Genomic DNA, 89,582 nt, shown 5'->3' on the forward strand with positions numbered 1-89,582 from the left:
CCCGCCAGCAGTATCCGTCGGAGCCCACCCCGGTGCCCCCCGCCGCCTATGCCCACGAGCCGGTCGAGCCGTTCGGCACCCGTGCGATGCGCGCGCTCGGCATCGGCGGCGCGCCCAAACCGTCACCCGGTGCCATCACCGTCGGTCGCGCCCCCGACAACACGATCGTCGTCAACGACGTCCTGGCTTCGCGACACCACGCCTTGTTGCTTCCATCCGCCGGTGCCCTGGAAATCCAGGACCTGCACACCATCAACGGCACCTTCGTCAACGGTGTCCAGGTTGAGCAGGCAACGGTGCGCGAGGGTGACACCGTCACCATCGGTAACGTCGACCTCGTCGTTCAAGACGGCACACTGGTCAAACCGACGACGGCCGCCCGCGTCGGCGGGCTTGAGGTGCAGGGCATCGACTTCACCGTCGAGGGCGGCAAGAAGCTGCTCGACGACATCAGCTTCTCCGCAGGCCCCGGATCGCTCACTGCGGTCATCGGCCCATCAGGTGCCGGCAAGTCCACCCTGGCCCGGCTGATCGTCGGCAACACCCAACCGTCGGCAGGCAAGGTGTCCTTCGAAGGTCACGGGGTCCACGCCGAGTACGCCGTCATGCGAAACCGCATCGGCATGGTGCCACAGGACGATGTGGTGCACCCGCAGCTGACGGTGAGCCAGGCACTGCATTACGCCGCCGAGCTGCGATTGCCCCCAGATACCACCAAAGAAGACCGCGAACAGGTCGTGTCCCGGGTTCTTGAGGAACTCGAGATGACCAAGCACGCGGAGACGCGCGTCGACAAGCTCTCCGGCGGGCAGCGTAAGCGCGCCTCGGTGGCCATGGAGCTGTTGACCGGTCCGTCTCTGCTGATCCTGGACGAGCCCACCTCGGGCCTGGATCCGGCACTGGACCGTCAGGTGATGAGCCTGATGCGACAGCTCGCCGACGCCGGCCGCGTAGTGGTGGTGGTGACGCACTCGCTGACCTATCTGAGTTACTGCGACCAGGTGTTGCTGCTGGCCCCCGGTGGCAAGACCGCGTACTGCGGACCTCCACGCAGCATCAACCAGGAGATGGGCACCACCGACTGGGCCGATATCTTCGCCAATGCCGCGTCCGACCCGGACGGCGTGCACCAGGCCTATCTGTCACGGCATCCCGCCGCGAACAAACCCGTCACGGCGGCGACCCCGCCCGGAGATCTGGGCAAGCCACCCAAGACCAGTCTGCTGCGGCAGGTCTCCACGGTGGCGCGCCGCCAGGGACGGCTAATCCTGGCCGACCGCGGGTATTTCATCTTCTTGGCGCTACTGCCGTTCGTCCTTGCCGGACTGGTGTTGTCGGTGCCCGGCAGCGCCGGTTTCAACGTGGCACTGCCCGACAACCCAAACGAACCGGGGCTGCTGCTGGCGCTGACCAACCTGGGCGCGAGCTTCCTGGGTCTGGCGCTGACCATCCGCGACCTGATCGGTGAACGGGTGATCTTCCGACGAGAACAGGCGGTGGGCCTGTCGGCCACCGCATATCTGCTCGCCAAGATCATCACCTACTGCGGAGCCGCCATCGTGCAGTCCGCGATCATGACGGCCGTCATCGTGATCGTCCGCGGTGGACCGACGCAGGGCGCGGTGCTGCTAGGAAACGCGAACTTCGAGCTGTGGGTCGCCGTTGCCGCCACCGCGTGCGCGGCCACCGTGCTGGGCCTGGTGCTGTCCTCGCTGGCCACCTCCGCCGAGCAGGTGATGCCGATGCTGGTGATCGCCACCATGACGCAGATCGTCTTCAGCGGCGGACTCATCCCGGTGACCGGACGTGCCGGGCTGGAACAGTTCTCGTTCCTGTTCCCCTCGCGATGGGGCTTCGCAGCCACCGCCGCGACCACCGACCTGCGCAAGCTGGTGCCGGTGGGGCCGCAGGACGAGCTGTGGAATCACGATGCGGGAACCTGGCTGTTCGACATGGGCATCTTGGCGCTACTCGCGCTGGTGATGGCCGGATTCGTGCGCTGGCGCATCCGCCTCAAGGGTTAGTCGCCCTAGGCCGCTAGCCCCCGTGTACATCCAATCCGTGCGCGGCGGCATACGCGATGGCCTGCGGTAGGTCGACTTTCACGGCCGTCAGGCTTGCGGTGGTCCACAAGGTCGGGTCAATGCGGGCACCCCGCAGGTCGGCGCCGTCGAGCTTGAGATTCTGCGTGCGCGCGCCGGTGAAGTCTGCGCCGTGCAGGTTGGCCTTGCGCATATCGGTGCCGACGAGATTGGCCTCACGGAACCGGCAGTCCGACAGATCCATATCGCGCAGATCTAGCCCGCCGAGCGAGGACAACGTGAAATCGGTTTCGGTGAACTTCGCCGGACGCACCCGGCAGTCGGTGAGTGTGGAGCCCAGCAGACTGCACTGGCGGAATTCCGAATGCCACAGTGAGGTGCGGCGGAAGGTGCAGTTCCGGAAGGCCGAGCCGATGTGCAGTGACTCGGTGAGGTTGGCTCCGCTGAAATCGCATTCGGTGAAAACCACGCGCTCGGTGCGCAGTTCACGAAAGTCCTCGTCGTAGAAGGTCTCTGCGGTGATCTCACGGTCAATCCAGTGCTCGGCCATGCCTGACATCATGCCGGGTGGGTCCGTCAGACGTTCACATCGAAACCCAGGTCGATATCGCAGGCCGCCTGACCTCCCCGGATCCCCCAGTTCTCCGTCGCACTCTCACGCAGCACAATGGTGACGTGATCCGGCGGTATCCCCAGTAAGGAAAGACGTTTCACAATCTCGGCATAGAGGTTTCGTTTCGCCCCTATCGATCGGCCCGCGAAGCAGTCGATGGAAACAAACGTGTACAGCTCCGGCTGGGTCAGGTTTGGCGCGTGCGAAAACCTGTGGGGTTCATGCACGACGAGGCGTACATGCTTGTCCCCTTCCGGTATCTGAAAGGCAGCGACCAGCGCGCCGTGGACCGCATCGATGATCGCCACCTCTTCAGGCTCGGTGTATCGCCGACGGACCTCGACCACTGAACTGGGCATGCGTGGATCATCACACGAAGGGACTGCACAGCCAACGGATTTCTCGTCCGGGTTGCGCCGACCGCGCGGGCTATCCGTGGATAAGCAGGGTCATGAAAGTACTGTTGGGGTCTTCGATATAGGAGTTGAAGGGGCCGCACTCAACAAACCCGTGCTTTCGGTAAAACGCCCGAGCAGGAGCGAAGAAGCCCATACTGCCGGTCTCCAACGACACTCTGTTCACACCACGGCTCTTAGCGTCGTTAAGGGCATGCAGAAGCAACGTTGAGGCGATGCCCTGGCCCCGTCGCGAAGGGTCGGTCCGCATGCTCTTGAGTTCCTCGTGTTGCGCGGAGATCTGGGCTAGCGCAACGGTTCCGACCAAATCGCGCCCGTCTCGAGCAACCCACAGTCTGACTCCAGAATCCTGCAAACCCACAGCATCTAGAGCGTGCTGACTATCCGACGGCGCGGTCGGGGCGAGATCGTCCAGGTGGGCCTGCAAGAAGGTCAGGAGCGCGACATCCTGGAAATCTGCCACAGCGATCGAGAGCACCACGATCTGTTCTCCATCAGGTTCGCATATAAGGTGCGGCCCAGAGGACAAAGATGCCGCAAGACCAGGCTACTGACTGCCCTCCAGGGGCGGTCCGCATTACAGTCCGGCCCGCTTAGACGAAGCTGCTGGAGGGCTGATGAAGCCCGAATCGCACGCCCTGGTCGTCTCTGCAGAAGGTGAAGCGTCCGAAGCCTGGTTCTTCCGGCCCGGGATCTTCGGCCTCACCGCCAAGTTCGCGAACAGTCAGGACAGCTGCCTCGATGTCCGGGACACCGAAGAATATGTCGATGCGACGGTCTTCGTCATCGCTGTGCAGCCCGCCGTTTATGCCACCCGTTTCGAGCCAGGCCTGCCCACCCTCGCCCATCGCGTGCGGAGCCCAGCCCAAGAGTCCCTGGTAGAACTTCTGTGCGCGCACCGCGTCGGGCACTCCGATCTCGAAGAAGGTCGGTTCGCCAGTCATCGTGAATTCCTCTCTGCCGGACGTGCTTGACGGCAGAGACGTTAGGACCGCGATGCACCCTCGTCTTGTACAAATGTTTCGCGAATAGCCGGATCGTGTATGCCGGGCAGTCCTTCGCATCGCAATGCGGCCAACTCTCCCGGCGAACACCCGGCGAATATCCGGAAATCTCGGTTGAAATGCGCCTGATCGAAGTAGCCGCATGCCAATGCGATGGAGGCGAGCGATCGATGACCCGGCGCCGCCAGCAGCGCCATTGCCCGGCCAAAGCGAAGCACACGAGCGGCCGCCTTGGGAGTCAGGCCTATTTGGTTGCGGAAGCGATTCGCCAATCGTGCACGACTCCAACCGGTCTCGGCCACAATCTTGCCGACGGACGCTGTTCCATGGGTTTGGCTCAGTACGCTCCATGCCCAGGCCACCTCGGGGTCGGGTTCTGGGCCATTGGCCGCCGCGTGCACCAACATCGAATCCAACAGATCGAACCGGTGATCCCAATCAGGTTCAGCGGCAAGGCGTTCGGGCAGGTGGCGCCCCTCGTCGCCGAACAAGTCTTCGAGACTAACCGCGCGATTACTGATGTCATTCATCGGCAGCCCGGTCAGCCGGTGCATCCCCAGCGGCGTCAACTGCACTTCAAGGCAGTGCTGCCTGCCCGAATGCAAGGTAGCTGTGGGCCCCTGACACGCACCGGCACCGAACGATTGCCACATCCGCGCAGACCGGGTGTCTGCGGCATCGGTAACAAGCAGCGGATCACCGAACTCCACGATGAGCACCGGATCGACACCGGCGACCTCACGGCGGTCCACGGGTTTGTCGGAGCACTCACGAAACTCGGTATATCCCTGCGCAATCCCGGCCAGCGTCGCGTCGGCCGATCGAGTCACCGACTCCCATGCGGCTTCGCCGGAGGCCCCGCACTCGAATATCGCCGGGCTTCCCATGGCTCCATCGTGCCTCAAATCGACGAGCAGGGATACCGTGTTCCGCGTCATCTTCCATTAGCCGGGTATCTATTACCGCTGAACATGATCTGCTACTCGGAATGCAGCTCACCTAAGGTGTGAAGCAATGAGAACGCCGGACCCCGACTTCTACGTCGCATTGATGGCAGCTGTCAGCGGAGGCATCTGCATATTCGCGGAACCGCGCGAAAGCACCCTCCAGAAGTGGCTTTACTGGGCTGTCGCTCCGGCAGTCGCCGTCATATGCATATCGCTGGCCCTTAAGAGCGTGCTGGCGGGATTAGGGCTTGGAGTCTTCGTGGTCTTGTTCATGGCCATGGGCTACCTCAGGTACAAGCTCTAGCACCCCGCCAGATTGACCACCACCGACCTTGCCGCAAGATGATGGGGTGTTCCGCATCATGTTCCACGAGCCCCGGATCGCCCCCAACACCGGGAACGCGATCCGGATGGTGGCGGGCACCGGGTGCGAGCTGCATCTGGTGCAGCCGCTATTCGACCTGTCGGAGGCCAAGGTGCGCCGCGCCGGCCTGGACTATCACGACATGGCTTCGGTGACAGTCCACGAAAGCCTTTCCGCTGCTTGGGAATCGATGCGGCCACAGCGGGTCTATGCCTTCACCGCTCATGCGAACGTCAGCTACACCGACATCGCCTACCAACCCGGCGACGTGCTGCTGTTCGGTCCCGAGCCCACCGGGCTGGATGCCGAGGTGCTTGCCGATCCACACATCACCGAGAAGGTGCGCATCCCGCTGCTCCCCGGCCGCAGATCACTCAACCTGTCCAATGCCGCAGCCATCGCCGCATACGAGGCCTGGCGTCAGCATGGTTTCGAAGGCTCCGTCTAACGGAAGTCCCGCGAGGCGGATCGGATACGCAGGTCCAGTGGTCGCAGCTGATCGGCCACCACGGTGATGGCTCCGCTGGCGTTCTGCACCTGGCCACGAATGATCAACGCCTGTGCGGTCACCGCCAGCTTGCGGTACCGCGCCCACAGACCCACCGAGCACACCACATTCACCATCCCCGTCTCGTCCTCAAGGTTGATGAACGTGACCCCGGCCGCGGTGGCAGGCCGCTGACGATGGGTGACCGCCCCTGCCACCAACACCCGTGACCCGTCCGGCACATCGAAGAGCCCCTTGGCCGGAACGACACCCAGCTCGTCGAGCTGTTTCCGCAGGAACTGGGTGGGGTAGGCGTCGGGGGTGACTCCGGTGGCCCACACATCGGCAGCGGCCTGAGTCACCTCCCCCATCGGCGGCAGCACCGGAACCCGGGAGGACATCCCGACTCCGGGTAACCGGTCGGGACGCTGCGCAGCGGCCGCACCCGCAACCCACAGCGCCTCACGCCGGGACATGCCGAAACAACCCAGCGCCCCTCCAGTGGCCAGCGCCTCGACCTGTGCCGTGCTCAATTGGATGCGACCGGTCAGATCGAGCAGAGAGGCGAACGGGCCGTGTGTTTTTCGTTCCTCGACGATGGCGTGAGCCAGGTCGCTTCCGATGTGGCGGACGGCGCCCAGACCGATCCGCACCTCCAGTCCCGCATTCTCCAACGTCGCATAGGACAGGCTGGCATTTACATCGGGACCATGCACGGTGACACCGTGGCGACGAGCATCGGCCACCAAGGACTGCGGCGAATAGAAACCCATGGGCTGCGCACGCAATAGTGCCGCGCAGAATGCGGCCGGATGATGCAGCTTGAACCAAGACGAATAGAACACCAACGAAGCGAAGCTTTGCGCGTGGCTTTCCGGAAAGCCGAAATTGGCGAAGGCATAGAGCTTTTCGTAGATGCGGTCGGCTAGCTCTCCGGTGATGCCATGAAGGTTCCGCATGCCCTCATAGAATCTGCTGCGCAGCCTTTCCATCCGTTCCGGCGACCGCTTGGATCCCATAGCCCGGCGCAGCTGATCGGATTCTGCGGGGCTGAACCCCGCGACATCGACGGCGAGTTGCATCAGCTGTTCCTGAAACAGCGGCACTCCCAGAGTTTTATCCAACGCAGCCGCCATCGAGGGATGGTCATGCTCCCAGTCTTTGTCGATCTTGTTGTATCGCCGGATATATGGGTGTACCGAGCCACCCTGGATGGGTCCCGGCCGGATCAGGGCCACCTCCACCACCAAGTCGTAGAAACACGTGGGCTTCAGGCGGGGCAGTGTGGCCATCTGGGCGCGCGACTCCACCTGGAAGACCCCCACCGAATCGGCGCGGGCCAGCATCTCGTAGACCGCCGCCTCAGAGAGGTCGATATGGGCCAGGTCCACCTCGATGCTCTTGTGTTCGCGGACCAGGTCGATGCAATAGTGCAGCGCCGAGAGCATGCCAAGGCCGAGTAGGTCGAACTTAACCAAACCCACTGCTGCACAATCATCTTTATCCCATTGCAGCACGCTACGGTTCTCCATGCGCGCCCATTCGACGGGCACCACATCGGCCAGCGGGCGATCGCAGATGACCATGCCGCCGGAGTGAATGCCCATGTGCCGGGGAAAATTCTTGATCTGCTGAGCCAGGTCGATCACCTGCGACGGAATGCCGTCAACCTCCGCCGCGTCGGCCAAGCCGCCCCAGTGCCCGAGTTGCTTGCTCCAGGCGTCCTGCTGCCCCTGCGCGAACCCTAGAGCCTTCGCCATGTCCCGCACGGCCATTCGGCCACGGTAGGTGATCACATTGGCCACCTGCGCCGCATACTCGCGGCCGTATTTGTTGTAGACGTACTGGATGGCCTGTTCCCGTTCGTCCGATTCGATATCGATGTCGATGTCCGGCGGGCCGTCGCGAGCAGGCGATAGGAACCGTTCAAATAGCAGACCATTGGCCACCGGGTCGACATTGGTGACCCCGAGCGCGTAGCAGACCGCCGAGTTGGCGGCAGAGCCACGCCCCTGGCACAGGATGTCGCTGCGACGGCAGAACTGGGTGATGTCATGCACCACCAGGAAGTAGCCCGGAAAATTGAGTTGGGCAATGATTTCCAGCTCGCGCTCGATTTGAGCGTAAGCCTTCTGCGCCCCCGCCCGGGGGCCGTACCGACGCGCGGCACCTTCGAGGGCCAGATGCCGCAACCAGCTGTCCTCGGTATGGCCGGACGGGACGTCGAACGGCGGCAATTGCGGGGCAATGAGTCGCAGATCGAAAGCACACGCCTCCCCCAACTCGGCGGCCGCCGTCACCACATCCGGGCAATGCGAGAACAGCCGCGCCATCTCATCTCCCGAACGCAGATGCGCACCCCCCACCGGCTCCAACCATCCCGCCGCATCATCGAGGCTCTTACGCGCACGCACCGCCGCCATCGCCATGGCTAGGCGCCCACTCTCGGGTGTGGCGAAATGCGCTGCGGTGGTAGCGATGACACCGACACCGAACCGCGGAGCCAATGCGGAAAGCTCCGCGTTGTGGTCATCCTCATCCGGGTGGCCATGCCTGCTGAGCTCGATGCTGACACGGTCGGCACCGAACCGGCCGACCAGATGGGCCAGTGCCGCCTCAGCCGCAACCGAGCCACCGGAGGCAAGCGCCCGTCGCACATGTCCCTTACGGCACCCGGTCAGGATGTGCCAGTGCCCGCCCGCTGCCTCGGTAAGCGCGTCAAGGTCATAGCGTGGCTTACCCTTTCGGTCTTTTGGCGTTCCTCCCGACAAGTGCGCGGTGGCCATTTGCCGCGACAACCGCCTATACCCCTCCTGGCCGCGCGCCAGCACCAGCAGGTGTACTGAGTCCTCCGTATTGCCCTGCCCGCCAAGAGATAGTTCCGCACCGAACACGGTGGGCAGGCCGAGTTCCTTGGCCGCTTCCGCGAAACGGACAACTCCGTAGAAACCATCGTGGTCGGTGATGGCTAGCGCCTTGAGGTCAAGCCGCGCGGCCTCCTGCGCCATCTCCTCGGGCAGGCTGGCGCCGTCCAGAAAGCTGAACGCCGAATGCGCGTGCAGCTCCGCGTACGGCACCGCCGACCGCCCACGCTCACGAGTGGGCGGCTCATACGGCGGGCGCTTTCGGCTCCACGCCGGACCGTCCCCGCCATCCCCCGGAGGCGCATGGCGGTTGGGGCGCCCATCAAGCACCCGCTCCATTTCGGCCCACGTCGGGGGACCTTGCGACCAGCCCATTCAAACAGTTTATCGAACATGTGTTCTATGGTTCAATCACTCGCCCGGGTTCCTATTGGCAAAGTAACTAACTAGATATATACATGTATGCTGACAAGGCCCCCGCACTTGGCGCGGCGGGCAAGCACCTAGCGAGAATCTGGAGAAGCGAATGCCACACCACGGCAACTACACGCCCGAGAAGGTCACCTTCCCCTCGCATGGCGAGGACATCGTCGGTGTCGTCCACCGCCCTTCCGGTGACGGCCCCTTCCCTGCGGTGGTCCTGCTGGGCCCGTACTCGTTCGAGAAGGAGCAGGCCCCGATTCACTACGCCACACGTCTGGCCGACGAGGGTTTCCTGGCGCTGGCTTTCGACCCGCGCACCGTGGGCGAGAGCGGCGGCACCCCGCGCCGCCTCGAGAATCCGAAGATGAAGAACGAGGACGCGGTAGCGGCCATCGACTACCTGCTCACGCGCGACGACGTCGACGCATCGCGCATCTTCGGGGCCGGCGTCTGCCAAGGCGGACCCGAAATGCTCGACATCGCCTCATACGACGACCGGATCAAGGCCGTTGCCTCGGTGACCGGTTACTACCGCGATCGCGAGACCGATCTGTTCATGATTGCCGCGGGTGTCAGCGAGAACCCCTTCGATCCGGCTACCGCACCCACCACCGAACAACTGGAAGCGCTACTGGATGCCCGGCTCGAGCGGGCACGCGATGCCAAGACCCGGTACGAGCAGACCGGCGAAGTCATCTACGCGCCCCTGGTCTCTCCTGACCTGGGCGACCCCGTCGCCGGGTCTGATGCCGGGCTGCCCGGCCCACTGGTGTGGAGCTGGTACGGATCGTGGACGCTCAAGGGCTGGGAGAACCGTTACGCCATCATGAGCGACCTCGACCACTTCGACTACAGCACCGTGCCCGGTGCCGCCAAGCTCGACAAACCCGCATTGGTGATCCACTCCGATACCTGCATGAACCCGGCGGCAGCCCGGCGGCACTTCGAGTCGATCCCCTCCGACGACAAGAAGCTCATCTGGGAAAACGGCACCAACCACTTCCAGTACTACGACCAGCCCGACATCGTCGACCGCACCGTCGGCCACATCGCCGACTGGTTCAACAGCCACCTGGCCTGACGGGGGGCGCACCGGCTGGGTTGGCGGGCATAACCGCTGCCCCAGCCGGTGCGCTGCCGAAATCACGCGGCGGCATGCCTCTAGGCTCTTGGGATGCCGCCCGACGCCTCTGCCACCAAGAAGCGGCTGCTCGATGCCGCGTACGCAGAGTTCGCCGAGCACGGACTGGCCGGTGCCCGTGTCGACCGGATCGGCGCCGCGGCCGGTGCCAACAAACGGCTGCTCTACGTCTACTTCACCAACAAGGAAACGCTGTTCGACACCGTCGTGGCCCATTCGATTCAACGGATGTCCGATGCCGTCCCGTTCACGCCCGACGATCTGCCGGGCTACGCGGGCGCATTGTTCGACCACCTGATCGAGCATCCCGAGCACCTGAGGCTTGCCACCTGGGCGCAGCTGGAACGGCCCGTCGCGGGCCCAGCCGAAACCGCGGCCTACGCGGCCAAAGTCGCGGCGATCGCCGCGACAGGCTTACCCGCGGACGGCGTGGAGCCGGCCGACATTCTGGCCCTCACGCTCGGGCTGACCACCGCGTGGCTCGGCGCATCGCCGGCCCTGCGCGGTCTTGCGGCTTCGGAACCCTTCTCACCCGAGCGCCTGACCACCCACCGTGCCGCGCTCATCAGTACTGTCGAAAAACTCGTCGGCGGTTAGCCGGCGATCTTCGCGCGGAACGAGTCAGCGCGTATGTCCATCAGCACGCCCCCTGCCTGAGTCCAGTTAACAAGCAGAATTATTGTCGGAGAACATATTTAGTTCGCGACAGCGAGGCGATGCTAACACTCACGACCACGCAGTGGGCCTGGAACAACGTCACATCATTGGTAGACCGAAGCCTCGTCCACCAGCCCAAACAGCTTCTCGACAACATCATGTGCGGTCGCCGCATCCAGCCCCACGATCCGCAGCTCACCCTGATCTGCACGCACCACCACCATCGCCAACCCCAACACACGCGACAGCGGATCTTGCCGCAGTTCTACCGTTCGCACCAGTGCGAACGGGATGACCCAGAAAGACCTGAGCCACAACGTCTTCGATGCGATATACAGCAGATTGTCATCCAGGACACCCCACCGATATGCGCGATAACGCTGCAGTGGGCGAAGCACCACCCACGCCAGCGCACCGCAGATGCACAGCAGCCCCAACACGCCCGCGACATGCTCCAGCGGCGTGCTGGCGTGGGCCGGCGGCGCCGTCACCGCCCACACCGCCGCCACCGCGACAACCAGCGGACTACATGCCAATGCGTACTGGATGGCCCAGAGCACGGGAGCCGACCTGCTGGCAACGACTCCCACCGGCATCACGGAAGTCGTAGGGGTCGTGTCGATCACCGCTACTCCCCCACTACCGGAGCGAACCGGCGCATCCATATCTGCCGTACCGCAACGGCCGCAAGCACGAACACCAGCACCGCGGTCGGCGACCAGGCGATCGTACTGTCGAGCCCACCGAACGCATAGGTGATCAGACACAACGAAAGGAACGGCACGGCCACCGACACCACGGCCGTCCACCTCCGAACGACAGCCAATTCGACGATTGCCGCGACCACCACGACACCAAAGGCGATCCATACGACCACGCCCACCAACTGCACGGCAGCTGGACTGAACGGCACGTAGTCGGCGTATCGGCGCGGCATGCCGTCGGTGAGCGGGGTATAGGCAGTCCACCCGTAATCCCAGCCCCGCAGGTTCAACCCCCTGTTCACCAAGGCGGCTACCACGAACGTCCACCAGGCAGCATTGCCCGTGACGCGCGCAGCACGGAACACCCGAACGCGTGACATTCCTGGAGTATCCCCCATGGCTAACTCCCCAATGACGAACTTGTCACACATCGTTGACGAAATACCCCATAACGGCAACGATGACTCCAAACGGGCCGATAAGCGGCCTAACAGTCTCAGGGGTAGCACGTGAAATACATCGTCACCGGCGGCACCGGATTCATCGGACGGCGGATTGTGACCCGAATCCTGGAGACCCAGCGCAATGCGGAAGTCGCCGTTCTGGTGCGGCGCGAGTCCCTGTCACGGTTCGAAAAGCTCGCCGAACAATGGGATGACCGCGTACAGCCGCTGGTGGGTGACCTCACCCAGGCCGATCTCGGCCTGCCCACCGAGGGAGATCCGGTCACCGCCGATCACATCGTGCACTGTGCCGCGATCTATGACATCACCGTGGACGACAAGGCACAGCGCGCCGCGAACGTCGAGGGCACTCGGTCGGTCATCGGACTGGCCAAACGCACCGGCGCCACCCTGCACCACATCTCCTCCATCGCGGTCGCGGGAAGTTACCAGGGCGAGTTCACCGAAGAAGACTTCGACGTCAACCAGGACCTGCCGACGCCGTATCACCAGACCAAGTTCGAGGCCGAACTGCTCGTGCGCTCGGAACCCGGTCTGCGCTACCGGATCTACCGGCCCGCCGTCGTTGTCGGCGATTCCAAGACCGGCGAGATGGACAAGATCGACGGTCCGTACTACTTCTTCGGAATTCTGGCCAAGCTCGCGCGCCTGCCCCGGTTCACCCCGATGATGCTGCCCAAGGCGGGACGCTCCAACATCGTTCCGGTCGACTACGTCGTCGATGCGACCGTCGAGCTGATGCACCAGGAGGGCCGCGACGGGCAGGCCTTCCACCTGACCAACCCCGAGGTGACCTACCTGCGGGACATCTACTCCGGCATTGCCCCTGCCGCGGGCCTGCCGCCCGTGCGCGGGTCGCTTCCCCACGCCATCGCCACCCCGTTCCTGAATGCGCGCGGCACGCTCAAGGTCTGGCGCAACATGGTGGTCACCCAACTCGGCATCCCGCCCGAGGTCATCGACATCACCGAGATCATGCCCACCTTCGTCTCCGAATCCACACAGGAAGCCCTGCGCCCCAGTGGAATTACGGTTCCCTCATTCGGCAGCTACGCCGGCAAGCTCTACCAGTACTGGCGCAAGAACCTCGACCCCGAGCGATACCGCCGCGACGATCCCGCCGGGCCATTGGTGGGCCGTCACGTCATCATCACCGGGGCATCCAGCGGTATCGGACGGGCCGCGGCCATCGCCGTCGCCCAGCGCGGCGGCACCGTTTTCGCGGTGGCGCGTGATGCCGAGGCGCTCGACAGCCTGGTCGCGGAGATCCGTGAGGACGGCGGGCAGGCGTATTCATTCCGCTGCGATCTGACCGACTACTCGGCCGTGGACGACACGGTCAAGAGCATCCTCGGCCAGTTCGGGCACGTGGACTACTTGGTGAACAACGCCGGTCGCTCCATTCGCCGCTCGGCGATAAACACGGTCGATCGGTTCCATGACTACGAGCGGGTCATGGCGATCAACTACTTTGGCGCTGTGCGGCTGGTGCTGGCGCTTCTCCCCCATTGGCGGGAAAGGAAATTCGGCCACGTCGTCAACGTCTCGACGGCCGGTGTGCAGACCCGTAATCCCAAGTACGCGTCGTACATCCCCACCAAGGCGGCACTGGATGCCTTCTCCGATGTGGTCGCGACCGAGACGGTGTCGGATCACATCACTTTCACCAATATCCATATGCCATTGGTGAAGACGCCGATGATTCAGCCTTCTCACAAACTGAATGTGGTGCCGGGACTCACCCCAGAACACGCCGCCGCCATGGTGATTCGCGGTCTCGTCGAAAAGCCGACCCGCATCGATCATCCGATGGGCACCTATGCCGACATCGGCAGGTACATGACACCGAAGTTGACCCGCCGGATCATGCACCAGATGTATCTGGCATATCCCGATTCTCGGGCCGCTCGCGGCCTTGAGCCGGTCGACGAACGCCAGGATGTGTCGACCTCGCGCCGCCGCCCCAGGGCCGCCAAACGTGTTGCGGCCGTGTCAAAGCTGCGTGTTCCGGGCCCCGTGATGAGGGCGGTACGCCTCATTCCCGGAGTGCATTGGTGACCTCCCGGGCCGCCCGGGTGCCCGCCTCGATGGCGCCATCCAGGTAGCCCGGGTGGTCGTGCGCCGTTTCGGTACCCGCCCAATGAATATCGCCCAGGGGCGCCGACGGGAGCGGCAACTGTTCGGTGAATCCGATATCGGGCAAGGCCATGTATCCGCCTCCGGCATGTTCGTCGAGGTGCCAGGACTTCTCGTGCCAGCCTGCCGGTTCGAGAACCTCCGGACCGACGTGCTCGGAGAGTGAGCCGAGCACCGCGCGGCGACGGCCGGCGGTGTCGAGCCCATCAAGTTCACGCGCCTCGGGACCGGCGACAAGCACGCACAGGTGGCCCGGCCCGCCCGGAGCGGTGGTATCGAAGACTGCCCGGCCCGGGCCGTCGAGAACCATGAACTCGCCGCCGGATCGCTCTCTCCAGAAAGGCTTCTCGTACACGGCGATCGCCTTGTACACCGACCCCATGTACATGTTCTGCTGCATCTGGACACGCTCGGCCGGAAGCTGCGGGCTGAAGGTGATGCGAGCCGCCGTGGGCGGCGGCGCGGTGACAATGACCTTCGTGGCATGCACCTGACCCGAGGCCGTGTCGAGGGTGACTCCGTGTTCATTCCGGCTGACCGAGGTAACGCGGTGTCCCAGCTTCACTCGGGGACCCAGTTCGGCGGCCAGGCTTTCCACGAGCGCACCCGCCCCTTCGACGAGTAGGGAGTCCTGCGCGCCGCCCCTGGTCGACAGCATGGTCCGCAGACCACCTTGATGCCGAATCATCGAGATCATCGCGGGGATGGGCATCCGGTCCAGGTCCGCCGTCCAGGAGATCAAAGCGATGACCTCAAGTAGCCGCCGGGTGGTGCGGCCGGGCACCTTGCGTAGCCATTCGGCCGCGCTGGTCGCGTGCCAGCGCTTCGGCGTCCTAAGACGCGAGAACACCTCCAGGCCGGTGAGAATGAGCACGCTCGGTAGTAGGGACGGGATCTTCACGCGGCGGGCTCCGTCGATCACCGCGGGCAGCGGACCCGTGTGCATGGGGAATTGGGTAAGGCCGAGTTCGGCGGCAAGCCCCATGACGCGGTGGTGATCATGGCCAATCCACTGGCCGCCCAAGTCCAGCCGTGAGCCCAGCACCGTGGTCTCTCCCATGACCCGCCCACCGATACGCTCCGCCGCCTCCAGCACGATCACGTCGACGCCCTGCCGGTGCAGTGCGCGGGCAGCCGTCAGACCCGACAGCCCGGCACCCACGACCGCCACAGTGGTCGTCTGCGGTAACTCGTCCTGATGCATCCCACACTCCTTCCTGGCCGACCGCCCGGCGATAGACCGGACGCCCTGAAGGCAATACTAGCCGTAGATTCAGTCAGTCGTATGACTTTGATGATTGCCGGTGCTCTACCGCTTGTCTATCCGTACACGGAGCTAACTGACGGTAGGTTGACGTCCATGGTTCCCGTTTTTGCCGACGTTGATACCGGAGTCGATGACGCACTGGGATTGATCTTTCTCCTCGCTAGCGAGGATGTGGAGATTGTCGGCATCGCCTCTACTGCGGGCAATGTCTCGGTGGACCATGTTTGCGCGAACAACCTAGGCCTGCTGGAGCTATGCAAGGCCCCGCAGATCCCGGTGTCCAAGGGCGTCGCCGAGCCGTTGAGCGCGGCACTGCGCACCGCCGAAGACACCCACGGACCCACCGGCCTCGGGTATGCCGCACTGCCGGATTCCACCCGCACACTCACCGATTACGACGCGGCCGAGGCCTGGGTGCGGGCGGCACGCGCACACCCCGGCGAGTTGGTGGGCCTGGCGACCGGCCCGCTCACCAACCTGGCGCTGGCCCTGCGCACCGAACCCGAGTTGCCCAAACTCCTCAAACGGCTCGTGATCATGGGCGGCTCCTTCGACTACCCGGGCAACACCACACCGGTGGCGGAATGGAATGTCGTAGTCGACCCGGGTGCGACGGCAGAGGTGTACGCCGCCTGGGGAGCAGCTGGCGTACAAGAACTTCCGATCGTGTGCGGCCTGAATCTCACCGAGACCATCGCCATGACACCGGAACATCTGATCAGACTGGCCGAGGCCGCGGGCGCCACCACCACCCCCCTGTCGGTGCTCGATCTTCCATCCAGCCGTTCGTCGGCGAACAACTCGCTGCTGCGGTTCATCGAAGATGCCGTGCGTTTCTATTTCGAGTTCCACATGAAGCAAGACGAAGGCTTCTTGGCGCACATGCACGATCCGTTCGCCGCCGCAGTCGCGCTGGAGCCATCACTGGTCCAAACCCGCTCCGCTACTGTCGATGTCGAGCTGACCGGTGATCTGACCCGTGCCATGACCATCGCGGACTGGAAAGGGCAATGGGGCCAGAAACCCAACGCGCAGATCGCGGTGGAAACCAACCCCGAGGTGTTCTTCGAGCGATTCATCGAACGAGTCAGCGTCTTCGCGCGAAGGTTTGACGGCGCGCGCTAATTCCGGCGAGGCCGTCATTCATAAACGCCCTCCACATACCACCGCTGCCGCCGAAAATGCAGGAGCAGCGCCTGACCACCGCCCTTGCCTTCCAGCAGCACTTGGGCCCGGGCGGCCACCGATGCCCGGGTAGGAGTCGGTTCCCGTTCCTCCCACCATCGCTCATCGATCGGCCATGGCCCTGCCCACCAACTCAACTCCCAACGGCCATCGCCCCGCCGGACCCTGGCCGGTTCCCCCGAGAACATTCCCCGCCCGGTCACCGTCACCGGTGCTCCATCGACATCCAACAGCTCCACCGGTTCGCCATCCTCACCGAGCAGCACCGCAGGAGCCGGATCGGGCAGCCTCCCTGGCCACGGCGCATCAGGATCGGCCCGCGGGCGCAACTCATCCCCTAAGGGCACCAAAGTAATTCGTTCGGCTGGGCCCCGTCCACCGCTGACCACTCCCACCTGTACCGACTCCTCTCCCAACAGATCCTGAACTCGTGTCAATGCGCGGCGGGCCCGCTGGCGCTCCTCGGCGCCCACCGCTCCCCACAACGTCAACTGCAGCGCTTCGGCGGCCACCACTTCGACCGGCTCCAACCGCAACATCGCCACCGGCCCATCCAGAGACCGGCGACGGGCAAGCCAGCCGTCAAGCTGCCAGCGGACCCGGTCGGCCGTCGCCTCCTCGGTGAGCGGCTCGGCACACCGCCACACCCGCGACAGCTCCTGGCCGTCCACCGTCACCGCGTGAATGGCCAACCGGGAGCAGGCCACTCCTGCCGAGGACAGCACCTCGTGCAGGCTCATCGCCAGCGTGCGTCCCGCAAAAGCCGCCGCATCCACCCGGTCGATCGGCGGATCGCACGGCAGTGCGACTCCCAGCTCCGCCGGGACCGCATGCCCCGAGGGAGGGCGCTGCGGTTCGGCTCGCGCATGGCGGTGCGCCTGTACCGCGTCATCGTCGAACCGTGAGGCGACATCGGACCGCGCTAGTTCCGCGAAGGCACCCATGGTGCGTATTCCCATGCGCCACAGCAGATCAACCAAGTCCTCACGCTGCGGATGGCACAGGCTGGGTTCGGCGGCCATCTCTTTGATCGACAAGGACGCCAGGAACTCCGCATCCCCACCGGGCGGTACCAGTGCCGCATGCCGCGCGGCGTACACCGCCGTGGACATCTGATCGGCGATGCCCACCTGACATTCGGCCCCGGCCACCGACACCGCATCGGCCAGCCGCTCGGCCGCGGTCTGCTCGCTGCCGAAGTACCGGGCCGCACCGGCCACCGGAAGCGCCATCAGCCCCGGGCGCAAAATCTCGGCCCCTGGTACCAGGTCATCCACCGCGGCGATCATCGGCTCGAAAAACCGCGCATCGCGATCGACATCGGCTAGCGCGATATGCAGCTGTGGACAACGGGCCTGGGACTCGCGGCGGCGCATACCCCGGCGGACTCCCAGCGCCCGCGCGGCGGCCGTGCACGCGGTGACCCTGTTGGCCAGGGTCACCGCCACGGGCCGGGTGGCAGGAAGGTCGGCCATCGCCGCGGCGGCCACCGCCGGCCAATCCGGGCACCAAATCGCCAGCACCCGTGGAGCTTTACGCTGTCGTTTAGGCGGACCTGATCGAGCCACGGCTGCCACACACCTCCCCGGCAGCTCTTGAGCTGGACGCCGCCGCCCCGGGGGCTCTGGGCGCCCTGCGCCCCGTTGCCCGGACCGTCGTCCGCACGCCACGAATTCGGCCCAGGCCACAGGCGGACACCCCGTCATAGCCGGTTACCCGGGCCTGCAACCGTACCGCGGCGCCTTCCCAGTCCCCCTCGGCAACCAACAGCGTGCATCCGTTGCTGTGCGCCCGGGCCACCATCGCGCGCGCCGACGTCGAGGTCACCTTTCGTCCCCCCAGGCCCAGCACCACCAGATCCATCCCGTCCATAAGCACCGAGGCCACCTCCACCGCACTTAGGCCCGGGCGAGGAATCAACGCCAGACGGCTCAGGTCCGCTCCCTTTTCCACCGCCGCCAGCACACTCACCTCCGGCATGCCCACAATCGCGGCGTACCCGCCCGCCGCGGTCACCGAAGCCACCACATCTAACGGCAACGACCGGGCCCCGCTGGCCACCGCGACCGTGCCGCGCCGCAACACGTGACCTATCGAGCTGGCCAGCGCATCGGATACCGGCAGCAAAGATTGAGCATCCGGTAGCGCCTCGTGAAACCGCCCCGCCGAAGACCTGTCTCCGCCAACCTTTCCCGATATCGCAGCCATCTGCTGCCGGAGCTTTTGTAGCTGGTCAGCACGGTTGACCAGCATCTCGTCGGCGGCCGTCACTGCCGTCACAACCGCACCTCCAGACACACTCGACTAGAACATATGTTCGATGCCTGGAGTAAACACCTCGCCACCGACAACCGTCAAGACAGGAGGTAGGAACTGGGCCGCTCTGCCGACACGCCGTGTCGTGGCGGATTCGTATCGCACATACCCGCCATGAGGCGCGGTGTCGACGAGACCTAGTCGAGCTGGCGGGTGTGCGCCCAGCGGGTCAACGCGTTGCGATTGGACTGCTGGGTCTTACGCAGCACATTAGAGGCGTGCGTCTCCACCGTCTTGACCGAGATCACCAGATCCTCGGCAATCTCCCGGTAGGTGTATCCGCGGGCAAGGAGCCGCAGCACCTCAAGCTCGCGTGGGGTCAACGAATCCAGCTCCGGATCCAGTGCCGGCTCCGGGGCATTCGACCGCCCGGTGAACGAATCGAGCACGAATCCGGCAAGTCGCGGGCTGAACACCGCATCCCCACCAGCCACCCGGCGCACGGCCTCGGCGAGTTCACTTCCCGAAATCGTCTTGGTGACATAGCCTCTGGCTCCCGCACGAATCACCGCGATGACATCCTCGGCGGCATCCGACACACTGAGCGCAAGAAAGACCGGTCCCGAGCCGCCGACTCCGTTGATGACGGCGACCCCTCCACCGGAGGGCATGTGCACATCGAGCAACACCACATCCGGTGCACTGGAACGTATTCCGGTGACCGCCTCGACAACCGAACCGGCCTCGCCCACGATCTCGATATCCGATTCACCGGCCAGCTCCGCCCGCACCCCGGACCGGAACACCCCGTGATCGTCGACCAGGAATACCCGCAGCATCACTCTTCTTTCTCGTCGAGGTCGTAGAGCTTGTACGGCATGGTAATTCGCACCTCGGTGCCCTTGCCGATCTCCGACTTGATCTGCACCTGCCCACCCCGGCGCATCACCCTGGCTTTGATGGAGCGCACGATGCCCTGCCGATCCTGTGGCACCGCCTCCAGATCAAACCCCTTACCCCGATCCCTGACGAACACACTGATCTGGCCGGGTTCCACCTCGGCATACAGGTTGATATCCGATTGCCCGGAATGTTTGGCAGCATTGACGAGTGCCTCGCGGGTTGCCCCGATCAGCGCTCGTCTGGTCTCGGGTTCCAGAGATAGGTCGGCATCACCGACGATCACCGAATTGACCACCACGGTATGCGCATCCTCAACCTCTCCGGCCACGGTACGTAGCTCCTGCGCCAGAGACGAGTCCGAGGACACCCCCGCGGAGAACAACCAGCTGCGCAGTTCGCGTTCCTGGCTGCGAGCCAGCCGTAGCACCTCGCTGGGGTTATCTGTCCGCTTCTGGATCAGCGCCAGCGTCTGCAGCACCGAATCGTGGAGATGCGAGGCGATCTCTTCACGCTCTTCGGTACGGATGCGCGCGGCACGCTCGGCACCGAGGGCACGCCACAACCGCAACCACAAGGGCACCGTCAGCAGCATTGCGCCCACCAGGGTGGCCGCGATCGCCACCAACGAGTCACGCAGCGAGGACAGATCCACATTGCGCAAGACCACCACGGCGATCCCGCCGAAGACCAGTGCGGCACCGGCAATCACCCGGACCAAGGTCAATAGCGACGATTTGCCCGACTCCCCCAGCACGGCCGAACTCGGCCCCTGCGAATCGAATTCGCGCCACACCACGGCGAGCCCGACCAGTGCCAGCACGATGGGGAAAACCAGCGCCGCCGTCGAACCACTGACCGTCGACATCAAGATGATCAGCGCGGCAAGACTCAACAGCAATAGCCCCGTCGCCCGCCTGCGGTCCGTTGCGCTGACAGCGGCAACGTCGTCGCCCGGCGGCATCAGCAGCCACAGCAGCCCGTACGCCGCGATGCCCATTCCGCTGGCCGCGCCAAGCACTGCGAAGGCCAACCGCACCCGAAACACCGGAACGTCGAGATGATCGGCGAGCCCCCCGGCGACCCCGGCGATTACCCGGCCACCGGTACGCCGACGCAACGGCGGGGCGGCAGTCAGCCGATTCCCGCCGGCGAAGGCATTCCGAAACGTGGGACTCATCTCTGCGATACTGCCATGGCAAAGCTCCACAGGGCATCGGGCTTATCCCTGAACCCCTGCCTTGCAAAGATCAGGGTGAATCCCGATGGCGGACATGCCCGCGACTGGGCAACATAGCTGTCATGGACACGGATACCACCACCAAGCGGACGCCGTCCTCCACGCTTGGAGACATGTGGCGCACGCGGCCGTTGCGGCTGCCTGGGCACGGCAAGCTGGCAGGTGTTGCCGCGGGAATCGGCTACCGGTACAACGTGGACCCGCTGCTGGTGCGCGTAATCTTCGTGGTCACAACAATTTTCGGCGGGGCAGGTGCCATCATGTATGTGGCGTGCTGGCTGCTGATGCCCACCGCCCGCTACACCACTCCGTACCACGAGTCCAAGGTGAAGATGGTCTTCTGGATCATCGTCCTGCTGCTTGTCGGGGGACCCTTCATCGACCCCGACCGCGATCCCTGGGGATTCGTCAGTGCCGTTGTCCTGCTCGGGGGCTGGTATCTGCTCTATCAGCGCCAGACCGAAACCCCACCACCTCTGGCGAGTTCGACGGCGCAGCCCGGCCCGGCCGAAGATGGCGAACCGAACAGCCATACCGCGGCGGCCACCAGCCCTCTCTTACCGCCTCCCCCACCCAACTGGGATCCACTGCGGGCGGCCCCTTTCGCCTGGGATCTACCCGATCCGGCTCCCCTGCCGGCGCCTCCAGCGAAGCCCAAGTCGCCCGTACCCAAGGTAACCATCGGCGCGGCACTCATCGTCAGTGCTCTGCTCGTGGCCATCGGACTGCTGGGCGCCGACTGGGTGACACCCGTCGTGGTCGCGGCAGCGGCACTGGTCGTCCTCGGAGTCGGCTTACTGGTGGGTGCATGGCTTCGCAGCGGCTACTCACTGCTCTTTCTGGCGATACCGCTGGCCGGGTTCGTCGTCGTAGCATCCTCCATCGGTCCGCTCGAGGTGTCACTCAACGTCGGCGACCAAAATTACCGTGTCACAGAGGCTTCCGAGATCGAGGAGTACTACGAGGTCGGCGTCGGCACCATCACCCTTGACCTCACGCAGGTCACGCTTACCAACGATAAGACTGTTTACCTCGACGTCGGGATGGGCGATATCCAGGTGCTCGTTCCCCCTTCGATGAATGTGCGCACCTCGTGCGAGGTGGGCATGGGCAGCTTCGATTGCCTGCCCTCACCCAAGGGTGTCGGCCCCGTCCTGACGATCAACGCAACGGCAAATGTAGGAAGCATTGAGGTGCAACGTGTCTGAGAACATCGACGAACCAACGACCAGGGCCGACAATGAACTCACCGCGGAAAATTCCGTGGAGCCGAGACCGGAGGCCGATGCCGAAGAGAAGGGCAGACCATCCATCCTGCTGGCACTGTCCGGGCTGGTCGCTCTGCTCGTCGGGGGCTGGGCCCTGACCGGCCAGGACTTCGGAGCGCTAGTGCATAGCAATCTGCTCGGCTGGATCGCGATTGCCGTGGCGATCGCCATCGGCGTTGCGCTGGTGGCAGTTCCAACCCGCCGTAACCGAACCTAGGCAGCTCACTCCCATTCAATGGTGCCGGGCGGCTTGCTGGTGATATCCAGCACCACGCGGTTCACCTCGGGAACCTCGTTGGTGATCCGCGTCGAGATCCGCTCCAGCACCTCATACGGCAGGCGGGTCCAGTCAGCGGTCATCGCGTCCTCACTGGACACCGGACGCAACACGATCGGGTGCCCGTAGGTACGTCCGTCACCCTGCACCCCAACTGAACGCACATCGGCCAACAGCACCACCGGGCACTGCCAGATGTTGCGGTCCTGACCAGCGGCGGTAAGTTCCTCGCGCGCAATGGCATCGGCACGGCGCAGGGTATCCAACCGGTCGGAAGTAACCTCACCGACGATCCTGATGGCCAGCCCCGGCCCCGGGAACGGTTGACGGCCAACGATTTCCTCGGGCAGACCCAGTTCACGGCCTACCGCACGGACCTCGTCCTTGAACAGCAGCCGCAGCGGCTCCACCAGGGTGAAGGTCAGATCTTCGGGGAGTCCGCCCACGTTGTGGTGGCTCTTGATGTTGGCGGTGCCACTGCCACCCCCGGATTCGACGACATCGGGGTACAGCGTGCCCTGCACCAGGAACTCGATACCGTCCTCCGAGTTACCGATCGCATCGGAGACGGCGCCCTCGAACGCCCGGATGAATTCACGGCCAATGATCTTGCGCTTGGTCTCCGGGTCGCTGACACCGGCGAGCTCACCCAGGAACTTTTCCGCGACATCGACAGTCACCAGCTTGGCGCCCGTGGCCGCCACGAAGTCGTGCTCCACCTGCGCCCGCTCGCCGCTGCGCAGCAGTCCGTGGTCGACGAACACACAGGTCAGCCTGTCGCCGATGGCGCGTTGCACCAGGGCCGCCGCCACCGCCGAGTCCACGCCGCCAGACAGCCCACACAGCGCACGCCCGTCTCCGATCTGCGCGCGCACCTGCTCGACCAGCGATTCGGCGATATTGGCTGCCGTCCATGTCGATTCGATGCCCGCGAACTCATGCAGAAAGCGGCTGAGCACCTGCTGTCCGTGCGGCGAATGCAGCACCTCCGGGTGGTACTGCACCCCGGCCAGGCGCCGCGCCCGATCCTCGAACGCTGCCACGGGAGCACCTTCGCTGCTGGCGACCACGGTAAAACCCTGGGGTGCTTCGGTTACCGCATCGCCGTGGCTCATCCACACGGGCTGAAGGCCGGGCAGGCCCTCATGTAGATCTCCGCCCACGACCTTCAGCTCGGTGCGGCCGTACTCGCTGGTGCCGGTGTGTGCGACGGTTCCGCCGAGCACCTGCGCCATGGCCTGAAAGCCGTAGCAGATACCGAAAACCGGAACATCCAAGTCGAATACGGCGGGGTCGAGTTGAGGTGCACCCTCTTCGTAGACGCTCGATGGACCACCGGACAGGACGATAGCCCGAGGGTTGCGTTCCTTGATCTCATCGATGCTCGCCGAGTGCGGGATCACCTCGGAGAACACCCGCGCCTCACGCACGCGCCGCGCGATCAGCTGCGCGTACTGTGCCCCGAAGTCAATGACCAGAACCGGTCGGTCGCCATGCTGCTCCGTTTGCGCCACCGGCTTAGCTTAGTGGCGCTGGGGCTACTTCCCGCTTGCGGGGGACTAGCTGACCGACCGCACCGGTTCGATCGGCAGACTCCGCAATGCACCGGGCGCACCTGCCGGGACGACGGGGTGCGACGGGGGCACCGCCGCCATCCGCTGATACGGCAGACCCTGCTCCGGCCGCAGATCCGTCTCGCCCTTGTTGGGCCACAACGACGCCGCTCTCTCGGCTTGCGCGGTGATGCTCAGCGATGGGTTGACACCCAGGTTGGCCGAGATGGCCGCACCGTCCACGACATACATGGTCGGGTAGCCGTACACCCGGTGATACGGATCGATGACGCCGTCCTCCGGACTCGTCCCGATCACGGCCCCACCCAGGAAGTGCGCGGTCAGCGGGATGTTGAACAGCTCGCCCCAGGTGCCACCGGCCACACCGTCGATCTTGGCGGCCAGTCGCCTGGTGGCCTCGTTGCCAGCGGGAATCCAGGTGGGGTTGGGCTCGCCGTGGCCCTGCTTGCTGTCAAGGCGCCGCCAGAACAGCGTCTTCTTGGTGAAGGTGGTGATCGAGTTGTCTAGGTGCTGCATGACGAGGGCGATCACGGTGCGCTCGCTCCACTGCGTCACGTTGAGCATGCGCAAGGTGCCCCTCGGATCGGCACGGGCGGCCTCGATGAGCTGACGCCACCGCGACTTCTCGCCGTCCCCGTCGGTCATCAGGGTCTGCAGTAGACCCATCGCGTTGGAACCCTTGCCGTAGCGCACCGGCTCGATATGCGTGTCGCTGGTCGGATGGAACGACGACGTGATGGCCACTCCGTGGGTGAGGTCCAAATCGTCCTTGTACTCCAATCGGCCTGCACCGACGATGGATTCGGAGTTGGTCCGGGTCAGCACGCCCAGGCGCTGTGACAGCCGGGGCAGCAGACCCTTGTCCTTCATCTTGAACAGCAAGTTCTGGGTGCCCCAGGTCCCGGCCGCAAGCACCACATACTTGGCCGTGTAGGTCTTGCGCCGCTTGCGCACCCAGCGACCGGTGGTCTTGGTGGAGACTCGCCATATTCCGTCGGCGCCCTCCTCGACAGCGGTGACAGTGGTGAGCGGAATGACCTGGGCGCCAGAGGATTCGGCCAGTCCCAGATAGTTCTTGACGAGGGTGTTCTTGGCTCCGACCCGGCAACCGGTCATGCAGGAACCGCACTCGGTGCAGCCCACGCGGTCGGGGCCGGCACCGCCGAAGTAGGGATCGGCCACCTTGACTCCGGGCGCCTTGGCGCCCTCCGGCCCGAAGTACACACCCACCGGGGTGGCGACGAAGGTGTCACCGGCGCCCATGTCGTCGGCGACTTCCTTGATGAGCCGGTCCGCGTCGGTGAAGGTGGGGTTCTTCACCACACCGAGCATCCGCTGCGCCTGCTCGTAGTGCGGCGAGAGTTCGGAACGCCAGTCGGTGATGCCGCGCCACTGCGGATCGTTGAAGAACGGCTCCGGCGGCACATACAGGGTGTTGGCGTAGTTCAGAGAACCACCGCCCACCCCGGCACCCGCCAGGATCATGCAGTTGCTCAGCAGGTGGATCCGCTGAATCCCGAAGCACTTGAACATCGGCGCCCACAGGAACTTGCGCAGATTCCACGACGTCTCGGCGAACTCCTCGTCCGCGAACCGGCGGCCGGCCTCCAGGACACCCACGCGGTAACCCTTTTCGGTCAATCGCATGGCGGTGACGCTCCCGCCGAATCCGGATCCGACAATGAGGACGTCAAAGTCGGTATCTGCTTCAGCTTTCACAGGGACTGCTGCCGGTGATGACATCGTTGGCTACCTCCGCATGGTCACGTTACTGCCCAGTATGGAATACAACGAGGGGGGTAATGTAAATTAGGTCACCCTAAGTAGACACATGTCTAAGAGTTGACGGTCAGCCCGACCTTCTGAAATTCCTTCAGATCGCAGTATCCGGACTTCGCCATCGAACGACGGAGCCCACCAACAAGATTCAACGTGCCAAACGGGTCATCAGAAGGCCCGACCAGCACCTCGCTCAGCGGCGGCCGCTCCCCCACCGCCACCTGCAGCAGTGCGCCACGAGGCAGCGAGGGATGCGCGGCAGCATTCGGCCAGAACCACCCGTCGCCGGCGGCCTCCTGGGCGGCGGCCAGCGGCGTCCCCAGTACGACGGCATCGGCACCGCAGGCGATGGATTTCGCGAGGTCACCCGAGGTATGGATGTCGCCATCGGCCAGCACATGCACGTACCGGCCACCGGTCTCGTCGAGATACTCACGGCGGGCCGCGGCGGCGTCGGCGATGGCGGTGGCCATCGCGACACTGATGCCCAGCACCTCTCCGCTGGTCGTCGCACCCGCGGTCTGCCCGTACCCGACGATGACACCGGCAGCACCCGTGCGCATCAGATGCAGCGCCGTGCGGTGGTCTATAACGCCACCGGCGACGACGGGGATATCCAGCTCGGAGATAAAGGTTTTCAGGTTGAGTGGCTCGCCGTCGCGGGCCACCCGCTCGGCCGAGACGATGGTGCCGTGGATGACCAGCAGGTCGATACCGGCAGAGATCAAGTGCGGGGTCAGCAGCTGCGCATTCTGCGGGCTCACCCGCACGGCGGTGGTCACTCCGGCACCGCGGACTTCGGCGATGGCCGTCGCCAGCAGCTCGGGATCGATTGGCGCCGAATGCAACTGCTGCAACAGCCGAATCGCGGCGGAAGGCTCCGGCTCCTTCTGGGCGACCTCGACCACCTCGGCGATGCGGGCCTCGACATCGGCGTGCCGGCCCCACAATCCCTCACCGTTGATGACACCCAGCCCGCCGGCCCGCCCGAGTTCTATCGCGAATTGCGGCGAAACCAGCGCGTCGGTCGGGTGCGCCACCACCGGAATCTCGAAGCGGTAGGCATCGAGCTGCCACGCCGTCGACACGTCCTGCGAGGAACGCGTGCGGCGCGACGGGACAATGTTTACGTCATCGAGTTCATAGGTACGACGAGCTGTTCTGCCCATGCCGATTTCGACGAGGTCACGCATGTTGACTTCCTTTGCGGTGCCGACTGTTAACGCACGTAGTAGTTCGGCGCTTCGGCCGTCATGGTGATGTCATGCGGATGGCTCTCCTTGAGCCCGGCCGCGGTGATCTGTACGAACTGAGCGCGCTGCAGCTCTTCGATGCTCGACGCCCCGGTGTACCCCATGGCGGCACGCAGGCCGCCCGTCAACTGATGCATGACCGTCGACAGCGGGCCGCGGAACGGAACCCGGCCCTCGATACCCTCGGGCACCAGCTTGTCTTCGGACAACACGTCGTCCTGGAAGTAGCGGTCCTTCGAGTAGCTCCGCCCGGTGTTGCCGGCCGCACCGCGTCCCTGCATGGCCCCCATGGACCCCATGCCACGGTAGCTCTTGAACTGCTTGCCGTTGACGAAGATCAGTTCACCAGGCGACTCGGCGGTGCCCGCAAGCAGAGACCCGAGCATTGTCGTGGACGCACCGGCGGCAAGCGCCTTGGCGATATCACCCGAATACTGCATGCCGCCGTCGGCGATCACCGGAACACCGGCCAGGTGGCAGACCGCCGAGGCCTCCAGGATCGCGGTGATCTGCGGTGCACCGACGCCGGCCACCACGCGGGTGGTGCAGATGGAGCCCGGACCCACGCCGACCTTCACCGCGTCGGCGCCCGCCTCGATGAGCGCCGCCGCACCCGACCGGGTGGCGACGTTCCCGCCGACCACGTCGACGCGCTCACCCACCTCGGCCTTGAGCTTGCCGACCATGTCCAGCACCTTGCGGTTGTGCGCATGCGCCGTGTCCACGATCAGCACATCGACACCCGCGTCCACGAGCGCCATGGCCCGCGTCCAGGCGTCATCGCCCACACCGACCGCCGCGCCGACCAGAAGCCGTCCGTCGCTGTCCTTGGTGGCATTGGGATGCTGCTCGGTCTTCGCGAAATCCTTGACCGTGATGAGTCCGGTCAGACGGCCGTCACCGTCGACGATGGGAAGCTTCTCGATCTTGTTGCGCCGCAACAGCCCCAGCGCAGCGTCGGCAGTCACGCCCTGGCGCGCGGTGATCAGCGGCGGCTTGGTCATCACCTCGGCGACCGGCTTGGACAGATCGGCCTCGAACCGCATGTCCCGGTTGGTGATGATCCCCACGAGCGCGCCCTGAGGATTCACCACCGGTAGACCCGAAATACGGAATCGCGCACACAGCGCGTCGACCTCGGCCAGGGTGTTCTCGGGCGAGCAGGTCACCGGGTTGGTCACCATGCCGGCCTCGGACCGCTTGACCGTCTCGACCTGGCCGGCTTGATCCTCCAGCGACAGGTTGCGGTGCAGCACGCCCATCCCGCCGGCACGCGCCATCGCGATCGCCATCCGGGCCTCGGTCACGGTGTCCATCGCCGAGCTGACCAGCGGCACATTGAGCCTGATCCGCTTGGTCAGCTGGGACGAGGTGTCCGCGCCGTTCGGCAACACATCCGATGCCGCAGGCAGCAACAGCACATCATCGAAGGTCAGACCGAGCATGGCGACCTTGTGCGGATCGTCGCCGCCGGTGTGGACGGACCCTGCCGCAATGGTCATTCAAGCCTCCATGCCAGATAGCCGTCGTATACATCCCCAGTGCGCTATGGATGCGCAATAGAGCGGATTATGTCCATCCTATCGGCTCGCCTCGTTCTCGATATCCCCGGACATGCCCCAGGTGAGCTGGCGCGCGAACCCGCGAATTGCGTACTCTAAGAGTGTGCGCGACCACTTTCCGCCGGGATTGCCACCTGACCCCTTCGCCGACGATCCCCATGATCCGTCGGCCGCGCTCGATGCGATCGAGCCGGGCCAGCCGCTCGACCCGCAGGAGCGAATCGCGGTCGAGGAAGATCTCGCGGATCTCGCGGTCTACGAGGCACTACTCGCCCACAAAGGAATTCGAGGGCTCGTCGTTTGCTGTGACGAGTGCCAGCAGGACCACTATCACGACTGGGACATGCTCCGCGCGAATCTGCTGCAGCTGCTCGTCGACGGAACCGTCCGTCCGCACGAACCTGCCTTCGATCCCGAGCCCGAAGCCTATGTGACCTGGGATTATTGCCGCGGATACGCGGATGCCTCACTCAACGAGGCAGCGACGGACCGCGACGGATTCCGCTGATTTAGCCGCTTTCGGCTTACTCGCCGGCGCTCGTGCCCGAGCCGCCGCCGTGACTCGACGACCCACCCCCGGGATTGGCCGGCGCCACCGGCACTGAGGTCATCGGCGGCGCGTGCCGCGACGGACCGTCCGCACCCGAACCCGCGCTTCCGCCACTACCGGGGAATCCATTGATGCTTCCGGAGCCCGGGCTGTTCACAGAGCCCGGGCTGTTGATCGAGCCGGGGCTGTTGATGGGTGCCTGGAAGACCGGCACCGGGTTCTCCGGGGTGCGAGTGATCGGCGACGGCGCCTGAATCGTCGTCGGCGCGGTGATGACTGGAGTGTCGGCGGCTCCGCGTGGGGTGGTGACGATGGTCACCCCGCCAGGAGTCGTCGGGGCGGTCACGATCGACGCCGTCGACGGCACCACGGTGCTGACCGTCACGCTCGGCACCGACGTCGTCACCCCGGGGACGGACGTGGACGTCACGGGCGTCGAGGGTGCCGTCGTTGTCTCCGTCACGATGGACGGGGTCGACGTAGCCGTTGATGTCGATATCGACGGTGTCGAGGTCACCGACACCGTGGTCGAGGTCGACGTGGAGCCAGCGGAGCCGGAAGTGCTCGTCGATGTCGAACCGGGAGAGCTGGTGGTCTCCGTCGGCGCCGAGGTGGTGGCGGTCGTCTCCGACGTGGACGTGGACGGCGTCGTCGACGTGGACGTCGTGTCCGACGCAGAGGTCGATACCGACGTCGTAGAAGTCGTCGAGGCCGTGGTGGCCGCAATCACCGGCGGTGACAGCATGATTCGCGGAGTCTCGGTCGCCATCTCCGGCGGCACCGTCGCCACAGGGTCCTTGGCGTCGATCCTGACCTCCGCCTGCTGCACCCGGCTGGCCAGTTCGGCCTTCTGCTGGGCATCGCCGACCTCGTTGACACGCGCGGCGGCCACCCCGAGCTGCTGCTGCGCACCTTCCCAATCACCTTGGGAAATAAGCTTTTCCACCTGGGCGAGTTCGGTCTGCGCCGACAGCACCACAGGATCGGTGCGCACCGTCGGGCCCGCACCGAACAACGAGGTACGCAGTCCATACAACGCGTCACCGGGATGCGATTGGTAAACCGCCGCACCGAATCCGCCGAAGAGCAAGGTGACGGCGGCGGCCGAACCTACCGTGGTGGCCAGCAGCCGCGAACGGCCACCACGCTCACGCAGCGCGTTACGCGCCTGCCCCAGAGTGGGTTTGGCCGGCATCGGTTCGCGCCCAACATCCTCGCGCCACGCCGCCAACATCATCGCCACGGCGTACTCGTCGGAATCGGAAGTCGCCACCGGCAGATCTGCCGCGATGGCATCGATCATCCGGTTGGTGCGCCGCAGTGCCGCAAGGTCCTCGGGACCCTCGTTCTCCTGCCAGCCCTGGCCGCCGGGGAACCATCCGCGTCCATCAGCCACGGTGATCACCGCCCGCCCGCGTCATCTCTGCCTTCAGTCTCTGCAACGCCCGGTGCTGCGCCACCCGCACCGCGCCCGCACTACTACCCACCGCATCGGCAGTCTCTTCCGCCGACAGACCGACGACGACCCGAAGGATCAGGATCTCGCGCTGTTTCTCGGGCAACACTTCCAGCAGGGCCTGCATCCGTCGTGCCGACTCGGAGTTCAACGCCTCCTGCTCGGGCCCCGCATCGCGGTCGAACTGTTCCGGAAGGCTCTCAGCCGGATCGGACTTGTCTCGAGCCATCGCACGATGCGCATCGGCCACCTTGTGCGCGGCAATGCCGTACACAAAAGCCAGGAACGGGCGTCCCTGATCCTGATAGCGAGGCAGCGCTGCGATCACCGCGAGACACACCTCCTGCGCAACATCGTCCGCGGAGAGACCACTTCTTTCCGCAGTGCCGACCCGCGCGCGGCAATATCGCACCACGACGGGCCGGATGGCACTAAGTACCTCGGAGAGCGCGTCGCGATCGCCTTTGACGGCAGCAGCAACGACGTCGTCGAGCCCGCTCTCCGTACTTGTCATCGACTGCGCATTCCCCAGCGTTACGTGTGATGCACCGTGGTGGTGCTGTTACCTAGGACAATAGCGTTGGCTGCAGAGAGGGAACGCATTTAGTCCACCTCCTCAAGACGCCAACGGCCGCCCGCATGGGCTATCCAGGCAGCACAGTCGCGGCGAACAGCAACAAGGTCTTCACGGCGTTGCCCTGCCTCCCCGGAGGCGGGCAGACTCGCCAACATCGCCGCCAGCGCCCAGCGCAGCGGCACCAGTGCGTTCGCCGTTGCGGCCTGCAATCCGCGGGCGGCGACGGCCGCGGACTCGTCGAAATCACCAGCACTGCTGAGGGCTGCCGCGAGCACCATCATCGTCTTGACCTGGTGTCTTACCGAAGGCACGTCGAGCGCGAGACGTTCGGCGGTACGGGCGTACCGTAGCGATCGCGCACCATGGCCGGAGACCATCGCCAGCTCGGCGCGCACCCAGGCCAGCCGCAAAGGCAGGCGCCACGGCCAACGAACATCACCGTGCGCAGACAACGACTCAGCCTGATCCAGTAAAGACTGAGCAAGCGGGAACCGCGCCAGTCCCAGCGCGTCGGCCGCCAACCCGATGAGCGCATCGGATCGAGCCTCCGCATCAGCATCGGCCATCGCCAACGCTCGGCCGTCCAACCCACGCGCCTGTGCGTGCCACCCGAGCTGACGCACCAGGGATGCGCGTGTGCTCAGCGTGCGCGAGGCCAAGCCGCCGGGCCGAGACACCGCGATGGCGTTCAGCTCCGCATGCGCGGCCGCATAGCGTCCGGCTCCCCCGAGCGCCACGGCACGCAGCCAGACATCCTCGGGCGTGGCGGCGGGAGGCAGTGGCCAGATTGCTGGAAGCGGACCGAAGGCTGCGGCGGTAAGCGCGGCGGCTGCGGATGATCGGGAAGTCACCATGGGCGCGGTCACGGTACCAATTCCCCAAGAAATGGAGTTAACAGTTGATGCAGCGGATGTTAAATCCACGTCAACGGATGGCGTAAACAGTTGCCGAACGCCGCGTTAAGGAAACGGAAAACCCACGGCCAAAACAGGCTGACCACGCAGGTGAGCGAGCGTTACGTACCAACGAAGAGCAAAGACGATGAACGTGATGTTAATTCTGGACCTAATGGCGTGATGTTGCCATGATCATCGCCTATTGACTGGATTTCGACCGCGCACCTACTTTGTGTACACCGCTTGTCATCGGCGACACGTCTGGTGCTACTTCACTCACGCGCAGGTCGACTGCGCGCGCAGCGAGAGGGTTAACCACATGCCGCAGCCACAGCAATTGCCTGGGCCCAACGCAGATATTTGGGATTGGCAGATGAAGGGCCTTTGCCGAGGGGTCGATTCGTCAGTGTTCTTTCATCCCGACGGTGAACGCGGCCGCGCCCGCGCACAACGCGAGATGAAGGCCAAGGAGATGTGCCGGGCATGCCCGGTGCTGGTGCAGTGCCGCGCACATGCGCTGGCCGTCGCCGAGCCCTACGGAATCTGGGGTGGACTTTCGGAGTCCGAGCGCGAATTGATCCTGCGCCGCGGGATACGTCGCTCCGCGTAATACGTACAGCACGCGTTGGGCCCCCGCGACCAGATGGCGGCGGGGGCCCAACGTTTGCGGAGATCGACCTAGGCGGAGGAACCCGCCGACTGGTCGTCGACCTTCCAGTTGAAAGAAATCTGCGATCCCTGGACCGCGGTCGCGGTGACCGTGACGCCGATGGTTTTCCCCTCTCCGTCGACGACCGCGCACCGCTGCGTTGCACCCTTCTCACCCTTCAGCGGCCCGTCACACGAGGCACTGGTGAGCGCGACCCCGGTCTTGTCCTTGATTCCGTCCTTGAGCCCCTGCTCCAGCTTCGCCTTGGCGAGCTCAGGGGACGACGACCCCAGGCTGAAGTTCGCCTCGCAGCCCGAGAGCAACAGCCCGGCCAGGGCAACCGCCGTCAGTCGTGACATCTGAGTAGCCATCTGTTCAGTAAACCTCCGACAGACGAAAACACCCCCGGGTCCTCGTAGGCCGGGGGTGTCTTCGTAGCGCTATCTAGTGGGCGTGGCCGTGGTGGCCGTGCCCGTGATCTACTTCCTCGGCCGGCTTATCGACGATGCTGGTCTCGGTGGTCAGGATCATCCGTGCGGCGGACGCCGCGTTGATGACGGCCGAACGGGTCACCTTCACCGGATCGATGACGCCATCGGCGATCAGGTCGCCGTACTCGAGCGTGGCCGCGTTGAAGCCGTGTCCGGCGTCCAGCTCGGCCACCTTGCTCACCACGACGGCTCCGTCCAGCCCCGCATTGGCGGCGATCCAGAAGAGCGGTGCGGAGAGCGCGGCCTCGAACACGTCGACACCCTTGGCCTCGTCACCCTTGAGCTCGACACGCAAACCGTCCAACGCCGAACGAGCCTGCACCAGGGCACTACCGCCACCGGCGACGATGCCCTCCTCCACGGCGGCCTTGGCCGCCGAGACGGCGTCCTCGACACGGTGCTTGCGCTCCTTGAGTGCGGTGTCGGTGGCAGCGCCCACCTTGATCACCGCGACACCGCCGGCCAGCTTGGCCAGGCGCTCCTGCAGCTTCTCGCGGTCCCAGTCAGAGTCGGTGGTCTCGATCTCCGCCTTCAGCTGAGCGACACGCGCCTTGATGGCGTCCTCGGTGCCGCCGCCCTCGACGATGACCGTCTCGTCCTTGCTCACCACGATGCGGCGTGCGGTGCCGAGCACCTCGATGCCCGCCTCGCGCAGCGACAGACCCACATCGGGGTTGACCACCTGTGCGTTGGTGACGATCGCCAGGTCCTCCAGGAACGCCTTGCGGCGGTCGCCGAAGAAGGGCGCCTTCACCGCGACGGCCTTGAGGGTCTTGCGGATCGCGTTGACGACCAGAGTGGACAGCGGCTCACCCTCCACGTCCTCGGCCACGATCAGCAGCGGCTTACCCTCCTTGGCCACCAGCTCCAGCAGCGGCAGCAGATCGGGCAGCGAGCTGATCTTGTCGCGATGCAGCAGCACCAGCGCGTCTTCCAGGATCGCCTTCTGCTCATCGAAGTCGGTCACGAAGTACTGCGACAGGTAGCCCTTGTCGAACTGCACACCGTCGGTGATGACCAGCTCGGTGTTGATGGTCGACGATTCCTCAACGCTGACCACACCGTCGCCGCCAACCTTGGTCATGGCCTCGCCGACCAGCTCGCCGATCTCCGGATCGCGCGAGGAGACTGTGGCCACCTGGGCGATGGCGTGCTCGCCGGACACCGGTGCGGCCACCGTCAACAGACGCTCGGACACCGCGTCCGCGGCGCGGGCGATACCGGCGCCGAGCGCAATCGGGTTGGCACCAGCGGCCACATTGCGCAGACCAGCCTTGACCAGTGCCTGCGCCAGCACCGTGGCGGTGGTGGTGCCGTCACCGGCGACGTCGTTGGTCTTGGTCGCCACCGACTTGACCAGCTGGGCACCCAGGTTTTCGAAGGGGTCTTCCAGGTCGATGTCTCGGGCGATGGTGACGCCGTCGTTGGTCACGGCGGGACCGCCGAATGCCTTGGCCAGCACCACGTGCCGACCACGGGGACCGAGCGTGACCTTGACCGCGTCGGCCAGCTTGTTGACCCCGGCTTCCAGGGCGCGGCGCGCGGTCTCGTTGAATTCGATCAGCTTGCTCATGTGTTCTCTCTATTCGGCTGATTCAGCACCGACAGGAATGGGTAAAACGCGTGCCGCCCCGGAAAACGCCTGCAACGCAGGTGGTTTCCGGGGCGGTCACACGGTGTTACTTGCTAACGACAGCCAGCACGTCGCGAGCCGACAGGATCAAGTACTCCTCGCCGTTGTACTTGATCTCGGTGCCGCCGTACTTGCTGTAGATGACGACGTCACCCTCGGACACGTCCAGGGGGATCCGCTTTTCGCCATCCTCATCCCAGCGGCCGGGGCCAACTGCGACGACGGTGCCTTCTTGCGGCTTCTCCTTGGCGGTGTCCGGGATGACCAGACCGGAAGCGGTCGTGGTCTCGGCCTCATTGGCCTGTACGAGGATCTTGTCCTCGAGTGGCTTGATGTTCACGGCCACAGTGATCCCTTTCCCTCTCAGGGTGGCTCGGTGGGCCTGATGCCCATGAGCCTGGATTGTCAACAGATGCTTCGGCGGCCGGATGAGTGCCGCGCCGTCGTCGCGGGTGCCGACACGACGTCAACCGATCGCCATCTAGCACTCTATACATGAGAGTGCTAGCGCTCAAGGCTGGGTTGTCGTTACCCGCTCAGGGTCCCGGGATCCATGAGCAGGTGGGCCGACACATCACCGACCATCTCCACATCCACCCGGCGCGAGCTGAAGTACCACCCGTGCTCGTCACGGCCGAACGTATCCCGGTATCGGCCCATGACGATCGGCTGCAGCGGCAGCTGCTCGGTGGCCTGCACCACGCAAAACGTCGACCGCGCCGAGGCCGTGCGGTCGCCCCCGACCTCCACGATCGGGTTGAGCACCAGATGCCTGGTGCGCGGGGTGCCGCCGGTCTCGCGGTAGCGACGGGTGGTGGTGAAGAAGAGCTTGGTGATGGCCGAGGCGCCGGACACACTGCCCTGCTCGCCGCCGAAGGAGCCGCGGCCGAGGAGCTCCCCGACTCCGTCGAAGTCCCCCGCGTCCATCAGCTCGGCGTATCGATACAACAGATCGGTGATGGCAAGGCGGTCGGCCACGCTGTCGCTGGGGCCCGTCACCGCACCTGCCCCTTCACCACCGGCAGCCCGGGATCCGCCGCGGCCTGCAGCGAGGAGGGCTCGGCGCCCGCAGCCACCAGATGCGCCGCGAAGGAAGCGATCATCGCGCCGTTGTCGGTGCACAACCGCAGCGGTGGCACGCGAAGCGTCAGACCGGCCTCGGCACACCGCTGCTCGGCAAGTACGCGTACCCGCGAGTTGGCGGCCACACCACCGGCGATCAGCAGCGTCGAGACCCCCAGGTCGGCCGCCGCGCGCACCGCCTTCATGGTCAACACATCGGCGACCGACTCCTGAAAGCCCGCGGCGACATCGGCGGGCACAAAGTCGGGAGTTTTCTCCACATACCGCGCGACCGCCGTCTTGAGCCCCGAGAAGCTGAAACTGTGCCGGGCATCCTGCGGCCTCATCATCCCTCGCGGAAACGGGACAGCCGATGAATCTCCTTGTTGCGCAAGCTCGTCGAGCACCCTGCCGCCCGGGTACCCCAGACCGAGTAGCCGCGCGACCTTGTCATAGGCCTCACCGGCGGCATCATCCACTGTGGCACCGAGCTCCTCGATGGGCTCGGCCAGCGAGCGCACATGCAGCAGGCTGGTGTGCCCGCCCGAGACCAACAGCGCCACGCATTCGGGCAGCGGCCCGTTCTCGTAGACGTCGGCGGCAATGTGCCCGCCCAGATGGTTCACCCCATAGAAGGGCACACCCCAGGCCAATGCCAGCCCCTTGGCGGCCGATACCCCGACCAGAAGCGCACCCGCAAGACCCGGACCGATGGTCGCAGCGACCACGTCGGGCTTCTGCACGCCGGCGATGTCCAGCGCGCGCCGGGCGGTAACGCCAAGTGCCTCCAGATGCGCGCGGGAAGCGATCTCCGGCACCACCCCGCCGAAACGTGCGTGCTCGTCGACGCTGGAAGCCACCTCATCGGCCAACAACACCACCGACCCGTCGGGGGTCAGCTCGGCGATACCCACTCCGGTTTCGTCGCAGGAGCTTTCGATGGCGAGGATGACTGTCATGGCCGCACCAGCCTATTTCACAATGCCCTGCGCAGGGCGTTTCATGGTGAACGCATCGGCCCCACTGCCCGGGTAATACCGCTTGCGCACGCCGACGGTCTCGAATCCGGTGCCGTGGTACAGCGCGATCGCGGCCGCGTTGTCGGTACGCACCTCCAAGAACACCGGTCCCGGATCGCGATCCGCATGCGCGAGCAGCTTGTCCAACAGACGCCGTCCGATGCCCTGTTTCTGGTAGGCGGGATCCACGCCGATGGTGTGAATCTCGTACTCCGGTTCGTGATGTCCCAACCGGGAGATGCCGCCGTATCCCACCAGCGTGTGCCCGTCCCTGGCCGCCAGGTAGTGGATGTGAGGGGACGCGAGCTCCGCGCGAAAGGCCGACTCCGGCCACGGGTCATCACCTGCGAACAGAATCGCCTCAAGTTCGGCGCACCGACGGGTGTCGCGCCGGCGAAGAGGCTTCAGCTCGACCGTCATCGACGGGGTTCTTTGGCATCGGGGCGACGCAAATACAGCGGCGTCAGGGCACCCGGAGGCTGGCCCCAGTCGACCACCTGTACCAGCCGCGAGGGCGACGGGAACTGACGGTCAAGCACGGGGAGATCGAAAAGCACTGTGTGATCTGGTGATCCAGCCACCAAGTCGTAGCCCTGCACCGAGACGTCCGCGGGCGCGTCGACGGCCGGGCCGCCGATGCGTGTTCCGTCGCGGTAACCGGCCCAGTACACCTCGCGCCGGCGCGCGTCGGTGACGACGAGCACGCTGCCGGTGGTGTCATAGCCGATCGCGTCGAGTGTGCATACTGGATACACCGGGATATCCAGCGCCAGACCCATCGCCGCGGCAGTCGCCATCCCGACACGCAGTCCGGTGAACGGACCCGGACCGCAACCCACCACAATCGCGTCGAGTTCACCGACGACGACCCCGGCATCGGCACACGCCGCCCCGATATTCGGGGTAAGTGCCTCGGCATGCCCCTTGGCACCCATGGTGATTCGTTCGGACAAGGCCTGCACCGATCCATCCGGTGCCCGCCTCACAAGCCCCGCCGTGATCGCAGGGGTGGCGGTGTCCAGGGCAAGTATCACGCTCACGGCTTACGGCTCCAATGCCAGGTTGCGGTGCGTTCATCGGAGTCGGGTGCACGTTGCAGCCGGATATCCAGGTGATGTTCCGACAAGCGCTCCGCCAGCCCCTCGCCCCACTCCACAACGACCACCGAGTCGTCCAGGTCGGTATCGAGATCCAGCGAGTCGAGCTCGCCGAGCAGGTCGGCACCGTGATGTTCCAGCAGCCGGTAGACGTCCACATGCACCAGTGCCGGTGCACCCGGGCGCCGCGCCTCGTGGACGCGGGCCAGCACATACGACGGCGAAGTGATGGGGCCGTCGACATCCATGCCCAACGCGATTCCCTTGGTCAATGCGGTCTTTCCCGCCCCCAGCGGACCGTCGAGCACGACGACGTCGCCCGCGGCGAGGTCACGCCCGATCCGCGCCCCGAAATCCAGTGTGTCCTGCAGCGTGGGCAACGCGATGCGTCCCGACTCATCGATCACAGCCCGGTCCGATCACGCAGACGCTGTTTGATGGCAGCGAAAAGTGTTGGGGTCGAGCGCCTGACGAGACGATCGATGCCGTCGTTGACGATTCCGGGATGTTCAAGTTGCACCAGATGCCCCGATTCACGCACCAGGATCAACTCGTTGTGTCCGCTCGACCCCAATTGCGCTGCCATGGACTCCGATTGAACCAGCGGGGTGAGCATGTCGGTATCACCGCATACCACCAGGCTCGGCAGCGGCGCGATGGTCGGCAGTGCCGCCGTCTCGTCGTGCTCCTCGAGCGCCCGCAGAAAATCCACGATGGTCGTGACGGGTGTCTGATGAATCATGCGCTCACTGAACCTCACGAGCGTCGGGCTCACCCGTTGACCTCCGTACGAGGCGGCCTGCAGCACCGGACCTACGAGCGACTTGACCGCGCCGCGGCCGTGGTGAGCGGGTCGCGGCGCGTAGTGCACGGCCGTGCGCAGCACCCGCAATGCTGGATTGCGCAACCCCTCACCGATAGCGGTGTGCGAAAGACCTTCGGCCGCACTGGCGATCAACCCGACCCCGACAATCCTGCGGCCATACTGCCCGGGATGACGTCCGGCGTGGGCAAGGATGGTCATGCCGCCCATCGAATGCCCCACCAGGACAGCATTACCCCGGGGTACCAACACCCGCAGCACCGATTCGAGATCATCGCCGAGCTGACGGATGGTGCATGACTTGGGAGCCGGCAGACCCGAGCGCCCGTGTCCGCGCTGGTCATAGAAGACCATGCGGACGTTGTCTCCCCAACGGCTCGCGAGCTCGCGGCGCTGGAAATGAAAGGACGCCATCTGCAGACAGAAACCGTGTACGAACACGACGGTCAGCGGCGCGTTCGAGGGACCCACCTCCCGAACCGCCAGCGGCACACCGTCGTCGGTCATCACGATGCTGCCTCGATCGGTCTCCAAGAGGTCGAAATCCTCATCGCGGTAGGGATCATCGAACCTGCGTCTACCGATCGAGCGCGCGGTGCCGACACCGGCCACCGTCACCACCGCACCGAGCCCCGCCACGCCGGCCAGCCAGGCGTTCGACTTACTGCTCAACGGTCCTGGAATCCCGGTACGTTCGCACCACCCTGCCGCGAGGGCAGGTGACCACCTCGTAGGCGATGGTGTCGAGCAGCTCCGCCCATTCCTGCGCGGTGGGCTCCCCCGCCACACCCGAACCGAAAAGCGTTGCGACGTCGCCGGCCCGCACCCCGGCCTCGTTGTCGCCCACGTCGACCACGAACTGGTCCATGCAGACACGGCCGATGTTCGGGTACCGGCGCCCTCCGATGGCCACCTCGAAGCGGTTACCCAATCCACGGACCACGCCATCGGCGTAGCCGATCCCGATGAGCGCCGCGTTGGTATCGCGCGGGGCCGTCCATACGTGTCCGTACGACACCCCTTCACCGGCCCGTACCGGCTTCACCGACGACACAGCACACGTGAGCGACATCGCCGGAATCAGGCCGGTCTGTATCTCACCGGGCATCGGGTTGATGCCGTACAGCGCAATGCCCGCGCGCACCATGTCATATCGGACATCGGGACGAGTCAGCGTGGCCGCCGAATTCGACAGGTGTGCCACCTCATAACGCAGCCCCAGGTCACGTGCCAACCCGAGCGCCTCGTCGAACCGCCCTCTCTGCATGTCGATGGTGGGATTACCGAGCTGATCGGCGTATGCGAAATGAGACATGATGCCGCGCACCCGGATTGACTGCTCGGCCTGCGCCTTCGCCAACGCTTCGAAAAGGTCACGGGTGTACTCGGCCGGTACCCCGTTGCGATTGAGCCCGGTATCCACCTTGACGGTCGTGACCGCCTGACGCCCCGTGGACTGCGCCGCGTCAAGCAACTCGCTGAGCTGATCGAGCGAGGACACCGCGACCTGGACATCGGCTTTCAGCGCGGCGGCGTAGTCGGCGCCCGGGGCATGCAGCCAGGCGAGCAGCGGCGCGTCGATCCCACCCGCGCGGACCTGCAGCGCCTCACTGATGGTGGCGACACCGAGTTCGTCGGCCCCGGCCGCGAGCGCGGCACGCGCCACCGGCAAGGCTCCGTGCCCGTAGCCGTCGGCCTTGACGACCACCATGAGCCGGGCCTCGCCGGCGTACTCACGCAGCAACTGGACGTTGTGCGCAATGGCACCCAGGTCGACGACCGCCTGCGCGGTCGTCTCACCCGTGTTCGGCGGGAGGCCGTCCGTTGTCGTCGAAGTTGTCGTCACCGGCTCTATTGTCCCATCCGCGTCAGATCCCCGAGTCGCAGCGCTCCCGCCCGCCGTATCAGTGCGCGAACGGCTGCACCGCGTCGAAGTGCCCGTTCGGTTTCAGCTCGTCAAGCCCCTTCAACACGGTGATGAGGTCATCGCGGAGCGCACGGGCAAGATCACCTGAGAAGCCTTCGCGCACCACCACCCGCAGCACCGCAACATCGGTGACGTCCTCGGGCATCGTGTAGGCCGGCACCTGCCAGCCAAAGGCCCGCAACGAATGCGAGATGTCGAACTCCGTGTATGGGCGGTCGCCCTTGAGCCGGAACGACACCACCGGAATCGCCGAGCCGTCGGTGATCACCTCAAAGTGCTCGCTCTTGTTCAGCTCGTCGCCGAACCAGCGGGCGGTCTCCGACAAACAGCGCATCACCTGCGCGTAACCGGCCCGCCCCAATCGCAGGAAGTTGTAGTACTGCCCGACCACCTGATTACCCGGGCGGGAGAAGTTGAGGGTGAACGTCGGCATATCTCCGCCGAGGTAGTTGACCCGGAACACCAGATCTTCGGGCAGGTGCTCCTTGCTGCGCCACACCACGAAGCCGATTCCCGGATAGGTCAGGCCGTACTTGTGCCCACTGACGTTGATCGACACCACCCGGGGCAGCCGGAAATCCCAATGCAGTTCGGGATGCAGGAACGGCACCACGAATCCGCCACTGGCGGCGTCCACGTGTACCGGGACATCCGGCTTGCCGGGCGTGGCCGCCAAAGTGTCCAGCGCCGCGCAAATCTCGGCGATCGGCTCCAGCTCACCGGTGAAGGTGGTGCCCAGGATGCCCACCACTCCGATGGTGTCCTCGTCCACCGCGTCGAGCACCTGCTCGGGAGTGATGACGTACCGGTCCTTCGCCATCGGCAGATACCGCGGCTCAACGTCGAAGTACCGGCAGAACTTCTCCCACACCACCTGCACGTTGGACCCCATCACCAGGTTCGGTGTGCGGCCCTTCCAGCCGTCACCGATTTTGGCGCGCCAGCGCCACTTGAGGGCCAGCCCGGCGAGCATCACCGCCTCACTGGACCCGATGGTCGATACCCCGATCGCCGATGACGGGTCCTCGGCAGATAGATCATCGGCGTGGAACAGATCGGCCACCATGGCCACGCACCGCGACTCAATCGCGGCGGTCGCCGGGTATTCGTCCTTGTCGATCATGTTCTTGTCGAACGTCTCGGCCATCAGCTTCTCTGCCTCGGGATCCATCCAGGTCGTGACGAAGGTGGCCAGGTTGAGCCGCGAACTGCCGTCGAGCATCAGTTCGTCGTGAATGAACCGGTAAGCGGCCTGCGGATCCATCGGCTCGTCGGGGAGGCGCAGGGCCGGGATGGGCGCGGTCGACAACCGGCCGGTGTATGCGGGGCTGAAGGACGAGGCGTTGATCTTTCCGGCGTGCGCCGAAAGACTGAACTGATCGCGGGGATTCGACATAAGCCGATTCTCACCCTATTTCGGCGACCGCCCAACGTAGATGCCCAAGAAGACGGGAAGCCGAAATGGGAGCTTTACCCGGACCGGGATCTGCCGCGGCGGCAGATGCCGCGCGGGCGTGCACGTAAGCCCCCATCGCCGCAGCCTTGTCGGCGGGAACTCCGGCGGCCAGCAGCGCACCGATCACACCCGAGAGCACATCGCCCGAGCCCGCCGTCGCCGCCCATGACCCGTGCGCCTTGTTTACGTACGCGGTTCCGTCCGGCTGTGCGATGACGGTGACGTTGCCCTTGAGGAGCACCGTGGCGCCCAGCCGCAGCGCCAACGACCGCGCGGCGCCAACCCGATCGGGGCCCGGAGGTTCACCTGCGAGCCTGCGGTACTCACCGGCATGCGGGGTCAGGAGCGTGGGGGCGTCGCGCGCTGCCACGAGATCAGCCAGCTCGGGGTGCTCGGCGAGGATCGTCAGGGCGTCGGCATCGACGAGTACCGGCAGCCCGCCCGAAAGCACCCGCCGCAGGGTTCGCGTCTGGCGCTCGCCGGTTCCGTATCCCGGACCGATCACCCAGGCCTGCACCCGGCCCGCCGCCTCTTCCGTCTGAGTGGCAATCACTTCCGGCCAATGCGAAACCACCTCGGCAGCAGCCGATCCGGCGTATCGAACCATCCCGGCCGTGGCAGCCACGGCCGCACCCGCACACAAGATGGCGGCCCCCGGATAGGTGTGCGAGCCCGCCAGCACACCCGTCACGCCTTGCGTGTACTTGTCATCGGCAGGTCCGGGAATGGGCCAGGCGAGGGCCACATCGTGGGCGTCGAGTTCCCGGATCGTCGTGGCGGGCAGATCAAGCCCGATGTCGACCAACCGGACCTCGCCGCAATCACCAAGAGCATGAACGGGTTTGTAGCCACCGAACGTCACCGTGACGGCGGCCCGAAAGGCCGCTCCGTCCACTGTGCCGGTGTGCACGTCTACGCCACTGGGGATGTCCACCGCGATCACCGGAATGCCCTCGGCATTGATCTGATCGGCGATCTCGGCGGCTCCCGGCCGCAGCGGGCCGGTCCCCGAAATTCCTACGACGCCATCCAGAACGACATCGGTATCGCCGGGCACCGCGGACACCACCCGGCCGCCGGCCTTACGGAAGGAGGCGAGACCCGCACGGTGGGCCCGCTCGGGATTCAGCAGCACCGCGCTGGTTGATACTCCGCGCCGGCGCAGGAAGGTCAACGCCCACAAGGCGTCTCCCCCGTTATCTCCGGAACCGACGATCGCGCACACACGCCGCCCGACCACCACGCCGGCCCGCCGCGACAACTCGTCAGCGACGATCGTGGCCAATCCGTATGCCGCACGCCGCATCAGGGCCCCCTCGGGCAGGGCGGCCAGCAGCGGTGCCTCGGCTTCCCGAATCTGCTCGGCGCTGTAGTAGTACTTCATGAATCGTGGGCTCCCCTCGCTCCCTCTTCGCCGTCGAGGAACTGGTGGGCGTGCGATGCAGACGGTACGCCGCGGGGTCGGCGACGCAGGGTTGGCGCGCCACAGGATGCAGACGCCGCTATTCGACGGTTACCGACTTGGCCAGGTTCCGCGGTTTGTCCACGTCGTATCCCCGGGCCTGCGCCACCGCCGCGGCGAACACCTGCATCGGAATCGTGGAGAGCAACGGCTGGTACAACGTCGACACCGCCGGAATCTCGATGAGGTGGTCCGCGTACGGCCGGATCGTCTCATCGCCCTCTTCGGCGATCACGATCGTCCGCGCCCCGCGAGCCTGAATCTCACGAATGTTGCTGAGCAGCTTCGAATGCAGCAACCCCATGCCCTTGGGTGACGGCATCACCACGATGACCGGCAGCCCCTCTTCGATCAGCGCGATCGGCCCGTGCTTGAGCTCTCCGGCCGCGAATCCCTCGGCGTGCATGTATGCCAGCTCCTTGAGCTTGAGCGCACCCTCCAGCGCCACCGGATATCCGACATGGCGCCCCAGGAACAGGATGCTGGAGGACTGCGCGTACTGCCGCGCGAGATCGGCGACCGGATCCATGGCGGCGATGACGCGCTCGATCAACTCCGGCATGGCCTCCAGCTCGTGGTACTCACGAGCCACTTCGTCGGGGTATTTGGTCCCGCGAGCCTGTGCCAAGGCCAGGCCCACAATGTAATTGGCGGTCACCTGCGCCAGGAATGTCTTCGTCGCGGCGACACCGATCTCCGGCCCGGCCCGCGTGTAGAGCACCGCATCGCATTCACGGGGAATCTGCGAACCGTTGGTATTGCAGACGGCCAGCACCTTGGCCTTCTGCTCCTTGGCGTGCCGCACCGCTTCCAGGGTGTCCGCGGTCTCACCCGATTGCGAAATGGCGACGACGAGCGTGCTGCGATCCAAAACCGGGTCGCGGTAGCGGAATTCGCTCGCGAGCTCGATCTCCACGGGCAGCCGTGTCCAATGCTCGATGGCGTACTTGGCCAGCAGGCCCGAATGGAATGCCGTACCGCAGGCCACCACGAACACCTTGTCGATATCGCGCAGTTCCTGATCGGAGAGCCGCTGCTCATCGAGAATTATCCGGCCGAGGTCGAAGTGCCCCAACAAGGTGTCGGACACCGCCGCCGGCTGTTCGGCGATCTCCTTGAGCATGAAGTATTCGTAGCCGCCCTTTTCCGCGGCCGACAGGTCCCAGTCGATCGTGAAGACCCGCGCATTATCGGCGTCGTCGTTACCCGCGAAGTCGGTGATGCGATAGCCGTCCGCGGTGATCACCACAACCTGGTCCTGCCCCAGTTCGACGGCTTCCCTGGTGTATTCGATGAACGCGGCAACGTCGGACCCGAGGAACATCTCACCGTCGCCGATACCCACGACCAGCGGGGTGGACCGGCGCGCGGCCACGATCGTGCCCGGGTCGTCGGCGTGGGAGAAGACGAGGGTGAAGTGCCCCTCCAGCCGTCGCACCACAGCCTGCACCGACGCCACGAAGTCACCGGCGGTGTCTCCGGATTCGTACTGGCGCGCCACCAGATGCACGGCCACCTCGGAGTCGGTGTCGCTGCCGAACTCGACGCCCGCGGTCTCCAGCTCGGCGCGCAATGCGGGGAAGTTCTCGATGATCCCGTTATGGACCACCGCGACCTTGCCGGTCGCATCCCGATGCGGGTGAGCGTTGCGGTCGGTGGGGGCACCGTGGGTGGCCCAGCGGGTGTGCCCCATGCCGGTGGTAGCGCCGAAGGATTCTCCCGATTCCGCGATCGCGGATTCCAGGTTGGCCAGCCGGCCCGCCTTGCGCTGCACCAGCAGCCCGCCGCTGCCGTCGGCCAGCGCAACCCCCGCCGAGTCATAGCCCCGGTACTCGAGCCGCCGCAGCGCCTCGAGGACGACACCAAGGGCGTCCCGGTGGCCGACGTACCCGACGATTCCGCACATAGCCCACCAGGGTAGTTCAGTTCCCGCTGCGGTCCGCAACGACAACGATCAGCTACGGTCATGCCATGGCGAGTACCCGCACGCTATTCAAAGCCCTGACCCGTCGTGGTCCGCACAAGGTTCTGCGTGGCGACCTGGCCTTCGCCGGGGTGAGCGGCGTCGTCTACACACCGGATTCCGGCTTCAATCTGCCTGCGGTGGCGTTCGGACACGACTGGCTGACCGGTACGAACAAGTACCGAGCGACCCTGGAACATCTCGCATCCTGGGGAATCGTCGCGGCGGCCCCGGACACCGAGAAGGGATTGATCCCGTCACACCTGAATCTGGCTGCCGACTTGGCCACAACACTCGAGATCGTGACCCGGGTGCGCCTCGGCGACGGCAAGATCAGCGTGCATCCGACCAAGCTAGCGCTGGCCGGTCATGGGTTGGGGGCCTCGGCGGCGGTGTTCGCGGCCGCGCGGTCCTCAGCGCTGGTGGACAAGAAGAACCGGCCGACGGGCCCCAAGGCCGTCGTCGCGCTGTTTCCCAGCGCAACGCAGCCGCCCGTCGAGAACAGCGCCGCCGCGTTGACCATCCCCGGCCTCGTTGTGACGAGCACCGACGACGCCCAATCGCTGCGCTCGAATGCCCTGGCGCTCTCGCAGGCGTGGCCGGGTGCCGAGTTGCGGAACATCGCGAAGGCGAAGTCCAGCGGGCTACCGGAACACAGCTGGCTGCGCAGGTTTGTCGGACTCGGCGGATCGAACCGGGCAACCCAGCGCAACACTCGTGCCCTGTTGACCGGATATATGCTGTTCCAACTTGCCGGAGACAAGCGCTACCGCGACTTCGCGGACCCGGCAGCTGAACTACCGAATATCTCGCTGCCTGACGCCGCTGCGCTGGAGATCAGCCAGATCGATCGCGTGCAATCACTGCTGAGGTAGTCAGCGCCGCCACCGCTGCCAGCGGTAGATGTCGTCCTCGTCGAAGTCGGACTCGGTCATATGGATCTGCATGGGCATCTTAAGTTCCGTGACCTCGGCGGACTCGTCGAGCATCATGTCGCCGCGTGCTGCGTCGGCGTCATCCCGCAGCTGATCCAGGGTGCTCTCGAAATCCGAGACGATGCCTGCGAGGGCGTCGGTGATGTCGATCATCGCCCAGCCTTAGGCAGTTCATCGGCGGCGATTTCACACGGCGTCTCCCCGGCATCCGTCCCTGCGGCCTGAGGCTGAGCCTGCCGGCCGCTGGGCCCCACCGAGGGCACGGGTGAGGGCTGCTGCGCAGGCTCGGGGTGCTGGGCCGCGTTCGGCTGCTGTGTGTGGACCGGCGGTGGGTTTACCGGCGACATCGATCCGGCGGGCTGTGCGGCAGACAGGCCACCGGTAGACGGCGGAACCGCACCCCCCGGCGGCGTCGTGGTCCCGAGTGGCGCACCCGGGGTGGTCTGACCTGCAGGGGCCGGAGTGGCCTCCACGCCACCTGCTCCCGCCAGCTGAACGCCTGGGCCCTGCATCGGCTTGCCATCTGTGGCGAACGTCGCGCCCGCATCCGAGCGGGCCTCCTGGATCGCCGCATCCTTGGCCGCCGCCATCTTGGTGTCCGGGTCCTTCTTGTCGGCAGCCTCGTCGGCCTTCCCGTCGATCTTGTCCTCGGGCTTCTCGTCGCCCGCATCGCCGCCCTGTCCCAACTGGTCGAACGGGATGCTGGAGAGGCCCTCCGTGATGGCGGTGACAATGCCACTGGCCGCCTGGCCGATGGATCCGAGCGCACCCGTCATGGCCCCGGTCAACCCGCTGACAATCTGGCTCGGGTCCATGCCCTGCTGCCCTTGCCCCTGGCCGGCACCCTGCTGGCCGCCGCCAGCCATCTGCCCGCCCTGATTGCCCATCGCGGAGGCCGGGGTCGCCGTGCCCTGCATCCCGCCGCCCGCGCCGCCGCCGGCGGACCCGTTGGCGGCGCTGCTCTGGCCACCCCCGGCAGCATCTGGCTCCTGCTTGCCGCCCTTGTTTTTATCCCTGTCCCTGTCCGTGGAGTTCTGCGGGGACTCGGTGTCCGAGTCGTACTCCGGTCCGAGCTGGCCGGGCGGGTTCTTGAACTCCGCGGGCAGCTCCTGCTTCAGCGCACTGGTGAACGTGTCGTACGCCTCGCCGCCCTTGCCCCATGCCGCCTTCATGGCGGGAAGCCATTTGCCCTCGATGTTCTGCTGGACGTGCGGGCCGATCTTCGTGGCGTTGGTCTCGTCGGCCACCGACCTGTCGCCGGTACCGGTCTTGTAGGTGGCGACGGCACTGTCAAAGGACGCACGATCGGTCACCAACCCATCGACCATGGTCGATGCCTGCTTCTTGAGATCGACGATGGTCCACAGCGTTTCGCGTAACCCGTCAAGACCTGTGGATACCTGCCCGAATTCCTTGGTCACCGCATCGGCGGTGGAGTTGTGCGTTCGCAGGAACTGATTCGCAGCCTCCGAGCCTTTGCCTTCCCACATGCCCATGAGCTGCTGCAGCTGTCCGTGTTGACGTTCGGCGGCGGACTTCATGGTGGTCACCGCGCTCTTGAACAGCTCAAGATCCGCACCGAGCTTGTTCAGGTCCATGCCGGCGTCCATGTCGTACCAATCGAACAGCTGGCCCTCGTTGGCGGTGAGGTCCGGGTTGGTGATCGTGACCGGCGACTTACCGTTTCCCCGGATCGCGGTGGTCGTGTAGTTCTGCGAGTTCGCGATCGCCTGGATGCCCTCGCTGCGCAGCGACTCGATGTCGTACTTACCGGCCATTGGCTGCAGCCACCCTTGCCTTGTTCTTGGCATCCCGATCGGCATAACGCTGCGCGGTCGCACGGAGTTGTTCGGCGATCGCGGTGTTGGTGCGCTGCCAGTTCTCGAGGTGAGTGACCACCTCGCGCAGCCCATCCCTGACCGCGTCGCCCTTGGCCGTGTGCCACCGTCCGGCCGATGCCCCACCGAAAGACAACCCACGCAGCTGCTGAATGGCTTTTTGCAGCTCTTCTGCCACGCTGTCGAACTCCCCAGCGACCCCCCGGACACCAGCGACGTTGATCGAGGTTTCTCCCATATTGACTACGACGGGTGCATGCCACTTCCGGTTCCATCTTTTTTCACCGATCTGTGGATCACGCGTCTTCCCGTTCAACCGCTTGGTCGGGTAGGGTCGCCGCATGCGCATTGGAACCACGCTGAGCTATGCCGGCGGATTCACCGAAGTCGTTGACGAGCTCGCTGAGCTGGAGAAAGTCGGGTTGGACATCGCGTTCGTCGCCGAGGCCTACTCGTATGACGCCGCGAGCCAGCTCGGGTTTCTCGCTGCCAAGACGTCCACCGTAAAGCTCGCGTCGGGGATCTTCCAGCTGTACACCCGAACCCCCACCTTGCTGGCCATGACGGCGGCCGGTCTGGATTATGTCTCCAACGGCCGGTTCGTCCTGGGCATCGGCGCCTCGGGCCCGCAGGTCATCGAGGGATTCCACGGCGTGAAGTACGACGCTCCCCTGGGCCGCACTCGTGAAACCGTCGAGATCTGCCGCAAGGTGTGGCGTCGGGAACGCCTGGAATTCGAAGGCAAGTACTTCACCGTGCCACTGCCTCCCGAACAGGGCACCGGCTTGGGCAAGGCGCTGAAGCTGATCAATCACCCAGTGCGCGACCGCATTCCGGTACTCATCGCCGCTCTTGGCCCCAAGAACGTGGCACTGACCGCCGAGATCGCCGAGGGCTGGCAGCCCATCTTCTTCCTTCCCGAGAAGGCCAATGACGTGTGGGGGGCCGCCCTGGCCGAAGGCAAGGCCAAGCGCGACCCGTCACTCGGCGAGCTCGAGGTCTACGCCGGGCCCGCACTCGCGATCGGTGACGACGTCGAAGCGCTGTACGGATTCGTCAAGCCGAGCCTGGCGCTCTACATCGGCGGCATGGGCGCCAAGGGCAAGAACTTCTACCACAACCTCGCGACCGCATACGGTTTCGGCAAGGAAGCCGACACCATCCAGGAGCTTTACCTGGCGGGCAAGAAGGCCGAGGCGACCGACGCGGTGCCTGACGAGCTGGTCAGGAACATCTCGCTCATCGGGCCCAAGAGCTTTGTCGCCGAACGGGTTGCGGCCTTCAAGGAGGCAGGTGTGACGACTCTCAATGTCGCTCCGCTCGCCGCCGATGCGGCAGGCCGGATCAAGCATGTCGAGGCTCTGCGCGAGCTGCTGTGATTCGTACGCCGTTCGCGTAGCGTTCGGCGTACGTTTGCCTGCCACCCCGAAGGTGGTGGGATGACAGCCATTCCGCGCCGCACGGTCCTGCGTGCCGCCCTGCTTGGGCTCGCTGTTGCCCCGGCCGCGGCATGCGGGCCGGCGTTGGTGACTACTCGTCCGAGACTGACGCATGGAGTCGCAAGCGGATTCCCCCGCTCCGACGGGGCGCTGGTCTGGGCCCGCTCGGATCGCCCGGCCACCATGCTCGTCGAAACAGCTGCCACCGAAAGCTTCTCGAACGTGCGACGTTTCACCGGGCCGATCCTCACACCCGAGACCGACGGAACGGGCCGACTGCGTCTCACCGGCCTGCCCGCGGACTCCGAGGTGCACTACCGGATCACACTGGACTCCGATGGAGCCCTGAGTGAGCCTGTTACCGGCGTCTTCCGGACAGCACCGACCGACGCACGAAACGTGCGACTGATCTGGTCCGGCGATGTGGCGGGACAAGGATTCGGCATCAATCCAGACGTCGGCGGGATGAGGATCTTCCGCACCATGGCGGACCGGAATCCGCAGTTCTTCCTGCACAGCGGGGACACGGTGTACGCGGATGTTCCGATCCAGGAAACATTGACCCTGCCCGACGGACGGATATGGCGCAACGAGGTATCCGAGGCGAAAAGCGCTGTGGCACAGACACTCGACCAGTATCGCGGCCAACACGCGTACAACCTCACCGATGCAAACTACCGCTACTTCAACGCGCACGTTCCGCAACTAGTGCAGTGGGATGACCACGAAGTGCTCAACAACTGGTATCCGGGCGAGATTCTGGAGAACGACAAGTACACCGAAAAGCGAGTCGATGTGCTCGCACAACACGGGCACCGGGCATTCCATGAATGGCAACCAACCGAACGCCGCGAAGCTGTTGACGGCCTTGTGTACCAACGAGTCTCATACGGTCCGCTATTGGACGTGTTCATCCTCGACATGCGCAGCTACAAGGATCCCAACTCCACCAACCGGCAGCAGCATGGCGCCATCTTCGGCGCCCGCCAAACCGAATGGCTGATCAACGCCATGGCCTCATCCAAGGCAGTATGGAAGATCGTCGCCAATGACCTGCCGCTGGCGCTGGTGGTACCCGACGGCAAGACGAACTTCGAGGCCGTCGCCAATGGCGATAACGGCCCCGCTCTGGGGCGAGAAACCGAACTGGCACACATCCTCTCGCAACTGAAAGCGCGACAGGTCCGCAATGTGGTGTGGCTGACCGCCGATGTGCACTACACCGCGGCGCATGAATACTCGCCTGCGCGTGCCGCCTTCACAGACTTCGACCCGTTCTGGGAGTTTGTGTCGGGTCCACTGCATGCCGGCGCCGGCCAGGAGAAGCCACTCGACGGAACCTTCGGACCTCGAGCGGATTACGTCCACGCGGCACCGCCGGATCAGCAGTCACCGCTGGACGGTTACCAGCATTTCGGGCAGGTCGATATCGACGGCACAAGCGGCGATCTCACCGTCACCCTGTGCGACGCCGCGGGTTCCGCGCTGTACACCCGCAGCCTGGCGCGCGCCTAGACCGCGCCGACCACCTCGGCCACCCGCTCGGCGAGGCGCTGTGCGGTCGACTGCTCGTCGGCCTCCACCATGACACGAACGAGTTGCTCGGTTCCGGAAGGACGCAACAAGATTCGGCCATTGCCCGCAAGCTCAGACTCCACAGCGGCGACGGCCGCAAGCACCTCGGGCGCCTTCGCCACCGTGTGCTTATCCGAGACCGGCACGTTGATCAGCGTCTGCGGCAGGCTACGCATCGCGGATGCAAGATCGGCCAATGACTTACCTGTTTGAGCCATCCGGGACATGAGACGCAGGCCGGTGACGATCCCGTCTCCGGTAGTGGCCAGTGAGGGCAACACGATGTGGCCGGATTGCTCGCCCCCCAAGGCGAATTGGCCCGCGCGCAACTCCTCCAGCACATAGCGGTCACCGACACCGGTGACCTTGACGTCGATGCCCGCCGAACGCATGGCGATATGCAATCCCTGATTGCTCATCACCGTGGTGACCAGCGTGTTGTCGGTAAGTTCACCGGCTTCCGCCATCGCCGCGGCGAGCACGACCATGATGGCGTCGCCATCGATGACGTTCCCATCCGCATCTACCGCAAGGCATCTGTCAGCGTCGCCGTCATGCGCAAGCCCGAGGTGAGCATCGTGGGCCTTCACGGCGGCCTGCAGTGGACCGAGATGCGTTGACCCACAACCGTCGTTGATATTGAGCCCATCAGGGTCGGCATTGATGTCTATCACGTGGGCACCCGCGGCGCGGTAGGCCAAGGGCGCCGCGTCGGAGGCCGCGCCGTGCGCACAATCGACCACCACGGTGACTCCGCTCAGCGGATGGGTGGCGGCATTGTGAACATGATGCAGATACCGGTCGAGGGCGTCGACGGCGTCGCGCACACGCCCGATGCCCGCCCCGGTCGGACGTGCCGCAGGAGTATCCAGCTGCGCCTCGATGGCATCCTCGGCGGAGTCATCAAGCTTGTGACCGCCGGCGCCGAAGATCTTGATGCCGTTGTCCGGCATGGGGTTATGCGAGGCCGAGATCATGACGCCGAAGGCCGCGCCGTAGGCGCCCGTCAGGTATGCCACCGCCGGGGTGGGCAGCACACCGACTCGCAACACGTCGACGCCTTCTGCCGCGATACCCGCGACAACCGCAGCCTCCAACATCTCACCACTGGCGCGCGGATCTCGGCCCACGACCGCGATGGCGTGACCACTGGCCAACGACCGCGCCGCGGCCGAGCCCAGCGCGACCGCAAGCTCGGCTGTCAGCTCGGCATTCGCGACACCACGCACACCGTCAGTGCCGAATAGTGAGCCCATGCAGTAAACCTTCCATAACCAGTCATATCAAACTGGCCCAATAACGCGATTGCGCCGACACACAGGTTGTGTGCCGGCGCAATACGCGGACGAACAGAGTCGATCAGCGCTTCGAGTACTGAGGCGCCTTACGGGCCTTCTTGAGACCGTACTTCTTACGCTCGATCGCACGCGGGTCACGAGTGAGGAAGCCGGCCTTCTTCAGCACCGGACGGTCCTCGGGCTCCACGATGATGAGCGCACGGGCGATGGCCAGACGCAGTGCGCCCGCCTGACCCGAAGGGCCGCCACCGGACAGGTGAGCGTAGATGTCCACGCTGTCCACACGGTTGACGGAAACCAGCGGCGCCTTGATGAGCTGCTGGTGCACCTTGTTCGGGAAGTACTCCTCCAGAGTGCGGCCATCCAGGTGGAACTTGCCGGTGCCGGGGACGAGGCGCACGCGGACGACGGCCTCCTTGCGGCGGCCAACGGTCTGGATGGGCTTGTCGATGACGACGGGCCCACGAGGAGCGGCCTTGACGGCAGTCTCTTCGGCGGAATCCTCAACAACGACCTCGACGACCGCTTGGTCGCCGCCGTCCACTGCGATGTCCGCGTTCTCTTCGGGGGTCTGCTCTTCGGCGATATCGGTCACTGAGCCACCTGCTTAATCTCGAACGGGATCGGCTGCTGCGCGGCGTGCGGGTGCTCGGGACCTGCGTACACCTTCAGCTTGCGCTCGATCTGGCGGCCAAGCTTGTTCTTGGGCAGCATGCCGATGATTGCCTTCTCCACCGTGCGAGTGGGGAACTTCTCCAGCTGCTCGCCGATGCTGCGCTTACGCAGACCGCCCGGGAAACCCGAGTGACGGTAGGCGAACTTGTCGGTGAGCTTCTTGCCGCTGAGGGCAATCTTCTCTGCGTTGATGATGACGACGAAATCGCCACCATCAGCATGCGGGGCGTAGGTCGGCTTGTGCTTGCCGCGCAGCAGGGTGGCTGCTTGAACGGCAAGACGGCCGAGCACTACATCCGTGGCGTCGATGACATACCAGCTTGTGGTGATGTCACCCGCCTTCGGCGTGTAGGTAGGCACAGTCTTTCCTTGTCTACTCGGGTGGATCCCCGGACGGCTGTTGCCGTTCGGAGCGCTGGTCATGGCGGACGGTGGAGGTTGATCTCGGCGACCAGTGGTGACCCGAGCCTCGTGTGCGATGACATACCGCACGCCAACGGAGGAGCTTACCGGGCGACGTCACCGCAGGTCAAAACGCGGTCGAGCCCGCCGTGTGAGCACCCCGGATGCTTCCACAAAAAACTGTGGGGCCTTGGCGGCTCTCCTCCGCCAAGGCCCCACAGGGTCTTCATTGCTGCCGGGATGATTAGTGCCAGGCTCCCGCAGCGCTCTGGTCGGTGTGCTGCGCGTCCTGGTTACCCTGATCAACCTTGGAGTTGAGCTGAGTCAGGATCTGGTTCAGATCCTGAGCCGACTGGTGCCAAGCCTTCTGGTATTCCTGATAAGCAGTCGCCTCCTGGCCCTGGGCCTGCTGGACCAACGGATCGATATCGTGTCGCAGCTCTTCTAGACCGGCTTGGAACTTGTTGATGATGCCCTTGACATCCGCAACCAGCGCGTCGATCTCGCCGTGGTTATACGTGATCTGCATGGTCAATCCCCTTTGCTATGTGATGCCTTGATGACTATTGCGGGACGCTTAAAAGGTCTGCCCCTCGTCCATTTCCTGGATGCGACGCTTGTTCGACTCCATGGTGTCGTGGATCCCGATCAGCACCTTCTGGATGTCACCCATCTCCTGATCGAAACGAGCCATCGCCTCGTCAAAGGCATGCCGCGCCTGCCCCTGCCAGGTGCTGGTACCCACCGCTACACGGTCCCGCAGCTGGTTCTGCATCGCAGTGAACTCCTGGTACTTGCCGTCGATCTTCTTGGCAGTCTGGTCGAGCAGCGCCAGGTCGTTCTGGAAAACAGCCACTTCAGTTCCTCCCTTGTCCCCAGGCCCGGCCAGTCACGGGGTGTGACTTCCGGTTTCTGGCCGGTTTTGTCCTTACACCTACATACGATGGCCTGAATGCTCGATCGGTTCCATCTTTTCCAGATTTTTTTCCAGCAATCTCGCTAGTTACCCGAGATTACCTTTCGCACGGTTCGTATTGCCATATCACAAGCCTTTTGAACATCGACGTAGCTATCTCTCATAAACTGACAGCCAATACCTATTCTCAGGTCGTCGTCCAGAAGCACGGTCCATACGATGTCATGCCCCGGGCGAACCTCCGTGTAGGTGACAGCTGGCCGGTCCGCCTTGCGGTCGTCGGCTTTGAAATCTGTGAATACCCCCGGCGACTCCTTCGCCATGGCAGCTCGCAATGTCTCGGCGGTTGCGGCCAGAGTTTCTGTCGGATTCACCCGCACCTGAGTCACGTGCACGACCGCCTCGGGGTCCACGGGTGAGATCACCTCGACCCTCGCTGAGCCGGCACCGCCCGCAGGGATACGCCGTACTGCCCAATCGGCGGGCACCATGAACTGCACATGCCCCTCTACCAGCAGTGATGTCGCGGCGACGGGTGCCGTGGGCGACGGTCGCCGCTCGCGCGTGGAGGCCACGGTCAAGACAACACCGGTCACAACCACGGCCGCGGCCAGGCCAATCGCGGCAAGCGGCCACCACGCGGGGCGCCGCGGCGTGGACCTTGCGGGCGGTGCGGTTGTCCATTCGGGCCTTCTGGCCACAACGGGCTCTTCGGCCTGCTCATCGACGAACGCCGGCCCCCGCGGGGCCTGACCGACATCGCGGAACACCGAATCCTCGGCGACCTGCGATACCCCAGGAGTCAAGCCGATCCGATCGACCGCGCCGACGATCGCCTCACCCATCTCACTATCGGCCGAGTCGACGAGGATCGCGGCGACTCCCGTCGATTCGCTGCGGACCACCTCCTCAACGGCACGCGCCACGGCGCGCGCAACATCTGCGGCGCTCTTGGTCTCCCAGGACCGTTCTTCGAGATGATGAACCGTCGCCTCCGGCTCACCGGCGGAGCCGTGCGCCACGACGATGACGGCGACCTCACCAGGTGACACCTCGACCACCACCAGGGAGCGCCCCGACAAATCGGTGCGCACACCGCGCTGGGCCAGAGCGATGGCGCGCGACCGCACGGTCAGCGTCGCGGCCATCATCCGCGCGGCATTCGACAACACAGTGCGCCGTCCAGGACTCCACGCCGTCGGATGGATCAGCTGCATCGAATCGAGGCGAACCGGCGCATTCTGGTCAGTGAGCAACGATTCGAACAGGGCTGCCCAGAGCGCGCGCGACGGAACCACGCGATCTGGCAACAGAGCGATCTCATCATCGAGCGCGGCGACCGCCGACCGAACATCGGAATGCCCGGCCTCGCGGATGCCGACCTCGGTTCGCGCCCGGACTGCGGTCTCGGTCACTTCGATCGCCACCCGCGGCCCTATCTGCGGGTCGCGATCCAGAGTCACCGCGGATCGCTCCAAGCAACTTGGATCAGCTGTTGACCGCCCGAGCGCATGACCAGGGTGCCACGGCCCGGCGGCTGCTCACTCGGTCTGACCGTCCCCAGCAGCACACCCTCGTCTTTGTTGCCGCTCATCTGTAAACCGATGCAGGACAGGTCCTTCATGCGCGCCATCATTGGCTCGAACATCGCCCGCGAGGCACCGCTCGTGCGACGTGCGATCACAACATGCAGGCCGATGTCCTTCGAGTGTGGCAGGTACTCCGCCAGCGGCAGCAGCGGGTTTCCACTCGGCAAAGCCACCAGGTCGTAGTCGTCGACCAGGATGTAGATCTCCGGGCCAGACCACCATGACCTGTCCCGCAACTCCTGTTGAGTCACATCGGGTCCCGGCATGCGCGACTTGAGGAGCTCGATCAACGCAGGCACCTCATCGACCAAGGTATTACTCGACATTGCGTACTTGGCCAGATGCTCGCTCTCGACGACACCCAGCAAGGTGCGCCGATAGTCCACGATGAACAACTGCGCCTGTTGCGGGGTAGTAGTGCGGACGATCTCACGACACATGGTGCGCAACAAGCCGGTCTTGCCGCACTCGCTGTCGCCGAAGATCATCATGTGCGGCTGCTCGCCGAATTCCAGGAACGTCGGAGCCAGCTCGGTTTCGTTGATACCGACGAGGATGCGCAGGTTCGGCTGATCGTTTTGGGGTGCCTGCGGAACCAGTGCGGCGTAATCAATCTTGTGCGGCAGCATGCGAACCATCGGTGCTTCCGCCGTACTGCGTTGGCGCATACTCGCCGCGGCCACACTGATCGCCTCACCAAGGTCCTGATTCGACGAGACACTGTCGACGCGCGGCAATCCGATGAGCATGTGCCGACGGTCGCGGGTAATACCCCGGCCCGGCCTGCCATCCGGAACAAGCTGTGCCAGCTTGCGATCGAAGTCCGAGTCCAGCGGATCACCGAGACGAAGCTCGACGCGCGTGCCAATCTGGTCCTTCAGGGCCGGACGGATCTCGGCCCAGCGCGACGCCGTGACCACCGTGTGCACACCGAAACCGAGCCCCTGCGCCGCAAGCGCGGTCACCTGCGGCTCGAGAGCCTCGAACTCCTGACGTACGGTGGACCAGCCATCGATGATGAAAAACACGTCGCCGAAAGGATCATTCGCAAGCTGTGGGTCACCGACACCCTTACGTCGCCGATACTCGGCCATCGAGTCAATTCCATAGGTGCGGAAGGCATTCTCGCGTGATCTGACAATCGTCAGCATTTCGGCGAATGTGCGCCGGATCAGATCTGATTCCAGGCGGCTGGCCACCGAACCGACATGCGGTAGCTGCGCCAATGACGTGAGCGTGCCACCACCGAAGTCCAGACAGTAAAACTGCACCTGCGCGGGACTGTGTGTCACCGCAAGCGAGGTCACCAGGGTGCGGATAGCCATCGACTTCCCGGACTGTGGTGCGCCGACGATGGCGACGTTGCCCGCCGCCCCGGACAGATCGACGATGTACGGGTCGCGTCGCTGCTCGTACGGCCGGTCCACGATTCCGATCGGTACAGTCAGACTGCCCACCGCGTCGAAACCGGCACGACCATGACGAGGAATTAGGTCGCCCAACGTGGGCGAATCGTCAAGTGGCGGAAGCCACACCTCGTGAGCCGGATTGCCATGCCCCTCAACGCGATCGAGGATTGTGTCGATGACTGACCGCCCTATTACCCCTTCGGATACGGCTGGAGTGTCATCTTCGGCTACTTCTGCGGGACGCATTTGCAGCGCCACCGGCGCCGCGGTGAACAACCGTGGCGCGGCTCCGGTTCCGGTGGAGGCTACGGCTCGACGCGCCGGCCCATACGGCACATACGCACCAGACACATAAGAGGTTTGGAACCGGGTCAGCTCCCCCGAGTCGTCCTTGAGGTAGCAGGAACCGGGGGTGTTGGGCAGATGATAGGCATCCGGCACACCGATGGCGGCACGGGATTCGTTGGCCGAGAATGTCTTCAAGCACAGCCGGTAGGAGAGGTGTGATTCCAGCCCGCGTAGACGACCCTCATCCAGACGCTGCGAAGCAAGCAGCAGGTGCACATGCAGCGACCGGCCCAACCGGCCGATTGCCACGAACAGCTCCGCGAAGTCCGGGTGCTGACTGAGCAATTCGGAGAACTCGTCGACGATGATGAACAGTGCCGGCAATGGGGCAAGGGACGCGCCCGCGACGCGGGCACGCTCGTACTCGGTGACATTGGCGAAGTTCCCCGCGGCACGCAGCAACTCCTGGCGCCGGTTCATCTCGCCGGCGAGCGCATCCTTCATGCGGGACACCAGGTTTGCTTCTTCAGCGAGGTTGGTGATGATGGCCGCGACATGCTGTGCCCGGTCCAAGCCGAGGAATGTCGCCCCGCCCTTGAAGTCGACGAGCACAAGATTGAGCGCATCCGGCGAGTGGGTCGCGATCATGCCGAGTGTCAACGTGCGCAGGAACTCCGACTTACCCGAGCCGGTCGCACCGATGCAGAGCCCGTGTGGACCCATGCCGTTCTCGGCGGCTTCCTTGATATCCAGCTCCATCGGAGTGCCGTCGACCGCGATGCCTATCGGGACCCGCAGCCTGTCACGGCCAACCCTATTCCGCCACACCACTTCCGGGTTGAGTAGCCCGGGATCACCGATACCCAGGATATCGGACCAGCGCGTGCTGACTTCCGTCTGGATCTGAACCTCGTCGCCGCTGCCCGTCAGTACCCGGTAGGGCGCCAGGCGGCGCGCGCACGCCATCGCCTCCGTGACGGTGAGGTGATCCGGGTGGGCGAAAACCTCGGACCCGACGTTGCCCTTCGCGCCCAGCCCGCGTTCGGTCAGCTCCAACTGCATACCGCGACGGGCCGCAAGCGGATCCACTCTGGTACCGATCTCGACCAGAGTCACCGAATCGATGCCGTGGTCGACAATGAGGCGTTCGGATCCGATCAGCGTGCCGCTATCGACGATGATCAGAATCTGCGGCCGGTCAGCGGATGGCTGCGCGGTCCGCGAGAACCTTTCCCGCTCAGTGATCAGCGACGCCAACGATTCCTCGACCTCACCCAGCGAGTGGTAGACGAGTCGAGAAGAGCCGACGCCATCGAACGCGCTCGGATGCTGGGAGTGCGGAAGCCACTTGAGCCAGTCCCAGTGCGGCGCCGCATGCCGATTGACCACCGCAGCCACCAGGAATTGATCCGGCCCATGGAACATCGCCAGCTGACAGATCATGGCGCGCAACATGCCTCGCGCCACCTCCGGTGAACCATCGATGGTGACGGCCGCAAAACCTCTCAGGTTCAACGCAATAGGCAGCTCGGGCACTAACGAGTGTGTCCGCACGAACCGGCGCAGCGCCACCGATGCGACCGGTTCCAGTTCTTCAACCGGGCCGATCTCCGGCGCCACCAACTGGGCCGCCAGACGCTGATCCCCGACACCTACACGCACATGGCAGTAGTCAATGTCTGCGGGACGCCGCTCCCACATACGACGGCCACCGGCCAATGTCCAGAGCGCGGCGGGATCCGGGTTGTTCCAGAGTAAGGCCTTGCGCTGGGCCGCACCGGTGTCGGTGACGTTCTTGCGCACCACTTCGAGGTAACGCAGGTAATCCTTGCGGTCCTCGTTGATTTCGCCGGTCTTGGCTCCCTTGCCCCCGCTGTTGGACACCATGCTGACCATCGAGACCATCATCATGATGGGGAACAGCATGAACATCGGGTTGCGCATCATCCCGCCGCCCGCCCCGCCACCCCAGCTCCCCGAGGTGACGAAGAAGGCGATCATGCCGACCATGGCGATCACCATGACCAGCGGCATGATCTTCGCAATGATCGGAGACGGGACCGGCCGCGGAATCTCCGGCGGCGGCTGCACATTGACCTCACCGCCCGGGACACGAGGCACAGCAAGACGAGGCCGACGAATGAATATTGTGGTGTTCACCCCGCGCTCACTCAGGCCCTCCGGTTCCCCCGCGTCACATCTGTGGCAATCTGCGGTACTCACGCTACCGCCCCGCCCACGGCGGGCTACAGGATAGAGCCGTTATATCCGGTGCCGCAACGAATTCGCTCACAAGATCGCTGCTACCGCTGGTCTCATGGTCGGCCTTCGCCCGGATGCGCCGAACCGCTGGCGACGCTCACCAGCGTTCGGCTAGTGTGCATGCGCAAAGATCAACGACCGTGGGGGCAGGCAGGGGCACAGCATGACACATGCACAGTCGGGCGCCGGGCAGCGTTCGGCAGTACTCGAACTGTGCCGCGTTTCCATTCAAGCTGAGCGCACCCAGGTCGATCTGGCGCTGCCGACGAGTGTCCCGCTGGCGCTTTTGGTCGGCTCGATAGTCGACATCATCAACCAACATGTCGGCGTTCCCGAACTGACCAGCCCGCAAGACGCTGTGGAAACGCATTGGCGTTTGTCCCGGCCGGGTCAGCCGCCCATGCAGATGTCCAGCACCCTCGGAGAGCTAGAGGTCCGCGATGGCGATCAACTGATTCTCACCGCGTCCGACGTGGCTGCACCGGATCCGCTGTTCGACGACGTCTTCCTTGCTGTGTCCACATTCCGGACCGTGTCGGCGCATCCGTGGAGCCGGACTGCCGCCCGGATACTCGGCGCCTCCGCATGCGGCCTGGCCGCCGTGCTCGGCGCTACGGCGCTGTTACACGCCGGCGCCACAAACCCCGGGCTGCTCCTTCCCATCATCGCGGTGGCGATCGCATTGGTGTCCATCACCGCCGCAGTGTTCGCCAACCGGGTCTATGACGATTCCCTAGCCTCGGTGATGCTGAGCCACTGCGCCGTCGCCTTCTCGGCGGTGGCCGGGGCGCTGTTCGTACCGGGAAAGTACGGCGCCCCACACGTGATGCTGGCACTCATGGTGGCGATGGTCGTATCCATCCTCGCCATGCGCGCGACCGGCACCGGAACGATGTCCCTTGTCGCGGCCGCGTCGGCATCCCTGCTCGGGTTCGGAGCAGCCCTGGGTTACGTGCTTTTCGCTCCCCCGATCTACAGCCTCGGTGCCGTGCTCGGCTCGGTCGGCATCTGCGCGTTGGCGCTCTCTCCGCGCGTGGCCATGGTGCTCGCCCGACTGCCGCTTCCCCCGGTGCCCACCCAGGGCGCACCTTCGCGTCCCGAACATTCGACGGCGCCGATCGACGCCATCGAAGGTCTCGACGGACTCGATACCGAGGGTGATGATGTCGAGGACGCCACGGCCCTGCCGCCGCTGCCCGACCTTCGAGAGAAGGCGCTGAGGGCGCACGCAGTACTGACCGGATTGGTGTGCGGCACATCCACCGTCACTGCGGCGGGGGCCATGCTGGCGGCACTGACCTTCCCCGGGGCGGGCGAACATCACCCCACCGGCCCACACCGATTCAGTGGTGTGGTGCTCGCCGGATTGATCGCGCTGGCGATGATGCTTCGGGCACGCTCGCACGCCGACCTCGCACAGACGGTCGCGATCAACCTGGGCGGCTTGGCAATTCCGACCGCGGCATTCGCGTTCATCGCGGTCGCGTACCCGACGGCGGCGGTGTTCACTACCGTATTGACAACGATCGCGGCCGGTTGCGCCATCGCCCTCGGCTTCGTGGTGTCGGCCCGCAAGTACTCACCAGTGGCCCGCCGCACGGTGGAGATCATCGAATACATGGCTCTATCGCTGATCGTTCCGATTGCCGTCTGGGTGTGCGGCGTGTACAGCGCCGTACGGGGATTGAACCTGCCATGAACCTCGGCGTGGCCCGCCGCGTCGCCACCACTGCGGCCGTTGTGATGTTGGCGATGTCATCGCAGCTGGCGACCGGTTCGATGCAGATGCTGGCGACCGCGCACGCCTTCGCGCCACTTCCTGTCGATCCGAGCATGCTCCCGGGCCCGCGACCTCCCGCTCCCGTCGAACCCACGGAACAGAAGGAACTGTGCCGATTCCCCGGCATTGATCCCAAGCGCGATCTCAACAAGGTGCCTACCCAGCAGCGCGGGTTGGATCTACCGTTGGTCTGGCAGCTATCGCGCGGCGCGGGCCAGACGGTCGCGGTGATCGATACGGGTGTGGCGCGCAGTCCGCGGCTGCCACCCTTGATCCCCGGCGGCGATTACGTCTTCGAAGGCGGCAACGGCACCCAGGACTGCGATGCACACGGCACCATCGTGGCCGGAATTATCGCCGCCGCACCAGATCCCACCGGGGCGAGCGCGTTCAGCGGTATCGCACCCGATGTCAGTCTTATCACTATTCGTCAGTCCAGCGCGAAGTTCGCGGTGAAGAACAAGGGCGGCGGGGGCGACAGGGACGATCCCTCCAAGATCAGCGGTGTCGGAAACGTCGACACCCTAGCCATGGCGGTGCGCACTGCGGCCGACCTCGGCGCCACCGTCATCAACATCTCCGAGGTGGCCTGCGCCTCCGCCAAACAATTCCTGGATGACCGCCCGCTGGGCGCTGCCCTGCAATACGCCGTGGACGTCAAGAACGTGGTGGTGGTCGTTGCCGCGGGAAATGTTGGCGACGGCCAGTGCAAAAACCAGAACCCTCCACCGGATCCGGCGCGGCCCAACACCCCGGACTGGGATTCCCTCCTGGAGACGGTGAGTCCGGCTTGGTACAACGACCTCGTCCTGACGGTGGGCTCGATCGGCCTGGACGGGCAACCCTCGAAATTCAGTCTCGGTGGCCCCTGGGTCGATGTTTCTGCTCCTGGCGAAGACATCGTATCGCTGGACCCCAACCGTGATGCGCTGACCAACGCCTACATGGGCGAGCAAGGCCCGGTACCCATCCAGGGCACCAGTTTCTCCGCGCCGGTCGTCAGTGGTGTTGTCGCGCTGGTGCGTTCACGCTTCCCTCAGCTCAGCGCGCGCGAAGTGATGGACCGCATCAAGAACACCGCACACCGCCCTCCGGGCGGCTGGGACCCTTATCTGGGCTACGGCGTAGTGGACGCACTGGCGGCGATCAGCGACGACCTCGGTACCACCAGTGATCTTGCCCGCGCCAACGCGGCCAAGAAGCTGCAGCTGCCGCCCGCACCCGCGCCACCCGACCCACGACCACGACGCGTCGCTCTCATCGGAATAGCGGCCTGCGCGGCATTCCTCGCCGCGGCGCTGGCGATGCTCGCGCCGGTCCGCAAGCTCCGACAGGGCCGGGACAACTCCACCGAATAGAATAACGGCGGTGGCACTTTAGGCAGGCGCTGTAGTCGATGCCGACGGATTGATGGCCAAACCTGTCTTGTCCGGTGGCATTCCGTCGTGCACGACAAGTGCGTCTTCCTTGCTCAGTCGAGGCCCCGGCGGCAGCAGCCCGACGACCGGCCATGGGGCAGGAACGGGTTCAACCGTGAGCCCCAAAGCTTTTGCGGCCTCCAGATTCCCGATGCCAAAACGCACGCCGGTATCGAGGATGAGGTAGAGAGACTCGGCGCGCCCGGAATCGCCGCCCAAACCGGTGGACCGCACGAAGGCGCTGCGCGCGGGTGGAATATAGGCCGTGTCGAGGTTAGGGCCCTCCTTGTCGGCCTGCGCCAGCACCACCGGAACCTGATCGGTCGTCAACGGCAGCGAGTTACCCATCAAAAGCTTTGTCGAGGCGTGCTCCTGCGTTTTCTCCTGACCGGGCTTCCAGCTGCTGCACAGCACCGACTTCTCCGGGACATCCACGATCTTTCCCGCGCGGTCTGGAAAAGTCTGTACCGCAAGCACATTGAGACTCTGATGTCCCGAGATCACATCCGGTGCGACGGTGACGATGTCCTGCGCGCCTTGAGAGTCGGAGAACCGGATCAGATCGGCGGTGACCTCGTTGACGCGTTGCACTCCGTCCGAGAGCACCACGTAATACTCGGCAGAGTCCGCGCGACTCATCTTGATGACCGACCCGACTCGAATACCGCCAGTGGTGATAGGTGAAGACCTTCCCGCATCCGGGATGGGCGGCGGCGCGATAGCCGGAACCTCCGGAATCGCATTGAGGACTGACATCGAGATCGGCCGGGGCTGCACACCTTCCAGCCTCAGCGCGCGGGTCACCGCGGGGTTCGTCAGGTCCACCGCGGCGCGCTTGCCGTCGTAGAGCAGATATATCTGGCTGTTCACCGTCACCAGGGCATACCTGTCCTTCGGCATCTCCTGGTTGCCGTTCTCGAGGGTCACCTTGCCGGCGATCACCGTAGAAGTGACCGTGGAGCTCGGCGGGGACGTCGCGACATCGCACACCGTCCAGATGGTGTCGTCCCCGGTTAGCGGCCCCGGAATAGAGGCCGGCGCACCGGGAATCCCGACCAGCGGGCCGCGCCGCGCCTTGGCCAGCTCCGAGTCCTTGACCGGCCTGGGATTCTCGTTGTTCCCGGAGATCAACCGGGCCGACGCCAAATTGAGTGCGGGGTGAAGTGTGTCCTGGATCCGGACGTAGACGGCGCCGGTGTCTTTGGCCATAACGATGGGCTGATCACCCAGCGGCATGTTGGGCCGAAAGAACGCCAAGATCGCACATCCGGCGACGACGACAGCGGCCAGCGCGATGCCGACCATGAGCGAACTGGACTGCGATCGCATCGGGTCGTGAATCATTCGGACGTCACGGCGAACCAGCGCGTGTTCCATACGCCGCACCAGAAACCGGTACCCGCTTACCTGCAGTCGGGTGGTCGGTTGTCGCGCCATCGTCCCCCTCCAGGAAGTCTGCGGAACTCGGATCTACGACCCAACGATGCGGCTAGGTCCGCCCCCGGATCTTGTCAGATGGTACGTACCAGCCACACGGCCATGCAGCCTATTGCAATACTGGGCAACCACGATAGGTTGCGGGTGGCCACCGCGATGCCCGAGTCGGGTCGGCGCGGCATCACGGCGGGACGAAAGGGGGAACGATGACCTTGAGCGGAGCCGCGCCGGAACAGGTACGTCGGGCCACGATGCCGATCCAGATCATGGTGACCTCGCAACTGCTGATTCTCGCCGCGGTCCTGATTTCCTTGCTGTTCGGCTGGCCGTGGTGGGCCGCGTTGTTGATCGCGATCGCGGCCTTGGCACTCGCCCTCGGCCGTTGGGGCGGTCAGACGGTCAGGCATTGGGCAGTTACCGGATTCAAGTATCTGACGGGCCGCACTTACCGAAGCTCGGGCAGCATCGCCGACACCCCCAGCAGCCAGGACAGCTGGACCGGAACTCGTTGGGAGAATGGCAAACTCATCACGGTGCTGGAAGTCAGCGCAACCCAACGCCACCCCTCCGTCATCACCCCGGACCACTGCGCCACCGACTCACTGGTGCCCCTGCGCGTGCTGCGGGAGTGCATGCATCAGAACGACATCGAGCTGGAGAGCATCGACGTCATCAGCAACGGTCAACGCACAGCACAAGGCACGGTCCTGCGCGGCGGGTACGACCGGCTGGTGGGCCCGCTACCTGCCGTCGCCATCCGCACCGTCTGGGTGGTACTGAGATTCGACCCCGGCGCGAACGTCGACGCGGTCTTCCGCCGCGGAGGCAGCCGGCGTGGCGCGGAACGATGTGCCGTCATCGCCACCGCACGGGTCCGCCGGGCATTGGCGGCGGCCCACTGCGCCAGCACCATCCTGCAGGCGGGCCAGATTCACCGGATCAGCGCCGAAATGCTCCGGCAGCACGCGGGCGCACCCATGCACGAGGAGTGGGGCGGGCTCATGCTCATCGACTCCTACAACGTCGCGATGGGAATTGACCCGTGGTACATCACCGATGCCACCCTCACGGGACTGTGGGCGCGGCCCACGCTGGAGACCACCGTGACGGTTCGGCTGCGCCCGGCCGCGAAGGGCCGCACATCGGTTGGCGCACTGGTGCGGTGGGCAACCGACGAACAACTTCCGATACGCCATTCCACGGGCATGACCTCACTGAACGGGAGTCAGCGCGACGCGTTCTTCGCCGGACTTCCCGTGGGGGCCATCGGGTTGGAGTACCTGACCCGCAGCATCGAGATGAGCAACGAGGAACTCGACGGCATTCATCTGCCGACATCGGGCTGCGGACAATTGATCGGCTCGGATATGTCCGGCCGCGCGATCGCCGCACGATTGTCCGGCCAGGGCGTTCACACCGTGGTGGTCCGCGCCGAACTCTACGTATGCCAACAGGTGGTGCTCAGAGCGGTGGCGATCGGAGCACTTGTGGCCGTCTACACCGACCGTCCCCACATGTGGGATGTCATGGTGACCTCGATCGGCGACGCCAACCGCATCCAATTCGCCAGTGGCCCGGGCTTTATCGACCCTCGATGCACGCTGGCCGTGGTGGACGGCATGCAGCCGACCGCACTTCCGAGCAACTGCACGGCACTACACATCATCAGCAGCGAGTACGACGCACTGCCCGCCCGGCCGGATGTCATCATCGACCAGCCCAATGGCTACGGCGACCACATCCTCTTGACCGCCGCTGGCGAGACCATCCAGGTCCGCCTCGTGACGGTCAGCGATGAGTTGGCCTACCTGGGCCGGCCGATACAGGCTTTCGCACAGTAGAAGTTTCGCGGCTTCAGGGCTCGTCGCGCATGCGCTCCCGGTAGGCGGCCACATGCTGCCGGTTACCGCAGTTTCCGGTGTCACAGAACATCCTGGATCTGTTGCGCGACAGGTCGATCAGGACGGCATCACAATCCGGGGCGGCACAGGTCTTCAAACGCCGCTGTTCGCCGGTGCGCACCAGGTCCGCGAACACCATGGCGGTCTCGGCACCGAGGCGGTCCGCGAGCGGCGCGTCGCTGGCCGCCATGTGCAGGTGCCAATCGGGTTCCTCGACATGCCGGGTGAGCCACGGCGAGGCGTGAGTATCGGCCAGCAACGCGTTGACCTGCCGAACCACGTATTCCTCGTCGTTGATATGCGCCCAGATATCGCCCAATCGGGTCCGTAGCGTCTTCACGGCCTGCAGCTCGGCCTCATCGCCGTCACGCCTGCCGGTCCAGCCGTACCGATCCAACAGCGGCGGCAGGGCGTCCGGATCAGGGAGCAGTTCCCGATCGTTGCGGGCGGTGTTGATCAGCTCAGCCGCAGATTTCAGCCCCTGCTCCGTGTCATGAGTGAAAAGCATTTGACACCTGACATCCTTCACTTATACCGTCATGACCGTATTCGATTTTACTCATGACACGCGGGAGGTGCGGTGAACGACAGGGCGACTTTCCGGGCGGGCGTGGTCCTCGCCCTCGCCTCAGCCGCCACCTTCGGATTTTCCGGCCCCTTCGCCAAGTCACTCATGGCGGCAGGCTGGTCTCTGACAGCCGTCGTCACCGCGCGCCTGGCCACTGGCGCCGCGGTCATGGTCGTGGCCGCCTGCATCGCGGCACCCGGATGGTTCTCCGAAGCCAGGCGACACACCAAAGTCGTTGTACTGTACGGGATCATTCCCGTGGCGGGTGCCCAGTTCTGCTACTTCGGCGCCGTCCGGCACATGTCGGTCGGCGTGGCGATGCTCCTGGAGTTCCTGAGCCCCATCCTGGTTATCGCCTGGACCTGGCTGTCCACCCGGCACCGTCCACACACCCGGGTACTTGCCGGCGCGGCCCTCGCGCTAGTTGGAATGCTGTTGGTACTCAACATCTTCAGCGGATCCCGCGTAGAGCCGGTGGGGGTGCTGTGGGGATTGGGCGCGGCGGTATGCGCTGCGTACTACTTCATCTCGTCACACCGCGCGGGCGGCAAGGCGCAAGGGCTGCAACCGATCACGCTGACCACCAGCGGGCTACTCGTCGGCACCATCGCGGTCGGCGGCTTCGGGCTCACCGGGATCATGCCGATGACCTTTTCCACTCAGGATGTGCAGGTCGCGGGCTGGCATGCACCGGTCTACGTGCCCATCCTCATTCTCGGAGTGGTCACCACCGCGATCGCCTATCTCACCGGCATCGCCGCCATCGCCCGACTCAAGCCAAGCTATGCGTCGTTGATCGCGCTCACCGAAGTACTGTGCGCGGTGATCGCGGGGTGGGTGCTGCTCGGGGAAACCATCGCACCCATCCAGTACGTGGGCGCCGCGGTCATTCTCGCGGGTCTGGTTCTGGCACATCAGGGCGCGGATACCTCGGCGGATGCCGAATCCAGCGCAGCCGGGCTCTCGGCTTCTTTACCTGCGGGATTGAAATCACATGGCAGTGACAGCGAATTATCCGTAACCTCAGTGTGTGACGCTACAGCCGAATCCACGCCCAGCCAGTAAGTTGTTCACCGCCGCCGCACGCGCGGCGGTTGTTTCGGTTGCGGCAATCATGATGACCACGGGTCTCGCGGTCATCCTCCCCACCACCGCTTCGGCGGCCTGTCCCAACGTCGAGGTTTCCTTCGCCCGCGGGCGTTCCCAGCCGCCAGGCGTCGGAAACATCGGCGACGGATTCATCAGCGCGCTGCGCAACCGCGTCAAAGACGTTGGTGTGTACGCGGTCCGGTACGACGCCAACACTGACGTCAGCGGCGGAGCGAACGACCTGAGTGCCCACCTGCAATCGGTGGCCAACTCATGCCCCAACACCAAGCTGGTGGTGGGCGGTTACTCCCTCGGCGCCGGTGTCGTCGACACCGCGCTGGGTTTCCAGGGTCCCGTTTCGATCGGGGACTTCTTCAACTTCACCAATCCGGTTCCCCCGGAGGTCGGTGACCGCATTCGGGCGATCGTCACCTTCGGCAACATCGTCAACCGCTTCGCCCCGATCCAGAACCTCGCGGGCGCCTACTCCGATCGCGTCCTTGACCTGTGCAATGACGGCGACCCGGTCTGCATGGCGGGCGACAACGAGAGCTGGAAGTCCCACACCACATACCCGCCGGCACTCTTTGCGCAGGCTGCGGACTTCGCTGCCGCCCGGGTGAACTAGCCTCGCCTGGGTGACTGTTTCCCAGATCACCCACCGTCAGCTGCCGGTCAATGGAATCGACATGCACGTCGCCGAACAGGGCGAAGGCCCGGCGGTTGTTCTGTGCCATGGCTTTCCCGGGCTTTGGTACACCTGGCGCCACCAGCTGGCCGCGCTGTCTGCAGCCGGATATCGGGCCATCGCGCCGGATATGCGCGGATATGGACGCACCACGGCGCCGCGGGACGTAACCGCCTATAACCGCAGCACCACGGTCAACGACCTCGTCGGCTTGTTGGACGCGCTGGATCTGCACGATGCGGTGTTTTCCGGACACGATTTCGGGGCACATCTGGTGTGGGACATGCCCGCCTGGGCGGGGGATCGAGTTCGCGCACTGATCCAGCTGTCGGTACCGCGCACCCGGCGACTCCCGGTAACACCGAGCGTTGGATTCAATTACCTTGCCTCTCAGCACTTCACACATCTGGAGTACTTCCAGGAGCCGGGCGTGGCAGAGTCCGAGCTGGATGCGCAGCCAAAGACATTCCTGGCCACACTGTTCCACGCTCTCAGCGGGGCAAATCGCTATCTGGATTGTTGGGACCACCCGGCACGCGTGGGCGACAAACGTAACGGCTACCTAGATGTCCTTCCGAGTCCCCCTCCCCTGCCATGGAATTGGCTTTCCGAGCAGGATCTCGACTACTACGCGGCCGAATTCACGCACACGGGATTCACTGGTGGCCTCAACTGGTACCGGGCCGAGGATCTGGTGTGGTCCCAGAATGAGCACCTGCACGACAGACCCATCGGCGTACCGGTGACCTTCATCGCCGGATCGGCTGATCCGGTCCTGGAAATGCTCGGCCGCGACCCCATGACGGCTATGGCCGATCTCGTTCCCGGTTTGCGGTCGGTGCTGATCGTCGAGGGGGCCGGACACTTCGTGCAGATGGAGCGGCCTGACGCGGTCAACACCGCGATGATTGAGTTCCTGGGGTCGCTTCCGCCCAGGTGACATGGCCCATACCGCACCGATATGACAACTAGATTGACTTACCCGTAGCATTCCCGTGTGACGACGTACAGTGCTGTTTCACCTGCAATCGCGCACGTCCGCCGGTGGGGATTCCCGCTCGCCGCTCTGCTCATGTTCATCAGCCTGGTGACCATCTCGCAGCCGGTGACCGCGACCGCCGACCCGTGCGCCGCCGTGGACGTCTCCTTCGCTCGCGGCCGTGATGAGCCGCCCGGCCTCGGCCGCGTGGGTCAGGCATTCGTTGACGCCCTCGGCCCCAAGGTCGGCAGCATGAACGTCTACCCCGTCAACTACAGCGCCGGACTGCTCTCCACCGGAGAAGGTGCCGATGACCTGCGCGCACACCTCAGCGACGTCGCATCATCCTGCCCGAACACCAAGCTGGTGATCGGCGGATACTCCATGGGCGCGACCGTCGTGGACGACGTCGCCAACAACCCGCCGCCGGACGTCGCTGGCCGGATCAGGGGAATCGCGACCTTCGGAAACATCGACCGGCGCGGCGGTGGCATGACCGGCCCCCTCGCCGGACGGTGGATCGATCAGTGCAATCCCGGCGACCCGGTCTGCCAGGAGGGCGGCCGCTCGTGGACCGCGCACCAGACCTACGAGCAGACAAATCTGCCCGCTCAGGCTGCGTCTTTCGTGGCGGGCAAGCTCTAGAGAAAAGGCACACAAGACCTCGCTGACCCGTAGCATCGTGGTGTGACCACGCATCAGCGGGGCACGAGGGTCGGCGTTGTCCTGAGTTATCTTGTCGCCCTGACGGTGTTCGCGCTGTCGGCGGCGAATGTTGTCGGGCTTGTCTATGCGGTGCCTCACGCGTCGGCAGATCCGTGTTCGGACGTAGACGTCTCATTTGCACGGGGTCGCAAGGAGCCAGTCGGGTTGGGCCGCGTGGGCGGTGAGTTCGTGGACTCCCTGACCCCGCGCATCGAGGCGACCGGGGCCAGCATGAACGTCTACCCCGTCAACTACGACGCCGGCATCTTTTCGGCCGGCGGCGGGGCCAATGATCTGAGCAATCACCTGCAAGCTGTGGCAGCCAGTTGCCCCCGGACCAAGCTCGTCATCGGCGGGTACTCGATGGGTGCGGAGGTAATCGACACGATCATCGGTGTTCCGAACGTGGGCATCGGGTTCAACCGCCCCCTACCTCCCGCAGTAGGTGACCGCATCGCGGCTATCGCGACGTTCGGCAACGCCACCCACCGTACGGGCGGCCCGCTGAGCGGTATCGCCGGCGTATTCGGCTCGCGGGCAATCGATCTCTGCAATCAAGGAGACCCGATCTGCATGGCCGGTCCCAACAACAGCTGGGACGCCCACACCTCGTATGAACGCACCGGACTTCCCGCTGAGGCCGCGGCGTTCGTTGCCTCAAAACTCAACCGCCACGGCGAAGCCGAGCCCAGCGAGTAGTCAATCCTTCCGGACTCGAACATCACGCGTGATCAACACGCGAGCCGCCATCTCGTCGTCGGGCGGATAGTCCACACCGACCAGTGTCAGACCACGCGCCGGTGCAGCCGCGAAATCGCTTGAACGCCTTTCCTTCTTGAGCAGGTCCGCGCACCACTGCGCCGGCCGTCTACCCTCCCCCACTACCAGCACGGCACCCACCAACGACCGCACCATCGACCAGCAGAACGCGTCGGCGCTCACGTGCGCGGACACCTGATGTCCATTGACCGTCCAGTCGAACCGCTGCAATTCACGTATCGTTGTGGCGCCGTCACGATGGCGGCAGAAGGCCGCGAAATCATTCAGCCCCAATAGTTTCTGCGAAGCCTCGGCCATCGCCCCGACGTCCAGCGGGCGGTGCCATCCGACGACATCGTGCCGCTCTAGAGGCAGCACTCCGAACGGCGCCGTGGAGAACCGGTATTCGTAGTGCCGCCGCAGGGCCGAGAACCGCGCGTCGAAATGCTCGGGGGCACGCCGTATATCGAGCACGCGCACGTCTTTGGGCAGGAAACGCGACAGCCGCCGGATCAGCCTGCCGAACTCAGGCGCATCCGCGGAGCGGGATCTACCGAGGATTTCTGGGAGCCGAGCATGCGGGATGTCGAGATGCGCTACCTGGCCCGTGGCATGTACGCCCGCGTCGGTGCGCCCGGCGGCGTACAGCGAGACCGGCTCGCCCACGATCGTCGTGAATGCCTCACCCAGCACCCCGGCGACCGTACGTTGGTTGACTTGAGTGGCCCATCCCGCGAAATCGGTTCCGTCATAGGCAATATCGAGCCGTAAACGAACCAGCCCGCCACCGTCTCCGGTAGCGGGCTGGTTCTCAGGTGTGACCAAAGGTCATTCCTTCTTGTCTGCGTCCTCGGCCTCGGGAGCCTCAGCCGTGTCGGCTGCGGCATCCGCCGCGCCTTCCGCCTCGGCAGCCGCATCGTCTGCAGTGTCGGTCTCGACCTCGACGACATCCTCAGCAGGAGTCTCCTCGACCTTGGCCTCTTCGGCCTTCTTGGTCGAAGCGACCCGGCGAGCGCGGTCGGCCTCAGAGGTAACCGTCTTCTCCTTCACCAGCTCGATGACCGCCATGGGCGCGTTGTCGCCCTTACGGTTCTCGACCTTGATGATGCGGGTGTAGCCACCATTGCGATCGGCGTAGAACGGACCGATCTCCTCGAAAAGGGCGTGGATGACGTCCTTGTCGCGGATCTTCTTGAGCACCTCGCGCCGGTTGTGCAGACCACCCTTCTTGGCGTGGGTGATCAGCTTCTCGGCGTAGGGCCGCAGCACGCGGGCCTTGGTCTCGGTGGTCTTGATCCGGCCGTGCTCGAACAGCGCGGTGGCCAGGTTGGCCAGCAGCGCCTTCTGGTGCGAAGACGACCCGCCGAGACGGGCACCCTTGGTGGGCTTTGGCATTGCGACTATCTCCTATTCGGGGCCGGCCCCCGTATCAGGTAGGACCGGGACGGATTGTGTTTAGAGCTGTTCGGTTTCGGCGAAGTCCTGATCGCCATCGAAGTCGTACGAACCGGTGTCCGACCATGTGCCGGTGGCAACGTCGTATCCGGCGACCTCGGACGGATCGAAGCTGGTCGGGCTGTCCTTGAGCGACAGGCCGAGCTGATGCAGCTTGATCTTCACCTCGTCGATGGACTTCTGACCGAAGTTGCGGATGTCCAGCAGATCCGACTCGGTGCGGGCAACCAGCTCGCCGACGGTGTGCACACCCTCGCGCTTGAGGCAGTTGTACGACCGGACGGTCAGGTCCAGGTCCTCGATGGGCAGCGCGAACGAAGCGATGTGGTCTGCCTCGGCCGGCGACGGCCCGATCTCGATGCCCTCGGCCTCGACGTTGAGTTCACGTGCCAGACCGAACAGCTCAACCAGCGTCTTGCCGGCCGAGGCCAGGGCGTCACGCGGGGTGATCGAGTTCTTGGTCTCGACATCCAGCACCAGCTTGTCGAAGTCAGTGCGCTGCTCGACGCGGGTGGCGTCGACGTTGTACGTGACCTTGAGCACCGGCGAGTAGATGGAATCGACGGGGATACGACCGATCTCGGCACCCGAGGCCTTGTTCTGCACGGCCGGGACGTAGCCGCGACCGCGCTCGACGACGAGCTCGATCTCCAGCTTGCCCTTGTCGTTCAGGGTCGCGATGTGCATGTCGGGGTTGTGCACGGTCACGCCGGCGGGCGGAACGATGTCACCGGCGGTGACGGCACCCGGTCCCTGCTTGCGCAGGTACATGGTGACCGGCTCGTCCTCCTCCGAGGACACCACGAGGCTCTTGAGGTTGAGGATGATGTCGGTGACGTCTTCCTTCACCCCGGGAACGGTGGTGAACTCGTGCAGCACGCCGTCGATGCGGATGCTGGTGACGGCCGCGCCCGGGATGGACGACAGCAGGGTGCGCCGCAGCGAGTTGCCCAGGGTGTAGCCGAATCCGGGCTCCAGGGGCTCGATGACGAAGCGCGACCGGTTCTCGGCCAGCGTCTCCTCGGACAGGGTGGGTCGCTGAGAAATCAGCATTCTTTTCTATCTCCTTCTCGGCACCCGCTATTTGATGCCGGTCAGTGGGCCTGTAGCAGGATCGCTACCGGCGATTACTTCGAGTAGAACTCGACGATCAGCTGCTCGGTGAGCGGCACGTCGATCTGCGCGCGCTCGGGGAGCTGGTGCACCAGGATGCGCTGGCGCTCGCCGACAACCTGCAGCCAGCCCGGGATGGGCCGCTCGCCGGCGGTCTCGCGTGCAACCTCGAACGGCAAGGTGTTCAGCGACTTTTCCTTGACGTCGATGATGTCGTACTGCGACACCCGGTAGCTGGGCACGTCGACCTTCACGTTGTTGACCGTGAAGTGACCGTGCGAGACCAGCTGACGCGCCTGACGGCGAGTCCGGGCCAGGCCAGCGCGGTACACGACGTTGTCGAGACGGCTTTCCAGGATCTGCAGCAGCTGCTCACCGGTCTTGCCGGAGGACCGCACGGCCTCGGCGTAGTAACGGCGGAACTGCTTCTCCATGACGCCGTAGGTGAAGCGGGCCTTCTGCTTCTCCTGCAGCTGCTGGCGGTATTCGCTCTCCTTGATCCGCGCGCGGCCGTGCTGGCCGGGAGGGTAAGGACGCTTCTCGTACGCGCTGGAGCCACCGACGAGGTCGACGCCCAGACGACGGGACTTGCGAGTGACGGGTCCGGTATAACGAGCCATTAGTTCAAGCCTCCCTTAGACCCGGCGCCGCTTGGGCGGACGGCAACCGTTGTGCGGCTGCGGAGTGACATCGGAAATCGCGCCCACTTCGAGGCCGGCGGCCTGCAGCGAGCGGATGGCGGTCTCGCGGCCGGAGCCGGGACCCTTGACGAACACGTCGACCTTCTTGACGCCGTGCTCCTGCGCCTTGCGGGCAGCGTTCTCGGCAGCCAGCTGCGCGGCGAACGGAGTCGACTTACGCGAGCCCTTGAAGCCGACGTGGCCCGAGGACGCCCACGCGATCACGTTGCCCTGCGGGTCGGTGATCGAAACGATGGTGTTGTTGAACGTGCTCTTGATGTGCGCGGCGCCGAGGGGAATGTTCTTCTTTTCCCGGCGGCGGGTCTTCTGCGCCTTCTTGGGGCCGGAGCCGGCGCCCTTCTTCGGTGGTGCCATCGGGGTTACCTAGCCTTCTTCTTGCCGGCGATGGTGCGCTTCGGGCCCTTGCGGGTGCGCGCATTGGTCTTGGTCCGCTGACCGCGCACCGGCAGGCCGCGACGGTGGCGCAGGCCCTGGTAGCAGCCGATCTCGATCTTGCGGCGGATGTCGGCCTGCACCTCGCGGCGCAGGTCACCCTCCACCTTGAGAGAGGCTTCGATGTATTCACGCAGCTGCGTCACCTGATCATCGGTCAGGTCTTTGCTGCGCTGCTCGGGGCTGATGCCCGTGGCGGCCAGGATCTCCTTGGAGCGGGTCCGGCCAATGCCATAGATATAGGTGAGCGCGATTTCCATACGCTTATCGCGCGGTAGGTCGACGCCTACTAGACGTGCCATGCGGCAGTTCCTCTTTCATTCAACGAAGGTCTGTTCCCAGTCCGTCCCCTCTAGGTTGGGGCCCCGGCCTCCGTTCCGGGGGTGTCTGTCCGGCGTACCCGGTCAGTGGTTCTGGGAGGTCTTCATTCAGTTATGTAGCTGGTCAGCTAGGTCCTTGCGGACGTTCTGACTAGCCTTGCCTCTGCTTGTGGCGGGGGTCCTGGCAGATCACCATGACGCGCCCGTGCCGGCGAATGACGCGGCACTTGTCGCAGATCGGCTTGACGCTCGGGTTGACCTTCACGTTCCCAATCCTGTTCTTGTCGTTACTTGTACCGGTAAACGATCCGACCGCGGGACAGGTCATAGGGAGACAACTCCACTACCACTCTGTCCTCAGGCAGGATGCGGATGTAGTGCTGCCGCATCTTGCCGCTGATGTGGGCAAGTACCTTGTGTCCGTTCTCCAGCTCAATGCGAAACATCGCATTGGGCAGGGGTTCGACCACCCGGCCCTCGACCTCGATGGCTCCGTCTTTCTTAGCCATATCCTCCGCGATTCTTATTGCCTGCTCCGGCTATCGCCGGCATGACACGGCAACACTCACCGACCTCGAACGTGAGCCGGTGACAGGAAAATCCAGGACAGGGCACGCAGACAGTCGGCACGTAAGCCGCACCGTTGGTCAAGGATACCCGCGTAACGCCCCCAAACCAAACCGGCGAACGGGCCGTCAGAACCGCCCGGGGGTCTTACGACCAGGTGACTCCCGACCTGCTGATATGCGGAATCGCCGTGGGTCGCACCAGACCCGCCGTCAGCCAAGCGCCGGCGATCCAGATATGGGGTGCGGATTTGGCGGCCATCGTCCGCCTGGCCCGCATCGATACGTCCGAACCATCCAGGACTCGCTGCGCCCGCACGGACAGTATCCGGTTACGCACACCCGAGCGTCGCCGCTCGCGAGCGCTGCGGTTGATCGCCAGCCAGGCGGCGGCGAGATCGCTGGGCTCCCCCAGCGCCTCCGCAATGGCCTCGGCGGCCGCGGCAGCGTCGGCCACTCCCGAGTTGAGACTGCGGCCCCCCAGCGGGGCGAACTGATGGGCGGCCTCACCCGCGAGCAGCACCCGACGGTTCACGTCGGTGTAGCTGCTGGCCACGCCCTGCACGGTCTGATGCACCTCGACCGATCTGATGTGGTCGGCGTACCAGGTATCACCGGTGAGCGCCGTGACCCAGGAACGCACCAGTTCGGTCGACGGCGTGGCCTCATCGTGGGGCAGGAACTGAACGTCAAGGCGCAGACCGTCCGGGTAGGGCAGCCGGATGGCGTGACGTCCGCCCAGATCGGGATGGTGGTACTGGATCTGCACCGGCAGATCGAGCGTGACACCGTCCGGGTGCGGTTCGACGTCGATCACCGCAGAAGGGGGCGACGGCGGGCGCTCGGACATGCCGATGCCCAGCGCCTGCCGAATGGCCGACCTAGAACCGTCGGCGGCGATGACGTAGCTCGCGCGCAGCCGATCGCCGCTGGAAAGCGTCAACCGAGCGCCGGTGTGGTCGGTGCTGATGTCGGTGACGGCAATCCCGCAGTGGTACTCCACGCCCAAATTCAGCGCCTCGGCCAGGCTCTCTTCTTCAATGGTGCGCTGCGACAAGCTCATTCCCCATGCCGCGGGGTTCCACGGACCGGGCATCCGCGAGGGGGCATACGAGGACATGACGAACACCGGGCGGCCCTGGTAGAAGGTCTGGACGCCATGGACCGCGAGCGCGGACCGGCGCAGACGGGCACCCAACTCGGGTGCCACCCGGTCGTATCGCCGCAATGTCGAGTGTCCGACGAACGTCGCACAGTTCCGGTGGCGCTGGCGATCTTTCGAGCCGGCCGCCTCCAGCACAACAACGCGAATTCCCCGGCGCGCCAAAAGCGTGGCAGCCAGCAACCCCACGGGACCGCCGCCGACGATCACGACGGCGTCATCGGTGATGTCCCGATGCGCGTCCGTCGACACTGCCGCGAGGTGAGCCACCCACTGACGGTACCGCGCCAGGGCACGCGAGCGCCTGTTCAGCCCGGCAACACATAGCCAGCGGGGCGGATACGTGGTACCTATGTCGGTAGTGGCGAACATCGCCGTCGGCAACGGGGAGGGGGGTCGAGTGGACGGTCTGACAGTCGGATATCTGGCGGCCTTCGTGGTCGGTGGAGTCGCCGTGCTCTCGGCTCTGCTGCTTACCGACATCGGCCATGGCGACGGGATGCCGTTTCTGAGCCTGACCTCGGTCTCCGCCGCCCTGACCGGCGCGGGCGCCGGTGGATTCATCGGCTCGGCCCTGGGCATCGCAACGCTGCCGACAGCAATCATCGCAGCCGTGTGCGCGGTTGCGCTGGTGTCGATCCTGCAACTTTTCTTGACGTACCTGCGGCGCCAGCAGGCGAACTCGCATTCGGGGCGCGCGTCCTATATCGGACGGCTCGGCACCATCACCCTGGAGGTGCCATCCGGCGGCGGCTGGGGCGAAGTCGCGTTCACCGATGCCGATGGCAACCGGGTGCGCTCGCGCGCGATCACCGACGAGCCCGACGGACTGGCCAAGAACGCCGCGGTCTACATCGCTGACGTGGACCACGAATACCTGCACGTCGTTGGCATTCCAAACCAAACCTGTAAGGACCCCGCATGAGCTCACTTCTGATCATCGTCATCATCGCCATCGCGGCGCTGGTGCTCTTCGTAGCGCTGCCGCTGGTCTACGTGCGCAACTACGTCAAGGTGCCGCCGAATGAGGTCGCGGTGTTCACGGGCCGTGGCCAGCCCAAGGTGGTGCGCGGTGGCGCGCGGTTCAAGATGCCCGGCATCGAGCGGGTGGACATCATGTCGCTCGAACCGTTCAACGTGAACATCAACCTGCAGAATGCGTTGTCCAACAACGGTGTTCCCGTTAACGTCGAGGCCGTCGGGCTGGTGCGCATCGGTTCCAACGACGAGGCAGTGCAGACCGCGGTGCAACGCTTCCTGACCTCCGACCTCTCGGAGTTGCAGCGCCAGATCAACGAGATCCTGGCCGGTAGCCTGCGCGGCATCACCGCCACCATGACCGTCGAGGACCTGAACTCCAACCGTGACTCGCTGGCACGCAGCGTCGTCGAGGAGGCAGGCGGTGACCTCGCCCGCATCGGCATGGAGGTCGACGTCCTGAAGATCGCGGGCATCTCCGACCGCAACGGGTACCTGGAATCGCTCGGCCAGCGCCGGATCGCCGAGGTCCGCCGCGATGCGACGGTCGGCACCGCCGAAGCCGAACGGGACGCGCAGATCCAATCCGCGCAGGCCCGCCAGGCGGGTGCCATCGCACAGGCCGAAGCCGATACCGCCATCGCCACCGCGACCCAGAAGCGCGATGTGGAACTGGCCCGGCTGCGCGCGCAGACGGAGGCGGAGAACGCTCAGGCGGACCAGGCCGGTCCGCTCGCCCAGGCCCGCGCCGAAAAAGATGTCGGTATCGCCCGCGAGCAGGCGGAGGCCGCGCGTGTGCAGGCCCGTACCGAGGTGGAGCAGCGTCGCACCGAGCAGGCCCAGGCCGCGTTGCAGGCCGACGTCATCGCCCCGGCCGAGGCACGTCGTCAGGCCGATATCGCGATCGCCGAAGGTAGCCGGCAGGCCGCGATCCTGAAGGCGCAGGCCGATGCCGAGGCCGAGCGGCAGAAGGGTTCCGCCGAAGCCGACGCCCGCAAGGCAGCTGCCGACGCCTACCGCATCGAACAGCAGGCGGCCGCCGACGGCACCAAGGCCAAGCTGATCGCCGAAGCCGACGGCACGAAGGCCAAGCTGATCGCTGAGGCCGACGGCGTCAAGGCCAAGCTGTTAGCCGAGGCCGACGGTAAGAAGGAGGTCGCCGCCGCACTCAACGCCTACACGCCAGAGGCCGCCCGGCTGTTGACCTTGCCGGACATCCTGGCGTCGGTGGTGCAGGCGACGGAGGCCGCGTCGAAACCGATCGGCGAGATTGAAAGGCTGTCCATCATCGGGGGCTCCGGTGACGCTCAGGACGCGCTGGGCACTCTTTTCGGGGTGAGTCCGCAGGCAATGGCCAAAGTGATTGAAAGCCTCAAGGTTTCGGGTATCGATGTGCCGGAGCTATTGAACCGCACACAGCAGGCCAAGGAATCCACGCCCGCTGCCCCGGCACCCGCGGCGCACCCGGAAGAATCGGTGGAGGAATAGCGACACCTCCTGCGAAGTTGGGACGCAGCATGGGCGAATCGAACCTCACCAAGTACGGGATATGGAAGGGCGGCCCGGTCACCCCGGAGCAGGCCAAGGCCATCGAGGATCTCGGCTACGGATCGGTGTGGATCGGGGGTGTATTCACCTCGGATCTCGCGTACGTAGAGCCGCTGCTGGAGGCGACCGAGAATCTCACGGTCGCCAGCGGCATCGTGAACATCTGGACCTCTCCCGTCGACGAGATAGCGGCTTCGTTCCACCGGATCGAGGCCGCCTATCCGGGGCGGTTCCTCCTGGGAGTGGGTGCCGGGCATCCGGAGGCCTCGGCCGAGTACCGCAAGCCGTACGACGCCCTTGTCGAGTACCTCGACGGGCTGGATGCCGCGGGCGTACCCAAGCAGCGCCGGGCATTGGCCGCGCTCGGCCCCAAGGTGCTCAGGCTCTCGGCCGATCGCGCCGCGGGCGCACACCCCTATCTGACGACGCCCGAGCACACCCGGGAAGCCCGGCAGATCATCGGCCCGGACGCACTGCTCATTCCCGAGCACAAGGTGGTGCTCAGCACCGACGCCCAGAGCGCACGCGAGATCGGCCGCCGCACCGTCGACTTCTATCTTCAGTTGAGCAACTACGTAAACAACTGGAAGAGACTTGGTTTCAGCGACGAGGACGTCACCTCGCCGGGAAGTGACGCCTTCATCGACGCCGTAGTGGCGCACGGAACGGCCGAGGAAATCGCCGCACGATTGCACGAACACCTCGACGCCGGCGCGAACCAGGTACTCATTCAGGTCCTGGGCGATAAGGGGCTGGTCGACACATTGACCTCGTTGGCGGACACGCTTCGGTAATCCCCCACTAGGGTTAGTGCATGCGAATCTTGGTGACCGGCGGCGCCGGTTTCATCGGAGCCAACTTCGTACATGCGACCGTCCGTGAGCGCCCCGATGTCTCGGTGACCGTTCTCGACGCGCTGACTTACGCCGGTACCCGCGAGTCGTTGACTCCGGTCACCGCGTCGGTCGAGCTGGTACAGGGCGATATCTGCGATGCCGAGACAGTGGATCGACTGGTCTCCGCCCACGATGTGGTGGTGCATTTCGCCGCAGAGACGCACAACGACAACTCGCTCGCGGACCCGTCACCGTTCTTGCACAGCAACATCATTGGCACCTACACATTGCTGGAAGCAGTGCGCCGCCATGATGTGCGGCTGCACCACATCTCCACCGACGAGGTGTTCGGCGATCTCGAGCTCGATGACCCGAATCGGTTCACCGACACCACTCCATACAACCCGTCGAGCCCGTACTCGGCGACCAAGGCCTCAGCGGATCTGCTGGTGCGCGCCTGGATGAGATCCTTTGGAGTGCGCGCGACGATCTCCAACTGTTCCAACAACTACGGGCCGTATCAGCATGTGGAGAAGTTCATTCCACGGCAGATCACCAACATCCTGACGGGCCGCCGTCCGCGCCTATACGGGGCCGGGGCGAACGTCCGGGACTGGATCCACGTCGATGATCACAACAGTGCGGTGTGGCGCATCATCGAGGACGGCGCCATCGGACGCACCTATCTCATCGGGGCTGACGGAGAACGGGACAACCTGTCGGTGTTGCGCACCATTCTGGAACTCATGGGCAAGTCGCCGGACGACTTCGATCACGTCGCCGACCGCGCGGGCCACGACCTGCGTTACGCCATTGATCCCACCCCGCTGCGAGATGAATTGGGCTGGACGCCAAAACATCTCGACTTCACCAGCGGGCTGGCCGAGACAATCTCGTGGTATCAGGACAACGAGGATTGGTGGCGTCCCATCAAGGATGGTGTGGAAGCCCGCTACGCGAAACAGGGGCAGTGACGTGCAGATTCGTGAGTTATCGGTGCCCGGCGCCTTCGAGATCACTCCGGTACAGCATCACGACAGCCGTGGAGTGTTCCTCGAATTGTTCAAGGGCGCAGCGCTTGCCGAGGCCATCGGCCACCCGTTCGATCTACAGCAGGCCAACTGCTCGGTATCGGCGGCCGGTTCGCTGCGCGGGATCCACTTCGCCGACGTGCCACCCGGGCAAGCCAAATACGTCACCTGCCTGACCGGCTCCGTATATGACGTAGTGGTCGATATCCGTATTGGTTCACCGACATTCGGCGCGTGGGACGCTGTGCTGCTCGACCCTCGAGACCGCCGGGCGGTCTACGTGCCCGAGGGTGTCGGCCACGGGTTCCTCGCTCTCGAGGACGCCTCGACGGTGGTCTACCTGTGCTCCGCCGGGTATGCCCCGGGCCGCGAACATGGCATCAATCCGCTGGATCCCACGATCGCGATCCAATGGCCGACCAGCCGACCCGACGGCACCGAGCTTTCGCTAGTTGTCTCCGAAAAGGACAGTGCTGCACCATCATTAATCGATGCCCAGGAGTCAGGTCTGCTTCCTGTCGCATCCGAGGTGCAGGCCTTCCTGGCGAACCTTTCCGGCTGATCGGCGAATCTTCCCACGCCACCGCGTGTTTGCTAAAGTCCGTACATGACGCAACCGCCTTCGGGGCCGCCGCCCTCGGATCCCGGGCCACCGGAGTTTCCGCCGTATCCGACTCCGACAGGCCCCGGGTACCCGCCGGTCGGGCCACCCCCAACGGGCGGATATCCACCCGTTCCCCCGGCAGGGCCTGCGGGTGCCGAGCCTTATCCGCCCTATCCCCCGGCGAACCCGGCGGGTGGGTACCCACCGCCACCTCCGGGATACCCATCGGCGCCCTACGGTTATCCCGCGGCGGGCGCCTATCCCCCCGTGGAAAGTGCACGGAGCACCAATGGATTTGCCATCACGGCGCTGATCTTCGGCATCATCCCTTGCCTCGGCGGAATCCTGGGCATCATCTTCGGCATCCTGGGCCTGAACCAGATCAAGCGAACCGGTCAGAACGGCCGCGGGTTAGCCATCGCGGGCATTGCGCTCGGCTCCCTGTGGGTGATCGCGTCGATTGTCGTGATCGCGGCGGGCATCAACGACAAGCCCAAGCGTGACGATTCCGGACACGTCACCCAGTCCGGCGATATGGATGTCACCCAATTGCGCGTAGGCGACTGCGTGGCCGATCTGGGCGACAAAGACTTCTACACGACAACCAACGCGATTCCGTGTGCGCAGCCGCACAAGGCAGAGGTGTACGCACTGTTGCCGCTGTCCGGGAGCTCCGTGCCCCCACAGTCCGTACTGGACGAGAAGGGTAATGAGGGCTGCAGCACCGCGCTGGAAAGCTACTCCCCCAGCGCATTCGAGGACGACGGGGTCGAGATCACCTACCTCTACCCGACCAAACGTTCGTGGGCGCAGGGTGACCACTCGATCGCCTGCGTGGCCGTCTTCAGCACGGAGCGCACGGCGTCCATCAAGGGCAAGTAGCTACGGGCGCAGCGTCAGGATGCGGGGGCCGTCCTCGGTGACGGCCACCGTGTGCTCCCAGTGCGCGGCCCGCGATCCGTCGGTGGTGACCACGGTCCAATCGTCGGCCAGCACCCGGGTCTGAGTGGTGCCCAGCGTGAGCATCGGTTCAATGGCGAGCACCGACCCCACCGCGAGGAGTGGACCCTTGCCGGGGGCTCCCTCATTGGGCAGGAACGGGTCAAGATGCATCGAGCGACCGATACCGTGGCCGCCGTAGCCATCCACGATTCCGAATGCCCGGTCGAACTGCTTCTCGGCCGCCCGGGTGCCCAGCTCGATGGCGTGGGACACGTCAGTCAGCCGGTTTCCCGGAATCATCGCCGCGATACCGGCCTCCATGGACAGGCGAGTGGCTTCCGACAGCGCCTCGTCGACAGGGATGACCGTGCCCACCGCAAAGGTCCATGCGGAATCCCCGTGCCAGCCGTCCAGGATCGCGCCACAGTCGATGGAGACCAGGTCACCGTCGGCCAAGACCGCTGTCGCCGAAGGTATTCCGTGGACCACCTGATCATTGACCGAGGAGCAGATCGAGGCTGGGAAGCCGTGATAACCCAGGAACGACGGCACCGCGCCGGCGTCCCGGATCACCGACTCGGCGACCTGATCCAGCTCCAGCGTCGAAATGCCCGGCTTCGCGGCGTCACGCACGGCGACCAATGCGGCCCCCACGATGGCGCCCGCGGCGGCCATGGCATCGAGCTCTCCGGCGGTGCGCTGCTCCACCGTCTTCTTGCGGCCGAAGAGACCCACTAACGACCCACTACCGACTCGCCGCTACCGGCCCAGAGCCTGCGATGTCCGCGCGAACACTTCGTCCACGGTGCCAACGGCATCAATGGTCTGCAGCACGCTCTGGTAGTACTCCAGCAGCGGTGCGGTCTCGGCGCGGTACACGTTGAGCCGGTTGCGGATGATGTCCTCGGTGTCGTCGGCGCGGCCGCGGCCCAGCAGCCGCTGCACCAGCTCTTCCACCGGCACCCGGAACTCCAGCACGGCGTCGATCTTGACCCCGCGAGCCTCTTCCATCGCGGCCAGCGCATCAGCCTGATCCACGGTGCGCGGGAACCCGTCGAGGATGAAGCCGTCGGCGGCGTCGGCCTCGTCGAGGCGCGCTTCGACCATCTTGTTGGTGACCTCGCTGGGCACCAAGTCGCCGGCGTCCAGGTACTGCTTGGCCTGGATCCCCAGCTCGGTGCCTTCGCTGATATTCGACCGGAAAAGGTCTCCGGTGGAGATCTGCGGAATGCCGAACTTCTCCGAAATCAGTTGCGCCTGCGTGCCTTTGCCTGCCCCGGGCGGGCCGAGTAACACCACTCTCACTTCAGGAACCCTTCGTAGTTACGCTGCATCAACTGGCTTTCGATCTGCTTCACGGTATCGAGGCCGACGCCGATCATGATCAGTACCGCAGTTCCACCAAACGGCAGGTTCTGCATACCACCGGAGTTCCCGATCTGCAGGAATAGGTTCGGCAGGATCGCGATGACACCCAGGTAGATCGAGCCCGGCCACGTGATGCGGTTGAGCACGTAGCGCAGGTAGTCAGCGGTCGCACGGCCGGGGCGAATACCGGGGATGAAGCCACCGAACTTGTTCATCTCGTCGGCACGCTCGTCGGGGTTGAAGGTGATCGACACGTAGAAGAACGTGAAGAACACGATCAGCGTGAAGTAGATCGCGATGTACCAGTAGTTGCTGGGATCGGTCAGGTAGGTGCTGACGAATCGATCCCACCAGCCGGTCTTGTCCTTCCCACCGCTGCGCACGAGCTGAGTGATCAGACCCGGGATGTACAGCAGCGAGGAGGCGAAGATGACCGGGATAACACCGGCCTGGTTGACCTTCAGCGGCAAGTAGGTGGAAGTACCGCCGTACATGCGCCGACCGACCATGCGCTTGGCGTACTGGACGGGAATGCGGCGCTGGCCCTGTTCGACGAACACGACACCGACCACGATGAGCAGCGCAGCCACACAGACGGCGGCGAAGGTGACACCACCGCGGCTGTCGAGGATGGTCTTGCCCTCGGCAGGGATCCGGGCCGCGATGCCGGCGAAGATCAGCAGCGACATACCGTTGCCCACTCCGCGTTCGGTGACCATCTCACCGAGCCACATCACCAGGGTGGATCCGGCAGTCATCACCAGAACCATCACGCTCAGCGAGAAGATCGACTGGTCCGAGACGATCTCGTCCTTGCGGTCACAGCCCTGCAGCAGGTTTCCGCTGGCACCGAGCGCGACGATCGAGGTGGACTGCAGCAGCGCCAGCGCGACCGACAGGTAGCGCGTGTACTGCGTCATCTTCGCCTGGCCGGACTGGCCTTCCTTGCGCAGCTGCTCGAACCGGGGAATGACCACGGTGAGCAGCTGAACGATGATGCTGGCGGTGATGTACGGCATGACGCCGACCGCGAAAACCGACAGCTGCAGCAGCGCGCCACCCGAGAAGAGGTTAATCAGCGAGTAGATCTGCGCCGAGTCGCCACTGCTGACCTGTTCGACGCAGTACTTGACGTTGGCGTAGTTCACGCCGGGAGACGGCAGGGTCGCGCCCAGCCGATAAATGATCACGATCCCGATCGTGAAGAGGATCTTCCGCCTCAGGTCAGCTGTCCTGAGAGCAGAGACAAAAGCGGAAAGCACACATCCTCCTGCGCATCCTGCAGCTCGCCATGTGATCTGCTAGATGAATCAGCTGGTGATCCCAGCGTTGGGTAACCGTTTCGGCGGCCGTCAGGGCGCGCCCGGGCCGGATACGAGACTAACAGTTCGCTACATACCGGTGGAGAAGACGGTGTCCTTCTGGTCGGGGATGACGGTGCCATCGGTACGCAGCAGCGGCCCCGTACTGCCATCCGGGTTGGTCCGGCCGTCTGTCGCGCACAGGTACGGCTCCATACGCTGCGGATAGGGGTCGATGAACATCGGATTGATCAACCATTTGCCGTCGGCGTTGTCATAGGCCCGGCACATGAGTTCGGTCTTGTTCCGGTTGATGACGAGGTGGGCGGCGGTGGCGTCGTCGACGAAGGTGACATCGGTGGTCGAGTCGCCTGCGGCAAGAATCTGCCGTTTGTTGACGTCGTAGGGCTCGAAGGCGGCGGGGCCCTGCACACCGAAGACCACCTGGTTGGCCCAGCAGCGTTTGCCGTCGACGTAGGTGATCACCGTGTCGGCACCATCGGGTTGTCCGCCGCACCCCTTGACGTGCGGTGTCTGCCTTCCGTTGGCGTCATAGACGCTGCGCACTCCGATCACCTGATTTGTCGGAATCCCGATTTCCGGTGACCACACCTTGGCCACCACCTCCGAGGACGCCGAGATCACCCAGGTACTGACGCCATGGGCCTGCAAGGTGGCAATGAGGTCCTTGATCTGCGGATAGACCCGCACATACCCCGGCACGGTGGTGGTGCCGATGGTCTGAGTGGCTCCGATCGGGGCATCCAGGTTCTCGCGCTTGGCCGCCTGCGCGAATTGCGCGACCTCGTCGGCGGTGTAGCCGGCCGTCAGTGCGACTGTCCACACGTACGCGCCATTGCTCCAGCGCTGGTTGTATCCGGTGAAGGCTTCCTGTTCGTCATGGGTCTTGCCTTCGCGGATCGCCAGGATCTCGTCGGCGCATGCCGCGTTGGTCGAGGTGGGCAGCGGCCGGCCGGCGGGGGTTGCGGTGCCACATGCCTCACGCAGCGCGGTGGCCGCCACCTCGTTGATGTGACGGCTGGTGGAGTGCCAGTCCCCGGGTTGGCGGATCTTGTCGTGCCGCAGCATCCAGGCCAGGGTCGCATCGGAGATGTCGTTCTTGACTTCGGTGTTGTCCCAGTCGAAGAGCGCGATCGCCTTGGTGGGACGCTTCCAGGTCCCGGTGCAGGTGCTGTTGGCGTCGATCGCGGCCTGTAGCCGTTCCCTGACCTCGCCGTACCAGGGCAAGGTGGGGTCCAGCTGGCGGCATCCCGGCGCCGCGGACGCGGCGGGAGTACCCACATTGCATGCCGCAACAGACAATACGACGGCAGCAATCCACCTCATGGCATTCACCGGCCGAAATTACCACCGCGCGTCCGTGATTCGGGGCTGGTCACCGAACGTTCACCGGTATTTCCCGTGTGGCGAGACCGAATCTGCGCGGCTCGCTGCCAAATGCGTTCTCGCAGTTGTTCGATATCGGCCGGATGCGGCGCCGACAGAACGTCGGCTCGTGCCTGTTTCGCGATGGCGACCTCACGGCGATAGTTCAGGAAGATCTGAATCTCGCCGTCGCGGTCGGCCAGATACTCGTAGTCCGTGTGCCATGGCTCCGTGATGCGCATCAGTTCGGCGTAGGTGGCCCACTGCCGCAATGTCTGCGGCCCGCCCGCCAACACCAGCACTCCACCCATCCGTCCGGCGCTCTCCCACCCGGTCGGTGCCGGCGTGTATGGGTACTCCCGTTGCCCGGCGGGCAGCTGCCGCCACGCCCGGAACTCAGCGGCCCGGCTGTCGAGTCCATGGGTGCGCCAGCGCACGGTTCCGTCGGGCGTGGTCGGCGGCCGCCGACGCAACGCCCTGGCCGCCTGCCGGGTGAGCACGGTCAGATGCGACGGCAGCAGCACAATCGGGTCCGCGGGCTCGGCATCGAACGGATTCGGATCCAGATGCGCCCGGTCGATGAGCACCAGCGTGCCGGGTTGCCGCTGATAGGCCAGCCCCCACAGCAGCCGTGCCAGCGTCTTGGCGCCGGGCTCATCGGATAACACGTGCCAAGTTTCATGAAACCGGTTGGTGGAGAAGCGCACATCGGCCTCGGCGCGCAGCGTGATGATCGTGTAGGACCTTCCGTCGAGCATCACGGAATGCCGGTGCAGCTTCATCACGCTGCCCGGTGTCGCGGCCGCACATGGCCGCACCGCTGTATCGGCCACGTTCACCTCCTGATCTCTCGGCCGCCCACTGTGCCGGAACAGCAAACCCCTCGATCCCGGGCGCACGCAACCGAATTTGCGCAGGCCACGGGCCCGGGGTGCGCAATCCCGGAGCGCGGCGCACTATGGTCGGGGCACCCCGACAACCTCTAAGGAGCCTCGATGACGCGGACCGATGACGACAGCTGGGACCTGGCCTCGAGCGTCGGGGCGACGGCGACGATGGTGGCAGCCCAACGAGCGCTGGCCAGTCGCGTACCCAATGCGCTGATCAACGATCCCTACGCGGAGCCGCTGGTGCGCGCCGTCGGCATCGAGTACTTCGCCAAGCTGGCCTCGGGTGATTTCGACCCCGAGCAGATGGCCGGTTTGGTACAGCTGGGCATCACCGTGGACGGCATGGCCAACGGAATGGCAAGTCGCACCTGGTATTACGACACCGCCTTCGAGTCCGCCACGGCGGCCGGAGTGCGCCAGGCCATCATCCTGGCGTCCGGACTCGACACCCGGGCCTACCGCCTGAATTGGCCGGCGGGCACCACGGTGTACGAGCTCGATCAGCCAGATGTGATCGCGTTCAAGACCGACAACCTGGCAGCACTGGGAGCGTCGCCCAGCGCCGAGCGCCGGACTGTAGCGATCGACCTGCGCGACGACTGGCCATCGGCCTTGAAGGCGGCCGGCTTCGACCCCGGGCAGCCGACGGTGTGGTCTGCCGAGGGACTGCTGATCTACCTGCCGCCGGAGGCACAGGATCGGTTGTTCGCGTCGATCACCGAGCTCAGCGCGCCGGGTAGCCGCCTCGTGTGTGAGCAGGTGCCCGGCCTGGAGACCGCCGATTTTTCCAAGGCACGCGAGCTGACTCGTCAATTTGCCGGAGACACACTGGATCTGGATATGGAATCGCTCGTCTACGCCGAAGAACGTCAAATGGCGGCGGACTGGCTGGCCGAACACGGATGGTCGGTGGTCACCGAGGAGAACGAGGCACTGTACGCACGGCTCAACTTGGAGCCGCCGAACCCATTGCTGCGCACCATATTCCCGAACATCGTGTACGTCGACGCGACGCTGGGCTAGGCCGTGTCTGATAAATGCGGTAGCCAAAGTGTGATGGCCCTTAGGACTGCTCCGCCGCGGTAAACGATGGCGAGTTTGTCGTAGCGGGTGGC

88 protein-coding genes are annotated in these 89,582 nt (G+C 65.0%); 29 read left to right on the forward strand and 59 right to left on the reverse strand.

The genetic code is table 11. From position 1 onward, the window contains the following. Positions 1-2,024: ATP-binding cassette domain-containing protein (locus AOT83_RS25120; protein ID WP_057965758.1), on the forward strand; the 2,024-nt coding region annotated here is incomplete at its 5' end. A 13-nt stretch (positions 2,025-2,037) separates the two neighbouring features. On the opposite strand, the gene AOT83_RS25125 is transcribed toward AOT83_RS25120, so the two are convergent. The 5 genes from AOT83_RS25125 to AOT83_RS25145 form a co-directional block, all read right to left on the reverse strand. Beyond that, the gene (locus tag AOT83_RS25125) at positions 2,038-2,592 is read right to left on the reverse strand and encodes a pentapeptide repeat-containing protein (RefSeq protein WP_057965759.1); all 555 of its coding nucleotides are present in this window, start codon (positions 2,590-2,592) and stop codon (positions 2,038-2,040) included. Between the two features lie 26 nt (positions 2,593-2,618). Next, positions 2,619-3,014, reverse strand: a complete 396-nt coding sequence (locus AOT83_RS25130; RefSeq protein ID WP_030096804.1) for a tautomerase family protein — start codon at positions 3,012-3,014, stop codon at positions 2,619-2,621. Positions 3,015-3,084: 70 nt separating this feature from the next. Next, positions 3,085-3,552 (reverse strand): GNAT family N-acetyltransferase, encoded by a 468-nt coding sequence (locus AOT83_RS25135; RefSeq protein WP_030096803.1) that lies wholly within the window; start codon positions 3,550-3,552, stop codon positions 3,085-3,087. 112 nt (positions 3,553-3,664) lie between these two features. Beyond that, positions 3,665-4,015 carry a VOC family protein gene (locus AOT83_RS25140; RefSeq protein ID WP_057965760.1) on the reverse strand — a complete coding sequence of 117 codons (351 nt, stop codon included), beginning with the start codon at positions 4,013-4,015 and terminating at the stop codon, positions 3,665-3,667. A gap of 41 nt (positions 4,016-4,056) precedes the next feature. Continuing rightward, on the reverse strand, positions 4,057-4,962 hold the full coding sequence (locus tag AOT83_RS25145) for a helix-turn-helix domain-containing protein (protein WP_070943200.1): 906 nt from the start codon (positions 4,960-4,962) through the stop codon (positions 4,057-4,059). A gap of 127 nt (positions 4,963-5,089) precedes the next feature. Here AOT83_RS25145 and AOT83_RS25150 point away from each other — a divergent pair, with 127 nt between their 5' ends. Both AOT83_RS25150 and AOT83_RS25155 read left to right on the forward strand, forming a co-directional pair. Continuing rightward, a complete protein-coding gene (locus tag AOT83_RS25150; RefSeq protein WP_057965761.1) occupies positions 5,090-5,326 on the forward strand; it encodes a hypothetical protein in 237 nt (78 codons plus the stop codon). A gap of 46 nt (positions 5,327-5,372) precedes the next feature. Further along, on the forward strand, positions 5,373-5,834 hold the full coding sequence (locus AOT83_RS25155) for a tRNA (cytidine(34)-2'-O)-methyltransferase (protein ID WP_057965762.1): 462 nt from the start codon (positions 5,373-5,375) through the stop codon (positions 5,832-5,834). Here AOT83_RS25155 and AOT83_RS25160 read toward each other — a convergent pair. Further along, entirely contained in the window at positions 5,831-9,112 is a 3,282-nt protein-coding gene (locus AOT83_RS25160) for an error-prone DNA polymerase (RefSeq protein WP_057965763.1), read from the reverse strand. The genes AOT83_RS25155 and AOT83_RS25160 overlap by 4 nt on opposite strands. 151 nt (positions 9,113-9,263) lie before the next feature. On the opposite strand from AOT83_RS25160, the gene AOT83_RS25165 reads away from it, so the two are divergent. Both AOT83_RS25165 and AOT83_RS25170 read left to right on the forward strand, forming a co-directional pair. Continuing rightward, a complete protein-coding gene (locus tag AOT83_RS25165) occupies positions 9,264-10,241 on the forward strand; it encodes a CocE/NonD family hydrolase (RefSeq protein WP_030096798.1) in 978 nt (325 codons plus the stop codon). Between the two features lie 93 nt (positions 10,242-10,334). Further along, the gene (locus AOT83_RS25170) at positions 10,335-10,898 is read left to right on the forward strand and encodes a TetR family transcriptional regulator (RefSeq protein ID WP_030096797.1); all 564 of its coding nucleotides are present in this window, start codon (positions 10,335-10,337) and stop codon (positions 10,896-10,898) included. Positions 10,899-11,062: 164 nt separating this feature from the next. On the opposite strand, the gene AOT83_RS25175 is transcribed toward AOT83_RS25170, so the two are convergent. Both AOT83_RS25175 and AOT83_RS25180 read right to left on the reverse strand, forming a co-directional pair. Then, positions 11,063-11,554: a PH domain-containing protein gene (locus AOT83_RS25175; protein ID WP_057965764.1), complete on the reverse strand. Its 492-nt coding sequence runs from the start codon at positions 11,552-11,554 to the stop codon at positions 11,063-11,065. Between the two features lie 32 nt (positions 11,555-11,586). After that, on the reverse strand, positions 11,587-12,042 hold the full coding sequence (locus tag AOT83_RS25180) for a hypothetical protein (protein ID WP_057965765.1): 456 nt from the start codon (positions 12,040-12,042) through the stop codon (positions 11,587-11,589). Between the two features lie 129 nt (positions 12,043-12,171). Here AOT83_RS25180 and AOT83_RS25185 point away from each other — a divergent pair, with 129 nt between their 5' ends. Next, positions 12,172-14,184 carry an SDR family oxidoreductase gene (locus tag AOT83_RS25185; RefSeq protein WP_030096793.1) on the forward strand — a complete coding sequence of 671 codons (2,013 nt, stop codon included), beginning with the start codon at positions 12,172-12,174 and terminating at the stop codon, positions 14,182-14,184. Here the strand turns inward: AOT83_RS25185 and AOT83_RS25190 are convergent. Further along, the gene (locus tag AOT83_RS25190) at positions 14,162-15,466 is read right to left on the reverse strand and encodes an FAD-dependent oxidoreductase (protein WP_030096792.1); all 1,305 of its coding nucleotides are present in this window, start codon (positions 15,464-15,466) and stop codon (positions 14,162-14,164) included. The genes AOT83_RS25185 and AOT83_RS25190 overlap by 23 nt on opposite strands. Positions 15,467-15,622: 156 nt before the next feature. On the opposite strand from AOT83_RS25190, the gene AOT83_RS25195 reads away from it, so the two are divergent. Beyond that, the gene (locus AOT83_RS25195) at positions 15,623-16,654 is read left to right on the forward strand and encodes a nucleoside hydrolase (protein WP_030096791.1); all 1,032 of its coding nucleotides are present in this window, start codon (positions 15,623-15,625) and stop codon (positions 16,652-16,654) included. 14 nt (positions 16,655-16,668) lie between these two features. Here AOT83_RS25195 and AOT83_RS25200 read toward each other — a convergent pair whose 3' ends face one another. The 4 genes from AOT83_RS25200 to AOT83_RS25215 form a co-directional block, all read right to left on the reverse strand. Next, positions 16,669-18,237 (reverse strand): DNA polymerase Y family protein, encoded by a 1,569-nt coding sequence (locus AOT83_RS25200; RefSeq protein WP_198530416.1) that lies wholly within the window; start codon positions 18,235-18,237, stop codon positions 16,669-16,671. 22 nt (positions 18,238-18,259) lie between these two features. Then, positions 18,260-18,994, reverse strand: a complete 735-nt coding sequence (locus AOT83_RS25205) for a hypothetical protein (RefSeq protein ID WP_057965766.1) — start codon at positions 18,992-18,994, stop codon at positions 18,260-18,262. 173 nt (positions 18,995-19,167) lie between these two features. Further along, a complete protein-coding gene (locus tag AOT83_RS25210; protein WP_057965767.1) occupies positions 19,168-19,809 on the reverse strand; it encodes a response regulator transcription factor in 642 nt (213 codons plus the stop codon). Then, a complete protein-coding gene (locus AOT83_RS25215) occupies positions 19,809-21,050 on the reverse strand; it encodes an ATP-binding protein (protein ID WP_234797687.1) in 1,242 nt (413 codons plus the stop codon). Before AOT83_RS25215 ends, AOT83_RS25210 begins: the two co-directional genes overlap by 1 nt. Before the next feature lie 122 nt (positions 21,051-21,172). On the opposite strand from AOT83_RS25215, the gene AOT83_RS25220 reads away from it, so the two are divergent. Further along, positions 21,173-22,318 carry a PspC domain-containing protein gene (locus tag AOT83_RS25220; protein ID WP_057965768.1) on the forward strand — a complete coding sequence of 382 codons (1,146 nt, stop codon included), beginning with the start codon at positions 21,173-21,175 and terminating at the stop codon, positions 22,316-22,318. Continuing rightward, a complete protein-coding gene (locus AOT83_RS25225; RefSeq protein ID WP_030096785.1) occupies positions 22,311-22,595 on the forward strand; it encodes a hypothetical protein in 285 nt (94 codons plus the stop codon). The genes AOT83_RS25220 and AOT83_RS25225 overlap by 8 nt, the downstream gene beginning before the upstream one ends. A 5-nt stretch (positions 22,596-22,600) precedes the next feature. Here the strand turns inward: AOT83_RS25225 and guaA are convergent, their stop codons facing one another. From guaA to guaB, 4 genes are all read right to left on the reverse strand, one after another. Next, entirely contained in the window at positions 22,601-24,169 is a 1,569-nt protein-coding gene (gene guaA, locus AOT83_RS25230) for a glutamine-hydrolyzing GMP synthase (protein ID WP_030096784.1), read from the reverse strand. 45 nt (positions 24,170-24,214) lie between these two features. After that, positions 24,215-25,972, reverse strand: coding sequence for a GMC family oxidoreductase (locus tag AOT83_RS25235; RefSeq protein ID WP_057965769.1), 1,758 nt, complete (start codon positions 25,970-25,972; stop codon positions 24,215-24,217). Between the two features lie 92 nt (positions 25,973-26,064). Beyond that, positions 26,065-27,201 carry a GuaB3 family IMP dehydrogenase-related protein gene (locus AOT83_RS25240; protein WP_030096782.1) on the reverse strand — a complete coding sequence of 379 codons (1,137 nt, stop codon included), beginning with the start codon at positions 27,199-27,201 and terminating at the stop codon, positions 26,065-26,067. 26 nt (positions 27,202-27,227) lie between these two features. Then, complete coding sequence (gene guaB / locus AOT83_RS25245) at positions 27,228-28,763, reverse strand: IMP dehydrogenase (RefSeq protein WP_030096781.1); 1,536 nt, start codon at positions 28,761-28,763, stop codon at positions 27,228-27,230. 163 nt (positions 28,764-28,926) lie between these two features. On the opposite strand from guaB, the gene AOT83_RS25250 reads away from it, so the two are divergent. Next, positions 28,927-29,331, forward strand: coding sequence for a DUF5319 domain-containing protein (locus tag AOT83_RS25250; RefSeq protein WP_005056069.1), 405 nt, complete (start codon positions 28,927-28,929; stop codon positions 29,329-29,331). Positions 29,332-29,347: 16 nt separating this feature from the next. Here the strand turns inward: AOT83_RS25250 and AOT83_RS25255 are convergent, their stop codons facing one another. From AOT83_RS25255 to AOT83_RS25265, 3 genes are all read right to left on the reverse strand, one after another. Next, entirely contained in the window at positions 29,348-30,769 is a 1,422-nt protein-coding gene (locus tag AOT83_RS25255; protein WP_057965786.1) for an anti-sigma-D factor RsdA, read from the reverse strand. Next, positions 30,762-31,343, reverse strand: a complete 582-nt coding sequence (locus AOT83_RS25260) for a sigma-70 family RNA polymerase sigma factor (protein WP_044105161.1) — start codon at positions 31,341-31,343, stop codon at positions 30,762-30,764. Before AOT83_RS25260 ends, AOT83_RS25255 begins: the two co-directional genes overlap by 8 nt. 89 nt (positions 31,344-31,432) lie before the next feature. Then, positions 31,433-32,260 carry a hypothetical protein gene (locus AOT83_RS25265; protein ID WP_044105306.1) on the reverse strand — a complete coding sequence of 276 codons (828 nt, stop codon included), beginning with the start codon at positions 32,258-32,260 and terminating at the stop codon, positions 31,433-31,435. Positions 32,261-32,621: 361 nt separating this feature from the next. Between AOT83_RS25265 and AOT83_RS25270 the strand changes: the two genes are divergently transcribed. Next, positions 32,622-32,912 carry a WhiB family transcriptional regulator gene (locus AOT83_RS25270; protein ID WP_030096777.1) on the forward strand — a complete coding sequence of 97 codons (291 nt, stop codon included), beginning with the start codon at positions 32,622-32,624 and terminating at the stop codon, positions 32,910-32,912. A gap of 68 nt (positions 32,913-32,980) precedes the next feature. Here AOT83_RS25270 and AOT83_RS25275 read toward each other — a convergent pair whose 3' ends face one another. The 13 genes from AOT83_RS25275 to glmS form a co-directional block, all read right to left on the reverse strand. Continuing rightward, positions 32,981-33,310, reverse strand: a complete 330-nt coding sequence (locus tag AOT83_RS25275; protein WP_030096776.1) for a DUF4333 domain-containing protein — start codon at positions 33,308-33,310, stop codon at positions 32,981-32,983. Between the two features lie 85 nt (positions 33,311-33,395). Beyond that, on the reverse strand, positions 33,396-35,015 hold the full coding sequence (gene groL / locus AOT83_RS25280) for a chaperonin GroEL (protein ID WP_057965770.1): 1,620 nt from the start codon (positions 35,013-35,015) through the stop codon (positions 33,396-33,398). Positions 35,016-35,121: 106 nt separating this feature from the next. Next, positions 35,122-35,421, reverse strand: coding sequence for a co-chaperone GroES (gene groES, locus AOT83_RS25285; protein WP_005056050.1), 300 nt, complete (start codon positions 35,419-35,421; stop codon positions 35,122-35,124). A gap of 182 nt (positions 35,422-35,603) precedes the next feature. Further along, positions 35,604-36,074: a nuclear transport factor 2 family protein gene (locus AOT83_RS25290; RefSeq protein ID WP_081343785.1), complete on the reverse strand. Its 471-nt coding sequence runs from the start codon at positions 36,072-36,074 to the stop codon at positions 35,604-35,606. Beyond that, a complete protein-coding gene (tsaD, locus tag AOT83_RS25295) occupies positions 36,071-37,096 on the reverse strand; it encodes a tRNA (adenosine(37)-N6)-threonylcarbamoyltransferase complex transferase subunit TsaD (protein WP_057965771.1) in 1,026 nt (341 codons plus the stop codon). The genes AOT83_RS25290 and tsaD overlap by 4 nt, the downstream gene beginning before the upstream one ends. Before the next feature lie 12 nt (positions 37,097-37,108). Further along, positions 37,109-37,576, reverse strand: coding sequence for a ribosomal protein S18-alanine N-acetyltransferase (gene rimI / locus AOT83_RS25300; RefSeq protein WP_057965772.1), 468 nt, complete (start codon positions 37,574-37,576; stop codon positions 37,109-37,111). After that, positions 37,573-38,196, reverse strand: a complete 624-nt coding sequence (tsaB, locus tag AOT83_RS25305) for a tRNA (adenosine(37)-N6)-threonylcarbamoyltransferase complex dimerization subunit type 1 TsaB (protein WP_030096771.1) — start codon at positions 38,194-38,196, stop codon at positions 37,573-37,575. Before tsaB ends, rimI begins: the two co-directional genes overlap by 4 nt. Further along, on the reverse strand, positions 38,193-38,660 hold the full coding sequence (tsaE, locus tag AOT83_RS25310) for a tRNA (adenosine(37)-N6)-threonylcarbamoyltransferase complex ATPase subunit type 1 TsaE (protein ID WP_030096770.1): 468 nt from the start codon (positions 38,658-38,660) through the stop codon (positions 38,193-38,195). The genes tsaB and tsaE overlap by 4 nt, the downstream gene beginning before the upstream one ends. Then, a complete protein-coding gene (locus AOT83_RS25315) occupies positions 38,657-39,748 on the reverse strand; it encodes an alpha/beta hydrolase (protein ID WP_057965773.1) in 1,092 nt (363 codons plus the stop codon). The genes tsaE and AOT83_RS25315 overlap by 4 nt, the downstream gene beginning before the upstream one ends. Beyond that, positions 39,738-40,931 carry an alanine racemase gene (gene alr / locus AOT83_RS25320; RefSeq protein WP_030096768.1) on the reverse strand — a complete coding sequence of 398 codons (1,194 nt, stop codon included), beginning with the start codon at positions 40,929-40,931 and terminating at the stop codon, positions 39,738-39,740. Before alr ends, AOT83_RS25315 begins: the two co-directional genes overlap by 11 nt. A 49-nt stretch (positions 40,932-40,980) precedes the next feature. Continuing rightward, positions 40,981-42,399 (reverse strand): glutamate decarboxylase, encoded by a 1,419-nt coding sequence (locus AOT83_RS25325; RefSeq protein WP_057965774.1) that lies wholly within the window; start codon positions 42,397-42,399, stop codon positions 40,981-40,983. 10 nt (positions 42,400-42,409) lie between these two features. Continuing rightward, a complete protein-coding gene (locus AOT83_RS25330; RefSeq protein WP_057965775.1) occupies positions 42,410-43,843 on the reverse strand; it encodes a bifunctional ADP-dependent NAD(P)H-hydrate dehydratase/NAD(P)H-hydrate epimerase in 1,434 nt (477 codons plus the stop codon). 118 nt (positions 43,844-43,961) lie between these two features. Beyond that, positions 43,962-45,827 (reverse strand): glutamine--fructose-6-phosphate transaminase (isomerizing), encoded by a 1,866-nt coding sequence (glmS, locus tag AOT83_RS25335; RefSeq protein ID WP_057965776.1) that lies wholly within the window; start codon positions 45,825-45,827, stop codon positions 43,962-43,964. Between the two features lie 65 nt (positions 45,828-45,892). On the opposite strand from glmS, the gene AOT83_RS25340 reads away from it, so the two are divergent. Next, a complete protein-coding gene (locus AOT83_RS25340; RefSeq protein WP_057965777.1) occupies positions 45,893-46,759 on the forward strand; it encodes an alpha/beta hydrolase in 867 nt (288 codons plus the stop codon). Here AOT83_RS25340 and AOT83_RS25345 read toward each other — a convergent pair whose 3' ends face one another. The 3 genes from AOT83_RS25345 to AOT83_RS25355 are packed head-to-tail and all read right to left on the reverse strand — an operon-like array spanning position 46,760 to position 48,895. Further along, on the reverse strand, positions 46,760-46,972 hold the full coding sequence (locus AOT83_RS25345) for a hypothetical protein (RefSeq protein ID WP_030096763.1): 213 nt from the start codon (positions 46,970-46,972) through the stop codon (positions 46,760-46,762). Beyond that, on the reverse strand, positions 46,969-48,597 hold the full coding sequence (locus tag AOT83_RS25350) for a hypothetical protein (protein ID WP_057965778.1): 1,629 nt from the start codon (positions 48,595-48,597) through the stop codon (positions 46,969-46,971). The genes AOT83_RS25345 and AOT83_RS25350 overlap by 4 nt, the downstream gene beginning before the upstream one ends. Then, a complete protein-coding gene (locus tag AOT83_RS25355) occupies positions 48,587-48,895 on the reverse strand; it encodes a type VII secretion target (RefSeq protein ID WP_030096761.1) in 309 nt (102 codons plus the stop codon). The genes AOT83_RS25350 and AOT83_RS25355 overlap by 11 nt, the downstream gene beginning before the upstream one ends. A 103-nt stretch (positions 48,896-48,998) precedes the next feature. Between AOT83_RS25355 and AOT83_RS25360 the strand changes: the two genes are divergently transcribed. Continuing rightward, positions 48,999-50,036, forward strand: coding sequence for an LLM class F420-dependent oxidoreductase (locus AOT83_RS25360; protein WP_030096760.1), 1,038 nt, complete (start codon positions 48,999-49,001; stop codon positions 50,034-50,036). Positions 50,037-50,096: 60 nt separating this feature from the next. Continuing rightward, a complete protein-coding gene (locus tag AOT83_RS25365; protein ID WP_057965779.1) occupies positions 50,097-51,611 on the forward strand; it encodes an alkaline phosphatase D family protein in 1,515 nt (504 codons plus the stop codon). Here the strand turns inward: AOT83_RS25365 and glmM are convergent. From glmM to eccCa, 7 genes are all read right to left on the reverse strand, one after another. Next, positions 51,608-52,927, reverse strand: coding sequence for a phosphoglucosamine mutase (gene glmM / locus AOT83_RS25370; RefSeq protein WP_030096758.1), 1,320 nt, complete (start codon positions 52,925-52,927; stop codon positions 51,608-51,610). The genes AOT83_RS25365 and glmM overlap by 4 nt on opposite strands. 103 nt (positions 52,928-53,030) lie before the next feature. Beyond that, positions 53,031-53,564, reverse strand: coding sequence for a 30S ribosomal protein S9 (gene rpsI, locus AOT83_RS25375; protein WP_030096757.1), 534 nt, complete (start codon positions 53,562-53,564; stop codon positions 53,031-53,033). Further along, positions 53,561-54,004: a 50S ribosomal protein L13 gene (gene rplM, locus AOT83_RS25380; protein ID WP_030096756.1), complete on the reverse strand. Its 444-nt coding sequence runs from the start codon at positions 54,002-54,004 to the stop codon at positions 53,561-53,563. The genes rpsI and rplM overlap by 4 nt, the downstream gene beginning before the upstream one ends. A 286-nt stretch (positions 54,005-54,290) precedes the next feature. After that, positions 54,291-54,575, reverse strand: a complete 285-nt coding sequence (locus AOT83_RS25385; RefSeq protein ID WP_057965780.1) for a WXG100 family type VII secretion target — start codon at positions 54,573-54,575, stop codon at positions 54,291-54,293. A 48-nt stretch (positions 54,576-54,623) separates the two neighbouring features. Then, positions 54,624-54,902, reverse strand: coding sequence for a WXG100 family type VII secretion target (locus AOT83_RS25390; protein ID WP_057965781.1), 279 nt, complete (start codon positions 54,900-54,902; stop codon positions 54,624-54,626). A gap of 143 nt (positions 54,903-55,045) precedes the next feature. Then, positions 55,046-56,425 (reverse strand): type VII secretion-associated protein, encoded by a 1,380-nt coding sequence (locus tag AOT83_RS25395; protein ID WP_057965782.1) that lies wholly within the window; start codon positions 56,423-56,425, stop codon positions 55,046-55,048. Beyond that, positions 56,422-60,408 carry a type VII secretion protein EccCa gene (gene eccCa, locus AOT83_RS25400; RefSeq protein ID WP_057965783.1) on the reverse strand — a complete coding sequence of 1,329 codons (3,987 nt, stop codon included), beginning with the start codon at positions 60,406-60,408 and terminating at the stop codon, positions 56,422-56,424. The genes AOT83_RS25395 and eccCa overlap by 4 nt, the downstream gene beginning before the upstream one ends. A 265-nt stretch (positions 60,409-60,673) precedes the next feature. On the opposite strand from eccCa, the gene eccD reads away from it, so the two are divergent. Further along, positions 60,674-62,209, forward strand: a complete 1,536-nt coding sequence (eccD, locus tag AOT83_RS25405; protein WP_057966418.1) for a type VII secretion integral membrane protein EccD — start codon at positions 60,674-60,676, stop codon at positions 62,207-62,209. Then, positions 62,206-63,648, forward strand: a complete 1,443-nt coding sequence (gene mycP, locus AOT83_RS25410) for a type VII secretion-associated serine protease mycosin (protein ID WP_057966419.1) — start codon at positions 62,206-62,208, stop codon at positions 63,646-63,648. The genes eccD and mycP overlap by 4 nt, the downstream gene beginning before the upstream one ends. An 18-nt stretch (positions 63,649-63,666) precedes the next feature. On the opposite strand, the gene eccB is transcribed toward mycP, so the two are convergent. Beyond that, positions 63,667-65,145 carry a type VII secretion protein EccB gene (gene eccB / locus AOT83_RS25415; RefSeq protein WP_057966420.1) on the reverse strand — a complete coding sequence of 493 codons (1,479 nt, stop codon included), beginning with the start codon at positions 65,143-65,145 and terminating at the stop codon, positions 63,667-63,669. Positions 65,146-65,351: 206 nt separating this feature from the next. Here eccB and eccE point away from each other — a divergent pair, with 206 nt between their 5' ends. Then, a complete protein-coding gene (gene eccE / locus AOT83_RS25420; RefSeq protein ID WP_057966421.1) occupies positions 65,352-66,986 on the forward strand; it encodes a type VII secretion protein EccE in 1,635 nt (544 codons plus the stop codon). 13 nt (positions 66,987-66,999) lie between these two features. Here eccE and AOT83_RS25425 read toward each other — a convergent pair whose 3' ends face one another. After that, complete coding sequence (locus AOT83_RS25425; RefSeq protein WP_030096747.1) at positions 67,000-67,554, reverse strand: CGNR zinc finger domain-containing protein; 555 nt, start codon at positions 67,552-67,554, stop codon at positions 67,000-67,002. Positions 67,555-67,626: 72 nt separating this feature from the next. Between AOT83_RS25425 and AOT83_RS25430 the strand changes: the two genes are divergently transcribed. From AOT83_RS25430 to AOT83_RS25450, 5 genes are all read left to right on the forward strand, one after another. Next, on the forward strand, positions 67,627-68,679 hold the full coding sequence (locus tag AOT83_RS25430; protein WP_030096746.1) for an EamA family transporter: 1,053 nt from the start codon (positions 67,627-67,629) through the stop codon (positions 68,677-68,679). A 1-nt stretch (position 68,680) separates the two neighbouring features. Next, the gene (locus AOT83_RS25435; protein WP_057966422.1) at positions 68,681-69,331 is read left to right on the forward strand and encodes a cutinase family protein; all 651 of its coding nucleotides are present in this window, start codon (positions 68,681-68,683) and stop codon (positions 69,329-69,331) included. A gap of 10 nt (positions 69,332-69,341) precedes the next feature. After that, positions 69,342-70,331, forward strand: a complete 990-nt coding sequence (locus tag AOT83_RS25440) for an alpha/beta hydrolase (RefSeq protein ID WP_057966423.1) — start codon at positions 69,342-69,344, stop codon at positions 70,329-70,331. A gap of 132 nt (positions 70,332-70,463) precedes the next feature. Then, positions 70,464-71,015, forward strand: a complete 552-nt coding sequence (locus AOT83_RS25445; RefSeq protein ID WP_030096743.1) for a cutinase family protein — start codon at positions 70,464-70,466, stop codon at positions 71,013-71,015. 42 nt (positions 71,016-71,057) lie between these two features. Continuing rightward, the gene (locus AOT83_RS25450; RefSeq protein WP_057966424.1) at positions 71,058-71,774 is read left to right on the forward strand and encodes a cutinase family protein; all 717 of its coding nucleotides are present in this window, start codon (positions 71,058-71,060) and stop codon (positions 71,772-71,774) included. Here the strand turns inward: AOT83_RS25450 and truA are convergent, their stop codons facing one another. From truA to AOT83_RS25490, 9 genes are all read right to left on the reverse strand, one after another. Continuing rightward, positions 71,775-72,659 (reverse strand): tRNA pseudouridine(38-40) synthase TruA, encoded by an 885-nt coding sequence (truA, locus tag AOT83_RS25455; protein ID WP_057966425.1) that lies wholly within the window; start codon positions 72,657-72,659, stop codon positions 71,775-71,777. Positions 72,660-72,662: 3 nt separating this feature from the next. Next, positions 72,663-73,229, reverse strand: coding sequence for a 50S ribosomal protein L17 (gene rplQ, locus AOT83_RS25460; protein ID WP_030096740.1), 567 nt, complete (start codon positions 73,227-73,229; stop codon positions 72,663-72,665). Between the two features lie 60 nt (positions 73,230-73,289). Next, positions 73,290-74,342 (reverse strand): DNA-directed RNA polymerase subunit alpha, encoded by a 1,053-nt coding sequence (locus AOT83_RS25465; protein WP_030096739.1) that lies wholly within the window; start codon positions 74,340-74,342, stop codon positions 73,290-73,292. 74 nt (positions 74,343-74,416) lie between these two features. After that, on the reverse strand, positions 74,417-75,022 hold the full coding sequence (rpsD, locus tag AOT83_RS25470) for a 30S ribosomal protein S4 (protein ID WP_030096738.1): 606 nt from the start codon (positions 75,020-75,022) through the stop codon (positions 74,417-74,419). 15 nt (positions 75,023-75,037) lie between these two features. After that, entirely contained in the window at positions 75,038-75,457 is a 420-nt protein-coding gene (gene rpsK / locus AOT83_RS25475; RefSeq protein WP_030096737.1) for a 30S ribosomal protein S11, read from the reverse strand. A 5-nt stretch (positions 75,458-75,462) separates the two neighbouring features. Continuing rightward, positions 75,463-75,837 (reverse strand): 30S ribosomal protein S13, encoded by a 375-nt coding sequence (gene rpsM, locus AOT83_RS25480; protein ID WP_030096736.1) that lies wholly within the window; start codon positions 75,835-75,837, stop codon positions 75,463-75,465. A gap of 169 nt (positions 75,838-76,006) precedes the next feature. After that, positions 76,007-76,120 carry a 50S ribosomal protein L36 gene (gene rpmJ / locus AOT83_RS27155; protein ID WP_003886927.1) on the reverse strand — a complete coding sequence of 38 codons (114 nt, stop codon included), beginning with the start codon at positions 76,118-76,120 and terminating at the stop codon, positions 76,007-76,009. A gap of 22 nt (positions 76,121-76,142) precedes the next feature. Then, positions 76,143-76,364 (reverse strand): translation initiation factor IF-1, encoded by a 222-nt coding sequence (gene infA, locus AOT83_RS27160; protein ID WP_003418601.1) that lies wholly within the window; start codon positions 76,362-76,364, stop codon positions 76,143-76,145. A 205-nt stretch (positions 76,365-76,569) separates the two neighbouring features. Continuing rightward, positions 76,570-77,853 (reverse strand): NAD(P)/FAD-dependent oxidoreductase, encoded by a 1,284-nt coding sequence (locus AOT83_RS25490; protein WP_057966433.1) that lies wholly within the window; start codon positions 77,851-77,853, stop codon positions 76,570-76,572. Between the two features lie 130 nt (positions 77,854-77,983). On the opposite strand from AOT83_RS25490, the gene AOT83_RS25495 reads away from it, so the two are divergent. Genes AOT83_RS25495 through AOT83_RS25520 form a run of 6 tightly spaced genes read left to right on the forward strand, consistent with a single transcriptional unit; the run spans position 77,984 to position 83,462 of the window. Further along, positions 77,984-78,508, forward strand: coding sequence for a hypothetical protein (locus tag AOT83_RS25495; protein ID WP_057966434.1), 525 nt, complete (start codon positions 77,984-77,986; stop codon positions 78,506-78,508). Next, positions 78,505-80,049 carry a flotillin family protein gene (locus AOT83_RS25500; protein WP_057966426.1) on the forward strand — a complete coding sequence of 515 codons (1,545 nt, stop codon included), beginning with the start codon at positions 78,505-78,507 and terminating at the stop codon, positions 80,047-80,049. The genes AOT83_RS25495 and AOT83_RS25500 overlap by 4 nt, the downstream gene beginning before the upstream one ends. Positions 80,050-80,078: 29 nt before the next feature. Then, a complete protein-coding gene (locus AOT83_RS25505) occupies positions 80,079-80,903 on the forward strand; it encodes an LLM class F420-dependent oxidoreductase (protein ID WP_057966427.1) in 825 nt (274 codons plus the stop codon). Positions 80,904-80,923: 20 nt separating this feature from the next. Next, positions 80,924-81,919 carry a dTDP-glucose 4,6-dehydratase gene (gene rfbB, locus AOT83_RS25510; RefSeq protein ID WP_057966428.1) on the forward strand — a complete coding sequence of 332 codons (996 nt, stop codon included), beginning with the start codon at positions 80,924-80,926 and terminating at the stop codon, positions 81,917-81,919. Between the two features lies 1 nt (position 81,920). Further along, a complete protein-coding gene (rfbC, locus tag AOT83_RS25515; RefSeq protein ID WP_057966429.1) occupies positions 81,921-82,538 on the forward strand; it encodes a dTDP-4-dehydrorhamnose 3,5-epimerase in 618 nt (205 codons plus the stop codon). 45 nt (positions 82,539-82,583) lie between these two features. Next, complete coding sequence (locus tag AOT83_RS25520) at positions 82,584-83,462, forward strand: DUF4190 domain-containing protein (protein ID WP_057966430.1); 879 nt, start codon at positions 82,584-82,586, stop codon at positions 83,460-83,462. Here the strand turns inward: AOT83_RS25520 and map are convergent, their stop codons facing one another. The 5 genes from map to AOT83_RS25545 all read right to left on the reverse strand — a co-directional run bounded on the left by map (position 83,463) and on the right by AOT83_RS25545 (position 88,410). Then, on the reverse strand, positions 83,463-84,257 hold the full coding sequence (gene map, locus AOT83_RS25525; RefSeq protein WP_030096728.1) for a type I methionyl aminopeptidase: 795 nt from the start codon (positions 84,255-84,257) through the stop codon (positions 83,463-83,465). A gap of 24 nt (positions 84,258-84,281) precedes the next feature. Then, a complete protein-coding gene (locus AOT83_RS25530) occupies positions 84,282-84,827 on the reverse strand; it encodes an adenylate kinase (RefSeq protein ID WP_030096727.1) in 546 nt (181 codons plus the stop codon). Then, positions 84,824-86,152, reverse strand: coding sequence for a preprotein translocase subunit SecY (gene secY, locus AOT83_RS25535; protein WP_030096726.1), 1,329 nt, complete (start codon positions 86,150-86,152; stop codon positions 84,824-84,826). The genes AOT83_RS25530 and secY overlap by 4 nt, the downstream gene beginning before the upstream one ends. A gap of 129 nt (positions 86,153-86,281) precedes the next feature. Next, the gene (locus AOT83_RS25540; protein ID WP_057966431.1) at positions 86,282-87,538 is read right to left on the reverse strand and encodes a haloacid dehalogenase-like hydrolase; all 1,257 of its coding nucleotides are present in this window, start codon (positions 87,536-87,538) and stop codon (positions 86,282-86,284) included. Between the two features lie 5 nt (positions 87,539-87,543). Next, the gene (locus AOT83_RS25545) at positions 87,544-88,410 is read right to left on the reverse strand and encodes a hypothetical protein (protein ID WP_057966435.1); all 867 of its coding nucleotides are present in this window, start codon (positions 88,408-88,410) and stop codon (positions 87,544-87,546) included. A gap of 162 nt (positions 88,411-88,572) precedes the next feature. Here AOT83_RS25545 and AOT83_RS25550 point away from each other — a divergent pair, with 162 nt between their 5' ends. Continuing rightward, positions 88,573-89,490 carry a class I SAM-dependent methyltransferase gene (locus tag AOT83_RS25550; protein WP_057966432.1) on the forward strand — a complete coding sequence of 306 codons (918 nt, stop codon included), beginning with the start codon at positions 88,573-88,575 and terminating at the stop codon, positions 89,488-89,490. The last annotated feature ends 92 nt before the right edge of the window (positions 89,491-89,582 follow it).

It is taken from the genome of Mycobacteroides sp. H001, from assembly GCF_001440005.1.
GTDB lineage: Bacteria > Actinomycetota > Actinomycetes > Mycobacteriales > Mycobacteriaceae > Mycobacterium > Mycobacterium gwanakae.

Excerpts from the sequence above, each read along its gene's own strand:
- eccB (WP_057966420.1), bottom strand. The coding sequence starts at position 65,145 with ATGGCGCGACAACCGACCACCCGACTGCAGGTAAGCGGGTACCGGTTT.
- AOT83_RS25425 (WP_030096747.1), bottom strand. The coding sequence starts at position 67,554 with ATGCTTTTCACTCATGACACGGAGCAGGGGCTGAAATCTGCGGCTGAG.
- glmM (WP_030096758.1), bottom strand. The coding sequence starts at position 52,927 with ATGGGCTCACTATTCGGCACTGACGGTGTGCGTGGTGTCGCGAATGCC.
- AOT83_RS25355 (WP_030096761.1), bottom strand. The coding sequence starts at position 48,895 with ATGGGAGAAACCTCGATCAACGTCGCTGGTGTCCGGGGGGTCGCTGGG.
- AOT83_RS25145 (WP_070943200.1), bottom strand. The coding sequence starts at position 4,962 with ATGGGAAGCCCGGCGATATTCGAGTGCGGGGCCTCCGGCGAAGCCGCA.
- guaB (WP_030096781.1), bottom strand. The coding sequence starts at position 28,763 with ATGACCATTGCGGCAGGGTCCGTCCACACCGGCGGCGACGATCCGCAC.
- AOT83_RS25210 (WP_057965767.1), bottom strand. The coding sequence starts at position 19,809 with ATGCTGCGGGTATTCCTGGTCGACGATCACGGGGTGTTCCGGTCCGGG.
- AOT83_RS25270 (WP_030096777.1), top strand. The coding sequence starts at position 32,622 with ATGCCGCAGCCACAGCAATTGCCTGGGCCCAACGCAGATATTTGGGAT.
- rplQ (WP_030096740.1), bottom strand. The coding sequence starts at position 73,229 with ATGCCAAAGCCCACCAAGGGTGCCCGTCTCGGCGGGTCGTCTTCGCAC.
- AOT83_RS25130 (WP_030096804.1), bottom strand. The coding sequence starts at position 3,014 with ATGCCCAGTTCAGTGGTCGAGGTCCGTCGGCGATACACCGAGCCTGAA.
- rpsK (WP_030096737.1), bottom strand. The coding sequence starts at position 75,457 with ATGGCACCACCGAAGAAGGGCGCCGGCTCCGGCCCCAAGAAGGCGCAG.
- eccD (WP_057966418.1), top strand. The coding sequence starts at position 60,674 with ATGACACATGCACAGTCGGGCGCCGGGCAGCGTTCGGCAGTACTCGAA.
- AOT83_RS25170 (WP_030096797.1), top strand. The coding sequence starts at position 10,335 with ATGCCGCCCGACGCCTCTGCCACCAAGAAGCGGCTGCTCGATGCCGCG.
- rfbB (WP_057966428.1), top strand. The coding sequence starts at position 80,924 with ATGCGAATCTTGGTGACCGGCGGCGCCGGTTTCATCGGAGCCAACTTC.
- AOT83_RS25165 (WP_030096798.1), top strand. The coding sequence starts at position 9,264 with ATGCCACACCACGGCAACTACACGCCCGAGAAGGTCACCTTCCCCTCG.
- AOT83_RS25240 (WP_030096782.1), bottom strand. The coding sequence starts at position 27,201 with ATGCGTGACCTCGTCGAAATCGGCATGGGCAGAACAGCTCGTCGTACC.
- AOT83_RS25520 (WP_057966430.1), top strand. The coding sequence starts at position 82,584 with ATGACGCAACCGCCTTCGGGGCCGCCGCCCTCGGATCCCGGGCCACCG.
- groL (WP_057965770.1), bottom strand. The coding sequence starts at position 35,015 with ATGAGCAAGCTGATCGAATTCAACGAGACCGCGCGCCGCGCCCTGGAA.
- AOT83_RS25365 (WP_057965779.1), top strand. The coding sequence starts at position 50,097 with ATGACAGCCATTCCGCGCCGCACGGTCCTGCGTGCCGCCCTGCTTGGG.
- AOT83_RS25360 (WP_030096760.1), top strand. The coding sequence starts at position 48,999 with ATGCGCATTGGAACCACGCTGAGCTATGCCGGCGGATTCACCGAAGTC.
- rpsD (WP_030096738.1), bottom strand. The coding sequence starts at position 75,022 with ATGGCTCGTTATACCGGACCCGTCACTCGCAAGTCCCGTCGTCTGGGC.
- AOT83_RS25325 (WP_057965774.1), bottom strand. The coding sequence starts at position 42,399 with ATGTCGAATCCCCGCGATCAGTTCAGTCTTTCGGCGCACGCCGGAAAG.
- AOT83_RS25235 (WP_057965769.1), bottom strand. The coding sequence starts at position 25,972 with ATGTCATCACCGGCAGCAGTCCCTGTGAAAGCTGAAGCAGATACCGAC.
- AOT83_RS25190 (WP_030096792.1), bottom strand. The coding sequence starts at position 15,466 with ATGCATCAGGACGAGTTACCGCAGACGACCACTGTGGCGGTCGTGGGT.
- AOT83_RS25500 (WP_057966426.1), top strand. The coding sequence starts at position 78,505 with ATGAGCTCACTTCTGATCATCGTCATCATCGCCATCGCGGCGCTGGTG.
- infA (WP_003418601.1), bottom strand. The coding sequence starts at position 76,364 with ATGGCTAAGAAAGACGGAGCCATCGAGGTCGAGGGCCGGGTGGTCGAA.
- AOT83_RS25275 (WP_030096776.1), bottom strand. The coding sequence starts at position 33,310 with ATGTCACGACTGACGGCGGTTGCCCTGGCCGGGCTGTTGCTCTCGGGC.
- eccE (WP_057966421.1), top strand. The coding sequence starts at position 65,352 with ATGACCTTGAGCGGAGCCGCGCCGGAACAGGTACGTCGGGCCACGATG.
- glmS (WP_057965776.1), bottom strand. The coding sequence starts at position 45,827 with ATGTGCGGAATCGTCGGGTACGTCGGCCACCGGGACGCCCTTGGTGTC.
- AOT83_RS25350 (WP_057965778.1), bottom strand. The coding sequence starts at position 48,597 with ATGGCCGGTAAGTACGACATCGAGTCGCTGCGCAGCGAGGGCATCCAG.
- mycP (WP_057966419.1), top strand. The coding sequence starts at position 62,206 with ATGAACCTCGGCGTGGCCCGCCGCGTCGCCACCACTGCGGCCGTTGTG.
- AOT83_RS25330 (WP_057965775.1), bottom strand. The coding sequence starts at position 43,843 with ATGAAGTACTACTACAGCGCCGAGCAGATTCGGGAAGCCGAGGCACCG.
- AOT83_RS25180 (WP_057965765.1), bottom strand. The coding sequence starts at position 12,042 with ATGTCACGCGTTCGGGTGTTCCGTGCTGCGCGCGTCACGGGCAATGCT.
- AOT83_RS25465 (WP_030096739.1), bottom strand. The coding sequence starts at position 74,342 with ATGCTGATTTCTCAGCGACCCACCCTGTCCGAGGAGACGCTGGCCGAG.
- AOT83_RS25160 (WP_057965763.1), bottom strand. The coding sequence starts at position 9,112 with ATGGGCTGGTCGCAAGGTCCCCCGACGTGGGCCGAAATGGAGCGGGTG.
- AOT83_RS25340 (WP_057965777.1), top strand. The coding sequence starts at position 45,893 with ATGGCGAGTACCCGCACGCTATTCAAAGCCCTGACCCGTCGTGGTCCG.
- AOT83_RS25265 (WP_044105306.1), bottom strand. The coding sequence starts at position 32,260 with ATGGTGACTTCCCGATCATCCGCAGCCGCCGCGCTTACCGCCGCAGCC.
- AOT83_RS25385 (WP_057965780.1), bottom strand. The coding sequence starts at position 54,575 with ATGCAGATCACGTATAACCACGGCGAGATCGACGCGCTGGTTGCGGAT.
- AOT83_RS25195 (WP_030096791.1), top strand. The coding sequence starts at position 15,623 with ATGGTTCCCGTTTTTGCCGACGTTGATACCGGAGTCGATGACGCACTG.
- AOT83_RS25150 (WP_057965761.1), top strand. The coding sequence starts at position 5,090 with ATGAGAACGCCGGACCCCGACTTCTACGTCGCATTGATGGCAGCTGTC.
- tsaD (WP_057965771.1), bottom strand. The coding sequence starts at position 37,096 with ATGACAGTCATCCTCGCCATCGAAAGCTCCTGCGACGAAACCGGAGTG.
- AOT83_RS25345 (WP_030096763.1), bottom strand. The coding sequence starts at position 46,972 with ATGATCGACATCACCGACGCCCTCGCAGGCATCGTCTCGGATTTCGAG.
- AOT83_RS25260 (WP_044105161.1), bottom strand. The coding sequence starts at position 31,343 with ATGACAAGTACGGAGAGCGGGCTCGACGACGTCGTTGCTGCTGCCGTC.
- AOT83_RS25540 (WP_057966431.1), bottom strand. The coding sequence starts at position 87,538 with ATGAGGTGGATTGCTGCCGTCGTATTGTCTGTTGCGGCATGCAATGTG.
- rimI (WP_057965772.1), bottom strand. The coding sequence starts at position 37,576 with ATGACGGTCGAGCTGAAGCCTCTTCGCCGGCGCGACACCCGTCGGTGC.
- AOT83_RS25220 (WP_057965768.1), top strand. The coding sequence starts at position 21,173 with ATGGACACGGATACCACCACCAAGCGGACGCCGTCCTCCACGCTTGGA.
- AOT83_RS25140 (WP_057965760.1), bottom strand. The coding sequence starts at position 4,015 with ATGACTGGCGAACCGACCTTCTTCGAGATCGGAGTGCCCGACGCGGTG.
- AOT83_RS25505 (WP_057966427.1), top strand. The coding sequence starts at position 80,079 with ATGGGCGAATCGAACCTCACCAAGTACGGGATATGGAAGGGCGGCCCG.
- rpsM (WP_030096736.1), bottom strand. The coding sequence starts at position 75,837 with ATGGCACGTCTAGTAGGCGTCGACCTACCGCGCGATAAGCGTATGGAA.
- AOT83_RS25175 (WP_057965764.1), bottom strand. The coding sequence starts at position 11,554 with ATGCCGGTGGGAGTCGTTGCCAGCAGGTCGGCTCCCGTGCTCTGGGCC.
- AOT83_RS25550 (WP_057966432.1), top strand. The coding sequence starts at position 88,573 with ATGACGCGGACCGATGACGACAGCTGGGACCTGGCCTCGAGCGTCGGG.
- AOT83_RS25125 (WP_057965759.1), bottom strand. The coding sequence starts at position 2,592 with ATGGCCGAGCACTGGATTGACCGTGAGATCACCGCAGAGACCTTCTAC.
- AOT83_RS25215 (WP_234797687.1), bottom strand. The coding sequence starts at position 21,050 with ATGAGTCCCACGTTTCGGAATGCCTTCGCCGGCGGGAATCGGCTGACT.
- AOT83_RS25445 (WP_030096743.1), top strand. The coding sequence starts at position 70,464 with ATGTTCATCAGCCTGGTGACCATCTCGCAGCCGGTGACCGCGACCGCC.